We start from the raw sequence: 115,343 nt of genomic DNA on the forward strand, positions 1-115,343 counted from the left end.
AAGCATATTCCTTATATGTGCTAAAGGAGGATACAACTATGCCGAAAATTACTTTTTTAGGTGCAGGAAGTACAGTCTTTGCGAAAAATGTACTTGGTGATTGCATGACGGTAGATGCATTGCAGGATTTTGAGTTTGCTTTATTTGATATCGATCATGAAAGACTAAAAGATTCAGAGATGATGTTAAATAATATGAAGGAAAGTTTAAACTCTACTGTAAAAGTAGTTACATACCATGATCGTAAAGAGGCACTACGTGATGCTAAGTACGTGTTTAATGCCATTCAAGTAGGCGGTTACGATCCTTGTACGATTACTGACTTTGAAGTGCCGAAAAAATTTGGCTTACGACAAACGATTGCAGACACGTTAGGAATTGGAGGTATATTTCGCAACTTAAGAACGATTCCTGTTATGCAAGAATTTGCTCGAGATATCAAGGAAGTTTGTCCAGATGCATGGTTTTTGAATTATACTAACCCAATGGCAGTATTGACGAATGTTATGCTTCAAGAGGGAATTAAGACTGTCGGATTGTGTCACAGTGTTCAAATCTGTGCGGATCATTTACTAGATTCATTGGATATGTCAAAAGATAATATCCAGTGGAAAATTGCGGGTATTAACCATATGGCATGGTTATTAGAAATAACTCGTAACGGAGAGGACTTGTATCCTGAAATAAGGAAAAGAGCTAAAGAGAAACAACAGGAAAAGCATAATGACATGGTTCGTTTTGAATTGATGGATAAGTTTGGGTATTATGTAACGGAATCTTCTGAACATAATGCAGAATATCATCCATACTTCATCAAGAGTAACTATCCAGAGCTTATTGAAAAATATAACATTCCTTTAGATGAATATCCTCGTCGTTGTATTAATCAAATTGAAGGCTGGAAGCAAATGCGTGATGATCTTATTCATGATAAAAACATACAGCATGAACGTACACATGAATATGGATCTTACATTATCGAAGCGATGGAAACAAACAAGCCATTTAAAATTGGCGGAAATGTATTGAATGCTGGACGATTAATTAGTAATTTACCAGAAAATGCAGTTGTAGAGGTTCCATGTTTGGTAGACGCAAGTGGAATTACCCCTACCTATGTTGGTGATTTACCAGAACAGTGTGCTGCACTAAATCGTACAAATATTAATACACAATTATTAACGATTGAAGCGGCAGTTACAAAACAGAAAAGTAAAATATATCAAGCGGCATTGTTAGACCCCCATACAGCAGCAGAACTATCGATAGATGATATCATCTCTTTATGTGATGCTTTAATTGAAGAGCATGGAGATTGGTTACCAAAATATGATTGAGTGAAAAAGCTTGTCTAACCTTTTAGGTTTGATATGTATTTGGGTGTTAGTCACTGTAATAAGATATTTAGCAATGGTGCCTAACACCATTGCTAAATGTCAGTATTAATTTAAGAATAGTGAATTCAGGGTCAGATACCGTTTGCGAGATGGTATCTGACCCTTAGTATTTCTTTCTAAATAACTAAGGAAACTAAGATACTCACGTATAAAATTACAGGAAAACGTTGAATTACGGCGAATAACTACTAAGTATACCTTTTTTACAGTAAATAACATTTTCTGTTCAATATAAGGACAAAGTGATGACACTTTTCATGATTTTAACTTAGCATATTAGTATGGGAGGAAAACAAAATGCAATGGATTAAAGATAGAAGACTAGAATTACAAAGAATCATCGACAGTATTAATAGTTGCTATACAACTAATAACAAAACAGGCTTTACACTAAATTCAACAAATGGCGTTATCTGGGCAAAGACAAGAAGAAGTAAAAAATGGGGCCAAGCATTTGAAGATGATTTCAGATTCTATGTTGCTATAGATTTCCCGGAAGGTAGTTATGAATTGGATGAATTAATTGAACGAATTGGATTAAATGTAAAAGAAGAGGATGAACAAGTATCGGGTATTCGATTAAGAAAAGATAGTCCGTTTGATTCAGTTCGAATAGCAGTATATGAGGATATGTCTGCTACATATAGTTTTGACAATAAAGAGTTTATAGATTTCGTAAATGAAGTTGCTTCTAAGGTGATGAACAAATAATGAAATTTGTTTTCTTTTTTTCTGGAAGATTTGGTTGATAACGTTGTAGAAGAGGTGAATCTTTTAACACTGACTCATCATTAGGTAAAGAGACAATCGAAATATCTCTTACAAAGGGTACCAGTTACCTGTTTAAAAATCATAGATAGTACCTAGTATTATTTACTGTAATACATAACTTTGACAATAGGAGCATCGTTCATCAATACTTGGTAATTGTTCCTATCAATTGGAGGTGTTTTTTTGGATCAATTAAGAATTATTAGCTGGAATATATCTTTAAGAGGACCAATTAAAGATAAGATGGACTTGTTGCAGTCAGTTATAAATGAGACAGATGGACCAACACTAGTAGCGTTACAAGAGGTTATAGAAAAGGACAGAGCATATATAACAGAGGAAAAAATATTTTCAACTCATTCCTATTCTATCGACTTTAGGACTCCAGGCCCCTTTGATACAAGAAACCGCAAGTTAGGTTGCATGATTGGTGTAACAAGTAATTCCGAGGCTAGTAATCCTGGGGTCATTCAACGTACTCCTTTTCCTGATAGGACTCTATATACTGATATAACAATTGATAATTTTACATTTAAATTAATATGCTTTCACTCACTTACTGGTGTTGGTTATAAAAAGGCGAAAACTACTCAATATGTTGGAATAGCTGAATATTTACATCTGCATAGAGATATTCCAATGATCTGCTGTTTTGATGCAAATGAGCCTGCAGTGGATCACTATGACATAGAGAAAGTGAAATTTTTTAATCAGGCTGGTGATAAAGGGATGGGTGCAGCACTGATTATGAGTTCTAACCCTTTACATAACATGAGAGATTCATATAGAACATGGTTAGTAGAAAACATGGATGTGTTTAATGAAATTAAAGACAAGCAACAGGCTGCACAAGATGAAAAGACTCTAAAGTACATTCCTCTAACTACCTCACACATTATAAATAAGAAATACCACAAACGTTACGATTACATTTTTAATTCAAGTAATTTTAATGTGAAAAACGTTCAATATAGATTAGATGAATCTTTAAAGGCAGGTAGTGACCATGCAATGGTTGTTACGGATTATGAAATTAGGTGCTAAGATTGGATAACAAATTGTCTGGTCCTTAATCAACAGTTCTTAACTGTTTGGTTAAAGATCACCCACCCAATTGCTAGAGGAGTTGGAATGGGCAGCTCATCACATGCAATCGGAACCGCCCAAATGGTGGATGATAGTTAACAAGAAGCGGTAATTAGTACGGTGGCTATGACTATTAGTGCTATTACTGTATCGGTATTGGCTCCAATAGTAGTAGCTTTTCTGAGTTAGGCTCAGGACAAACAATTAGGAAAAACTATAAACCATAATTCACGTAATTGTAAATGTCAGGAGCTTAGTAGACAGTAGTCTATGTTAGAGCCCTGACACTTTTTTTGATGAAACTTGAATTAAGTGGAAAGTGAGTAAGTTCGCAAACTACCAAGGCATGACATGACAAAAGTCCCTATTAATCACCAATACCCTTCAAACTGTTGTTTGAGATTCTAATAAGAAGTACTATATAAATAGGAAATTTTATACAACTGGGGGTTAAACGATGAGTACATCTAATAAAGTTAAATATATTTCAACTACAGCACTATCAAAAGAACTAAAAATGAACGTCAAGGAAGTATTTCAGATATTCCTTGCTAATGGATTGATTAATAGAGTTGAGGAAAACTGGGTGCTGACTGATAATGGCAGGAAAATAGGCGGAACAATAAAAAAACATCCTAGAATTGGCGAATACATAGCTTGGGACGAAACCATTAAGAATAACAATATGTTTAACAAAACTAATGAGACACTTATAAATGCTACAGCATTAAGTAATCACTTTGGTGTATCCAAATTTAAAATGAATCCCATTTTGTCGGAGTTAGGTTTTGTTCAAAAAAATGTAAAAGGTTGGACAGTAACAAAGCTTGGACTAAGTATTGGTGGTAAGCAGCTTGAATATGACCGAACTGGGGTACCATATGTTAACTGGCCAGAGGGCATTTTGCAAAATAAACGTTTAGTAGAAACAATGAATGAACTGCAAGGAAATGGCCCAGAAGAGAACTTAGAGTCAGATCAAAGTAGTTCTTTAGGTTTTAGAGAAAAGTTTGTAGCTAAACATAGATCGGCTGATGGTCATTATGTACGCTCTAGAGCGGAAATGCTTATAGACAATTGGTTATATATGTCTGAAATTGTACATGCATATGAAAGAAAGTTACCAATAGAAGAAGATGTTTATACCGATTTTTATTTACCTGTTGGAAAAGTGTATATCGAGTACTGGGGTCTAGAAGATGAACCGAAATATGCAGCAAGAAAGCAAGAGAAATTAAGAATATATGAAAAATATGGGTTCAACCTAATAGAGTTACAAGATGCTGACATCCAGAATCTAGACGATATTTTGCCTAAGAAGTTGTTAAAGTTTGGAATACAGGCATACTAATTAATCCTTTCACTGTATTATCGAAGAGTGTTTTAAAAAACTACTATAGAACTATAACTCTTACAATAGCAAATACAAATGAGTAGTACAATTTAGGATTTTAATGAGGTGGCTTACCCCTTGAATATTGAAGAACATCTAATTCTGGTTAAAAAAGAGGATAAGACGGAACAAATACAGTCCTGTGAATACGAACAAAAGAAATGGACAATCAAATATCATAATAATAGTAAGGTGTATCAATACAATTATCAAAATGTGGATTGGTTTAAAAATCCTAAATTAATAGATCCAACAACTAGCGTGGTGTATGAAAAGAATATACCCATATCTGGGGTTATTAGAATACTAGACTTTGGTCAGCATACGAAGCTCATGTTTAAGACTGGATATAAAAGATTGTATCCTAACTTGAGCATTGTGATTGAAGAAACGTGTTTAACCAATCAGAATGCTCATAACTGCTTTGAATACTTAAAAAGACTTGCCGATCAGGTAAGTATTAAGCTCGAGGGTGATCGTAGCTTCTTGGGTAAGCAGTATAGTATGATCACTAATATTAGTCCAAGAAGCGTTTTATCAGCCTATTTAGAGAGAAAACCTTTACGAAGGGAAACGAAGCAATCACAGGTTATTTTTCCATTTGGATTCAATTTAAGTCAAAAAGCAGCAGCCGAGAAAGCAATGCTCGAACAAATGAGTGTCATCGAAGGACCACCAGGTACAGGGAAAACCCAGACGATCCTGAATATCATTTCAAATGCAGTCATACAGGGGAAAACAGTTGCCATTGTGTCTAATAATAACTCAGCAACAGCTAACGTTTTAGAAAAATTGCAGAAGTATGAAGTTGATTTTATGGCAGCTTATTTAGGTAATAATGAAAACAAAGCAAAGTTCTTTGCTGAACAAAATGAAAACTATCCAAACATGGATAGCTGGACACTATCTGAATCAGATGCCGAGTCTATAAAAAATAACCTAAGTTCATCACGACATGAATTAGATAAAATGCTTGAATATAAAAATGAATCGGCTTTACTAAAACATGAATTATCTGAGATTAAAACAGAGAATAAGTATTTTAATAACTACTATTCTGATTCTAAATTTGAAGATCTGCAAATGGGTACCTTTTTTTCATTTAAAGCTGATCGGATATTAAAAGTACTAATGGAGTATAAACGAGCTGTTGAAAGAGGAAAAGTTACTTTAAGAAATAAATTATATAACCTTTTTGTTTACGGAATATATAGTTTTAAGATTTATAAGTATCCACCTGAAATCATTGTTTCTTACTTACAGAAAACCTATTATGATGCAAAAATGAACGAACTCCAAAAACAAATTGGAGAGTTAGACAAGAAACTGGAGAACTTCAACTTTGATAAGGCAATGGAAAACTATAGCTTCGAATCTATGAGGTTGTTTAAGGCTAAATTAGTAAATCGGTATGATAGTGGTGGAAATAGGACTGCATTTAATAATGATGTTCTTTGGAAGGATTTCGACCGTTTTATAAAGGAATATCCTGTCATCCTAAGTACGACTCACTCGTTGCGGAATTGTGCTGCTATAAATTATCTGTTTGATTATGTATTAATTGATGAAGCTTCACAAGTCGATATAGTAACAGGTGCCTTGGCGTTGTCATGCGCTAAAAATGCAGTCATTGTTGGCGACTTAAAACAGCTTCCCAATGTAGTGCCAACAGAGGTTGCAACTATTGCCAATGGAATCTATGAGTCTTTCGAATTAGACCAAGCTTATCATTATTCAGATCATAGCTTACTATCTTCTATAATAAGCTTGTATGAGGATATTCCCAAAACACTTTTGCGAGAACACTACCGATGTCATCCTAAAATTATTGGTTTTTGCAATCAAAAATTCTACAACAACGAGCTTATTGTCCTAACAGATGAAAACGAAGAAGATAAACCACTGATTCTATATAAGACCACTAGAGGAAATCATGCCAGAGGGAAGTTTAATCAAAGACAAATAGATGCTGTCTTTGAAGAGATTATTCCTGAACAAAAAATTAATGCTGGTAAACAATCGGTAGGAATTATTTCGCCGTACCGCTTACAGGCAGACGAACTCCAGAAGACGATAGGAAATCAAGATTTAGAGGCAGATACTGTTCATAAGTACCAAGGCCGGGAAAAAGAAATTATTATTATCACTACTGTTGCGAATAGGGTTGAAGCAAATGACTTTGTTGATGATCCCAACCTTATTAATGTAGCTGTCTCGCGTGCAGTAGATAAGCTTGTTGTTGTAGTAGCTGAGGGCAGTGAAAATTGGCAAGGGACAAATATTGGTGATTTAGTAAGATATATTAACTATAACAATTTTGAAGTAATTGAGAGTAGCGTGTACTCGGTGTTTGACCTACTTTATAGTAGTTATTCGGAAAAATTACTAGAAGTAATGAAAAATAGTAAGCAAGTATCTACGTATCATTCGGAAAACCTGATGAATGCCGTGATAGAAAAAGTACTTGGCGAGTCAGTATTCCAAAGTCTTGACCATCTTCTACATCAGCCTCTAAGAATGCTGATTAAGGATCCAGTTAAACTTAGTGAGGAAGATCGAAAGTATGCGATGAACATTTTAACCCACACAGATTTCGTCATTTTTAGTAAATTGGATAAAATGCCTGTTTTAGTAGTTGAAGTGGACGGCCATGCATATCACGCAGATAATCCAGTCCAGCTTAAGCGGGATGAGATGAAAGATAGGATTTTAAACAAATACGGTATCCCAATTATTCGAATGAAAACCACTGAGAGTGGAGAAGAACAAAGGTTAAGAAATAAATTAGAGGAATTGCTAGGATTGTAAAAGTTAGATGAAGTAGGGGATGGTTTTGTGTGCTTCCATGCTTGGATGTATTAGTTTGGTAGTAATAGATGAGTTAGAAACGAAAGCACCGCCACATAATTATGGGTATGCAGGAGTAGAATTAGTAGTAATTATTTCAATTTAAGAGTTTTATCTGGACTATATAACATTGAACTAAGTTGTTAGTAGTGAGAAGTGCAAAAAAATGATATTAAATCTAATGAAGATATTTGAAGGTATGCGTCAAAAACTATCATACTTTTAATCTTACAGTAGAGGCTTATCAGTATTCAACTGGGTTAGTCGCATTGGGTAATATTTTTGACAAAGGATGAGGATGGCAGGTACAAACTTAGATGCCTTAAAAGTAATAAATGTCAGTAATAATTTAATAATAGTGATTTCAGGGTCAGATACCGTTTGCGATATGGTATCTGACCCTTAGTATTTCTTGCTAAATAACTAAGAAAATTAAAATACTCACGTATATAATTACAGGGAAGTGTTGAATTATGGCGAATAATGACTAAGTGTACCTTTGTTACAATAAATAACATTTTCTGTTTAGGTTATGATTACATTTAACTATTTAAACTTCGGTATTCAAAAAAATATTCAAAGTTTGTATAGCAGTAATTAATACTAGGTACTATCTATGATTATTAAACTATTAATACTGTCAATAATTCTTTGTAGTTCCATTCTTCTATCTTTGATCCATTGCATATTGTTTTCCTCCCATACAAATATAAGGATGGAGTGATTTTAGTTAAATGAAGATTTAAGTAATACTGAGATAATCAAGGGTAACATCGTTAATATATTTGAAAATTGAAAAGCAGTAACCATCAATCACATGCTGGATTTTTAAAGTTTTGTTTTCTGGAAATTTGTTAAATATTAAACAAAAGTAATAGCACAGGATAAAATAGTCTAGAATAAACCGAGAATATTAGAATCGGAAAAAGAAAGATAAAAGCGTCGTTCATCAATACTTGGTACTTATTCCTTTAATTGGAGGTGCCTATTTGGATCAATTAAGAGTTATTAGCTGGAATATATCTATGAAAGGACCAATTAAAGATAAGATGGATTTCTTCAATCGGTTATAAATGTAACAGACCGACCCACTTTAGTAGTGTTACAAGGGGTTATAGAAAAGGAAAGAGTATATATAACAGGAGAAAAAAATTTCAACTCATTCATATTCTATCGATTTTAGGACTCCGGGCCTCTTTGGGCTCCATTTTCACTTACGAAATACAATAATCGAAAAAGGAGAATAATCATGGATTTAAGAAAAGATGCAAAATAGTCAGAAGTCTTATTTTCAAGTTTAACTTCCAGTTGGTATGGTTGGTCCGTTATAGCTAGGTATTGCTCATTTTACATCCGAACAACAAGTCTATTAAATATTTACGGGTCAGAGGATGTACATAAATTAAAATCGATTAGGAGAATCTCTGATAGCAATAGCTTAGCAAGTAAATTCTTAAGGAATTTTCACTTAAATGAGAGGTTTATGGTGGAGGAGGTGCGGGCAAAGGAGGGGAAGGTGAAACAGACAATTTACGGGTGTGAAAAGCTTATTTTCATATAACTTATGGCTATTTGACGCTTTGAAGCTAAAAGTATATACTTCAAGCATGTTTTACGGGTATACTTGGCTATGGGATGAATTTAGACATATTATAAGGAGACTCGAATATGGAGTTTACGAAATTAATTAGTAGATCAGAAGCAAAGTATTATATTAGTAAAGATGATAATATGATTAAACCAGGTGGAGGGGGACAGTCGTCATACAATTTACCTTCCGATTTTCTTGAAGAAGCAATAAACAAGAATGTACTAAAGCAAGACCAGGACATCGACTATGTGAAAAAAAGTGAAAATGGTGCTGCATATGTACTAACAGAGGAGTATAGTTTTAGATTAGGTCTAGGTGTCATTTGGTTAATTGGAGAAGAATATAACAATGAAAAAAATAAATTTATTGGGTCTTTAGGTTCCTCTAATAACAAATTCCAGTTATATAAAGTAGTTTATAATAAGCTGGATAAGGAAGCGTATAGTTGGTTTGTTAAATTATATGATAAAAACTTAGCGGGGAATAAATTACTGTTACATATAGATGTTACCAATAAGGTATTAACACTGGATGTGATGTTTAACGGGGTATCAAGCAGTGTGGAGTATAAGCAATTAAAGGCAGAAGACGGTGTGAAAGAACCAACTGAAGATTACCTTAAAAAATTACCTCACAATAGAATTGTTTTTGGAGCACCAGGAACAGGTAAAAGTTTTACATTAGAAGAAGATAAAGCAGTTTTCGGTGATAATTTTGAAAGAGTTACGTTTCATCCTAATTACTCTTACGCACAGTTTGTAGGAACATATAAACCAGTACCAACCAAGGAAATGGTTAACCAAAATGGGGAAGTTACGGATGCGCAAACCATTACCTATAAATATGTTCCTGGTCCTTTTATGAGAACTTATGTTAAAGCGATAAGAAGTTTAAAAGAGAACGATTCAAAGTCCTATTTATTACTCATTGAAGAAATTAATAGAGCAAATGTAGCTGCTGTGTTTGGAGATGTATTCCAATTGTTAGATCGAAAAGATGGGGAAAGTGAATATGTGATTGAAACAAGTGAAGATATGAGAGTCTATTTAGCTGCAGAATTTAACGGGGAAGAATCACAGTTTACCCGAATTAGAATACCAAAAAATATGTATATTTGGGCAACGATGAATAGTGCCGACCAAGGTGTATTTCCGATGGATACCGCGTTCAAACGTAGATGGAACTTTGAATATGTTGGAATTAATGAAAATGCAGAAAAAATAAAAGATGTTACAGTCAAATTAGGTGTAGATAAACATGAAGTAAATTGGAATAATTTAAGAATGGCAATTAATGATAAGTTATCCAATGAATGTAGGGTAAATGAGGATAAATTATTAGGGCCTTACTTCTTGGCAAAAGATGTAATAAGAACAGCTAAAGGTAGCTATTTAGTAGATAATAACAAAGCGTTTATTAATGCATTTAAGAGCAAGGTATTAATGTATCTTTACGAAGAATTTGGAAAGCAGTATAAACATATATTATTTGAGGGATGTAAAGACTACTCTAAATATTCTTCGGTGTGTGAGGAATTTGAAAAAGTTGGAGAAGCAATCTTTGGTAGAGATGTAACGTCTAAGTCAGTCGTTGGATCTACGAACGTTGATGAAGAGTAGGTGTTTTTGTTATGCATATCGTATCGACGTACATTAGAGAGCAAAAACGATACTCGAAAGATGAACTAAAAGAAATATTTAAGCTAAATGACCAGGAAATTAGAAACTTTGTTTTTAAATTAAAGGCTTATGGCGTCTTAAAAATGGTTATTTCTGGTTCTAACCAAAAAGATTTAAGTGATTTGACAGATGAAGACATGGAAGTGGTAGATGTCGATGAAGAGGCAGGTCATTATTATTATGTATTTGTTTTCGTAGGGATACTGACAGTCGGTAATATAATTATTAAATGCTATCCAAAATATTTGAAGCTTAATCCATCACCATTAGACGAAATGAAGAAAGTACTAAAGGTTATAAACAGGTACAACGCCAAAGAACAAGTCATCAATCTTTTTAGTGGGGATGATGAACAAAAAGCCTTTAATTTAATATCGATCATATTATTCCTCATTCATGATTATCATGAAAATGGCGTTTACTCTAATCAACAAGATATGATAGAAATTAATGGGGAAGGCGAAATATTATGGGATCCTACCATTAATGAAACTTTTCCGATTATCATTAACAATCGTCCATTTTATACTGAGCTACATTCCAGAAATGTGGTGAGCAATGAAGTGGATTATTTCACTAGACTGCATAAATATATCATTACTGAATGCTCGAGGAAATTAAAGGCGGGAGATTTATTAGAAGTTTTTGAATTAGATGAGATTCATATTTCGGAAGAAGACATCGCTGACTTTGGAGATAAAGATTATATTTTATATCGCCTTCAACAAGAATTAAATACGCAATTTATTACAAAAAAACAGCGATTATTAAAGACATTATATACGTACATCGCGCATAAGGAGTCTTTTGAAGATAGCTATGGCCTAAGTGTATATGGAACGAATAGTTTTAACCTGGTATGGGAGAAAGTGTGTGCAGAGGTTTTTGATAATAAGTTAGCAACACCACTAGGACAGTTAAGGTTCCCTAAAGTGCTAGATCATGATTATCAACATAGACGAAATGAAACATTACTTGAAATTATTGAAAAACCAGCGTGGTATTATGTAGATTCTGATCAATCACGGTATCAACATAAAGCAAAAGATACACTAATTCCTGATTTGATCTCATTATACGAGACGAAAAATGGGATGTGCTTTGGCATTTTTGATGCAAAGTATTATGATATCAAATTGAATAAAAAAAGAGTAGAAAGTAATCCTGGTGTCGGTGATGTTACCAAACAATATTTATATCAACTTGCTTATAATCCATTTATAAAGAAGCATGGATTTACAAAAATTAAAAATGCTTTTTTAATCCCTTCTGAACATGATGTCGCTCAACTTAATGGAGAAGCGGAAATGGACATGTTAAAGGGGCTATCAGATCCGCCGTTAAGTAATATATTAGTTGTGAAATTGCCTGCGAGCATACTTTATGATTATTATCTAAGAGGCAAAAAAGTGAATATTACGGAAGAATATTCTTTCTTATAGGATTCGTAAAAGAGGCTATCCTAACCTTTACGCATTTGGGATAGCCTTTTTCTATGTATAAAAATTCAACGAACTTGATCGATTCCTCAGGCGAGAAATCACCTCTATCTTACCCCTAGATAAATTCGGGAATTCAATGACTTCGTGATAGCCAAATATAATTCGATTATGCTATAATAGGAACAAGTGTTCTGAGTTAATTTCATCTATCTTGCAAAGGACCATAAAATAATAGGTTTCCATTGATATCAGACTCTTCGATATGCGTTGTTTCGCAATCTGAATTCGTACATAGAAAATAAGTTAAGATAAAAGAGTGGATGGACACATTGTGATTTACATCCTCTGCATTGTCATTTATCATCATCAACAGTTGATCATTACAATAGTAACAGTGATAATTTTTCATCATAAGATTCCTCCTATTCCAACATTCGTATGTAGATATCTATGTACGAGGGTGATCAGATATTACAGGCGGAAACTTATAGAAATACCAGTGTGATAAGATGCGACAAAAAGGGCCAAAATATTGAATAAAAATAGATAAAAGATTATAATAAAATGCAGCACAATCTATTAAAAGTGGTATTAAGTTGTATTATATTGAGGTGTGCGATATGGAGAAGGTAGAACCAATACGCAATATATGCGATATAGATAAAATTAAATCACACCTTAGAGGATCTAACAAGAGAAACTACCTATTATTTGTGATTGGGATTAACACAGGTATGAAGTCAAATAAGATGCTCACCTTAAAGTTTAAAGATGTGATGGATCATAATTATACCATTAAAGAACACATAGATCTTGATGGTTCTATTTATTTTGTTAATGAATCTATAAATCTGGCAATCACAGATTTTGGGCTTAAAAGGAAAATCGATTTAGATTCTTATTTATTTGAAAGTCAAAAATCGAAAGTTCCAATCAATCGTTCGCATTTATATAAGATATTAAATAAAACAGTTCATGAATGTGGTATTGATGTGCATATTGGAAACGAGACATTAAGAAAAACCTTTGGATATCATTATTACCATAAAACAGGTGATGTTCAGTATTTAAAAGATATATATAATAAGACTTCGAAAAAAGCTATATTTGACTATTTATGCATAGAATCAGAATCGCTTCAAATCAAGGAATTTCAATTATAGAAATATACTATAGCAGTAGAAGGAGAACAATATGAATTACAATGTATTAGATTTATTTTGTGGAGCCGGGGGATTAAGTTTAGGATTTAAAATGGCAGGTTTTAACATAGTTGGAGGCGTTGATTTCGATCAAGCAGCTATAGATACACATGCTTTAAATTTCGAGGACGGATTCCACTTTTGTGGTGATATATCAACGTTAGAGAACGAGTATATACTAGGAAAATTCGAGGGAAAAGTAGATGTAGTAATTGGAGGTCCACCATGTCAAGGGTTCAGTACTGCGAACATGTGGCAAAAAGATCACAAAGAAGATGACCGAAACAAACTATTTTATGAGTTTATCCGTTTTGTAAAATTGTTAAAGCCAAAAGCTTTTGTGATGGAAAATGTAAGAGGAATTTTAACGAAAGACAATGGCCATGTAAGAGAAGCAATGCTAGAAATTATGAGCGAGTTAGGTTATAAGGTAGATGTGAAGGTACTTACGGCTTCTGATTATGGTGTGCCGCAAAAACGTATGAGAGCTTTCTTTGTAGGAATTAATGAGAAAATAGGAGATACATTTGATTTTGATACATTACAGAAAAAAGCAAAAGTAACAGTGGAAAATGCAATTAGTGATATCTATAAACTTGAAAAAATAACAAAGAACTCAACAGTAGAAGACAAGTTCAACTTAGATCAAGAGACAATTGGTATGTACCAATCGTTGATGAGAAAGAATTCTAGCGATATTTTACACAATCATAACATTAAGTATCCGAATGATATAGTTCAAGTCCGAATGGCATTCGTACCAGAAGGCGGCAACTGGAGAGACGTGCCGGAACATTTATGGGATAATGTGCGTACAAATAGACACTCATCAGCATATAGAAGATTGGATAGTCAAGACGTATCCATTACAATAGATACGGGACATATGAATTACTTCCATCCTAAATACGATCGAGTACCGACAGTGAGAGAATCAGCAAGAATACAAAGTTTTCCTGATGATTTCATATTTACAGGTGGACAAGGTGCTCAGTTTAGGCAAGTAGGAAATGCCGTACCACCATTATTAAGTAAAGCTATAGCTAGTGCGCTAAAGCCATATTTAGATGGAGCATTATAAGGAGGATATTATTATGGATTATAAAACAATAGACTTATTCTGTGGCGCGGGGGGATTTAGTTTAGGTTTTGAAATGGCAGGATTTAAAACTTCTCTTGCAATCGATAAATGGGATCATGCCATAAATACGTTTAACCATAATAGGGATAACCAAGTAGGCATTAGCATTGATATAAATGAATTTGATAATGATCGGCTAAAAGCGCTAATCGCACAAAATGATATAACTGGGATTATTGGAGGACCTCCCTGTCAAGGGTTTAGTATGGTAGGGACGAGAGATGAATCGGATGACCGGAATAGTTTATATTTACAATACGTTAGATTTGTTGAAGTCGTTCGACCAAAGTTTTTCATATTAGAAAATGTAAAAGGATTGCTTAATCTTAAAAAAGGCCATTTTAAAGATGACATTATTGAAAGATTCAGTGGACTAGGATACAACGTCACGTATAAACTATTAAAAGCTTCTGATTACGGTGTTCCTCAAAATAGAGAGAGAGTATTTTTTGTAGGACTTCGAAATGATGTGTTCAACGATACTTTCTTTGCGTTTCCTAAAGGACATGAATCAAATTCTGTATCTACAAGTCAAGCAATCTCTGATTTACCAAGTCTGGATAATGGCGACGATCAAGAGATTTATAAAACAGAACCCCAAAATGACTATCAACAACTCATGAGAAATAATAGTGACACAGTATCAAATAATGAAATAACAAATCATACGGAACAAACCAAAAATATCATATCTCTGGTTCCAGATGGAGGTTCTATAAAAGATATACCGGAAGAATATTACACGGTAAGAAATTACAACACGGCATTTAAGAGAATGGATAGTGAAAAACCAAGTACCACCATCGATTGTGGACATAGAAATTATTTTCACTATAAGGAAAATAGAGTTCCAACCGTTAGAGAATCAGCAAGAATACAAAGTTTTCCGGATGATTACTACTTCACAGGAAGTAAAACTAGTCAATATACGCAGGTGGGAAATGCTGTACCACCATTACTTGCAAAACAAATCGCACAAGAGATCAACAAATTATTAGAAGTTGTTCAAGATGAGCAACTTACTTTAAATGTTTAGACAATATAGACGAACCCCCTTTCAAGCGAAAGGGGGTTCATTTTATATATTTAGTGGAATTTCTTCTTGCACTACAAGATCTTCATACTTCCATTTTGATGGAACGGAAGGATAATCCACTTTTGCAAAGGTTTTTAAAATCGATTCAAATATGATCTCTGCTGCTTTAGGTGGGACAGCCATCCCTACTTGTTGCCGTACTTTTTCTTTTTTTCCTTCAAATACGAAATCATCAGGAAATGTTTGCAATCTAGCACGTTCTCTGTTGGTAAGTGCACGTGATTTTTCCCAGTGGTATACATGTGTACCACCTCCACCAGATCCTGTTACTGTGTAAGATGGTTTATTTCGGTCGAGCCTACGATAGATTTGACTCATTCGGGCACCTTTTACGTTCAAACGAAGTTCCTCTGGAATCCCTTCATACCAAGCATTTTTTCCTTCAGGAATTGAATCTAGCATTTGAACCGTTCTAGGGTTATGTTTCGTAAACTCATGATTCGGCGCATCATCTGGGATAGGAGGATGCATAATAACCTCTGAAGCAGTTACATATTTTTCTGCTGTTGTTGGTGCCGGTACTTTAAATTCTAAGTTTAAGTCTTTCCGAATGCCTACAATAATAATTCGATGTCTCGTTTGCGGAACACCATATTGTTCAAATTTGTATAAATGTGGGGTGATTTTATACCCTTTTCCCGCAGTTGCCAACTCGTCAAGAATTTTGATGAAAGTTTGTCCTTCATTTGCACTTTGTAATCCACCTACATTCTCCGCAACAAAGAATTTAGGTTGATGATGTTTTAGAACTTTTACACCATAGGAATATAAAGGGCCGTAATCGCCGTCGACCCCTTTATGTTCACCAACAAGGCTATAATCATTGCAAGGAAATCCAAACGCAAATGCATCAATTGGAGGAAGGTTCTCAATCTCCAACTCCTGAACAGGTTTATGGTACACCGTGTCAGGTTTGTTAGGACAAATATTCTGTGTATATGTTTGACAGGCAAATTCACATATGTCATTTGCCCAAGCATGTTCTATTTTATATTCATTATTATTATGGTCTATGACTCTAACGTTTTTAGCTCCTAAAGCAAGCCCTCCTGGACCGTTAAAAAGCTCACCTTTACGAAATAACATGTCTTAAACCTCCTAGTGTTGTCGTGAAAAATAGCTAGTAAGATTATATATCATTTTTTTGAAAAGCGCACGGATAGAGAATGTGTGTTCCTAGCGTATAACTATGATAGTAGAAAGAATAATGAACTAGTCAAACAACACTATGCTATTTAATGCTAAAATATAGATTGCGATATTCTAATAAAGGAGAGTAATGTATGACATTTTTATTGAAAAAATTGTTGCCAAATGAATTAGGTAATGGAGAATCAGCAAGAGGACCGCACTTGCTAATTCACAAAAAAACCAAGTCCTTCTTTCCATCTTTAGGTAGAACAAAAGAAAATGATTATATATATTTACAAGTCAATGGTGTTTCACTGAAGTACACTTACTACAACAGTAAATATAGCAAGCCGGACCAAGGCGGAAATGATGCTTACCGCCTTACAATAAATAATAGTATTAGAAGCACCTCAAGCCCGTTTAGTGCTGGTGACATCGTACTGTTACAGCACACTGCTCCGAATACTTATAAATTACATTATTTTTCAACCACAGATCCATATTACAACGTAGCCCAATCACTGTTAGATGCTCAACCGAAAACAACGTGTAAATTAATATCAAGTACTTTTTTAAAGAGCTTAGGTATTACATCAAGTGGTCCTTCAACGAGTGGTGGATCTCCAACACCTGTTAATGGTGGGACTAAACCGCCACCAAGGAAAAAAACTGTCCCTTCAAAAGATTTAGATGAATTATTAGGTAAGAATGTTGTAGAGGATGAAGTGAAAAGGAAATTAGGAAGTAGACGTAGCACTTCTATTGAACGCGACACAGATTTCCGAAAAGTAATTTTATATTTGTATAATTATAAATGTGCAATCAGTGAAGAGTCATCAACTTTCTATTATGAGGGATTCTGCAATCTAGAAGCTGCTCATATTATACCAAAAGAAAATGGAGGAGGAGATCATCCTTCTAATGGGATTGCGATGACACGTGATTTGCACTGGGCTTTTGACAAGGGTTTTTTTACTATAGATCCTGAAGATTATAGTATAGTTGTGCACCCAGAGATTCTTAGGACTTCATCACCGTTAAATGAATATCATGGTCAATACATTCTCTTTCCAGAAAGAAATGAGGTACTACCAGATCGAGAAGCTTTGCAATGGAGAATGGAGCATATATTTGGTGAAAATTTTAATTAAGTTGGAAAATCAAGTTTTTCACTATATTTACAAATAAATGATATAAATAAGCAACTTTCTTTTTAGAAAGTTGCTTATTTGCATATAGATGAATATATAAACTTTTCTAATAGGTATCTAGCTAAATCACTATAATTTTCAACTTATCCATGATCTATAAAAAAGTCAGTATGAATGTAAATACCTTACTTACAAGTTTGTAATTTAGCATGACAAACCTGTATATAAGGTATTTTTTATAGAATTCTAGCTGTGAAAAAACAACTCCCCATTCTTATATAGAATTTTGTATTGGGGATTTATGTAAAATGTCGTAATTTGAACAATTTTATCAATTAATATAGTAAAATGGAAGTGGAAATACTATAATTTAACATTTCAGACTAATATATATTCTAATATAATATTTTGATCGGAAGACACTAATCTATGTTATAAACATAGTTTTATATGATACTATTTAAAAAATTGACAAGAGTTGGTGAGAAATTGAATACAGAAGTAGTTCAACCAGTTGTATCAAACTTTATTAAATCTTTGAGAGATGTAGGGTACACATTTGAAGTAGCTGTTGCAGATGTACTTGATAATAGCATTACTGCAAAAGCTAGTAACATACAAATCTCTTGTATGCCAAACCCTAAAACTGTTTTTACGTTATTAGACGATGGGGTAGGTATGTCGAATAGTGAGCTCATTGATGCGATGCGTCTATCAACCAATGACCCAGACTCTCAAAGAGATGGTGCTGATTTAGGGAAATTTGGGCTTGGATTAAAAACTGCCTCTTTTTCTCAATGCAAGGATTTAACAGTTTTATCAAAAAAGAATGGAACAATTTCCATAAAACAATGGGATTTAGAATATATTTCAAGAGAAAATGAATGGTTATTAATAACCCCCGATATTAAAAAGTATGAAGGCATACCATTATTCGAAGAACTTATGAACCAAGAAAGCGGAACTTTAGTAGTTTGGCAGGGAATTGATACGTTTCAGGAATCAGATATCCCAAGTAAGGTAGATGTGTTAAGAGACCATTTATCTTTAGTTTTTCATTGTTTTTTGGAAGGGGTTGCTCCAGGGAAAAGTGCATTAAGTATTTCTGTGAATGGGCAACAATTAGAACCTTTTAATCCATTCAATCCAAAACATATCGCTACACAACAGTTAGTACCTGAAAAAATAAAATTCCAAGGCTCAGAAATAGTAGTCCAGCCGTTTATATTGCCACATCATTCTAAACTGTCTCAACAAGAGTATGATAAGTATGCGACGAAAGATGGCTATACCAAGTCTCAGGGATTCTATTTATATCGTGCCAATCGCTTACTAGTTCACGGAACTTGGTGGGGAATGCATCGAACGAACGATGCGCATAAGCTTGTTCGGATTAAGATCGATATTCCTAATAATCAAGATTATGCATGGGGTATAGATATTAAGAAATCAATCGCAAACCCGATAAGCGTAATAAAGAAAGATCTGAAACGAATTATACAACAAGTGACAGTAAAAGGGTCAAGACCATATACAGGTAGAGGTAAAAAGATTGAAGATAAGACAACTACTAGGTTTTGGGAACTTGTATCTGACAATGGTGACATTCACTTTTCGATCAATAGAAAGCACCCATTAATCAAAGACTTGGAAAGTGAACTATCAGATGAAAATCAAAGTCTATTAAACGTCATATTAATGGGACTAGAAAGTTATCTGCCACTTGATGCTATCGTAGCGCAGTTGAACAGTAATCCATTGAAAGTAAAACAAGAAACTTTAATCAATGAAAATGACATTAAAGCGCTTGTTGAAAATTGGCGTTCTAAGGGCATAAGTGAAATGTTTATAAAAGAATTATTAAAAACTGAAGTATATAAAAATAAGGAGGCTTATTTTGAGGATGGCAAATGAACAACAGACTGATCAGAATATGATGTATGAACATGTCAAAGAGAAGATTGCGGGAATTCTCGAAGATCAAAAGAGTCTTCAAGAGGATACAATTAAAGATCTAGTGGAGGAATGGAAGAAATTAATAGAATCTACCCCTCCTGCTTTTCTGAAGACAATATTAGGAATAACGGATGCGGATAATATACGACCGCTATCTGAAGAGGAATGGGCTTATATTCAAAATGAATTAGAACAATCCTTTGACGTTCGAATAACAACGGGAATACTTGTGACTGGAACGGACCAAAAAAAGCGAGATTTGTCTTGGTGGACGAGTAAGAAACAGTTAGAATCTGATAACTATTATCTTACCAATTATATGAATTACATGAAAAGTGATTTACCACCTCAAGTGCTAGAAACTATTCATGAAGATACAGATGCAATCATGAATAACCTTGCTGATCCAGATTCAGATGCGTTTTCCAGGTACGGTATGGTAGTTGGACACGTACAATCGGGGAAAACCTCTAACTATGCTGCTTTAATTTGTAAAGCTGCAGATGCAGGTTATCGTTTTATTGTTGTCATTGCAGGTGGACAAAATAACTTGCGCAATCAAACACAAACGAGATTGGACGAAGTATTTGTAGGTGCAAACTATCAAGGTGTTGGGCAGTTAGCCGGATTTAAAAGAGAAAAAATGCCTGATAGTTTAACGAATGCTGATAATGACTTTAAAATTGAAACAGCTAGAGCACGGGGAACAACGAACTTTGAAAATATGAAATTGCCTATTTTAGTTGTCATTAAGAAACACACAAAAACGTTATCTCATCTATTAAAATGGTTAGATGATCATTATAAAAACCAAGTAGATAAGGCTATGTTGGTTATAGATGATGAGTCTGACTATGCTTCCATTAATACTAAAAAAGAGGAAGATCCAACAGTTATAAATGAGAAAATCCGTTTACTCTTACAGAAATTTAAGAAGAGTGCATATGTTGCGTACACGGCCACACCTTATGCAAATATCTTTATTGATCATGCTGCACAAAATAATGAGGCGGGCAGAGACTTGTTCCCTAGTGATTTTATTTATGCTTTAGATGCACCATCTAACTATTTTGGTGCTGAAAAGATTTTTAATAAAGAGAATGAGAAGTACGTAGTTAAAATTCCTGATAACGAAGCCGTTTATGAGTTGGATGAAAACATTCTATATCCTAAAAATGAGTACCCTTTTGTTATCAAACATAAGAAAGACTATCAATATGAGTTGGAACACTTGCCTGAAAGTTTGTATGATGCCGTCAGGTTATTTGTCATAAATATCGCTATCCGTAATCTTCGAAATCAAAATAAACACAACAGCATGTTAATTCATATTTCAAGATTCACAAATGTTCATGTGAAAGTTAGAAAGCTTGTAGCTGAGTATTTTGACACACTAAAAAAAGAAATCAAAACATATGGAAGTGTTTCCGATCCTATTAAATATTCACAGGATTTGAAGGAAATGAAAGATACGTTTGATACACGATTACAAGATATTGAATTTGATTTCGAAACCATTTTGAACACGATCTGTAAGATGGTGGACACCATTCAAATTAGAGATGTACACCAAAGTGCGAAAATCAAATTAGAGTATAGAAAAGATACTCAGACAAATGTCATTGTTATCGGTGGCTTAAGCTTGTCACGTGGGTTTACATTAGAGGGACTAAGTGTTAGTTATTTCTTAAGAACCACGATTTATTATGATACGTTGATGCAAATGGGACGTTGGTTTGGTTATCGCGTTGGTTATGAAGACATCTGCAGGGTGTATTTGACCGATGATCTAAATAAGAAATTTGGATTTATTATTGAAGCCACAAATGATTTAGTTAGTCGTTTACATGATATGCGTGAGGAGAATTTAACACCAGAAGACTTTGGCTTGGCTGTGCAACTGCATCCAGATAGTTTACTCCAAGTAACTGCTCGCAATAAATCAAAAAACACAGAAGATATGTTTTTGCAGATGAATCTGGATGGCCAATTAAAAGAAACAGGGTGGCTTAGCAGCTTAACTGATGACATGGAGACGAATGAAACGCTCTTAGTAAAAACAATTCAAAAATTGTTGTCGAATGATTATGAGCACATAGAAAATAAGAGCCATGTGTGGAAAGATGTTGATCGCACCATCATTCAAGATTTTGTAAGTGATTATCGTACGTATAAAAATGATCCTTTAGGTTTGAAATCAAGAATGCCAATTGACTTCATAAAAGAATATATAAAAGATTGTGAACTAGATTGGGATGTAGTCCTATTTAATGGAACAGGTAATAAGGAATTTGAACTCGAGTCGGTGAAAGTTAACCGACAAGTTCGAAAAGTAACAAAAAAAGCGGGTTATTATGAAGTATCGAATAAACAACTCTCTAGGGCTAACCCTGAAAAAATAATTATGCCTGATGAATTTAAGAACTTAAGTTCACGTGATATGAGAAAAGAGATGGAGAAACCATTATTAATGTTACATGCTTTAACGCTCAAGGAAAATGAAAACGAGTGGAGTGCTGTTGGTTTCGGAATAAGTTTTCCAATTATGGAAACTTCGCATATTAATAGTTTAAAAGTACGAATTAATAGTGTGTACAGGAAACAAATAGAAGAAGCATACAATGATGAAGTTGGTGATTATGGTGATTACGAAGACTAATCCATGGATCGGTTTAAATCCGTTAAGCAGGATAAGAGTGAAAGAGTCAATTAACGCTAATTACAATGCTTACTGGGTAATAGATGCACAAAATCAATATGGATTAATGATCCAATTTGACAAAGATTTTATTGCACCTAATAGATCAATCAAGTTGAACGGGATACAGGTTCTGCTAGATGACTCTTCTGTACCTAACAAACTTATACTCATATTAAACGATATGAAAGATTGGGAGATTTTCTTAATCCTTTGTAATGATTTAATTGATGAAATGAAGGAACAAGATGAAGATGTAATAACAAATGTACTAATGAGGTTAGAAAGGTGGCAGAAGTTACTACAAAAGAAAACAAGTAAGATTTTTTCAAAAGAAGAACAGATGGGTTTATTCAGTGAATTAAAAGTCTTGCGTGATTACATCGTTCCGAAGCGTGGTTGGACAAATGGGATTCATGGTTGGGTTGGATCCCTTGGTGATAAACAAGACTTCCTATTAGAGAATGCTGCTATTGAGGTGAAGTCTTATAGAATATCCTCGGGCAATACAATTTGGATATCTTCTAAAGAACAATTAAATTCAGATAAAAAGCCTCTTTACCTACTTGCCTGTGCTTTGTATGAAGGAGAGAGCGGAGAAACGGTAGATGACTTGGTTCAGTCTATCGAGAGGCAGATTGGATCAAAGGATCTTTTAATTGAGTTTTTAGAAAAAGTAGATCGTTATGGGTATATCCCGGAAATACACAAAGACACATTATCAAAATTTGGTATGGAGCAAATAAGTGGCTTTGAAGTGAGGGAAGGGTTTCCTAAATTATCACTAAACCAGGTTTCACCATGGATTAATCAGATTAAATATAGCATTGATTTAACAGGTTGTTCAGATTATAAAGTAAATATAGATACAATATTCTAAGAGTGGGGTTGTAACAATGGTATCTTTAGAGGAGTTCCATCAAGATTTCATACAGTCGATCCTTTCTGATTCAGAAAGTCGAGGCTTAATGAAAGCCCAGTCTTTCTTTGAATTAGTTTGTGAAGATCTCATGCAAGTAGGAGACTTGACTAAAAATTACCAAATGGCTGAGTTTGTAAAAACTGGTGTCGAGGTCTACGGCTACGATTATGACGAAGATCGTAAGTTATTTACACTGATTAATTTTCAATTTTTTCAAGACGATGTGATTGAAACATTAACCCAACAACAGGTGGGTATGAAGTTTAAACGGCTAAAGAAATTTGCAGAATTAAGTATGGATGGAATGTATCAGAATTTAGAGGAGACTTCTGATGCGTATTCTCTAGCTTATAATATACACCGTCATAATCAGAACAACTTAATCGATAAATTTCGATTTCTTATCTTAACCGATGGAAAGATGACAAAAAATATTACTAGTATACAAAACGATCTAGTTCATGATATTGAGTGTGAACACCAAATTATTGATATTGATTATTTATACGGTATCTTTAAGTCAGAAAATAGTTCTGGATCTTACGAAATTGACTTAAACATTCCATACCTCGAAGCACAAAGCGCATCTAATGAATATCAATCCTATTTAGGAATTTTAGATGGGGAGCAATTATTCAATATTTACGATGAATATGGCCAAAAACTTTTAGAGCAAAATGTCCGTACTTTTCTGCAATTTAGAGGTGGCGTAAATAAGGGGATTCGAAATACAATCCAGTACAATCCCGACATGTTTTTTGCTTACAATAACGGAATTACAGCTACTGCAACACATGTGGAAACAAAAGATGGTTTTATAACAAAAATCAGGGATTTTCAAATCGTTAATGGTGGACAAACAACGTCATCTATTTATGCTGCAAAAAAGAATTCCAAATTAGATATTTCAAATGTTTCGGTACAAATGAAATTATCTGTTGTTAAAAATATCGAGAAGAAGAGTGAATTTGTTTCGAGTGTATCGCAATATGCCAATACGCAGAATAAAGTAAATAAATCGGACTTCTTTTCTAATAGTCCATTTCATAAAGAAATGAAAGATTATTCGAAGCGCGTTTGGGTGTCTACACGTGGAGGTTCTCAGAAACGGACGCATTGGTTCTATGAAAGAGTGCGGGGAGAATATTTAAATGAACAGGCTTACTTAACACCGGCAAAGAAAAAACAGTTCCAAATTGAAAACCCAAAGCATCAATTAATTGAAAAGACATTTCTGGCAAAAAGTGAAAACTCATGGAACAGAAAGCCACATATCGTATCGAAAGGTGCTCAGTATAGCTTTGCAGAATTTGCTGACTCTGTAACAGATATACTGGAGAAAAATGAGTTAGCGATCACAGAAAATTATTTTAAGGATGCAGTTTCTAGAGTGATCTTATTCCGTTCAACGGAAAAGATGGTTTCCAATGCGTCTTGGTATGAAAATGCTTTTAGGGCACAAATCGTTACCTATTCTATTGCGTTGCTCTCTGAAACTATTAGAAAGAAAAAGCTATTTTTAGATTTTAGCAAAGTTTGGGAAGAACAACGTTTGCCAACGGCGTTACAGGAGCTAATGAAGGTAATTACAAAGAAAGTCCATGAAAAAATCACAAATCCACCACCAGGCTCCGCTAACATTACGCAATGGTGTAAAAAAGAGCTCTGCTGGAACGATGTTCGTGGAATAGATATTGATTTGGTACCAATTAAGAAAATGCTTATCACTACGGAAGAAGCAAGGTATGAGCAAAAGTCAGAGAAAAAACAAAAAGAGTTAGACAACGGTATTGAAATTCAAGCATTTGTGGTTCAGACCAACTTTGAACACTGGATTCAACTTTACTCTTATTATATAAATAGTAATGGTATAAGATCACTAACCATTACACAAAGGGATATTTTAAAGAAATACACAGATGGCAGAATTGGACTACCATCAGAGAAACAGTCAAAAGTCCTTTACTTCTTGTATCAGAGAGCGGTTAAAGAGGGATGGGAAGCATTATAAACATTGGAAAAGGAGAGAATATCCTCCTTCTACACAGAATAATACTTTTTGTACTGCTATCTGGACAGGAGATAATTTACAAAGTTACAGGTTACTTTTTACTTTGATGGTATTAAGTAGATGATGACAGCGTTTTACATGCTTTTGGATGTTTAAATTAGGACTTCTTTAAAAGTAGAGTCAGAATAGTTAGGCGTGATGATGGTAAATTAACATAGACAGAAGCTTTACCAAACGCCCAATAAAACGAAACAATCTTCAGATCGAGGCAAAAAAATAAACGAAAGGATATAAACCTTCATCTTTTTATAAGGAGATGTAGAGAGATAGAAAAGAATTAAACAGAACCATTTATTTTTAAAAGTCGGGATGGTACGGTTGATCTTGAAGGTGAAAATCCGATTACTGTTAAACTGAAATTGGAAAATAAAGTTCCAACTAATTTGTATACTGAGTCTACAAAAAAGGTATAGTCTCTCATATTGAGTTGACTATACCTTTTCGGTGATCAATTGCTCTACTGCAGGAATATCAGTTGGAGCCCATATTAAAGAATCTAAACTTTCCCTCTTTAGCCGGATAAGCTTTGAATGTTTACTTACAATGGGTATGCCTTCTATTTCACATTTAATCGCTATTAGGTTAATAATAAAATTTCCGTATTCATGTGTGTTTTCATGAAACAGCCCTTTTGGCCTGATTTGGTAGTTCAATTCTTCCTCAATCTCTCTTACTAAGGCAGTTGTATAAGTCTACACCATGCTCTACTTTTCCACCAGGGAACTCCCACATATTTGGAATAGCCATTTGAGAAGATCTTAGAGCACAAAAAAATTCATTATTGTCATTTTCGAGAACTGCTGCAACTACTTTCACTGTTTTTTCATTTCCGTACTCCTTATAAATGAATAATTGTAATGATAGCATTTATTCGTTCTAGCTACTAGATTATGGGTTGGTATTTGGTAGGGATTTTTACAATTTTTGTTATACTGGAATTATGTAGAGTGATTTCAAGTAATATTCGTATTTTACTATATCATAATAGAGGTGAATCCATTGCCAACATACAACAAACTAGTTAGAGATAAAATACCGGAAATTATTAAAGAGGACGGGAAAAGCTTTACAAGTAAGATTCTATCTAATGAGGAGTATCGTGATAGTTTATACAGAAAATTAGTAGAAGAGGTAGAGGAATTAATTTCAACAGATTCTTCTTCTGAAGTAGTGGAAGAAGCTGCCGATGTAATTGAAGTGATTGAAGCGCTAATCAAATTAAATGGTTCAACTATACAAGAGGTAGAACAGGTTAAAGCTGATAAGAAAGATCGTCGGGGAGGATTTGATAAGCGGATTTTCCTTCAGGAGGTAAGTGGATGAGTCATAAGTTAAAAGTAGGTGAGCTCAAGGAACATTATCTAACTGATGAAGAAATTTGGCGTATTTTCACTGTAGTTTTGTCTAGTAAATCTGCTAAGTCATCTACCTACAAATATGCGCTGATTAAAGCACTGATAGAAAATTTGTACCAGGTCAATGATCGTTTTGAACTGACCTATGATCAACTTGCTTATTCTTTTACAAAGGTTTATTGGAATCTTATCATTCAACATGATTTGATCAAACAAAACGGAGGTAAGAATGCGAGAGTTGTAACGATTATAAAAGAAATTCAATCAAAGTATCAGATACCTGCTGAATTCAGTTTTGATAAAATAGATGCCCAAATACAACTTAAAATGGTTTCTGCAGTGAAGACTACGATGAAACAAAATGTGTTTGGTGCACTCTATGGGGATACAAGGGAAAAATTTTATGCGTTTGATCATAAGCATGAATACTTTAAGATAAACCCAGCTGTACATAGCTTTATGTTGAACTATCAGCGACTAATTGTGAATCTTACTAACTACCATATGGCAGCAATGATTGAGCAGTTGAACGAAGTACCAAGTATCAATTATCTGCTTGGAAAGGTCGAGACTATCGCTAGGCGTTCAACGTTACGTCCTTTTGAGAAACTCTTGTTGAACCATTTCGAACATTCTTGTTTCTATTGTGGTATGGCCTTGTCTGCAGGAAAAAGGCAAACTCATGTCGATCATTTTATCCCGTGGTCCTTTGTTCAGTCAGATCATATATGGAATCTTGTTCTATCCTGTAGTACATGTAATGGTTCTAAAAGTGATAAGCTTCCGAAAAGATACTTCTTGGATTCTATTATCGATAGGAATAGTGAATTGATAGATAAGGAAGAGGATGCTCATGTGATGAGTTTCATGACAAATTATAAGGACAAGAAAATTATTCTGCTTTATGACTATTCGATTAAGAATGGGTTTGATCAGATATGGAGTCCTTAGCGTATGTAATAAGAGGGGAAATAGGAGAGCACAAAATTGAAATTCAATTGGCTCAACTTCCCAAAGAGTATAAATACATAAATAACTTAATGATTAATAATTCGAAATCGAAATCGGGATATTAATCAAATTTTCATTAATTCAGAGAAGGATAGATTAGAATATTCTGTGGATGATGGTCAAGGGAACGAAATGAAATTCATCCCTTTATTCAGAGTTGAGGAAGTAAAATTTACGGTATATTTGGATCGGACAGGAAATTATCTGCAAGAAAGTAATTTTTCTTTCGCAAAGGATGGTAATCAGCGTACACATCAACATGATTGCCTATGATAAGAAGGGGCATTGACTGAATTTATCTTAAACCTAAATACGTATATTTATAAAGTTTCACCTTTAAATTAAGAAAGGAGATGCACCATGAAAAATAAAAACAAACGACTCTACTATAAACAACCAGCAAAAGAATGGAATGAAGCTTTACCGATAGGCAATGGTAGATTAGGTGGGATGGTTTTTGGTCGTGTTCTTAAGGAACGAGTACAACTAAATGAGGATTCAGTTTGGTACGGTGGACCAAGAGATCGAAATAATCCAGATGCATTAAAGCACTTACCTCAAATTAGAAAGTTATTATCAGATGGCAGATTGAAGGAAGCTGAAGATTTGGCGGCGCTTACCTTTACAGGCACACCAGAAACACAGCGCCATTATGAGCCGCTAGGTGACCTATTAATAAATATGGACCACAGAGAAACAGAGATATCTAATTATTCTAGACAGCTAGATTTGGATACTGCTATTACGAGGGTGCAATATACAGTAGACGATGTCACGTTTAACCGGGAGATATTCACTAGTTATCCAGATCAGGTGATGGTGATTCGTCTAACAGCCTCTGAAGCTAACTCTATATCCTTTCGAACCTTGCTAGACCGTGGAAACGCAAGAAACTATGATGAACTCGAGTCTATATCTAATAATTCATTGATCATGCGAGGGAAAACAGGTGGAAAAGATGGAATTGTATTTCGAAGTAAAATAAAGGCAATACCTGAAAATGGTTCAGTAAAAACCCTTGGAAATCATTTAATCGTTGAAAAAGCAGATGCCGTAACATTGATTCTCGCAGCAGCTACATCATATCGATACGATGATCCTGAGCATCAATGTTTGAAAACTATTGAGCGGATATCAGGAAAGGCATACCAAGAGTTACGTCAAAATCATGTGGAAGATTATCAGGAATTATTTAATAGAGTAAATTTTGAATTGGGTCATTCCAAAGAAGAATTTTCTGATCTACCGACAGATCAACGTTTAGATTTAGTGAAGGAAGGTAAACAGGATCTATCATTAATAAGCACATACTTTCAATTTGGAAGGTATTTACTAATTTCTTCTAGTCGACCTAATTCTTTACCAGCGACATTACAAGGGATTTGGAATGAGAAAATGCTGCCACCTTGGGGCAGCAAATTTACTATTAATATCAATGCTCAGATGAATTATTGGCCAGCAGAGATCTGTAATTTATCTGAATGCCATGAGCCACTGTTTGAACATATTGAAAAAATAAAGAAAAATGGCAAAATAACCGCGGAAAGCATGTACGGGTGTCGAGGTTTTACTGCACATCATAACACCGATATATGGGGAGACACAGCACCACAAGACATTTATATGCCAGCCACAATTTGGCCGATGGGTGCCGCATGGTTATGTTTACACTTGTGGGAGCATTTTGAGTTTACACGTAATGTGGAATTTTTGAAAAACTCATATGATACTTTAAAAGAAGCTTCTTTATTTTTTGTTGATTTTCTTATCGAGAATGAAGATGGACTGTTAATAACAACTCCTTCTGTATCACCCGAAAATACCTACATTTTACCAAATGGTGAAAAAGGAACGTTATGTGAAGGGCCTTCAATGGATAGTCAAATTATATTCGCACTCTTTACGAGTTGCATTAGTGCTAGTGAAATATTAGACGTGGATCAAATTTTTCGAAATCAATTGCTCGAATTAAGAGAAAAATTACCAAAACCGAAAATTGGGAAACATGGTCAAATTCAAGAATGGCTGGAAGATTATGATGAAGAAGAACAAGGGCATCGTCATATTTCACATTTGTTTGCGCTGTATCCTGGAAAGCAAATATCACCAAGCACTACACCGAACTTAGTTAAAGCAGCAAAAGTAACGCTAGAAAGAAGGCTACAATCTGGCGGAGGCCATACTGGATGGAGTCGTGCCTGGATTATTAATATGTGGGCCCGTTTAGAAGAGGGGGAACTAGCTTATCAACATATTCTTGAATTGCTTAAGTCTTCCACCTTACCGAACCTATTTGATAACCATCCACCATTTCAAATCGATGGAAACTTTGGGGGAACAGCAGGTATTGCTGAACTATTACTTCAAAGCCATAACAATGAGTTACACTTATTTCCGGCACTACCTAGAGCATGGACTAATGGAAGTGTCAGTGGCTTAAAAGCAAGAGGTGGATTTGAAGTTGACTTGTCGTGGGATAAGGGTGAATTGAAAGAAGCTATTATTCATTCATTAGAAGGAGAAAAATGCGTAGTCTTATTTAATAACGAAAGAACAGAGTTTGAAACGACAGCAGGCCATACCTATCCGTTACACCATTCATGGATCAAATAAGGTAGAGGTAGAACATTTGAACATTTGCTACAACCCGGGAAAGGATCCTCGGATATTCCGGAAATTGGTATGAGGTTTGGTTTATCAGATTCATTTGATAAGATGGAATGGTTTGGCAAAGGACCACATGAAACTTATTGGGATCGACAAAAAAGTGGAAAAGTCACTAAACATAAAGTAAAAGGATTAATTTAAAAAACTTATTAAAAGTGTATGCAATCCTAAGTAGCTAATCTACTCTTCTAAAGGGAAAGACTATCGAAAAATAGGGAGGAATTTTAATCCATGAATAAAAATTCAAGCTCAGATGGAAATGCACCGCTGGACAACCATAATCAATGTACCTTCGAAAATCCTATCCTATGGGCAGATGTCCCAGATCCTGATGTAATTCGAGTCGGGGAAGTATTTTATATGTCTAGTACCACGATGCATATGAACCCAGGGGTACCAATTATGAAGTCGTATGATCTCTTGAACTGGGATATTGTTAATTATGTCTATGATGTGCTTGCGGATAACGATGAACAAACCCTAAGTAACGGAAAAAACGAATATGGAAAAGGTTCTTGGGCAAGTTCTCTTCGTTACAATCAGGGCATCTTTTACCTGGTAGTCGGGTCGCTTGCTACCGGAAAGACGTATATCTTTCAAACAGAGAATATCGAACAGGGCCCCTTTAAACGCTCTATTTTAGATAGCTATTATCATGACATGTCTTTACTATTTGACGATGACGGACGTGTATATATGGTTTATGATGTTGGGGATATAAAGGTTATTGAACTAACTGAAGATGCGACAGCTATAAAAGAGGATGGCCTAAACAAAATCATTATTCCAGATGCCAGCATAACTGCGAGTACAAAAGAGGACGTAGGTCTTCCTGCTGAGGGCGCACACATCCAAAAAATTAATGGCTATTATTTCGTGTTCACGATTACATGGCCGAAAAATAGCCATCGTATTCAGCTCGTACATCGTGCGGAATCGATTGATGGTGATTATCAAGGTAGAATTGCAGTAAGTGACATCACTGGCACGGCACAGGGAGGCATTGTTGATACGGTTGATGGCAACTGGTATGGGATGTTGTTTCGCGATAACGGATCTGTAGGCCGCCTTCCTTGTCTCCTCCAGGTTACCTGGGAAAACGGATGGCCAGTATTTGGTGAGAAAGGTATTATTCCAAACAAGATGCCTTGTCCGGTTAATAACAAGACTTCTAAGCAATACATTGTTCAATCAGATGAATTTAATTATGAGACCAATAACGTAGGATTAGTATGGCAATGGAATCATAATCCTGACCAAGAAAATTGGTCTTTAACCAAGCGTCCAGGTTTTTTAAGGTTAAAAAATGGCAAAATTAGCGCGGACCTCGAAGAAGCTAGAAATACACTTACCCAAAGAACGTTCGGACCAGAATGTTCTGGTCAAATCGCAATTGAGACAATAAATATGAAGGATGGTGACGTTGCTGGCTTTGCTGCCTTTCAAAAGGATTATGGTTTTGTCGGTGTAAAAATGATGGAAGGCGCAAGATCAATTGTAATGGTAAATGCAAGTACTGGTTTGGCAGAAGAAATTGAACGTATTCCACTTGAAGAGGACCGAGTATATTTTAAGATTGATTTTGATTATAAAAATCAGACAGACAAGGCATATTTTTATTATAGTCTCAATGACGTAAACTGGATACAGATTGGAAACACTCTTCAAATGAGCTATAAACTAGATCATTTTATGGGATATCGGTTTGCTTTATTCAACTTCGCAAAAGAAACAACTGGTGGATTCGTAGACTTTGATTACTTTAGAGTGGAAGACAAAATAAGTTAGGGACAGAGGGACAGGCACCATGTCCCGTTTGGTTTGGCAAGAGACTATAGGGACTTGCTCCTACCATAACTAGAGATAGGGGTTCAGATGGAACAAGAGTTTAAAGATGTATTAGCTTTGCATCCAGAAGTAATAAAAGAAGGCTTAACTATATTTGATGGGAAGCACAGTTAGAATCTTGTTGAATTAATTTGATTATTTCTGATTAAGAAGAATAAAAGTTACTAACTTAGTAAAAAAAGATATCATCAGTTCTAATTTGAAGGATTTATGGAATTGGACCTATATACTGTGCATAAAGAAGGTGAAAAATGAGTGGGAAGATATCTGAGAGAATACTAGCACTATAGAGGTGCTGAGTAGTATTTTCTTTGATTTTTTTTAAGGAAGGTAATCAAGAATTATTGGGAAGATTATGGTTGATGGACCCGGAAGGAGTTTCAGAACAAACAATGTCTAAAAAAAGTACTCCTTGGTCGGGCCTATACTTAGTAAATGTAGGTGATGGCGAACATAGAAGTTGGGATGATTGTAAAAATACGGCTTTTTAAGTGCAGGTCAACGCGCCAAATACAGCGATGCCATGAAGAAGCTTAAGAATGGTGATAAAATATTTGCCTATTTGAAAGGCCAAGGATACGTAGGATATGGTGAAATAATATCGAATGCAGTGATTGCTAAGGAATTTATATTGGAAGATGCTACATATTTTTTTGACAATCATCTTAAGCAGCCCAACATAAAGGAAAATAAGGACAATCCTAATATGGCAGACTGGGGTTGTAGGAGTAAATTGGTTTAATGCATTGGAGAGAGTTGAACCTGTGACGAAACCAGGGATTTTTGCTAATCAGAACGTAGTATGTAAACTTAAAAATCAAGATGCAATAGAATTTCTACGAGATCATTTCCCTTTAGGTATGGATTGATAGTTTAGTTTTTTATGGCTCAAAATTTGATATTTATTGTAACAATAAAGTAATAAAAATTTGGGGCAGAGGGAGAGGCACCATGTCCCGTTCTGTTTAGATAAGAACGCTAACCGATCCTATATTGAATCGCTCCTATTTAAACTAGATTGGGGGATTTTTTCAATCCATGGACCATTTAGCGCAACTAATTGAAGAAATTTTAATTTAGGAGTCGGTGAAGAAATAAAAGAAGAGAAGGAAATTAATATGGTACCTATTGTTAAAAATATTTATCTTCCTTTGTTTCAATTTTATCGCCAGGAAAATACCAAATATTTGGTGTACCGCTTGAGGAGACTTAGAATATTTCATCATTATTTTACCCTAAGACTGAGTGTGGAGTATATTTAAATGAAACCGATTCTTTATGTGTTTTTTTCTTTTTTTATAAGGTATTAAGTTAAAAGAAAATTTAGATAATACTGACAATTCGATTGACTCAAATAAATTTGCATGGTAAGATACTTTCAAAGATATTGTAAAGTTTAATTATTTTTGGAACCGGTACCATAAAGTGTGATGTAAAGTAGTTTTAACTAATAAAATCTAAGAAAGGAAGAGACTTATTAATGAAAATACTCATAACAGGTGCTAATCGTGGTCTGGGCAATCATTTAACCAAAATGGCATTGGAAAAGGGACATAGTGTTGCAGCTGGTGTAAGATCCATAAAAGAAGCAGAACAGCAAATGAAACATTTAAAAGATCAATATCAAAATACTCTTCTGTTAGTCGAGCTTGATGTCACTTCAGAGCAAAACATAAATCAAGTCGTTAACCAAATAGAAAAACAGTGGGGCTATCTTGATTCCATCATTAACAATGCAGCTATTATGATTGAAAGAGAGAAAACAGTAGAAGACCTTGATATGGATAAGGTTCGTCTTACATTCGAAGTAAATACATTTGGGCCAATGAGGATTGTACAACATTTTTTGCCTTTGATCTATGCTGGTGAAAACCAAGCTATAATAAATATTTCATCTGAAGCGGGTACGATTATGAACGCGTTTCCAACGAATTACCCGTACAGCATGTCAAAAACAGCCCTAAACATGTTTTCTGAAAGATTAAAAGAATATCTTAAAGACAAAAGAATTCGAGTTTATGCTGTTCATCCAGGATGGATGAAAACCGATATGGGTGGTATGGAAGCACCATATGAACCGGAAAATACTGCTGCAAAAGTTATTAATATTATGGAAGGTAAAGTGAAGAGTTATAGTAAAATTGCTTTTATAGATTTTAATGGACGTCCCATGCCACTTTAATATAGGAGGTATTATATTTTTTATAGGACCGGTTCGAATACTATCAAAAAATAAACATTAATATTAAGCCACTAAAAAAGAATTATATTTTTTTGACACAAAATGAAACCGGTTCCAAATATTTAAAGAAAATATTGACAATGAGTTGTGTTAGTGATAAATTTGGGTTAAATAACAGAATATATTGAATTTTAAAAATAATTGGAACCGTTCCCAAATATAAGAATAGAAAAGGTTGATGTTTTGTGGTCAGTATTTTAGACATTGCTAAGCATGCTGGAGTATCTAAATCAACGGTATCTAGAGTGTTAAACAATAACGAAAATGTAAGTGAAAAAACTAAACGAGTTGTTCTTGATGTAATAGATGATTTAGGTTATAGACCAAATGCTTCAGCTAGAGCACTCTCTTCGAAAAAAACAAATAGTATTGGGATAATTTTAGAACGTTTGTATGATCCTTTATTTTCAGAGTTGATTCAAGGAATCGGTTTCTGGGATGACCACCGATATAATTTAATTTATTGTGATGCAAAAGGTGAGCCAGAGGTTAAGAGCAGATATATTGATTATTTGACTAATGGCCCTGTTGATGGTGTTGTTATTTTTGGATCTTATATTTCAGATGAATCAATAATTAAAAAGTTATCGGATCGAAAATTTCCATTTGTGCTAATTGAAAATGAATTTAAAGATTTCGAAACAAACAGTATTTTAATGGATCATGAGGGGGGAGCTTACAAAGCAACCGATCACCTTATAAGCCTTAATCATAAAAAAATTGCTCATATTACAGGAAATATGAATACAAAAATCGCACTGGGAAGATTAAATGGTTTTATACTTGCAATGCAAAAGTTTAACTTGATGATTGTACCAGAATACTTAGCATATAACTACAGCAATAATAACAAATTTGAAGAAGGATATAGCAGTATGCAAAGACTTTTATCGTTAAACGAAAGACCAACTGCTATCTTTGTATCAGATCAAGATCGTGCTTACGGAGCAATTCAAGCAATTGCAGATGTTGGTTTAAAAGTACCAGAAGACATCTCTATTGTCAGTTTCGATGACCAGAAGATATATAACAAACGCTACAACGGACCAGAACTAACAACAATCTCCATACCATTTTATGAGATGGGAAAAGAAAGTGTTAGAGTTCTCATTGATTTTATTGAGAAAGAGTCTAGTAATCCGGTTAGAAAATTATTTGAAACAAAACTAGTAATCAAAAACTCCTGTGCTAGGAACAGAGAAGAAGCAATGAAATGATTTTAGGTTAGATATGTAAGCGCTTAATTAAGAGCGTCAATCATCCTTAATTTTGGGAGGGTTTTAAAATGAGGTTAGGTGGGCCGGTTAAAGCACAAGATCCAGATGGATGGGTAAAAGAAATAATAGAACTAGGATATACTGCGGGAACTATTCCGAAAAATGTAGGTATCAAAGACACAGAGCTACAGGATGCTTTTGTGAAAGCTGCTCATGTAGAAGATATTATTATTGCTGAAGTAGGGGCATGGAGCAATCCAATAAGCCCAAATGAAGAAGAGCGGATAAAAGCACTAGAGTATTGCAAGGAACAGTTAACTATTGCTGATCGTATGAGAGCACAGTGTTGTGTTAATATTTCTGGATCGAAAGGACCCAAATGGACTAGCCCTCATCCAGATAATATGTCAGAAGATACATTTACTCTTATTGTTGATACTGTTAGGGAGATTATCGATTCGGTAAAACCAAAAGAAACCTTTTTTACGCTGGAACCGATGCCATGGATTTTCCCTTATGACATTAATACCTATTTACGTTTAATCAAAGCAATAGATAGAGAACGGTTCGGAGTACACCTTGACCCGGTTAATATGATAACTAGTTTAGAGAAATATTATAATAATTCGGAATTCCTAAAGGATTGCTTTAAAAAACTAGGATTATATATAAAAAGTGTGCATGCAAAGGATATAATTTTGCAAGATATGCTTACATTTCATTTGGACGAAGTACGACCGGGTAAGGGGACATTAAACTATGGTGTGTTTTTGGTTGAAATGAATAAGCTTCCTAAAGATACTTCATTTTTATTAGAACATCTTCCCAATGAAGAGGAATACAAGCTGGGAGCTGACTTCGTACGTTCAATAGCTAAGAAAAAAGGTATTACATTATAGCTCTATAATTTAATATAAATATTGTTGATAATTACTTATTAGGAGGCGATTTGTTTGGAATCTGTAGGAAGCAAACATGTGGTGAAGCTGGGTATCGTTGTTAAGAATGTTGAAGAAGCTGCGAATAGTTACGCAAAAATACTTGGTGTTGAAGTTCCTGATATTTCGATTCCTGGTCCTGAAACTGCACCAGATCCAACTGGGAAAAGTTATGTGCAATATAAAGGAAGTGATAGAAAACCAAGATGTAAATTCGCGAAGATTTATACAGAACCGGTCTATTTAGAGTTGATCGAACCTTTACCAGATGTTCCAAATCCATACACGGATTTTGTAGATAAACATGGGTATGGAGTTTACTTCATTTCCTTTTACATTGATGGTTTCGGAGAGCATATTCAATTTATGGAAGACTTGGGCTTTCCTCTAACTTTTAAACATGATAAAGGTCATGAAAGATATGCCTATTTTGATACCTTTGAAAAATTAGGATTAGTTTTGGAATACAAGGAAGTCGGAGAGATAGATTAAAAGTACGATTTATAGTGAAAGAAGGGATTTTAATGGTAAATGATTCAAGTACTTTAGGTACAGATGTAATGCTCCATTTGGCTTTAGTTGTTAATGATATTGAGAAGACAAGTCAAGCATATGCAAATTTTTTCAGGGTAGAAAAGCCGCAATGGAAATTGACGAAACCATCAAATGAGTCCAACACTAAATTTAGAGGAAAGGAGACAGAAGCCAGAGCCAAACTTGCTTTTATTAAAACAGGATCTATCGTAATAGAACTCATCGAACCGGATAATAACCCTAGTACATGGAGAGAAGTGCTGGATGAAAAAGGTGAAGGATTTCATCATATTGCCTTTAAAATTAATAATATGCAACAGATAAAAAGTCGGATGGAAGAGTGTAATATGCCTTTAATTCAAAGTGGTGGTTATGCAGGAGGACAATACGCTTATATGGATTGTTTAGAAGATTTGAAATTAATTATTGAACTGCTAGAAGACGATGTAAATCAGGATTAATTTAGTTAAGTATGAATATCTATAACTATTTTTCAGTTCCTTTTGGTACCGGTTTCATTTATCTTCTATTTCATGGCATTCTTGCGAGTCATCTTGAGCAAAGATATTAAATATAAGGGGGGTGAACTAAACTCATCTAGAATGAACCATCCTTTATAAAATGATTTAGTAAAAAAACTAAAAAAAGGTGGGGTTTAAATGTTTAAAATGAAAAAATTAATCTTTATTTTAATCACTATGTTATTTGTTTCTATTTCTGTTGGATGTTCTGCTGATAACACTGGTGGAAATGACTCCTCGTCCGACAATAACTCCGAATCCGATTCCAATTCTAGTTCAACTGATGAAGTCATAGAATTAACACTTTGGAATCCTTCTTGGAAAGAATCCATTGCACCGGGTCTTATTACTGAATTCGAGGCCCAAAATCCCAATATTAAAGTTAACATGGAGTTTTTTCCAATTGACGGTATGAATAATAAATATTTATTAGCACTAATGAATGACTCAGGTCCAGATGTTATGAGTATTGCCGGTGATTGGACTGCACCATTTGCTCAAACTGGCGGACTACAGCCACTTAACGAATTTATTGAAAAAGACAATCTTGATTTAGATGATTTTTACCCAGGTGCGTTACAAACTGCTAATGTAGATGGAAGCTATTATGCTTTGCCGTATAGATCTGAAACACATGCACTCTATTACAATAAAACGTTGTTTGAAAAGAATGGGTTGGACCCATCGAAAGCACCTGCAACATTCGATGAATTATTAGAATATTCGAAAAAAACCACATCAGATGGTACATTTGGATTTGGATTAGTAGGACATCAAGTGGGAAATGTATCTTACCAGATAATGAATTTTATTCTTAGCTTTGGTGGAGAAATTCTAAATGAAGATTATACAAAGTCAATGTTAAACGAGCCTGAAGCTATTGAGGCAGTGAAATATTATGTGGATATGCATACTGAACATGGTGTTGCACCTGAAAGTGTGATGGAAAATGATAATACAGCGAGTCGGAATCTATTTCAAACAGGAAATGTAGCGATGTTTTTAAGTGGTAATTATGATATCGCACCAATTCAGGAAGCAAATCCTGACCTGGACTTTGGAACGGCATTGTATCCCGAAAAGGGTGAAAGAAAGTTACTTCTTGGAGTTTGGAGTCTAGCTGTTACTGCATTTAGTGAGCATCCAGAAGCTGCATGGAAATTAGCTAATTTTCTAGCAGAACCAGATAATTCAGTAGAATATAGTACAACGTTCTCTGCAAGAAAGTCATCAGCTGATCATGAAAAATATCAAGATCCGCTAGTGAAGCCATTTGTTGAAATGATTGAATACGGTGTTCCCATGCCGGCAATTCCAGAAATGGCAGAAATCAGACAGATTATTCATGATAATGTTCAATTAGCTATGATGGGGCAAATTTCAGCGGAAGAGGCAATGCAAACTGCCTCGGATGAAGTGGATGCTATACTCGAGTAAAAATTCAATATAAAACTTTTTATATGATTTCCATACTCACATAGAAGGGAGCATGAGAAGGTGTGTTACAAAAAAAAATGAAAAATCCGGGGTATTCACTTGAATCCCCCGGAAAAAAAACTTTCAAAATAAATCCCGGTTATTTATTTGTAGCTCCTGCTGTTATAGCAGTGGCACTTGTATTATTGTATCCCTTATTGCATACGATTTTTCTTAGCTTTTTCAAAAGTTCTTTGATGTCAGATGCTACTGAATTTGTCGGATTTGCACAGTATATCGAGTTAATCAAGGATAAATTGTTTATAAATTCTTTAAGAGCAACTTTTATTTGGACAGTAGGAAGTGTGGTATTTCAATTTCTCATAGGGATTTTTGCGGCCCTAGTAATAAATCAGAGTTTTATAAAATTCAAGATGCTGTTTAGAATACTTATTATGGTACCTTGGGTGCTTCCTAGTATTATTGGGGTGAATATATGGAAATGGGCCTATCATCCTGATTTCGGTATTATAAATCACTTCTTGATATCTACAGGTATTATTTCAGAAAATATTTCGTGGTTATCAGGAGCAAATACAGCAATTATATCAATTACAATAGTGAATGTGTGGAAAATGTTCCCTTTTGTAATGTTAATGATTGAAGCTGCATTACAATCGGTTTCAAATGAACTAAAAGAGGCTGCCAGAATGGATGGTGCAAATACAGTGAGAATATTTTTCACCGTGACTTTACCTCATATCTCTGGTACTTGTTACACAGTAGTTTTATTATTGACAATTTGGACACTTAATGCCTTTACTTTTGTTTATGCGTTGACTGAAGGTGGACCAGCTCATGCGTCAGAAGTAATGTCTATGTTTATATACAAATTTGCATTTCAAAACTATGACTTTGGTATGGCTTCTGCGGCAAGTGTATTTTTATTCTTAATTACATCGACATTTGCAGTATTCTATATTTCCATATTGATGAGAAGGGGGGAGAGGTAATGAAGAGAAAGCTAAGAACGAATATTTTAGTTCAAAGCACTAGCTATTTGTTTCTTCTTTTGTTACTTTTCCTAGCTTTATTCCCAGCTGTTTGGATGTTTATTACATCTATTAAGCCACCGGAGGAGGTCTTTACTCTTCCGCCTAAATTAACAGTCGATAACCCAACACTCGTAAACTATGGAAGGGTAATATTTGATTCTAATATCCCTCGATCATTTTTTAATAGCTTAGTAGTTACAGTCTTAACAACTTTTTTTACCTTGTTATTTGCTATGTTAGCAGGTTATGGTTTTTCTAGATTTGTATTTAGAGGTTCCAATACTATCTCAACTGGCCTGTTATTTGGACAAATGATGCCAGGGGTAGTCCTGATTATGCCTCTATATATGATGTTTGGAAAATTGCATTTAATTGATACTTACGGGGCATTGATTCTTGCTAATATGGCTATTACTATACCACTCGGTGTAATCATGCTTCGCACATTTTTCGATACAGTACCGAGAGAATTGGAAGAAGCAGCCAAAATTGATGGATGTAGTAATTTAGGCGCGCTATTTCGAATAGTCCTACCGATATCAAAACCCGGAATTGTAGCAGTAAGTGTATATACGTTTTTACACACATGGGAAGAATTTTTATTCGCCTTGATATTAAGTAATTCATCGTCTGTTAAAACGTTACCTATTGCTGTAAATGAGTTTAGCAGTGAATTTGTAATTGATTGGGGAGGAATGATGAGTGCTTCAGTTGTCATTTCAGTACCTGTTTTATTAATTTTTATTTTATGTCACAAGTCCTTCGTAAAAGGACTGTCGGATGGTTCTATTAAAGGATAATTAGACATTAAGTATAATGAACAAAAATAAGGAGGAAATACTTATGATTAAAGGAATTGGACATACAGCGTACACAGTAAAAGATATGGACAAAGCACTTAATTTTTATTGTGATGTATTAGGTTTTAAAAAAGTGTTTGAATTAGATCGTGATGGAGAACCGTGGATTGTTTACCTTAAAATATGTGATTATCAATTTATTGAATTGTTTTATGGTGGAGAGAAGGAAATAGAGGTAGATGTTAAAACAATTGGTTACAGCCATTTATGCTTAGAGGTAGAGGACATATACCAAATTTCTGAACACATTAAGAGTAAAGGAGTTAAGTTAGATAAAGAACCAAAACAGGGGGTAGATATGAACTACCAAAGCTGGGTGAGTGATCCAGATGGGAACAAAATTGAATTAATGCAATACCATCCTGAATGTCCGCAATTAACCAAATAATATGCTGACAAATCGTACCATTTTTTTCTAAAGAATAGCGTTAAACGAGAAAAACTACTAAAACATGAAAACAATGATAATCATAATCGGATAACTTTATCTTTAGATTATAATCAGAAACGAAAAATGAAGCCCCTGACACCCAGTATAATGGTAGACCAAACTGGAGTTCAGGGGCTTTTTAATATCAAAGGGGTGCATAAATAATGATAAAAAATAATCAAGTTGTCCTTATTACGGGAGCCAGTAAAGGTATTGGTAGGAATACTGCTATATATTTAGCTGAAAAGGGATTTACCGTTATTGCGACAGGGAGAAATATAGAGAGATTGAAAAGTTTAGAAGCAGATTTAAAGCAGAAATCATTAGCAATTGAAACAATAGTTATGGACGTTAAACAACCTGAACAAATTGCTACCACAGTTCAATCAGTTCTTAATAATTATAGTAAGATTGATATTTTGGTTAATAATGCAGGAATTTTTACGGCTATTGGACCAACCTGGGAGGTTAATCTCGAAGATTGGATCAATGATGTGCAGACTAATTTATTTAGCGTCTTTAACACTATCCAAGCAGTAATTCCAATTATGCTAAAACAGAAGTATGGTCGAGTGATTAATATTGTAGGTGGTGGTACCTTTAATGCTTTTAGGTATGGTAATAGTTATGGAACTTCTAAAACAGCAATTGCAAGGTTTACAGAAAATCTTTCAAAAGAGCTTGAGAATTCACCAATAAAAGTATTCGCTTTAGATCCAGGTTTAAATGATACCGACATGACTCGAAATCAAAGAGAAACGGAAATCGGTAAGCAATACTTAAGTAGAATTGAACAATTGTTTAAGGAAAAGGTCGACGTATCTCCTTATCAAGCTCCTAAATATATATATGAGCTAGTTTCAGGTAATTATGATGAATTTGCAGGACGAATTGTTTCAGTACATGACCAGCTTAATGAAATCAAACAAAAGATTAACGAAGATGACGATTTTCTTAAACTTCGTTTAAATATATAGGTCCGTTTGTATTAGTTTAAGAGGATGGAATCTGTAGGGATTTGTTATATCGGTGGCATGCTTCTTCCTTCAAAGTCAGTGAAGAAAATAGAAGGGAAAAGCAATCATTGTTAGAGTTTAGTTCTATATTTATTTAATTAGAAAAAAAGGAGGTTTTAACATGTCGTTACGATTAGGCTTACAACTATTTTCGGTTCGTGATTCGTTAAAAAAAGACTTCGTGGGAACTTTGGAGCAGATAAGTAAAATAGGTTATCAAAACTTGGAGTTCTATTTTAATAATAAAGATAATTTTAAGGAACAGGCAGATAATTTGGAAGCGGATCAGTTGAAAAAAATATTGGATAACCTTGGTTTAAATGCTGTCTCAGCACATTTTAATCCCACATTTTGGGATTCTAAGAAAACACTATTTGAATTTATTAAATATGTCAAAACATTAGGTATATCACGTCTTGGGGTGGCTATTGCATTTTTTAAAAATAGGAATGATGTTTTACATTTAGCCAATCAATTAAATACAGTAGGTAAGACCTTACAGGAAAACGGAATAACATTGTACTATCATAATCATTTTCAAGAATTTCAACAATTTAAGGGAGAATCTGTCTTATCTACCTTATTAGAACAAACCGAACCTGATTTAGTTAAAGTTGAGTTTGATACGTATTGGGCAATAAGGGCAGGGGTAGATCCTATTCCTTATATCAAAAAACTTGGAGAACGATGTGGTATGTTACATCAAAAAGATCTACCTCCTCATATACAATCTGTTAATTTATTCGAGAAGATTGGGTATGACACAGAAATTACTATGAAAATATTGCAAGAAAACGTTAAGAAGGATGAATTCACAGAAACTGGAAGTGGAATCATGGATATTCCTTCAATCATTGAGGCATTTAACAAAACACAACAAATACAGTATATTTTTGTTGAACAGGATCAAACATTGAAGGATCCCATTCAGAGTATTACTATTAGTTTTGATTATATGTCCCGATTAATAGAAAACTTTGACTCTAACCAAACGAAGAACATGCTCTAAAATTTGATAGTGATTACTTATAGGTAAAGCAAAACGAGTGTACTTTGACACTCGCTTTTGTTTTGCTATTTATTCTTTATGGGTGAGTACAGCTAACTCATTATTAAAGTATTCAACAAATATAGAGGTTTTCTAATAGTTTGATTACTTTTCAAGTTATTACCTTCAAAATATATTTTGTCGCCTTCTTCTACATTTTAGATCACCGATATAAACCTCAACATCCAAATCAACTACCTCCTTAAAATAATATACAATTGAAGTTATTTGGCTCATCAACAAAATAACAGATAACCAGTTAAAGGGCAGACAAACCGATTGGGAATCATGGACAGCAATTCTTTATCCAAATCAAATTTCAGAACTTGTGCTAGAGCTTTATGCGGGCAAAGAAAGTGCTAATAATCTTGATGGGTTACTTAACTTTATTGCAACACTTGATAGTGATTGGCAGTATGGGTTAGTTACTTGCTAAATGAGCTAATCATTTGGTGTGTATAGTTTATTTCAGATGACCATCCGATGGAATTCCTTGTGAATTGTATCTCGGAACCATTGGTTATCGTGGCAACAGATCAGCATTTGATAATGATAAGTCACGGTTTATAGTGGTGAAAATAGGACAGGGTAAAAAAGAAATGACAACTCAATATGGGTTTCACAAGTATCTAGTTACTGATCATAATGCTCTTTTACCATTCTATGAATTAAAATTTAATGCAGTTGGATTACCAAAAGAGTATTGGAGTGAGGTGTGTAGCACCTTAGACAGTTACGGTTATTTTGTGAGAAATTCAGATGATAAGATACCGACTAAAGTACTTTGGATAGGTGACCTAAGTTTGAGTGACAGGAATATCGATAAGCAAATTGGCAACCTTATTGAAGCATTGTTCGCAGTAACCGTGTTAAAATCACTATATAAAGGCAACGAAAAAGGAACAGAATTCTCCTTTTTACATTCAATTTGAAAAGTAAAGGGAAGCGAAAGAACCGTCCCTGTAAACATAAAAAGGTTGGTGAATGTTTTGGCTAACAACTCGGATAAGGAGTTAGAGCAAGCGATGGATAAATTACTAGGGGGATTGACTGATTTTAATACGGACCATCTAAGGAAGCGTAACGAGAAGTTCTGGGGTGAAATAACTTTTCCTTTTTCGCTTGAAGAAGGATTGGGTGCGTATGCTAAACATGAATTAGACGATATTAGAAAAAAGTTAGACATAAAAGGTGTCAGTAGTCTGAAAAAGGCTGATTTAATTAATGTTCTACAAGAAATAATACCCAATAAATTAGAGGGAATTTATCGAATCTGGGATAGTGAACGGTTATCATTACTTTTTAAAATAGCAGATAACGGTGGGAAAATGACGGCACCTTCGTCAGTAGGAATGGACCAGGCGACGTATTTTCGTAATACTGGATTTATCTTCACCGGAAGCTATCAAGGTAAGGAAATAGTAGCCGTCCCTAATGATCTTATCGATCGAATCAAGGCGATGAAAAATGATTTGAATGTAAGGGCGACTGCGAAAAGAAACTCAGAATGGTTAACCCTTTCGCGAGGTCTGCTCTATTATTATGGTACGTTAAATAGCAGTCAGCTAATAGAAATGGTTCAAACATATTCAAAAGAAACAGTTGAAGTTAGAGACTTTTTCCAAGTGATTTTTGACGCAAATGAATACATGGAAGACTTTCAAGTCGGTGGGTATGGATTTTCTGACCAAGCTGTAGTAGAACCACAATCAGTTGTAGAGGAACAAGAAAAGAGAAAGGATGTACCTTTTTATCCTTTCAGTAAGCAGCAACTCTTGAAAGCAGGAGAGCATGAGTTTATTGAAAAAAATGATAGTTATCATCAAATGGTTCAGTACTTTACACGAAATTTTGACATCAGCAAGGAAGAAGCAGATGACATTGTGGAAGATAGTGTGTATGACATCCAAAATGGTTCAGGCCCCAATGAACTGTTAGAGAATTTTAATATGGAGTTTGAGTTAGTTGGTTTAGATGAGATTCAAGCATTAATGGATCGCGTGGTTGATTTGATGAATAATACGAGACAATGGGTACTCAAAGGTCATTCACCAAACGAGTTGGGTCAAAAGGAAAGAAAACATCTGCAACCTTTGCCATCGACTCCTTATAAGTCGGACGAGCCTGCTAAAAGTGTAAAAGTAGGTAGAAATGATCCATGCCCTTGTGGAAGTGGAAAAAAGTATAAAAAGTGCTGTGGAAAATAGGTTAACCTTCACCATGCAATTCATTTATTGGACAACTGCTTCATAGTACGGTTCTAATTATGAATCCAAAACTAATTAGTTAGATGTATTTGGTCGAATTCTGAGGCAACTATTTAGAGTCTTTATGAATTTCAATTAGATAATTACAGGATTGTTTCTAGTTAAAGTCGAATTGTATCACTATAAACTTAAGTAGGGTAGGTGGTAGTGGTGAAGGTCATTTTGACTAGAAAAACAGATAATGTTTTTGGGGCTGTCTGGTTGGCAACATTAGTGCTAACGTATAAGGAGTTAGTGTTTAGGAAAAATGAAAACATTTATTTCAAACAAGTTGATATACAAAAACTAGCCCAAGAACTCTGTTCGAAAAAAGTACAAAGTGCTAGAATTAGTCAATGGTGTAACGGTGATTATCATGAAAATAATTACAATTATTTACGAGCGTTAGGTTCAAAACGAAGGCTTACAACAGCTGGAGAATTTAATGGGAAGAAAGAGTATCCAGATAGATTGTTTGAACCAGGTACCGTTATCTTAGAAATCGGTGGCAACAAAATAACATATGGAGACTTAGTAGAGTGGTATCGTGGAACTTATTCTAAAATTGATAATTAAACAGTGGAGAGACATCAGAAATACATACGAACGTTTGTTCTTTTTGGTTTGTTTCTATGATATAATCTAGTAAGGTAATGGTACTTTTAGGGAGCGGTCGGCTAACCCCACTTGAGAGGGGGTGATGCCTATGGGTATGTATGAGAGTTTCATGGTGCTGATTGGTTTTGGGACCTTCTTGATTGCATTACTCGCATTGGTCATTTCTTTGATCAATAAAAAATAGACCTCCCTATTTACCCGCTAAGTGATTAGGTGAGGTCTACTCCTAACAAGGATAGCCGATCCCTCTGGGGGAACCGATTATCTAGGGCCACAGTTGGTAGCTGTGGTCTTTTTTAGTTTTATTCTAATCTTAATTGAATTATACCATATGATTATTGAAATATAAATTAAAGCTATTTAAATCGTATTTTAAAAGGATAACAGGTGAAATCTGATGGAAGAATCATCACTATCAGAATGCAGTGAAAAAGCTAAAGGTGCATGGTGAGGATATGTTAATCGGTATATTTTAATCACATATAACTATCTAAATTTTACGCCTTTTCATTCTCAATAATTGTTGCAACTATTTTATGGATTTTTCAACATAATCGTTAATCTTCAATTATATAATGTAATTGGAGATTAACTGTATTGATAAAAGTCAATACGAGCTTGTATTAACAAGTAATGCACTGCAGAAAAAGGTTCATTGCCATTTATGGATAGGCAGTTTGATTATGAATTTGTATTATCAATTTCTGAAAGTGCTAGTGATTATACAAACTTAAGGCTCTTACAATTTCTTGGAAAAGGATAATCACGGAACCAAACAGAAGAACTGGTATTCTTTTGTTCCCTCCTATGGGGGATTATTGGATATACACTGACTCTCATGGCTACGTTACTATTGATGTTGAATATCATCACATTAATGAATCTGACCTATTTTATCTTAAATTCACCTATTGTGTTATGCGAACTGCTTCTAGATATATCTGATAGTCAGAGGTTTTAATTCTATTGAAATAAATTCGTTTTAAGGGGAAATAAAATATGAGAATATTAGTTCTTGGGGCAAGCGGCGCTACCGGTAAACAAGTTGTCAGGCAATTAATTAAAAGACAAATTAATACTCGGGTTCTCATCAGAGAAAGTGCAGTCCTTCCCAACGACATAACAGACAATTCATTAGTGGAAATCGTGAAAGGGAATATCTACGGATTAAATGAGTCTGAGCTGAATAACCTTTTATGTGATTGTCATGTGATTATCTCCTGTCTTGGTCACAATGTTACGCTCAAAGGGATGTTTGGTAAACCTTATTATTTGGTATTTAATACAATAAGAAGAATCTGTGAGACAGTCAAAAAGAGGAAAGACAAAGAGGTAAAACTCATCCTTATGAGTACAACAGGATATACGAATAGTTTATCTGGAGAGATAAATTCTATTGGAGAAAAAATCATCCATTTTTTCCTAAAGCTTATGCTTCCTCCTCATCGTGATAATCTCAAGGCAGCAAATTACCTATTAACAAATATTGGTATAGAAGACGAACGTGTCGGTTGGGTTGCTGTGCGACCAGATACATTAGTCAACCATGATGAAGAAAGTTCCTATCAAGTATGTAAATCCCCGGTAAGAAGCCCAATATTCAACGCTGGTAAAACTAGCAGAATTAATGTAAGTAATTTTATGGCTGAACTAGCAACAGATGATAAATTATGGGAGAATTGGAAGTTTAAAACGCCAGTGGTTTATAATAATAACTAATGAAAAATTCATAGTAAAAAACTTTGGTATGATCCATGAAAAAAAGGAAGGTCTTTCCCGGTTGAAAACCGAGAAAAAGACCGTAGTCTATCATACTATTTTTACATTGTCTACTTGGTAGGATCACGTGATGTATAGCAACTCTTTTGATTATCCAAGAAATTTCTACTGTTCCTGACTTTTACTCAGTTTCCGCATATTAGCTATTGTGCCGCCATCAATGCGGATATCTGTGCCAGTGATATAGGAGCTTTCTTCACTGCATAAAAAGTGTACGACTGAGGCAATTTCACTAGGTTCTCCTTCTCTCCCTAATGGAGTGTTATCCAATAGCATTTTCATTTGCTGAGATTGGCTTGCTTCTTGACGCCCCATTGGGGTGTTGAATGTACCTGGAGACACGGATACGATTCGGGCTCCCTTTTGTCCCCATGCCCAGGCCTGGTCTTCTACGATTAGTTGTACCCCAAGTTTGGACAAGCTATAGGCTGCACCAGATGAGCCTTTGGTAAACTTTTCCATTTCTTCGACAACATCTGCCTGCAATGGATTTTTGAGTATTTCATCATATGGACCGCTCGGTGTCATATGTCCAGCCATGGAAGAGATACAAACGGCAACTGTTCCTGTTTTTGCATAGGCTAAGAATGAATCTAATATGTAGCCTGTTCCAACTAGATTTACGAGCATGATGCGCTTAGAATCTGCCATTGTGGGTGAAAGACCTGCTGTATGAACAATAGCACCTAAGTCTCCTAAACTAGCAGCTTTGTCGGCCAATTCTTGAACCTGAAGTTTGTTAGTGATATCCACTGTTTGGGCAATAACATCTGTTATGCCAGCTGCTGCCAATTCTTCCACTGCTGTCGCTAGTCTTTCCTCACTAACGTCTGCTAGAACGATAGTTCCTTTGTCTCCAAAGCGTTTGGCAATTTCTTTCCCCATTCCACCGGATCCACCGGTAATTACATATACCTTACTCATTTCCATTCCTCCCCAAATAATGTATGATGTTTAATTAAGAAACCCCTTACATATAGTTTATGGTTAAGAAAGTATTACTTCAAGAGACATTCTAGGTGAAAATGTCCATTTAAACGGAGGGATTATTTTGGGAAATGAACAAACGAGCATGTATTCTACAAGTACAAGAGGATTCATAATAACAGCATTCTTAAACCTACTTGCTTCTACCCAATTCAAAAAAATAACTGTCCGACAAATTGTAAACAAAGCTGGTATTAGTAGATCAACGTTTTACCTTCATTTTGAGAATAAATATGACCTTATTTCTGAGATAACCGAGGAATTAGTCGAAGGATTTTTGCTATTTTATTCCCATCCAGTGGTAGATACAGTTGAATCATTTAACTTATCTAGGGATGGTATATCTTCTAATACTTTGAAAATATGTGAGCACATTAAAGTAAATAAATCTTTTTATAAAGATCGATTTCAAGATAAGGAATTTATAGCCCTATTTACCGAACGCATTGGTACCGAATTAGAAAAGAACTTAGAGGATCCTGAATTCGCAGCATTTACTGCATTTGGTACCGTCGGCTATATTGCAAAATGGTTGGAAAATGACTTAGAAACAAATGTACATGATTTTGCTAAGAATCTATCAACTATTGGGAATACTATCATGTCGCGGTATGCAACACATTCATAGACGCAAAGGGAGTCTCTTCACTTCTCTGAGATTAGTGGTATTAGACAGTTGGTGCGGCTATATTTGTTGTAAACTTATTAGTAGATTTGATACAGAAGGAAGTTGAACAAGATGTATATGGAAGTTATTGTACAAAATAAAGAAGAGGCAATCGAAGCAGAAGCATTAGGGGTTGATCGGTTAGAATTAGTCTCTCGAATTGATAAAGATGGCTTAACTCCTAGCCTTGATACAGTACAGAGTGTGGTAGAAAGTGTATCAATTCCTGTTCAAGTTATGATTCGGCCTCATGATTATAGTTTCTGCTATTCCTATGCTGAGGAACGCCTTATATTAGAACAAATTAACCAAATGATTGAAGTGGGTGCATCTAATTTTGTTTTTGGAGCTTTAAATAAGAATGGTACGATCAATGAACGTTTATTGGAAGAGGTTATTTCTGTATCTGATGAAATTAGTTTTACTTTCCATAGGGCATTTGATTATGTTCCCTCACAAGAAAAAGCTTACAAGACATTAGTAAAATATAAGGCATTTATAAAAAGAATTTTAACCTCTGGTGGTGAGGTAGACTGTGTAAAAGGCAAGGAATCTTTGAAACAACTTGTAGAGCTTTCGCAAATCCATAATGGTCCCATTATTATGCCAGGATCTGGATTAAATGAAAATAATATAAAGGTAATTCATAATGTAGTCGGTGCAAGTGAATACCATTTTGGAAAGGGCGTAAGAGTTGCCCAATCATACTCCAATGGATTCGACAAAAGAGTTATACAGAATATTAAGTAGGGACAGAGGTAGGGACAGAGGGACAGGCTCCTTGTCCCAGTCTGTTTAGTGAGTAAGAGGGGGAATTAATGTTCCAGAACTAACAGTAAGCAAGTCGTAATTTACATTTAATTCTTCGAAAAATGAATGGAAGCAGAAGAACCGTCCCTATGAACATGCCAGTGAACTTTACCTTAATTTCCATTTTTTAAAAAAAGGACTTGTAATATTTACCAGTATATATTAGACTTAGTCTCAAGTTAGATTCAGAAAATTCGAAAATTTAATAGTATTTCTTATCAAGAGAGATGGAGGGATTCGGCCCTTTGAAGTCTCAGCAACCAGCCTTTAGAGGTATGGTGCTAATTCCAATAGGTTTTTAACCTAGGAGATAAGAAGATTGTGCTTGTATGTTAAAGGCCTTCTTCTTATAGAAGGTCTTTTTTTCGTCTCTAGTCTATTTTTACTAGGGATATGTCGGTGGAACATTCATTCTAGGAATAAAAACATTCGGAGCTCGGTTAAAGCAACCAACAGAGTCTGCACACAAAATTGCCAGTGTTTACTGTGATTCTCGGTGCAGTGGAATCCATTTTGTCTTATCCTGCTACGATGTCATACGCGGCAATGCCAAAAGAAGAAAGAGAAAAAAGGGGAATTACTGATGGCTTACTAAGACTATCTGTTGGATTAGAGCATGTCGATGACTTGTTTGCTGATTTACAGAAAGTTTTACCAGCCATTAGTTAAATAATAAAAACAGAAAGAGGAGATTACGATGACAGTAACATTAACAAAAGCACCATTTAGGGCCGATCATGTTGGGAGTTTACTTCGTCCAGCCAGTATTCACAATGCAAGAAAACAGTTCGCGGAAGGTACGATTACAAAAGAACATCTGCATGAAATCGAAACAACAGAAATTAAACGGATTGTAGATAAGCAAATTAGTGTGGGATTACAGGCAGTTACAGATGGTGAGTTTAGACGTAGATTTTGGCATACTGATTTTTTGGAGAATTTGAACGGAGTAGAAGGTTATGTGCCGGAACAAGGATTCCAGTTTAAAGGGGAAGAAACAGAACGGTATGATGTGCGTGTCATTGGGAAGGTTTCTTTTAATCCCGATCATCCACATATAAAGGATTTCTTGGAGTTTAATGATATCGTTGGTGGGAGAGCTGTTGCCAAACAAACGATTCCAAGTCCGAATCAACTGTTTAATAAAGGTATTAGGGATGAATCGATTTATCCGGACATTGAGGAATATGCGAACGATGTGATCAAAACATATCGTGATGCGATAGAGGCATTTTATCAAGCCGGTGTAAGATACTTACAGTTGGATGATGTTTATATTGCCGGTCTTTCTTCACCAGATATTCCGTTTAACGATGGTGAATACTCAAGAGATTACTTAATAGATTTAGCCCTTCGTGTGATTAACGGTGTGTTAGAAAACAAACCGGAGGATCTAATAGTAACCACACATCTATGCCGTGGAAACTATCGATCTAAATGGGCATTTGAAGGTAGCTATGATCTGATTGCATCAACATTACTTGCAAAGGAAAAAGTAGATGGATTTTTCTTAGAATATGATGATGACCGTTCTGGTGGATTTAAGCCACTAAACCACATCCCAGCTGGTGGTCCAAGAGTGGTTCTAGGTGTCTTCACCTCTAAAAATGGCGAGTTAGAAGATAAAGAAGCAATTAAAGCACGGGTTAAGGAAGCGTCCAACCATGTGCCACTAAACCAATTATGTATCAGCCCACAATGTGGCTTCGCATCTACACATCACGGTAATCTATTAACAGAAGAACAACAGTGGGAAAAGTTAAGGTTTATTGTCGATGTTTCCAAAGAAGTTTGGGAAGAGAATTAAGAGCAATCCCAAGCACCATTCATTATTACCGGATGGTTATTCCAACCGGTAATAATGAAACACTAACCTGTATTGATGGGAGGAAATTTTGTCTGGCAATTTACTTTTTTTAGGAGAATTTCTCGAGTGATTCTTTTGCTTTATGGGAACAATAGGATGAATTAAAGAGAGTAGTGAGATAGTAGAATGGACGTATTGATTCGTTTAGTGAATCGGAGATCAAAGTGCAAAGATTTATCGTATTTAAAAAAACAATAAGATTTAAAAGGGGGACAGATATAGTCTCTCTTTTTTTATGGACATATAGCGGGACAAGGAGCCTGTCCCCTTGTCCCATGTTTTTAGGGAAAATATCCCAGTGTCACAAATTGTCGTATTCACCATTCTTTTATATCGATAAAATGGTAAGATGTATGTAAATAACTGCAATATGAACCACTAGGCCTTGATCAAGGAGGAACAACCATGTTGGAACATGAGAGGTCCACAAATGCTGATACCCGAAAAATCCGTATTATATTAGTTTTTTTGATTATTTCGAGTACAATTCTGCCAATCATTGCGGAATATTTTCTATATCCCAAAACTCCACTTACCATTTATGGATTATTTCTAGTGCCAATTATTTATATCTCTTTTCATTATGATATGAGAGTGATTGCAATTGGACTTATTTCAATTAATTCTATTCACTTCATTTGGGGAATTATTGTCCTTCCAATGATATATGAGGTAAATGTTTATGTACGGACGTTAAATCATATTGGGTTAACGTTGATTTCCTTTGCATTAGCAATATTGATAGGATGTTTATTAAGAAAAATAAATGTACAACAAGCTCAATTAAATGAGAGTGAAAAGCTTTATCGAAGTGTGGTAGAGACCTCCCCAAATCCTATCTTAATTCATAAATACGGAGAAATCGTTTATGTAAATCCTGCTGCTGTTAGGATAGCTGGTTTTGATACGGACAAGAAGTTTTTGAATCAATTGATTTTAGACTTTATGCATCCGACTAGTGAAGAAATGTACCACACGAGGTTACAGGATTTTATAGAGGAAAGTCTTGATGAGAAGACTGTAGAATATCAGATGGTTCGACCAGACGGAACAAGGGTGTATGTTGAAACACTTGGTAAAAAGATAATCTATAAAGGTGAGAACGCAATTTTAGCTGTTGGAACAGATGTCACCGAAAGAAAAGAAAAAGAAGAAGAACTGAGAAAAAGAGAAGCTCTTTTAGAAAAATCTCAACGGATGGCTCATATAGGAAGTTGGGAATTAAACTTAATTGAAGATAAATTCTATTGGTCAAAAGAGACATATCGGATTTTCGGTATTTCCGAAGAATTTGTCCAAAACTACGAATCCTTTTTAAACTTTGTTCCAAGAGATGAAAGGGAATTCGTCAACCGGAAAAATGAAGAGGCTTTACGTGGAGAACCATACTCCATTAGGCATAGGATTATTCGTCTTGATGGGGAGGAACGGCATGTATACGCACAAGCAGAAGTTACGTTTAATGACCAAGGGCAACCGATCCTTATGGTTGGTACCGTTCAGGACATCACGGAGAATACAATAATAGAACAAAAGTTAAAAGAAAGTGAAGAGAAGTTTCGTTCATTGGTTCAGTATTCCTATGATATGATCGCTATTATTGATGGAAAAGGAATAATAAAATATCTTAGTCCATCCGTTGAACGTAATTTAGGGACTAACATAACAAACAACATAGGGCGGAGTGTAATAGAGTTTATTCATGCAAATGATATAGAATATTCAATGAAAAAGACAAACAAAGTATTGAATCATCCAAACGAAGCAATTAAAAGCGAGCTAAGGATAAAAGATGAAGACGGAAAATCTATTTATATTGAAATGGTCTCAACAAATCTAATCAATAATCCAAGTATAAACGGAATTGTCATCAATTTCAGAGATATAACTGCTCAAAAAAAATCCTACGATACCATCCAACATATGGCGTTTCATGATGATGTTACAAACCTTCTAAACAAAAGAGGATTAAACCAATTGTTGGTTGATGAAATTGATAAGAATGATAGTTTTTCATTGCTTTTTCTTGATTTAGATAACTTTAAGCATGTTAATGATAGCTTTGGGCATGATGCAGGGGACAAACTATTGGAAAAAATTGCAACTCGACTAAGTGAACTTGTTAATGGTCAAGGGGAGGTTGCGAGAATGGGTGGAGATGAGTTTGCTATTCTGCTGTGGAATACAACGAACAAAACGAACCCCAACGATGTGGCAGAAGGTATAATCGAATTGTTTAATCAACCATTAACCATCTTTAATTACCACTGCTATATAACTGCAAGTGTGGGAATCGTTACCTACCCCAATAATGGACTGGATAAAGATTCATTATTAAAGCATGCCGATATGGCTATGTATGAAGCGAAACAGGCCGGAAAAAATACATTCAGAACTTACCATAGTACAATGGAAAAGATGAATGAAAGAACTTTTCGACTGCAAAATGACTTAAGAACCGCCATAGATCATAATGAGTTCATGCTCTATTACCAACCTTGGATTCGTGCTGACGATTGTGCTACATTGGGTGCAGAGGCATTGATTAGATGGAATCATCCAAAGCTTGGTTTAATTTCCCCTGCTGAATTTATATCGATAGCAGAAAATTCGGGTGTCATTGTGCCATTGGGGGAATGGGTTCTAGAAACGGCTTGTAAACAGTTGCGGATTTGGAATCAACAAGGACATATAGATTTTAAACTATCGATTAATTTTTCAACAGTTCAATTTATGCGAAAGGATTTGCACGAGAAGGTTAAACAAATCATTGAAAAACATCGTGTTAACCCTAAAAATATAGAAATTGAAATTACAGAATCGGCTGTGATGGAACAAGATATAAGTCTACAAGAAAATATAAGAAATTTAAAAAAATTAGGAATAAGAATCGCTATTGATGACTTTGGAACAGGCTATTCATCCATGATATACATTAAAAAATTTCAGGCAGATACTATCAAAATTGATCGTTCATTTATTGCTAATCTACAGGAAGATTCGGATGATGCAGAAATTGTTTTGGCGATTATAAACCTGGCCAAGGCCTTGAAATTAAACGTAGTAGCAGAAGGTGTCGAGACCAAAGAGCAATATAATATGTTAAAAGAAATGGATTGCGTAGAAATGCAAGGATACTACTTCGCTAAACCACTACCAAGCGAGGAAATCGAAAAGCAACTATAGAACCGTCCCTTTCTTCTCACAAAGTTGATAATGAGTACTTGTAGGACAAGATTAAAGCGAGTGTCAAATTATATGACACTCGCTTTTGTTGTTCTATTTTATTTCTTTGTGTATTCTTCTTTGGTGAGTACAGTTCTATCTATATCCTCTGTCTCGTTATTAAAGTATTCAACAATTATTGAGTTTTCTAATAGTTTTATTACTTTTCCGTTATTACCTTCAAAATGTATCTTGTCGCCTGCTTCTACATTATGGGTAACTCCTTCTTTTTTCATGTCCATTTTAATCTTCCTTTCTCCTTCTATACATCCAAAAGACTATTAGATAGCGTTAAATTTACATTTTAACAATAGTTTTCCTCTTGTGTAAAGAGATTAAACATACAATTAGGCTATAGCGCTGTTAGAGTTATCATTCTTGTTCCTACTACGGGTCTAAATGTACGGATTACTAATCCCAGAAGCATAATTTGAAAAATCTTTCTATTGAACAAGATTGAAATTATTCTGTCTATATATTTATTCGACAAAGAATGTCTTTTTCCTTTTTTTCTAGGGACAGAGGGACAGGTTTCTTGTCCCACTTGTTTAATGCTTCCATATGACGGAGCTTAAAAAAATGCTGAAAAATTTTTTCAAATTATTGAGTGCTTTTTTTGTAAACGTTATCATAAGTTAAATTAAGTGTGAAGGAATAATTCATATAAAAAGTAATTATTATGAATTATTAATTCGTCACCCGAATTTTAGTGCTATGACTTAACAATGCATGAGGATAAGGAGGTTTGATTTAATGATTAATTTTAGTTGAATTTAATTAGTTATAATTAACCATGAATCACAAAAAGATTACATAAGGATGGTCATAAATCATGAATGATAACTCGCTAGTTATATCTATATTGAAAAATAATTTAAATAGTATTACACCAGCACATCAAAAAGTGGCTATGTATATCTTATCTTTTCCAGGTAGGGTTCTTGACCAGACTGCAAGCCAGATTGCGAAAGAAACTCATACAAGTGAAGCATCTGTGATTCGACTAACTAAAGAATTAGGTTTTAAGGGTTTTACAGAGTTTAAAATTAAACTAGCAAAAGACTTCGGTGCAGAAAGTGATTTACCCGTTTCCGGTAATATCAAACAAGAAGATACCCCTGAATTAATATTTCAAAAATCAATTACAACTGACTTAGAAAATTTGAAATTTGTAATGGATATGATTAATAAAGACACTTTAAACCAAGTGGTAAATGAGTTAGTTGTCGCTAACAAAGTAGGATTTTTTGCAATAGCAAGTTCATTTAGTGTCGCTTATGATGCTTATCTAAGGTTTTCAAAAATAGGTTTAAATTGTTTTGCTACTTTAGACTCTAGTGCACAAATTATGTTAGCCCAATCATTAAATGAAAATGATGTAGCTTTCGCTTACTCGAGATCAGGGCAATCAAGAATACCAGTAAAATCACTAAAAATAGCAAAGCAAAATGGGGCGAAGACTATTGCTATAACTCAAAGTCCAAAATCAGAAATTGTGGAATATAGTGATTTGGTTATTACTCTCCCTAAGAGTATTAACAACACCAGTGAGGCTGGAAATTTTTCAGAAGTTGTCCCTATGTCTATTATTAATGCTCTTTACAGTGCTGTTACCGTTAGAAAATGGGATGAGTCTTTAAAAAATATTAAAATAAGTAATGCTCTAATAAGGTCTGAACAGTTCTAAAAAAAAATTTTATTCTTTTTGAAGGAAAACTTCATAATATATAGTGAGACGTTGATTTATTTATTCAAAGAAATACTAATCTATAGTATTGGATACTACTTTTGGAAGAGAGAAATACAAATTTTAATATGAATCTAAAATAGACATTTGAGAGGAGGTGGGAAAGTGTACCTAGGGATTGATATAGGCACAACGAATTGTAAATTAGGATTGGTAGACAAAGATGGAAGAGAATTAGAACCTATGACGTTCAAAACTCCTGTCATACATCCTCGTAAGGGGTGGGCTGAATATGATTGCAATACATTATGGGATTTGATTTCGGATTCTGTAAAGAAGATTACTAGTTATTACAATTGTCAGGATACTCTAAATGGAATTGCAATTAGTAGTCAAGGAGAGTCAGGGTTGTTCGTTGACGAGAATGGTATTCCATTAATGAATGCTATTGCTTGGTATGACGATCGTACGAAATCTATGATTGATAATCTGGAAAGTAAAATCGATTCAGATGAAATTCGAGAAATAACAGGAATTGAAACTAATTATATTCATAGTCTTTTCAAGATGCAATGGATTAAAGTAAATTCACCTTCTATATATAAACAGGCTCATAAATGGCATTGTTTATCTGACTTTTTGGTTAGAAAAATGACAGGGAAAATAATTATGGATTATTCCTTAGCTTCAAGAACGATGTTGTTTGATATCCGTAATAAAGAATGGTCAAGTAAACTTCTAGATGTAGCAGAATTAGATATTAAACTTCTACCGAAGCCTGTTCCATCTGGAGAGATTATAGATTCTGTGAAAAGTAGTGTTAAGAAAGAATGGGGTATTAAAGGTAATGTTTCAGTTGTATCAGGTGGCTTTGATCACATGGTTGGGTGTTATGGTTTAGGAGCTAATTTTGAAAATCAAGCTGTTATTTCTATTGGTACAACAGAATCATTATGTTTATATTCAAATAGCTATAAAGATGCCTATTATCCTGGGTTTTCACAAGGACGACATGTATTTAATGATTCTTATTATATTTTGGGAGGGATGCCTTCAGGGGGAGAGACAATTGAATGGGCGATTAAAACTATACTAAATTATGAGAATGTTGGGACTGTAGGTTTTGATTCATTAAAAGAAGCGATAAGAGGAAGTGATATTGGTAGTAACGGAGTTATATTCCTTCCACATTTAAAGGGATGCGTGACACCAAATGTTGATTCAACATCGAGAGGTATGTTTGTTGGACTTTCTATTCAAACGACCTCTAACGACTTAATTCGATCTATAACTGAAGGGTTATGCTTTGAATTTAGACTAATTATAGATCAATTTGAGGGCGGGAATCTAGAATCATTTTTAGCTATCGGTGGTGGGGTTAAAAACCAGGAATGGATGCAAATTAAAGCAGATGTTTTAAACAAGAAAGTAATTACTTTGGAAATTAATGATGCAGTTATCTTTGGTGCAGCAAAACTAGTGGCAGATGCTTTGAATGAACCAATACAATTAGATGAAAATGTCAAAAGAAAAGTTTATTATCCTGAAAATGAAAGCGTTATCAAATATGAAGAGATCTACAGAAAAACATACACTAGGTTATATGAACTTAATAGAGAAATATTAAGGAGGAAATAATTGTTATGGCGCTAGTTAGAATGAGAGAAGTTTTAAGTGATTCATATAAAGGTAATTATGGGGTTCCAGCCTTTAATGTCTTTAATTTAGAGTTTGCTAAATCAGTTATTGAAACTGCAACTAAATATAATGCTCCTGTAATTGTTTCTGTCCATCCGATTGAAATAGAATATGCAGGAATTGAAGAAATTACAGGTATTATAAAAAGTCTAGCGAGCAGAACGCATATACCAGTTGTATTGCATTTAGATCATGGTGATAGCATAGAGACCGTTATGAAATGTATTTCCAATGGATTTACATCTGTTATGTACGATGGTTCTGAATTACCTTTCGAACAAAATATAGCTAACACCAAAGAAATTGTAAGAATTGCTCATATGTTCGGTGTTGATGTGGAAGGTGAAATTGGTCTAATAGGAGGTGCAGAAGGAGATGATTATGCCCATACAGAGGAATTTGATGCAGATCAGCTAACAGATCCTCTACTTGCAAAAGAGTTCGTTGACAAAACAGGTATTGATTCTTTGGCAGTAGCAATTGGATCTGCACATGGCCTTTATAGGGGAGAACCAAAGATTGATGTTGACCGATTAAAAGAGATATATAATGTCACAGATATTCCGTTAGTATTACATGGAGGATCAGGCACACCAGAACATATCGTAAAAGAAGTTATAAAGTATGGCATTACAAAAATAAATATAGCTTCTGATTTAAAGTTTGCATTCTATAAATCTCTTAAAGATAATCTGAGCGATGATTATGAGCCAAGGAACTTTTTAGGAATAGCTAATAAGGCTTCAAATCAACTTGTTAAGGAAAAGTTAGAGTTGTTTGAAACGATAAATAAAGCAATACAAATAAGAGAGGATGTTTCCAATGAAAAGAAATCTCATAGTACTGTTTAGTATTTTTGCTGCTTTGATGTTAGTTATAGGGTGTAGTCAAGAGGATACGAGTACTAGTAATACAACTGATGATAATACAAGTAATACAGATGAAACGGAAACAACAAACGATGAGCAGACAGAAGAAGTAGAAGAAATAGAATTAACTTTGTGGTTTGGTCGAGAGGATTTTATTCCCGATGATGCTTTTGAACAATTTGAAGCAGAAAACCCTAATATTAAAATAACAACGGATGTTATTCCACTTGAGAATGCAACTGAAGAATTTATTAGAGCTAGTAAAGCAGACAATCAACCAGATATTGTTCAAGTCCCTTCTGATCGCACAAAGATTTTAGCTGAACAGCAATTGCTCTTAGATATGACAGACCACTTAGCCCAATGGAAACAGGAAAACTCTGATTCTTACGATGCAATGGTACCTCTAGCATGGGATATGGCTAGTAACGAAGGAACTCCATATGGTGTTACTGTTCATGCAGGTCCTTTCTGGTACGTCTATAATAAAAATTTATTTGAAGAAGCTGGATATAGCGAAGCACCTAAAACGTGGGACGAAGTTTTGGAAATTGGTGAAGCAATTAGTGATGGAGAGAACATAGGTTTTTCTGTGATAGGAAGTAGAGCTCATGATCCGGTTTGGTTTTTGTCCACCTTCATGTCTATGGGAGGTCAATTTGAGGACGGTGTTCCACAGTTAAATTCAGATGCTGGGGAATATATATTAAATTTTTATCAACAATTAGCGGGTAAAGATATTACTGATAAAAATGCAATTGCGTGGGAAGCAGATAATATGCGTGCAGCATTTATAACTGGAGAAGCAGGGCAAGCAATGATTGGTGACAACATTTTTCCGACGATCCAGGAAGCTATGAGCTATAACGAAGACTGGGGTGCATCACCACCTCCTGTTAGACCTGGTGGGGAAAGTGACGCTGCATATATGGCTTTAGGATGGCCATATCTTGTAAGTAATAAAACAGAGCACCCCGAAGCAGTTTTAAAAGCATTACAATATTTATCTTCAACCGAAATTGTAAAAGACGTTGCCCTACGTTACCAACCAACAACAAATGTTGAAGTTTTAAGTCACCCAGAATATTTGGAAGCAAAGCCTTGGGCGGCAGATTTTGAAGAAGCATTTGCACAACTTGTAGAACTTCCATCTCATGAAAGACAAAGCAATATATATGAAGTATTACTAGATGCTATGCAAGAAGCTATCCAAAATCCAGACTCGGATGCTAAAGAAATGGCGGAAAAATACCAAGAACAAATTGATCAAATAGTACAGTAAATTAATAAAGTGCTAACTCTACAATAATGTAGAGTTAGCATTTTAGAAGACAAGGGGTGAGGATGTGGATTTTAGTTATAAACAACTTAAAAAGAAATCTGTTCCTTATGTGTTGTTAATACCTTCTATGTTATTCGTTATAGGAGTCTTAGGGTACGGTGTAATTTATGGAGTAGTGATTTCATTATTCGAAGTTAATGTTTATAGTTTAGAAACTCCTTTTGTTGGTTTAAAGAATTATATTTATATATTTCAGGATCCTACATTTTTAAATTCATTATATAAATCTTTAATTTTTGTATTCATGAGTGTTGTTGTGGGGATAATTTTATCTTTAGTTTTTGCAATAGCATTATATAAGTTAACAATAATGAAAAGTTTTTTTAAGGGTTTAACCTTAATCCCATATTTAATTTCTGGTATAGCTGCTGCTACAATGTTTAAATTTTTATTTGCAGGTGACGTAGGAATGGTGAATCAGTTTTTATCTGTTTTTGGGATGGAAGAGGTATTGTGGTTAGCTGATGAATGGTTAGCACTATTTGTTATTATATTAGCAAATATTTGGTTTGTAACACCGTTTGCGATTTTAATACTTTTAGCGGGTTTACAGGGTATTGATGAACAAATTTTTGAGGCAGCTAAAATTGATGGGGCATCAAAGTTGCGAATTGTATTTCAAATTATTATACCACTAATATCCTCAATGATTGGTGTTAGTCTAATTTGGTTGAGTTTTGCGAGCTTTAATATGTTCGATATTATCCTACCATTAACAGGTGGAGGTCCTGGAAGATCTACAGAAGTTCTAGCTGTTTACTTATATAAGTTAGCGTTTAATGATTTGAACTATTCTATGGCGAGTGCAGTTATGATTGTAATTATGACATTAAATTTAGCAGTAAGTTTCGTTTATTTAAAAGTATTCAAAGTTTAATTTCATTGAGAGGGGGCGGATTATGAATTTGAGGTCATTTCTTTATAAAAATTCAACTCAAATAATGGTATGGTTTATAATCGTAATACTCTTTGTATGGGTTCTCTTTCCATTAATTTGGACATTTTTATCAACATTTAAGCAACCATTAGAAGTTTATGATACTTCTTCCTTTCTTCCAAAAGAATGGAGTCTATCTAACTATCATGAAGTGGTTTCTGATGATAATTTTTTCAGGTTTTTTATTAATTCTTTGTTTATAACTACTGTTTCAACCATACTGGCAATAGTGTGTAGTGTATTAGGAGGATATGCCTTTGCACGTTATGCATTCAGGTTTCGTCACATCCTATTGTTAATATTATTAGTACCAAGGATTATTCCAAGAGCAAGTTTAACTGTTCCTTTATATATGGGATTTGCTGAGTTAGGGCTATTAAATAGTTATACTGCTTTAATTATTAGTTATACAGCTACTGCAGTTCCGATGGGTGTTTGGATTATGTCGGGATTTTTCAAGGGTGTACCTAAAGCTTTAGAAGAAGCTGCGATAGTCGATGGAGCAAGGCCATGGCAACTAATGTGGTATGTCTTAATTCCTATAACACTCCCAGGTATATTAACAGTAAGTATATTCTCTATCAGAGAGGGATGGAACGAATTCCCTTTTGTATTAACTTTAACAACTTCAACTGAAATGAGAACGCTCCCGTACCAGCTATATATGCTAAGTGATAGTATGGGTATTCAGAATTGGCCATTAGTAAATACTTTCTCATTAATGACAATTATTCCAATATTAATTGTGTACCTAATGTTTGAAAAAAAGGTTGTGAATGGAATTGTAAGTGGATCGGTGAAATAAATTGTATCATAGTGTTAATGGTCAGGACCAGTTCTTCACCCTGAGAAAAGCACCACCCTGGAGTCGTATGAAAACTCATACGACTCCAGGGTGGTGCTTTATTTATGTTAGGTCTCTCTATTTGTGCCTTTTTCAACCAAACTCTTTATCAACAGTTGCTAGAGCTGCTCCTATGACCTGGTGCATGTCATAATATTTATAGGTGGCTAATCTGCCGCCGAAGATTACATTTTTTTCATTAGTGGATAATGCTTTGTATTTTTTATACATTTCATTATTCTTGTCATCATTGATTGGGTAATAGGGCTCGTCTCCAGGCTTCCATTCCGTAGGATATTCTTTGGTGATTACCGTTTTATCCTGGGTGCCAAACTCAAAATGCTTATGTTCAATAATGCGTGTGTAGGGAATCTCTTCATCTGTATAGTTGATAACTGCATTACCTTGATAGTTATCCGTGTCATCCAAAATATTCGTTTCAAATTGTAAACTACGATATTCTAAGACACCATATTTATAATCGTAATAGTGATCGATCATACCTGTATAAACTACCTTGTCGGCTAAACCTTCTAATTCTTGGCGTTCCTCAAAAAAATCAACGTTTAATCGGACATCTATTCCTTTTAACATTTTTTCGATAATGCCAGTATAACCGCCAACTGGGATTCCTTGATATCGATCATTAAAGTAATTGTTGTCATAGGTAAACCGGACTGGTAATCGTTTGATGATGAAAGCTGGTAATTCTCTGGCTGATCGTCCCCATTGTTTTTCGGTATATCCTTTAATAAGCTTTTCGTAAATATCTGTGCCTACTAATGAGATGGCCTGCTCCTCTAAATTTTTAGGCTCGCTAATCCCGGAAGCAACCTTTTGTTGTTCAATTTTTTCCTTGGCCTCATCCGGACTGACAACTCCCCATAATTTATTAAACGTGTTCATGTTAAAAGGAAGGTTATACAATTCTCCTTTGTAGTGCGCCATTGGTGAATTCGTATATCGATTAAATTCAGCGAAACCATTGACGTACTCCCAGATTTTTTGGTTATTTGTGTGAAAAATGTGAGCCCCATATTTGTGAACATTGATACCTTCTATTTGCTCTGTATAGACATTACCACCAATATGGTCTCGTTTATCAACGACTAGACACTTTTTACCTCTTTTATTAGCCTCATGTGCAAATACTGATCCAAACAAACCAGCACCAACAACTAAATAATCATACATGTTAAATCTCCTTATTATGTTAAGTATATAGTTTAAATAGAATTTTTTTCTTCAAATGTCATTCAAGGTTAAGTATGCTCAAGAATTATATCAAAGTAAGTTCAATTAATAAAGAATTCGATAAAACGCTTCATTCATATGGGGGGAATTGGCATAATATAGTTGATTGCAGAAAGAACTAATAGAATGCTATACTAAGATTTACAGTTTTGACAGACTAACAAAAAGGTGAAAATATGAATATAGAAGCATTGCAACATTTCAATAAAGTTTATCAGATGAACAGTATAAATTCGGCTGCTAAGGAGCTATTTATTACACCACAAGGATTAAGTAAGACAATCAAACAACTCGAATTAGAATTTGAGACTGAGTTATTTGATAGAGGGCCACGTGGAATGGATCCGACCGAGGCTGGTGAATTGTTATATGCGAGATCTCAGCATATTGTTTATCTTATGGAAGATTTAAAAAAAGAGATTAGTATTATTAGTGGAAGTAAAGGAACCTTGAATGTGGTTGTTACTTACTCTTCAACAGCAGTGATACCTGTTGAATTTTTATATGATTTCTCAAAAAACTATCCAGATATCCAAATAAAAATTAGTGAGTTACCCGATGAATCTTATCTAAATCAGTTGTTCCAAGAAGAAGTTGATGTTGGGCTAGTTACTGATTATGAAGATATTGAAAACTGTGAACATGAGTTAATTTCTGTCGGAGAAGCTGTAGTTGTTGTTTCAAAGGATCACCGATTAGCAAGTATGGATGAAATTACGGTGGAGGACTTGGAGAAAGAGCCTCTAGTTATCAAGTCTGTTGGAAAAGGCAAAGAGCACAGTTTTGTCGATAAATGTCTGGAGAAAGGCTTCACACCAAATATTGTCCATGAATTTGGGAGTATTCTAACAGCACATCGATTGGTTGAATTGAATGGTTTTGTAGCCATCTCAGTCGACTATGTAGAAAACTCAATAGATCACCGAAACTTAAAAATGATAAGACTAAAAGAAAAAATCCCCCAAAACATTTACTTGGTTTCAAGAAAAAGAGGGATACAATCTAAGGCAATTATGTTGTTTAAGAGTTATATAAAAGATAGAAATGAAATAAGTTGAGTCGGTTTAATGTGCTAAAAAGCCCGTTAAATCGACTTTTTTCATGGTGACAAAACTTTATGTTACTACCCCCTAACTTTTGGTTTATAGTGCAGGAGATAAAATTAGGTTAATCTTAGGTTGCAATCATAAAACGTTTACAAAAGTGAATGTGAACTTGGTAGCGCTTTACATATTTCTAGGGAGGGAAACTTTAGAATTTTTGTTTTAGGAAGTAATTTCTAAATTGTAATCGTTTGATAACTTAGGAGGTCAAGACAGACATGGCAAAGAAAAAAATGAGTAAGAAAAAATTCCGTATTGTATGGAGCTCTATTCTTAGTGTTTTACTAATCATTGCTCTTGGTGTGAACATAGCATTAGCTCAATATTCAGGTGTTATTACATCGTATTTCTCAGAAATTGACACCACTAGTGCTGAAGCAATTGATGCACGTGAGGAATCTACAGAAGTAGCAGAACAAATTGCAGATGAAGGAATTGTTCTTTTGCAAAATGAAGAAAACGCTTTACCACTAGCTAAGGGAACAAAAGTAAACGTATTCGGTTGGAGCTTTACTGCCCCGATTTATGGTGGTGCTGGTTCAGGTGGTACAGATGCTTCAACTGCTATAACACCTAAAGCAGGATTGGAAGCAGCAGGAATTGAAATTAACGAGGAATTATATAATGCTTATGCTGCAACAGATTTGGAAAGACCTGTAATAGGAATAGAAGGCCAAGATTTTACAATTCCAGAGCCTCAGCCAGAAGATTTCTACACAGATGAGTTATTGACTCAGGCGGAAGAGTTTTCTAATACAGCTGTTATCTTTATTGCTCGTTCAGGTGGAGAAGGTGCAGATCTTCCAACTAGCTTGTTTGGGGCAGATACGTATGATCCTGAAGGTAGTCCACAGGGACCAACAGGTCAACGATTTGGATTCGCAGATGACCAAGACCCGGACAAACACTACCTTGAGCTTACAAACAGAGAACAAGGAATGCTTGACGCTGTAACAGCAGCCAACTTTGATAACATCATTGTCGTTTTAAACAGTGCAAATACATTTGAAATTGGTTGGGTTGAAGATTACGAGCAAATTAAGAGTGTTGTAAACATCGCTGGACCAGGACAAAGTGGATTTGGTTCGTTAGGTAGAGTAATTGCTGGTGATTTGAATCCATCAGGTAGAACAGTAGATATCTATGCTGCTGACGTACTTGATGCACCTGCAATTAGCAACTTTGGTGATTTTGATTACGTTGTTGAGAATGCAGATGGAACTTTTTCAACAGCAAGTGACGCTAAAGGTGTTCCACTAAAATATGTTGATTTAACAGAAGGTATCTATATCGGTTATCGGTATTATGAAACCGCTGCTGAAGAAGGCATTATCAATTATGATGAAGAAATCCTATACCCATTTGGTTATGGTTTAAGCTATACAAGCTTCGAACAACAAGTAGTAGCTGATAGTTTAGTATGGAATGATACCGATATTACCGTGGATGTAGAGGTTACAAATACAGGTTCAGTAGCGGGTAAAGAAGTGGTACAGCTTTATTTCACTCCACCGTACACTGGACAAATTGAAAAATCATCTATTAATCTTGCAGCATTTGGAAAAACTGGTGTTGTTGAACCAGGTGAGTCCGAAGTAGTTACATTATCTTTCACAGTGGAAGAAATGGCAGCATATGACCACAATAAATTATTTAGTGCTGATGGTTCTTATGTGCTTGAAGCAGGCGAATATGCACTTAGTTTGATGGAAAATTCTCATGAGAAAATCGCTGATGTAGGATCGAAAACACTATCAGAAGTTGTCTATGACTCTGGTCGTTCTACAGATGAGCAAATAGCAGTCAACCAGTTTGATGAGGAAGTTACTGGTGAAGGAAGTATTGACACATATCTTTCTAGAGCTGATGGCTTTGCAAATCTAGATGAGATTGATAAAAATGAAACATTTACAGTTACGAATGAAGAAGGAATTACTAGAGAAGTAGAAGGTACACTAGTAGACGCTGCTTTTGTTGATATGGTTAATAGCAAGCGTTATGACGTGCCAGCTGATACACATGAGACAGCACCTACTACTGGCGCAGACAATGGATTAGATTTAGCTGACTTTACAGACGTCCCTTTTGATGATGAAAGTTGGGAGCCTTTACTTGATCAGTTATCCGTTGCTGACTTAGTTAAAATTGTTTCAAATGGTGGTTATAAAACAGCTGAAGTTGCCTCTGTTGGTAAACCAGCAACAGTTGATTATGATGGACCAGCAGGTATTAGTAATTTCATTTCAGGATCACCATTATCTGGTATCCCGTTCCCTGCAGAAGTAATGTTAGCATCTACTTGGAACATTGAACTTGCAACAGCGATGGGTGAAGCAATTGGTGCTGAAGCGGCAGCTTATGGTGTTACAGGTTGGTACGCTCCGGCGATGAACATTCACCGTACAGCATTTGCAGGAAGAAACTTTGAGTACTATTCAGAGGATCCATTCCTTTCTGGTGAATTTGCGGCTGCTACTACAGCAGGTTACCAAAGTTTAGGTGGATTTGTTTATCTAAAACACTTTGCCTTAAATGACCAGGAAGACAATCGTACACTTGGTGTCTTGACTTGGGGTAATGAACAAACAATTCGCGAAATTTATTTAAGACCGTTTGAAGTTGCAGTTAAAGAAGGCGGAGCATCAGGTATGATGTCATCATTTAATAGTATTGGTGATGTATGGGCCGGTGCAGATGAAAGCCTACTTAAAGAAGTGTTACGTAATGAGTGGGGCTTTAACGGTGTAGTTAACACAGACTTTTATATCATAGATGTTTATCCGTACATGAATGTTGAGCTTGCTGTACGTGCTGGTAACGATATCCTTCTTACTGGTGTTGCACCATTTGGTGTACCAGAGATCAATACAGACAGTAATGATACATTATGGGCAATGAGAGATGCAGCTAAGAATGTGATGTACACAGTTGCTAATAGTAGTGCCATTGATGATGGTATGAGTACAGATACACCACAATGGGTTATTATCACAATTGTTGTTGATATTCTAGTTGCTTTAGGTATTATTCTTGGTTTCTATTTCACATTCCGTAACAGTAAGAAAAGAGATGAAGAACAAGAGCTAAATACAGCTAACAACTTGTAATTGATAGAGAGTTTGTCTAAAACAAAAAAATAGTTTAGCGGTACTCCTGTTTAGGGGTGCCGCTGAAATTGTAAAAGAGGCATCGAGATGAAATACCAAGACATAATTAAAAAAATGACAATCGAAGAAAAAGCATCCTTAATGTCAGGGAAAGACTTCTGGCAGACACAAGATATTGAACGACTAGGAATTAAAAATATTTTTCTTGCTGATGGCCCGCATGGAATAAGAAAACAAGCGGAGGCAGCTGACCATCTAGGACTAAATGAGAGTTTACCGGCAACTTGTTTTCCAACTGCTGCAACTGTAGCGAATAGTTGGAATGAGAAGCTAGGTGAGAAAATTGGTCAGTATCTAGGTGAAGAGGCTGTGGCACAGAAAGTAAACGTCTTACTTGGACCTGGTATTAATATGAAGAGAGATCCTTTATGTGGAAGAAATTTTGAATACTTTAGTGAAGATCCTTTTCACGCTGGGAAATTTGCTGCAAGTTATATAAAAGGAATTCAGTCCCACGGCATCTCTGCCTGTGTAAAGCACTTTGCTGTTAATAATCAGGAAGAAAGACGTATGTCGATTGATACCATCGTTGATGAACGAACATTAAGAGAAATTTACCTTACTGCTTTTGAAATTGCTGTTAACGAAGGCAAAACAAAAACAGTGATGTCTTCTTATAATAAGTTGAATGGCACCTATACAAATGAAAACACCCATTTAATGAAGGATATTCTTCGTGATGAATGGAATTTCGAAGGCGTTGTTGTCACCGACTGGGGTGGGAGTAATGATCGCGTAGCAGGTCTTATAGCAGGTAATGAGTTAGAAATGCCTACAACAGCTGGGGAAACAAATCAGGAAATCATTGCAGCCATCAAAAATGGTAAATTGAAAGAAGAAGTGTTAGATGAAAATGTAGAGCGTTTACTAGATTTAATTTTTACTACAGAAGAAGTATATAACAAGCCATATAAAAAAGAGTTTGACGTCCAAGAGCATCATAAGGTTGCTCAAGAGGTTGCTGAAGAATCTATTGTTCTACTTAAAAATGAAGAAAACATTTTACCGTTAGACAAAGCAGTAAAGGTTGCTACGATAGGAGATTTTGCTAAAGAACCAAGATACCAAGGTGCAGGGTCGTCGATTGTAAATCCGACTGTTTTAGACAATACTTTAGAGTGTTTAGATGAATCAGTAATTGTAAGTGTTGGATATGAACCAGGCTTTGAACGTTATGGTAAGAAAAGCCAGAAAAAAATAGATCAAGCATGTGCACTTGCAAAAAAAGCAGATGTTGTTCTTTTATATATTGGTCTAGATGAAGCTACTGAAGCTGAAGGGCTAGACAGGCAAAATATGAATATTCCGCAGAATCAGATTGATCTGTTACATGCGCTTTATGAAGTTAACCCGAATATTGTGGCAATTCTTTCTTGTGGATCTGCAGTGGAAATGCCATGGATTAATAAAGTAAAAGGATTACTCCACGGCTACTTAAGTGGACAGGCTGGAGCAAAGGCTATGCTTCGCGTTTTAACAGGTGAAGTAAATCCTTCTGGGAAATTAGCCGAAACATACCCGTTGCGTTATGAAGATACACCTGCTTATCACCAATTTCCGGGTAAAGAGGTTAGTGTTGAATACCGAGAAGCAATGTATATTGGCTATCGATATTATGATTCAGCAAGTGTCAATGTTCGGTTCCCATTTGGATATGGCCTAAGCTACACATCATTTGATTACACTGATATTAAAGTTAATAAAGGAGAAGTTACCTTTAAGTTAACAAACACGGGTAATGTTGCTGGAATGGAGATTGCACAGTTGTATGTTGGCTGCCAATCAAACGATATTTTTCGGCCTAAAAAGGAATTAAAAGGATTTACTAAAATATTTTTAGCTCCAGGTGAAACAAAAACAGTAACAATTCCTTTTGATGACAAAGCATTCCGTTATTTTAATGTGAAAACGAATCAATGGGAAATCGAAGAAGCAAACTATGACATTATGATTGGTGCATCAAGTTCAGATGTTCGGTTAGAGGATGAACTATTCGTAGAAGGTACGGGCGCGCCACTTCCATACGATAAAGAGAAACTTCCAACCTATTATTCTGGCAAAGTAAATAACGTGAGTGAAGAAGAATTCGAACGTGTACTTGGACGTAAAGTGCCAGTATCTACATGGGATAGATCAAAACCATTAGGCTACAATGATACAATTGCGCAGTGCCAATACGCTAAGGGTGGATTTGCTAGATTTGCCTTCCGTTTAATCACTTTCTCGCACTGGTTCCTAAGAAAAATTGGTAAGAGAGAAACAGCAAACTTAATTATGATGTCAGTCTATCATATGCCATTTAGAGGAGTTGCCAGAATGACTGGTGGCGTGATAAATATGCCTATGTTGGATGGTATATTAATGATTGTAAATGGTCATTTCTTTAAAGGACTTCGTCATGTGATAAAAGAAAGAAGTAAGAAGCTAAATGTTGCTAAAGGCTAAAGCCAATAATTAACTATAGCCTAAGTGACAAAGGAGAGGTAAAATGAGTAGTGGTAAAGTAAAAGCAAAGAGGTCAGGACCGTTTGAGGTTTGGGCTAGATATAAAAAAGATCATCCAGGTATTGCACAGTTCCTAGTATTTTTCTTGCTGAGTAATGGTGTAACTGTTTTACAATTGGTGTTAATGCCAGTTTTAAAAAGTGTCTTTGCGCAAACAGCATTAGTAAGTACTAGTTTCCAAGTTTTCCAGGTTGGCCAAACTTTTGACGGTAATCCGTACTATGTATTTGATTATGCTGCAGGGGCGCTTTCAGCTGGTGGTGGAGGTGGGTTAGCCTATTTCCTAGCCGTACAAATAGCAATCGCCGTCGCACAGATCATTAACTTTTTTGCACAAAGAAGCATTACATTTAAATCGAACAGTAATATTTGGACCGCCGCATTTTGGTATCTAATTGCATACGTGATAATAACAATTGGTGCAGCAGCAGCGCAAGGATTCTACAAAGCACCGATCTATGACTTGTTAATGAATACATGGGGAATGGGTGCTGCTGGAGAAACAACAGCAGACATTATTACCATGATTATAAATAGTGCTATTTCATTCTGGGTATTCTTCCCAATATTTAAAATAATTTTTAAACAAGAGCCTGAGAAATAGGACTAGAAAAGGTAGTGTGAGTGATTATGAAATTATTATCAGTAGTTATACCTAGCTATAATTCCCAAGACTATATGAAATATTGCATAGAGTCCCTGTTGCCTGGAGGGGAAAACGTAGAGATACTGATAGTTAATGATGGCTCTGTTGATCAAACAGCAGAAATTGCTGATGAATATGCAACAAGATATCCTACTATTGTAAAAGCCATTCACCAAAAAAATGGTGGACATGGAGAAGCTGTCAATACAGGAATAAAAAATGCATCCGGGCGATATTTTAAGGTAGTGGACAGTGATGACTGGGTAGATATCAGAGCTTATCTTAAAATATTAAAAGCATTAAAAGACTTAGAGTCAGAAGAAAAATCAGTGGATATGGTTATTAGCAATTTTGTCTATGAAAAAGAAGGCGCAAAGTATAAAAAGATTATGAAATATGACAATGTGCTTCCTGAAGATAAGGTTTTTACTTGGGATGACATCAGGCAGTTTCGTAAAGGTCAGTATATTTTGATGCATTCTGTAATATACAGAACCCAGTTGCTAAGAGACTGCGGACTAAAGCTTCCAAAGCATACGTTTTATGTTGACAATCTTTATGTTTATACACCGCTTGAACATGTTAAGACTATCTACTATGTCAATGTCGATTTTTATCGATACTATATTGGCAGAGAAGACCAATCCGTTCAAGAGGATATTATGATTAAGAGAATTGATCAGCAGATTAAAGTAAATAAGCTTATGATAGAAGAAGTAACTATTGAATCGATTGAAAATCCGAATCTTCGTCACTATATGTTAAAACATTTGGAAATCGTTACGGTAGTATCTGCAATTTTATTAATTCGTTCAGGCACAGCTGAAAACCTTCAAAAGAAGAGGGAGTTGTGGAAGTATATTAAAGAAAAAGATTTATACTTGTACCAGAATCTTAAGTACGGGATTATGGGTGGATTAATTAATTTACCTGGCAGTGCAGGTCGCAAGATTTCTGTAGGAGCATATAAAATATCTCAAAGATTAGTAGGCTTTAATTAATCGAGAGAATTACTTTTTAACAATTCTATATAAAAAATAATGAGAACATATTATGATGTTCTCATTATTTTTACCAATATATTTCGCTTAGATTATCTATATAAATAGGAAGAAACTCGGTAAAAAGAGAGCTGTGAATAACGAAGAAACTACTAATTTTAGCAATGGGTAATGTTCTAGGTAAGGATAAATGGATCCAAATCTTGTGTTTTATATCAATAGCTAATTATAAAAAGTAGAGTTCTAGATAAACAAGAAGTATTAGAAAATAGATGAATTCTATAGTAAACTATTTTTATAGCATGAGCATAAACCATAAAACTAAAAATGTTTCGGAAGTATCTCTTTGGGGAGTACCACTGAAAATTTAAATGAGGAATAGAAATGAAGTACAACGAGTTAATTAAACAAATGACGCTAGAAGAGAAAGCTTCTTTGATGTCTGGAAAAGACTTCTGGCAAACGCAGGATATAGAGCGTCTTGGCATTCCGAGTATGTTTCTTGCTGACGGGCCACATGGAATAAGAAGACAGGAGATAGCAGCAGACCAACTGGGACTAAACGCTGGTATACCGGCAACTTGTTACCCAACCGCTGCAACTGTAGCCAATAGCTGGAATGCTGACCTGGGCGAAAAAGTTGGAGATTATCTTGGCGAGGAAGCCATTACTCAAAAAGTAAATGTCTTACTTGGACCTGGTGTCAATATGAAGAGAAATCCATTATGTGGTCGTAATTTTGAGTATTTTAGTGAAGATCCATACCATGCAGGTAAAATGGCTGCAAGTTATATCAGAGGAATTCAGTCCCACGGAGTTTCTGCTTGTGTAAAACATTTTGCCGTCAATAATCAGGAAGAACGACGCATGTCGATTGATACAATAGTTGATGAAAGAACGTTAAGAGAGATCTACCTAACTGCTTTTGAAATAGCAGTTAAGGAAGGGAAAACAAGGACAATCATGTCTTCCTATAATAGAGTCAACGGTGACTATACAAACGAGAACCAACACTTAATGAAGGACATTCTTAGGGACGAATGGAATTATGATGGTGTTGTGGTCACGGACTGGGGTGGAAGCAATGATCGTATTGCAGGTCTATTGGCTGGAAATGAACTGGAAATGCCATCAGCAGCAGGAGAGACTGATAAAGAAATTGTTCAAGCAGTAAGAACTGGGAAAATTGAAGAAAAGTTATTAGATGAAAGTGTAGATCGGGTACTTGAACTTATTTTTTCTACTAATGAAGTTTTTGAAAGGTCTTATAAGCAGGAGTTCGATGTTGAGAAACACCATAGAGTTGCCCAGAAGGTTGCTGAGGAATCTATTGTCCTTCTTAAAAATGAAGATAATATGTTACCGCTTAAATTTGGAAAAAAGGTCGCTGTCATCGGTGACTTTGCTAAAGATGCACGTTATCAGGGTGCCGGGTCATCGATTGTAAATCCGACGATACTCGATCATACGATGGATTGTTTTGAGGAATCAGGTATCGTTAGTATTGGTTTTGAACATGGTTATGAACGGTATGGAAAGAAAAATATAGATAAAATAAATAAAGCTTGTGAACTGGCAAAAGGGGCAGATGTCGTCTTTTTGTACATCGGTCTAGATGAAGATACCGAAGCTGAAGGATTAGACAGACCGAACATGAAGATACCAGATAATCAGGTCGATCTATTGAATGCTTTACATGAAGTCAACCCGAATATTGTTGCGATTCTTTCATGCGGTTCTGCAGTTGAAATGCCTTGGATTAATAAAGTTAAAGGTTTATTGCATGGCTATTTAGGTGGACAAGCGGGAGCGAGGGCGATTCTTAGAGTCCTTTCTGGAGATGTGAATCCATCTGGTAAATTGGCTGAAACGTATCCACTTCGTTATGAAGACACACCATCCTTTCATAATTTTAGTGGAAATGAAGCGAGTGTTGAATACAGAGAAGCCATGTATATCGGTTATCGATATTATGATACAGCAGATGTGAAGGTTCTCTTTCCATTTGGTTATGGTCTTAGCTACACTACTTTTGAGTATTCTGATGTTCGTGTCGACAAGGATGGAGTTACATTTAAACTTACCAATACAGGGAACGTTGCTGGCATGGAAATTGCCCAACTCTATGTTGGTTGCAAATCGAAGCAGATTTTTAGAACAAAAAAAGAATTAAAAGGCTTTGATAAGATTTTTATAAATGCTGGCGAAACAAAGACAGTCGCCATTCCGTTTGACGACAAAACGTTTCGTTATTTTAACGTCAAAACAAATCAATGGGAAATAGAAGAAGCTGACTACCAGATTATAATTGGTGCATCAAGTGCAGATATCCGGTTACAGGCATCTATTTTTGTGGAGGGTACCGGAGCACCACTTCCGTACGAGAAGGAAAAGCTACCATCTTATTATTCAGGAAAGGCAGACAATGTTGCCGTGGACGAATTTGAAACATTGTTGGGACACAAAGTGCCTGTTTCTACCTGGGATCGTACAAAACCACTAGGATATACGGATACAATTGAACAGTGCCAGTATGCAAAAGGGATATTTGGCCGTTTAGTTTATCATTCTATTGTATTCACACATTGGTTCTTAAAGAAAATTGGTAAGAGAAGTACTGCTAATTTAATTATGATGTCTATCTACCATATGCCGTTTAGGGGAATTGCTCGACTGACAGGTGGCGTTGTCAATATGCCGATGTTGGATGGGATTTTAATGATGGTAAATGGTCATTTCTTTAAAGGACTTGGTCATCTTTTGAAGGAAAAAAGAAAGAAGTTGAAGGCTTCTAAAGCTGCCGTGATGGAGTCTAAGTAATTGGTGAGATGTACAAACTTCAATAGAAATAGGTACAAAAAGCCTCAGCTAGCAATAATGTTAGCTGGGGCTTTATTAACTGTTTTTGGGCTGCGCAGCAGTTTTGGTTTTATTTTGTTAATGGAGAAGGGTAGGCAAGTTATGAAAAAACAAGCTTTTAATCCATATTTACCAAGTTATGAATATATTCCGGATGGAGAGCCATATGTGTTTGGGGATCGCTTATATGTGTATGGTTCACATGATAGATTTAACGGAAAGCTTTTTTGCATGAATGATTATGTCTGCTGGTCTGCTCCAGTTGATGATTTAAGCGACTGGAGATATGAAGGAGTTATCTATCGAAAAAAGCAGGATCCTAAGAACAAATTAGGTTTTTATCAAATGTTTGCCCCTGATGTCGCAAAAGGTGAGGATGGAAGGTATTACTTGTATTATACACTAGCATTTCAATGCATTATATCTGTGGCTGTCTGTGATACACCAGCTGGCGAGTATGAGTTCTATGGATATGTGAGTCGTTATGATGGTGAAATTTTGTGGAATAAAAGCGGGGATCCGATAGTTTTTGACCCAGGTATATTTGTAGATGATGACGGATGTGTCTACTTATATTCTGGATTTGCACCAAAGACTGGAGTGCCAGCTTTTCTTACTGGATGGAAAAAACGTACATGTGACGGCGGCTACGTAATCCAGTTAGAGTCTGATATGAAGACAGTCATCGGGGAGCCAAAGTTTATTTTTCCTAAGGCTGGCGAAGCAGCTGGTACTGGGTTTGAAGGACATGAATTTTTTGAGGCTAGCTCGTTAAGGAAGATAGAAGATACCTATTATTTTATCTATTCTTCAATCAATGGCCATGAACTTTGTTATGCTACCAGCAAAAGCCCAACTGGCGGGTTTGAATATGGTGGAACAATTGTTAGTAATGGAGATCTATACATAAACGGTCATAGCGAAGATCAGGCTGCTCATAATTATATCGGCAACAACCATGGAAGCATCGTCTGTGTTGAAAATAAATGGTATGTTTTTCATCACCGGCAAACCAACCGGCATCATTATTCTAGACAGGCTCTTGCGGAACCGATTGAGATAAATAGTGATGGTCATATCACTCAAGTAGAATTGACTAGTTGCGGATTAAACAATGGACCATTACATGGGACCGGAGAGTATGAGTCACGTATTGCATGTCATCTGAGGTCAAAAAATGGTGCAGGCAGATATGGCACGTATTTTGGCAATATACCTTATAAAAATCATCCCTATTTCACACAAACTGGCAAGGACAGGGAAAACAATCCAACACAGTATATAGCAAATATGAGAAATGGAGCAGTTGCAGGCTATAAATATTTTATGATAAAGGATTTGCAGGACATAGCTGTGTGTGTTCGTGGTAATGCGTCAGGGTTTATGCTAATATCTAACGCTTTAAATTCAGAACCAATTGCAAAAATCGAAATTGAACCGAGTAAAAACTATACGTATTATAGTGCCGAATTGAACATGAAAAATGGGAAGCATGCACTCTATTTCACCTATGAGGGCTCCGGGAAATTAGATTTTAAGTCGTTTGTTTTGAAGTGATTGTGATTTTTGAGATGAATTTGTATGATAGAAAAATTCAAAAAAATTAGTTAGACAGCAAAAGCCACAGAGGACATATTCTCTGTGGCTTTTGTTGACTTGTGGAAGTCTTAGCTTCCAATCCAACATAGCAGAGAATTTAACGACGAACAAGCTTGTTTAAGTATTTCACTCCTACATCAAATTTTTTGTTTTGTAAATACTACATATGGAAAGATTGGATTCGTTAAGAGGAGTGAAGTAATGTGTCTGTCGTTGAATTAAAACAAACCTACATAAAAGTAGCCAATATCAACTTGTACTGTGAATACTTATTGAATGACAAACCACCAATTTTCCTTATCCATGGTTTTGCATCTTCAACCTATACGTTTCGACGTATCATACCTCTATTACAAGAACAGTTTTCTATTATTTCCGTTGATTTACCCGGCTTTGGCAGAAGTGAAAAATCTACTTCATTTGTTTATACCTTTGAAAATTATGCGAAGCTATTGATTGAGTGCATGGATCAATTTAATATATCGAACACGCATATTGTTGCGCATTCAATGGGTGGCCAAATTGCTCTTCATATGGCTCGAATTGCTCCTGAAAAAGTAAATAAACTAGTTTTATTATGTAGTTCCGGTTATGCGAAAAGTTCCAAAAAGCTTCTCATTTACAGTTCTTATTTACCATTATTTGAAAGAAGTATTTCCTATTTTATTCGTAGAAAAGGTGTTGAAAAGTACTTAAAAGGTGCCTTATTCAACCAAGCATTAATTAATGATGAGATAATTAATGAATTCGCTAAACCATTATCGGAAAAAGCATTTTATACATCTTTAATCCGATTACTGCGGCATCGAGAAGGTGATTTATTACCCAAACAACTCCAGGAAATAAGAGTTCCAACACTATTAATATGGGGTGAAGAAGATAGTGTAGTACCTATCCGTGTCGGTCATAAGTTAGTGAAGGATTTGCCTAATGCACAATTAATTACGTATGAAAAAACAGGTCATTTGATCACCGAGGAAAGACCAGAGCCTATTTTTAAAAATATCATGACGCACGTGATTTAAAACAGGGACGTGGGGACAGGCTCCTTGTCCCTACCAAATGAAGTGGGACAAGGAGCCTGTCCCTTTGTTCCATTAATAGTACGGTGGTCTTGGTGGATAGTATGGAGGGTACGGCGGGTAGTATGGTGGATAATATGGCGGATATGGTGTGTAATATGGCGGGAAAAACCACCAATAAGGAAATGGAAATCGTGGTCTTGGTCTGTGGTAAGGTGAAATGTCAGGCTCAGTTTGAAGTAGATCCTCGCCTGGAGCATTCATCTGTCTAAAATCATTTTGGTACATAAGTTTACCTCCCATGCTCTAACTTAATAAATAGTATGCGTAGGCATTTGTTTTGGGTATATAATACTCAAAAATAGGCATTTCACCAGCTCGCTTTATAAGAAAGGCTAGGGACAAGGAGCCTGTCCCCTTGTCCCTATGGAATGATCTCAAAAACAGTTCCTTGGTTGAAATCGGTTACTTTCATAGAACCATAAACGCCTAAGTACAGTCTAGTTTGATGCCGGTTAGTTCCCAAACTAACATAATAAGCTGATTGTGATTCAAACGGATAATCGATCTGGATCTCACTAAAATCACTTAATTTACCATCTGGTCTTACCCTGGTATAAGCCAAAACCCCTTTAACCGGGGAATCAGATTTATCACCCTGAGCTAAATCAGTAAATACAACGTTTCCGGTTAAAGTGGGAATTTCATAACCCATATAGGACTGGACTCCTGTAATTGCCGTACCCGCAAATTTATCGGGGCGAGGTTCTTGATGAAGGTAACTAGTTAAAGGATTGATCCGCTTAATTGATATTTTTACTGCTTCCTTGTAGTGAGCAATTGTTTTCTCGTCCTGCTCTGAATTCTCCGAGCATTCCCTTAAAATTGAAGTAGGAAAAGCACCTTCCCATGCTCGCCAACCAAAGTTTATTAATCCTTCTTGGTTAAGTTCAACCCCTCTTAAAAAAGCTTGAACAAGCTGAGTTACCGGTATGGCTTTATAGTGAACAAAAGAAAAAATTGACTCTACCAAATCCTGTCCAACATTCCCCGCATATTTTATGTATTGATTATAAAACCTTTGATAGGAAATGCCAGGTATGTTGCGAACACCTTTTGCCATTACGGTAAGAGTCTCTTGGATAGGTGTAGGAAGTTCATTAAAACGTGTGACTACAGGAGGCTGTTGGATAGTATTATGTTTATTAACGTCAATTTCAATTATTTTACCCGCTATTTCCATATCATCTTGACTTAAATTAAACGGATCATAGCCTGATCCACCATCTCCGGTTGTAAAGACAAGTTTTCCTGTTTCAGGTGAAAAGTTTAAAGTATTAAATCCATTATGATTTGAAAATGGTCTTCGGGTGTTTAGTAATGCACGTCGTTTTACAGGTTGACTATTCGGTTGTACTATCCATTCTTCGATGGTATTTACATGGTCATAGTTAGTTTCTCTATTTGTCCACTTTAGGTTTAAAGTGCTTGAATCACAAGGGTCAGGCTCGAATGAATCAGTAAGAGCACCTGGACCTTGTGTACCAGCTACTGAATAATGAAGATAAAACAATCCGTTATAATAAAATTGAGGATGAAAATCTAGTCCTAATAATCCTCGTTCGTCATATCCATCTAGCTCAATGATTTGGGGGCGAATATCTAAAAAGGTTCTAATTTCTCCGTTTTTTATGTAAAAGATCTCACCTACCTGGGTAACGACGAACATGGTTTCCATTGTGTCTCCTGGAAGTATAGTTGATTTCATTACTGTAGGTAAATTGATGTTATTCATAATGGGTCGTAAACTCACCTTAACTTTTTTCAACTAACCTCACTCCTTCTTATAGGCTTTTGTAATAAGAGTATGATTAGAGTGGTTCTATTAGTACCCAATAGTAGTAGTGTTGAATTTGCCAAGGTATTGCTTCATTTCCTTGAATAAGAAACACTAGAGATGGATAATGTCTTTATAGTGTTTGACACGTTTTTAGGTTGTTGTTGGAAAGGAGAGTTGATGAACAGAGTAGCGTCGAAAAGTGAAATTTCTTTAGAATTTTCTCAATAAGATATTTTAAAGATAGAGTTTTCTTTCGTTTAGAGGTATTTTGACTCTGGGATTGTTTAATCTTGCATTTCTCCTGCCTCACGAGAAGTCATTGCACCTTGGCCATTTCTAACATCTTTTTTAATTTGTTGTTTTACTTGTTGTGCATCTGTTCCAGCAAATTCCGGTTTCAGATAATCTGTATTCTGTTTCGTATTATTTTTATTCTTTTTCACAAAAAACTCCTCCAAGTATTGTTTTAATAATCATATGGTTTACGAAATATATTTGTTTATCCGGAAAACGTGCAAATGCTTTTAAAACAATGGAAGATAAACTAAATTGGTGTAGAGCATGTCACAAACTCATTTTTAAGACAATTTGAAAATATAATTATGATTAACTTGGAATGATACACGGTACATTATTTATCTACGTATGAATTGGATGTGCTAAAAAAATAGAGAAAAGAGTGTGTTATCAAAGAAATTTTTAAAAGATATGACTAAAAAAGAGCAGGTATTAACGTTGAAATAACTGGTGAGGAACATTAAATAGAGTAGTACGATAGAAGAATATCCTTTTAACGGGTACCGTTTCCTATACAAAGTACGGTTTTGCATAGAAAAACGTTGAGTTATCCAACTAGTTCACCTGTTTTTAAAATATACTGTTAACCCGAATATAATTCCATAAACCAGTGACATCAATAATGAGTATGACCCAATACTGAGATCGAATAGTATATTACCTCCAAATAAAGGTGAGATATAGATTAGGTAAAAGGGAAACTGAATGGATGCTATTACATCTAAAATACCATTACCGATCATCATATGCTCAAAAGTGGTAATGACAAATACAATTAAACCTGCTATGACCCCGAATATTGAAAAAAACTTTAATAACTTACTCCCTATTTTAGAGTACATTAGTAACATGACTATGAACAGGATTGTTACAAGTGAGTTAAAAATATTGATATTTGAATCAGGATGTTTGATAGATGGCATCAAATTTATTGATAATGCCAACAAGTATGAGCCTATTAACAATATTAATAATATATACTTCATATTAACTCCCCTTCGTATTAATCTTTTTTCTGTTAGACTGCGCTTGTTAACAATTTACTTAATAAATTCAACTTTTAGTAGGTAAGAAACGTCATATTCTTTCAAATCAATCATGCGCCCCTCAACATCTTCAAAAAAACTAGTGGAAACCGAACTTGTACTATTTTCATTACTAGAGTAACTAATATTTGCTAAAACTAATTGTTCTTCATCGAAGGTTTTCTTTCCTTGAAAGTTACCCCATACACTCGACATTTTGTCTAAGCCAATGGCGTTTTTATCAAAACCATGTGATGAAACGGCGCCACCGTTGCTACCAATTCCAATATTAAATGTATTTTGATTTTCGTTATTATTTATTGAGTTAGTAAAAATAATCGAACCATTTTTCTCTACCTGTGTCGATATACGATTTAATTTTTCATCAACCAATCTGCCAAATTCATATTTTTCAATCCATACAGATATTTCATCGAATTCACTGTCTACATTGAATTCAAATACAAATGATTTCTCTGAAGTAGTTGAGAGTATGGCGTTTTCTCTCTCCGTTAATTCAACAATAGAAATAGTGTTAGAGTTAAAAGCATTACAGGCAGCTAAAGAAAATACCAGTATAGTTACTATTAGTATCACGATTAGTTTTTTCATTTATTATTTCCGCCTTTTTATTATTTTTTAATTTAATCTGCTTCTTAAGTAAAATGTTAATCTATATAAATTTTAACATAAAATTCCAAAAAATCTTTTAAAAAATAGGATCGTCGACTGACGATCCTTTGTTAAATCTAGGCCCATTTAGTATAAGTTTAGCTATTCGCGCTCTGTCAAAACCCAGATATGATTGTTTTAGTTTCCTTGTGTTTGTTCCATAAGTTTTTCTATATATTCAAATGCGGTTTCTTTGTTTAGTTCACCGGAACTTAATTCAAATCGCGAGCCATATACAACTGTATCCAAAGGTAAGAAAATGGTTATCTGATGTGTTGGATTTTTCAACTCATAATAGTACACTGTTTGTTCATTTATTTGTTCTTCCTTAAATTCTTCATCCTCAAAGTTATACAAATTTTCTTCTTTGTCCATAACAACTGTCCGAATTAGAGGAATCCCTCCCTCGTACGGTCCGTATAAAAACTCACTATTAAATTCTTTCTCTCGCTGCATCGTTTCTTCTTCTGTAAGAGACAATTTTTTTTCATCTTCAAACTTTTCATAATCCCAACTAGCTTCTTTTATATTATCTTCTGTGTCATACATAATCATTGAGAAAGATAATTCTAGGTCATCAAATTCAATGATTGCTATATCTTTTTCCATTTTCTCGCTAATTGTTGCTTCTAAATCCTCAAACTCTCCTTCTGTGCTTGAAGAGCTACACCCAGAGAAAGCAATTATAAATAAGAGCAACATAAACAATAGATTTTTTTTCATGTTAATCCCTCTTTATTTCCATTTTTGTTCTTAGAATTCAGAATTGCTTATGCTAAACCCGTTGGCGCAGATGTATCAAAAAAAGTTTTTCATCTTTTTTCTTTCAATATATATCCAAGCATAATAAATTATCCAAAAAATGATAGGAGCCAATAACGCATGATGTCTCTGGCTTACGGGGAGGTAGTACAACAAAACAATTCCAATTATTAACGTAGGTGGCATGAGAATAAAGTACTTCTTTTTATGCATTTTGTATCAACTCTCTCTTATTTAAAAATGACCAAGCTTGTAAACTATGACTGTACACAAGAAGCAATCTCTCGTTAATCAATATCACCTAATAGTGGAAGCCGCTTTAATTACTCCTATTTTCAAGTTTTTTTCTATGATTTAAGTCTATAACAATATCACCAATTCCCATTGCCATAAATCCATTTAGTAAAGCAAAAAAAGATATAAGTAGATTGCCATTATTAGAGAACAAAATCATTATTAGTGCTATTAAGCTAAAGAATACAACCAGTAAACCTAATATGTATAAAGCACGACCTACGAACAAAATTCTCACCCCAGTTACAACTGATTATTTTTTTAATACGATAAATATATTTATGAACCTATACGTTCTTTTTAGTCGGCGTAATAACAAGATTCTGTCGTTTTACGTAGGAAGCTATTGAACTCTCTGAACCATAGCACAATAAGAGTGTTACTTTATGCTGTTGTAATAGCTAAGAGAATCGAAATAATTCCAATTAAGATTAATAGGCACATTACTAATTTCCTACCGATATCATTTTTAAAGAACAAATATACAACCCCGACATAAATAACAGTGACAATTAAAAAAAATGATATCCCTGAAATTAGTTTTTCTATTGTGTAATCACCAAAGATAAAATGTAGAACTGTTATAGGATATGATATAAGAATAATTAAGAGATGGAGTTTTTTGTTATCCATAAAACCCCTCCTTAACTCTACATACGATTTAAACAATTGAAAGATACAATAAATTATTAAAATTAAATTAACCTGTTGTGTTACTAAAGAAAGTTTTTATATCTTATGTATATTTTAACATAATTTACCAAAATACTTTTATTAAAAGTACACAAGCAAGGTACGCTCTGATTGTAAGTGGAAGATGTATAACAAAATCATAGGTTAATACAGTTATGAAGAAGCAATTTATAAAAAAGTTATGCGAGGCACTAAATTTATAACGTGGAATGCTTTTATAATTGTTTACTCTATAACAACATAAATATTATATATTTTAATAAAGTTATATTGTAATACGATAAATTATGTGTTAAATTCAAATTGACAATAAATAAGTGAGGTGCTTTTTATGAAACGAGGATCAACCCTCTTTTTAAAGACTGTGGTTATTCTTATAGGAATCCCAATTCTTGCGGTGTGTATATACGGATTATCTAGATTTGACCCGAATTCCCCATATTGGCAACTACCAGAGTTGGCTAATCTGCAATATCCGTTATTAATCGGAATGTATGCAGCAATGATACCCTTTTTCTTTGCGTTGTATCAGACTTTAAAACTTTTAAGTTATATTGACAAAGATGAAGCTTTCTCAGAATCATCTGTAAAGGCTTTAAAGAATATAAAAAACTGTGCAATTACAATCAGTATTTTGTTTGTTCTGGAGTTACCAGTCTTATATATGCTTACAAAGGTAGATGACACACCAGGCATATTGATTGGGATGGTCGTAATTTTTGCTTCAATGGTGATTGCAGTATTTGCTGCTGTCCTTCAAAAGTTACTTGAAAATGCTATCGATATAAAATCTGAAAATGATTTAACGGTCTGAGGTGACTCATATGGCGATTATAATAAATATTGATGTGATGCTGGCTAAAAGGAAAATGAGCGTGACTGAACTTACGGAAAAGGTTGGAATAACGATGGCGAATATTTCCATATTGAAAAATGGAAAAGCAAAAGCAATTCGAATATCAACTTTAGATTCGATTTGTAAGGCCTTAGAATGTCAGCCTGGAGATATTTTAGAATACCGAAGTGATGAAGGCACCGAAGATTAAGGTGTGTCTAGATGGGTCAAATTCATAAAAGGAAAATTACTCATGAATTTAACCATTTAAAATGGAGGTATAAATCATGAGAGTATTAAAGCAACTCGTTCGCTTTGGTTGGGAGCAGGCCTTATCATGTTTGTTTCCTGTCGTTATTTTTGCCTCTTTGGCTTTAACACAAACCATGCCGATTCCTTTCCTGCCAAGGTACGACTGGCTACTAATTATCTGTCTTCTGATGCAGTGGTGGATGGTGCGTTCTGGGCTTGAGACCCGAGATGAATTAAAGGTTATCACATTGTGCCACCTAATTGGACTTGCTCTTGAGCTTTTTAAGGTACACATGGGCTCCTGGTCCTATCCAGAAGAAGGATATTCTAAAATTTTCGGAGTACCTTTATATAGTGGATTCATGTACGCAAGTGTAGCAAGTTACCTTTGTCAGGCGTGGCGAAGGCTCAGGGTTGAACTGATTAAGTGGCCCCCATTTATAGTAGTTGTGCCTCTTGCAACAGCGATATATTTGAATTTTTTCACTCACCATTATTTGATGGACATTCCTTGGATCTTATCTGGACTTGTCATCATCGTTTTTTGGCAATCTTGGGTCACTTACGAGATTAATGGGTCGCGTTACCGTATGCCACTTGTGTTTTCTTTTGTGCTAATCGGATTTTTTATATGGATTGCTGAAAATATCGCAACCTTCTTTAATGCCTGGGAATATCCAAACCAAACCGATGCATGGAGCCTCGTTCATCTAGGAAAGGTGAGTTCATGGCTCCTACTGGTGATTGTAAGCTTTCTTATAGTAGCAACGTTAAAGCAAGTTAAGGGAAAAAGTTCGACTAGGATCAATATGAGTCAAAACTATAACTATTAAGACCTCTAAAAAGTGGATTATTAGTGCTCGACATATTGGTCTACTAAGGAACAAATGAAGTGAGAGGAAAAGAGTAAATGAAGGGACAGAGGGACAGGCACCTTGTCCCGGCTAAGTTAGGAGTAAGAGGGGAATTGTAGTGACTTACCTGGTCTTATTTAGGAATGATGAGGATACTGGTGGCAAAGAGGCTATCTAATTGGAGTTTGAAGCTAGGCTGAAAAAGTATTAAAATATGTTGTAGAAAGGTTTAAAAAGGAATTAAATTTTCAACTGATTTTAATTTTAAAATCGAATGGAATCGGAAGAACCGTCCCCGGTAAGAAGTTTTTCCCGTAAAAAAAAGCATTTTGTAGAGTTGTAAAGGGGTAGAGTTTGCTTTTTGCATATTAGACCTTTTTGTAAGTATATGCTATTTTATAGCTAATCTAATTAAAACAATAAACATGACATATAATTATCCCCAATTAAAATAAACTCCACTAGTTTTTAATTGATAACAAGCTATTTACATTATTGAAAAAGAAGGTGAATGAGATGGAGCAGAAAATTGATCTTATTCTTAGTAAATTGACAGGGTTTGACCAACGCTTGGGTAATGTGGAAAGTGGTCAAAAGGAATTGACAGGACGAATAGGCAACGTTGAAAGTGGTCAGGTAGGTCTTACAAGCCAAATTAGCAGAATGGACGAGGAATTGACAGGACGAATAGGCAACGTTGAAAGTGGTCAGGTAGGTCTTACAAGCCAAATTAGCAGAATGGAAGAGGAATTGACAGGACGAATAGGCAGCATTGAAAGTGGTCAGGTAGGTCTTACTAGCCAAATTAGCAGAATGGACGAGGAATTGACAGGACGAATAGGCAGCGTTGAAAGTGGTCAGGTAAATCTTACTGGATCAATAGACAAAATGGAGAAGAAGTTGACCGGTAAAATAGGAAATGTTGAAAAGGAATTAAAAGAGTTTCGAGCAGAAACAAAAACTTCACTAAAAGTTATACAATCAGGTCATCAAGGTACTCGCGAAGAGTTGACACAACGTTTTAATGAGGTTCAGACAATTCTAAGTGACATCGAGACAGATATAACTATCACCTATCACAAAACCAGCCACAATGAGTTAGAAATTAATCGGCTAAAAAAACAATAAAGATGAGATGAGGGACAGAATCGGTGTCTCTCCTTTTTTAATTAGTAGATTTAATTGGGGACACAAACCTGCTCCTGTGTCCCTGTAAGAGGTGAATGGAAACAAAAGAACCGTCCCCAGCAATGCAATTCAAAGCATGGAACTTATAGTCATTTGTTCTTAGTGAGTCTCTTTATATTTTTCTTAATGAAAGAAGTGAAAATAAGCATAACCGGTGAAGCATATTTACCTTTTGGAGTAATCATATGAAATTCTCTGTTGCAATCTTCTGCTAGAGGTATTTGAAACAAAAGATTATGCTTAAGTTCCACGTTAACAGTGGTTGAAGAGAGAAAACCAATCCCGTGCCCATGTATTATGGCTTGTTTAATCGCCTCGTTTGTTCCAAGTTCAAATAAATTATTGGGTAAAAATTCAGTTTTACTAAAGTGATCATCGACACATTCTCTAGAATGAGAGCCTCTACTTCTTACAAATAGATTTTCATCTTGTAATTCCATAAGGGAGTGTACATCTTTGTATTTCTCTTTTTGCTCAATTGAACAAAAAGCATGAATACTATCTTGAAATAAAGGCTGGTAGTTAAACTGAGAGTCATCTATATTTTTGGCTACAATGGCAAGATCAATCGTATTATTTTCTAGTTTATCGATAATATTTGTTGTATTCTCTATAATAAGGTGAATTTTAATATTAGGAAATTTCTTTTGGAAATCAATTGCTAAGTTTGTTATTACAAAGTTCCCTATGGTTGTTCCACATCCTACATAGAGTTCACCACTTTCCAAATCATTTAAAGAAAACATTGTTTTCTCGGCTTGATCAGCTAAAGAGGTGATTTGGATGGCATATTTAAGTAAGTGCCTACCTGCATCCGTGAGTTCAACTTTTTTCTTGGTCCGGTAAAATAAAGGCAATTCATAATATTTTTCTAATGCATCAATCTGTCTCGAAACTGCAGGCTGACTCAAAGATAACTCTTCTGCAGCTTTGGTGAAATTTAAATGAGTGGCAACAGCATAAAAGGTCTTTAGTTGATAAAACTCCAATACTATTCACCTCCTAAGGGAAAAATGATAAACTATTTAATAGTCGAAAGAGAAAGGAGGAAATTTCAGGTGAAACCTCAAATCTCGTTAACTTCATATTCAACTGGCTCTGGTTGAGCAAGTAAAGTCAGGTCATTGGACCTTACGCAAGTTTTGCGTAATATACCCGAACCAAATGATAAACAATTACTAGCAGGCATTGGAGAAGATGCGATAGGTTATAGATGGCAAAATGAAACTATGGTACAAACTGTGGATATGATTACGCCAGTTGTCGACGACCCTTATCAATTTGGAGCGATCGCTTGTGCAAATGCATTAAGTGATATATATGCTAAAGGAGCAGATCCATTATTTGCTCTTAATATTATCGGATTTCCTGCAACTACGCTCCCAATACATTACTTAGAAGAAATGATTAGAGGCGGTGTAGATAAGGTACTTGAAGCTGGTGCCTACATCGCAGGTGGACATACCATTGATGATACAAGTCCGAAATATGGTCTTTCTGTTACTGGGAAGATACCAGCTGGTAACAGTTTTATAAGAAAAGATGGTGCTAAGGTAGGAGATGCCATTATTTTGACCAAGCCTCTAGGTATTGGAATCTACACAACAGCAATTGATCAAAAACTTGCTACCAAAGAACAAGCGGAAGTAGTAATTAATCAAATGCTAAAATTAAACAAAAATGCTTCCTTAGCAATGAGACAAGTGGAAACTCACGCCTGCACGGATGTAACAGGTTTTGGTTTAATCGGTCATGTATGTGACGTTGCTGAAAATAGTAATGTAACAGTTGAACTCGACCTTCAACACACTCCATACTTACCTGATTCCTTCTTTCTACTAAAAGAGGGTGCAACTTCTGAAGGGATGGATAACAACCTTTTTTCCTATAGAAGCAGAGTACGAAACATGGTTGAAATTTCAACAGAAGAAGAACAACTCTTATATGACCCGCAAACCTCTGGGGGCTTACTGATTTTTATAGCAGCGCCCCAGGTGGATGAGCTTTTAAAAGAGTTGTCTAACCAGGGAGAGAACGGTTATGTGATTGGTAAGGTACTAGAGAAAAATGAAGTTCCTATTATAACAAAGAATTCCTTTTATTAAAGCAACTGCCTTTGCGGTTGTTTTTTTATTTTATCAAAATATGATGTGTAAAATGCATAAGTAAGATAATAATAATGCATTTCACTTATAAATGAAACGGATTTATACTTAGTTTAGAAAGAAAATTTGATTTAAGGTTGACCGGGATTCATTAACTTGCATGGGTCAATCAATTGTTACTCGCGAAAATTTTTATATTTATTTGCATCACTTTTTCATTGGTCTACTTCAATAGATAACGAATATTATTTGTGCAATAGGTCTCCTCTAATTGTAGCTATGATGAAACACCCAGAAAGTCTTAATTAGGATTGGAACGAGTAGTAAAATGCTCTATTTTAGAAGAAGGTGGATAAAAATGGCTAGTAAAGAAGAGGACTTAATTCAAGACTATGTAGAATCCCCTATGAAACAAACAATGCTTTTCAAACGCACGTTACTAATAGTGAGTATTTCTCAAATCTTTGGTGGGGCTGGGTTAGCAGCTGGTATTACTGTAGGTGCACTTCTTGCGCAAGAAATGATGGGTACCGACGCTTATGCAGGATTACCAGCTGCTTTATTTACTTTAGGCTCTGCAGGAGCAGCCTTAATCGTGGGTAGACTTTCACAACGATATGGACGGCGCACAGGTTTAACAATTGGTTTTTTTGTCGGTGGACTTGGTTCACTGGGTGTTGTAGTTGCAGCGGTGATGAATAATGTTTTCCTTTTGTTCCTATCTCTACTGATTTATGGTGCCGGGACAGCAACAAACTTACAAACACGTTATGCTGGTACTGACTTAGCAAAAAAGAATCAACGTGCCAGGGCCATCAGTGTTGCGATGGTTTCTACGACATTTGGTGCATTTGCAGGTCCCAATTTAGTGGATACAATGGGGAAATTCGCTCTTCAGATTGGGATTCCTAAGCTAGCAGGACCTTTTATATTATCTGGAACTGCATTCATCATAGCGGGTATTGTTATTTTTCTATTGCTCCGTCCAGATCCATTTTTATTAATAAAGGCAATGAAAGCAGGTAATCTCGAAAAGAACCGTGAATTTGATGAAACTTCAGCAGCGACTGATTTACACAAAAATAAGAGGGGCATTACGGTTGGTGCAACAATTATGGTACTCACTCAAATGGTAATGATAGCAATTATGACGATGACACCTATACACATGGGGCATCACGGTCATGGACTAAGTGCTATTGGTCTTGTTATTGGTGTCCATATTGGCTCTATGTATCTCCCATCACTTATTACTGGTATTCTAGTTGACAAGTTTGGTAGGAATTTTATGGCTATTGTTTCTGGGGTTACTCTTCTAGTTGCGGGTGTATTATCTGCAGTTGCACCAGGTGAATCTTTAATTTCTTTAGTTATCGCTCTTGCACTACTAGGGATTGGTTGGAACTTCGGTCTTATAAGTGGGACTACTCAAATAGTTGATTCAACAGAGCCATCCAAACGTGCAAAAACCCAAGGTACAGTCGATGTCTTTATAGCATTAGCAGGAGCCTCCGGTGGTGCAGTGTCCGGTATGGTAGTAGCTAGTTCGAGCTACGCAACATTATCATTAGTTGGTGGACTTTTATCTTTAATACTAATTCCAATAGTGTTTTGGTCACGACACGGAAGATAATCGTGGGGACGGTTCTTTTGCTTCAAAATGAAAAAAAGAACTGTCGACGTGCTTCTTTTTGAATTTAAATATACACTAGCTAGATTGCATAGTATGAAATATTTTAGAGAGAATAAATAGATTAGGAGGCGACACTTATGAAGAAAATAAAAAGCAAGAAAACAAAAAATCCCACCCAAATGGATTTCGTTATGATTCTTTCAATTTAAAAAGTGAGTAGTTGGACAAGGTCCTTGTCCCTTCCTTTTTGGCAGCAAGATCCGTGGGAAAAGTGCTCGTTATCCATAAACTCCTAAAATTAAAGGCATTCATAATACATGTGTTATATATTATGAATGTACGGGATTCGCCCTAAAAAAATAAAGTTAAAACATTACCTTAATTTTTGTAGGTTACTATTTTGATAGTTACAGGATGTGACTGTGTAGAGAAAGAATATATGCTCGTTCACAATCAATTAAGTAATTTAATTTACCTAATCTAGTGTTCCTTGAGATATTCGTTTGTTAATTAGTTCTTTTAATTGACCGGTAATTTCAACCGCACCAGGATTTTCGGGATTTGTAGGATGAAGGAAAAGTATTTCTGTTGTACCTTCAGCTCCAAGTAATACTGACCCCTTTGATTCAGATTTCATATGGCGAATTAAAATCTTTATTTTTGTCTCATTTTGGTCGAACTCCAAATCTTTGTTGAATAGGGGGTTGGCTTCTTTTAATTTGTTAAAAACATAATGAATTTCTTCTTTTTCACGAATTGATGTAGTTTCCCATTTATGATTTTCATTTCGAACCATATAATCGATTTGTAAAGGATTCTGATAAAATGACCAATCAAGATAGGTGACATTGTCTTTCTCAAAAGTAATAGGATTAAAGAAGTAATTTTGAGAGATATAATACCAGCCAGTTCCTAAAGTAACCAAAAGTAGTAAACCAACAATAATCCATTTATTCATAATTACTTCCCCTTTCATATATGTTTTTCTAACGGTGAAAAGATAAGTGAAAAATTGATTCTATTCCTCTCAGCTAATGACTCAAGTATTCCTCTATGAAAATGTACCCAATTTTGAACAATAAAAAACTTTGTTGTAACGGGACAGAGGGACAGGCACCTTGTCCCAATCTATTTGTGAGAAATGAGGGGAGTTGTAATGACTTACTACTTGTTCTTATAATGAATAGCGAGGATGTAAGTAAATTGGTAATCTAATTGGAGCTTAGAACTCCATAACAGTATTAAAGTCCTGGTCAAGGCAAATGGACTTCCAATGAATCATCCATATGATTATTAAAACGATAATTTACCTTACACATCTACAATAGTATAAAACATATTTGTATTTTTCTTAAAGAATTAGTTGTTGTACGAGTGGAATAAAGTAAGCTAATAAGAACTTGTGTGCCAACTAAAAAAGGCTAAGAGACAAAACTTCTCTAAGCCTTTTTTAACTCGAACACCTCTCCAGTGTTCGTTAATATGAAGGTTTAATTCTGATAAACAACGCGGGAGAACCGTCACTAATTGGCCAGTTTCATCGCTACTTTGTTATATTTTTCTTGTAGTAGGTTGAGGCGCTTTGTTTCGGTTGGATCACATGTCTTTAGTGCGCGATCATAAGCGTCTCGGGCAAGTATCCAATCAGATGCCCTTTCGAATCGAATCGCAGCCTCATAGTATTGGTGTAGTCTCTTGCAGTAAATACCACTGCCTGTCCATTTCTCAATCCGATCAAATTCCTTAACTTTATATTGGTAGCTCGTCTCATTCCAGTGGTCTATTTCTTCCGGGTCTTTTAATGACCTAATCACATTTTTCTTAATATATGTTTCTGCTTCCTTGAACTCCTCTAGAATATCTAAACAAGCTATTACTTCTTCATGTAAACCGGCTTCCTTAAAGTGATTAATTGCTTCGGTGTAGTTTTCTTCCTTTTTCGTAATGAATCCAAGACAAATGTTTTTCTTTTTATTTATTTTTTCCGAAGGTTCTAAGCGATTAAAACAATCTAGTGCTTGTTCGTAGAGCTTTTTATCTAATAGACGAATTCCTTCTTTGAACCAATCAACATCCGCACTTTTATCCTCAGTTGGATTTGAAGCTTTAAAAACAGACAAATTATCGTGTACCTGCAACTTGTCATTGATTGTTGGTAACTTCCAAAAAGATGTAGAATCCTCGCCATCAAACACGTAACAATAATGGCTGCCACGAGTTACAGCTACATAGAGTAAGTTGGTTTCGTTTGCTAATACCCTTTGAAATTTTGGGTCAGCTTTGAATTCTTCTTCTTTACCTAGGCTGATTTTTCGAGTGGTCGTGTTCCAAAATTCCATTTCATCTGAATCTGTCGGAAAAAAGTCCCACATTAAAATTCTTTCAAACTCGAGTCCTTTTATTTCAAAAATTGTAAAGATAAGAGGCCGGTGTCCATATTGTTTTTGGAAAATAGATCTAAGCTCATCCTTCTGCTCTTCAGAACGAACTATTATCGCTTGATGAGGACCAAAGTTATGGACTGAATTGATCATCTCATTTGGGGAGAAACCTGAAAAATAAAAGGGCTTTTCACCATAGTGCAGACTTTGAGAAGGCTTTGCTTTAATTTTTTTAGATGTGTACTTTTTTTCTAAGTTATTAATAGACATTGCTAAATCTGTAATTGCACCAACACTACGATAGTTCATTTTTAAATGCTCTAGGGTAGGTGGCTTGTGATTAAAGTGATGAGTAAAAAGATCTTTAATATTTGCCCATCTAAAACCGCTATGGTGAAGAATTTGCTGGTCATCCCCAGTTAGAAATAAATTAGTAGCGTTTTCCCCGGTTAACTCGTATAGCAGACGAATGTGTAGCATTGATAGATCTTGGACTTCATCACAAAAAACATAATCATAAGTAACGTTATTGTACTTAATGGATTCGTACAATAAATCCTGTTCATCTACTTTGAACGATTCTTCTAACATCTTTTGGTAGCGTTCAAACTGAGCGTAAGCTTCCTTTCGATTGCCAACAAAGTTAGGGGCTTGATCATTGGTTAGATCAAGGTATTCCTTTTCAGTTAATGGATAGTCTTTCCCGTGTAAGCCGCCCTTCCATACCCCACGTACTTCCTCCCACATCATAAGGGCTGGAAAATCCTTTTCTAGGTTGTTTTTTCGTGCTAACTTTTTATATTCTAGTAAAAATCGTTCTCTAGTAATAACGTCCTGCACCTTATCCTGCTGTCTTTCACGCATTAGTTCATCAAAAGTCTTGAAGTGAACGTTTTTTATATACATTTCCTCTTCGTCCATCCCCTTGACAAGACGATGGAACATTTGCTTAGCTTCTTTACATAAATCTTTGGTATAGGTAACATATAATTTTGATGTATTTGGGTCCATTTCAAGCAGTTTATGAATTACAATTGTTGTTTTACCACTTCCTGCCGTACCGCTTAGAAGGAATGGAAGGGAAACTTGTGCAAAGCTTCGCTGCTCAGGACTTAAGCTAATTTTCATCTCGTAGAATTCATCTTCATTTAATTCTTTTCGGCGCATGAGCCGAAACAGTGCTTCATCATTTAACTCATAGGATTTTAGTTGGTCTAAATATGTATGAAAGATTTCATTATTGTGTAGCCAAATGGGTTTTGTTTCAGCAACCAGTTCGCTCAAAGAACAAACTTGTTCTTCATCCTGTTCGTATTTGTTCATATCATACTGGTCTTGCATCAGTGATTTGGCTGTTCGGATCACTTTGTCGTGTTCGACTTCAAAGTGAAAAATGAGGAGAGCGGCAAATTCAGTTTCCTTACGATTCTTTACTATTGTAAATAGCATTCTTCTAGCACCGTCTGCTCTAGCTTCATAGATTGTTCGTTTATGGTTAAGTGATTTTAGTTTTTTTACCCTCGTACCATTTTGCCATTCTCCAGTTCGGAGCATATCCATCCGTTCAGAAAGTTGTTCAAGTCTTTTTTCAGACATTAAATAAAGCTCTTCTTTTGCGGTGTCTGAATAGTATATATCATAATTCACACAGTACCATCCCCTCAATATAGGTTTATAGTGCAATCATATCATGAAATAGGTAATTTTTGGATGGAAATCCCCTCAGTAAAAAACGATAATATAATAAGCAAATTTATACAAAAAAGCCATTTTATTTGCTTTTTCCATACCAAATCCAGGTAAGAAGTACTATAATAAGGGACAGAGGGACAGGATCCTTGTCCCAACAATTTTGAGAGCAAGAGGGTATGGTAGTGACCATATCTTAAATGACGAGGAAATTGGCAGTCTTCTAAATAGAGCTAAGGGCGCTGCTGTAACAGTATTAAAGTCGTACTATAAAGGTTCAAAAAGATTGGGATTTTCAGTTCTATTTAATAAAAAGGGTAACGGAAGCAAAAGAACCGTCCCCGTAAACAAAGGGTGTTTTGCATGAGTCTAAACGAGGCAATTGAGCTTGCTAGGGGTAATCGTTATCAGGAGGCTTTTCCGTATTTTGAGAAAGCTTATCAAGGTGAACTAGATTCCTTTAATGAGTGGTCTTGGTATTTTTATAGTAAAACCTTAGGGAAAATAGGGAAGTTGGAGGCTGCACTTAAAGTAAACCACTTTCTTCTTAAGAAAAAACCAGATTTTGCTCCAAATTTAAATCTCTATGGCTGGCATTTACATAAAAGTTCAATCAAGAATGCTGATAACGAAGAAAAACTATTATCTGCCGCAAATTTTATCGTTAAACATACGAAGCAAGAACAGTATTCCCCGTATGAACGTACCGTGATAGAAGTATTAAAGTTCATGAAGGATAAACCGAATACAAACTACAATCAAGTGTTGTATTGGACTGAACAGCTAGATCCTAAGCTATTAAATCAGGAAGTATTTTCGTTTACAACCGATGAAGGGAAGAGGATGGAAATAGCTTCTCCTTTAGAATTTTGGTACCAGCACCGGATTAGGGCACTGTTTGAGACCAAACAATACGAAGGTTGTTCAAGTTTAGTTGATGAAGCAATGTCTGCGATAAAATCCTTTCATTACAGTAACGATATTTGGTTTCGAATTAGACAAGCAGTGTCGATTGGGCAACTTGGGGATGTAGAGGATGCGATTGTAAGGTTGCATGCAATTGGCCGGGAAAAACAATACTGGACAGTTTATCAGGAGCTATTTCATTTATACATACAACAAGAAAAGTTCGAGAAAGCGTTGGAAATGGGCTCGTTTGCTTTATTAGAAAAAAGCGGTGAATTTAAACATAAAATTAAACTTTTAGTACATATGGGTTTTGCGCTTGAAAAGATAGATAAGCCAAAGGAAGCTTTGCTACACTATTGTTTTGTTGTAAAGTTACGGGCAGACAATAACTGGCCAATAATTCCGAAAATTGAGGATCGTATTGCATTACTTCAACAAGAAGAAAGTGCTCCGAATAACATTAAGCGCGAGCTAATTGAATTCTGGAAAGAGATTAAGCTTCAATCCTTACCAAAAGGTACTGGAAAAGTGAAGAGTTTATTACCAAAAGGGAATGCAGGATTTATTGAATCCAACACGGGTGAAGACCTCTTTTTCCAAGTGCGAAATGTAAGGACGCGTAAGATTGATGTCAATAGCAAAGTGAATTTTCATATTATGAACTCCTTTGATCAGAAGAAACAACGGGAATCAAAAGAAGCGATAGAAATCGTGGTTATTTAGCAAACTTATAGATTCGGAGGGAATCCTGAAAGTGTATGAAGCAATCATATTTGACCTAGACCAGACACTGATAGATACATCAGCGCTTAAAAAATGGCGGGATGAACGATCATGGGATGAATGCTATAATCATTTGCAATTGACGAGTATATATCCACATGTTCAATCACTTCTACAATCCTTGATCGTTAAAAAAATAGCAGTTGTGACAAACTCACCACATGTATATGCAAGCAAATTACTTGAATATCATCAGATTCCTTATGATCATCTAGTTGCCTACCAAAAGCATGGTAGGAATAAACCCTATCCTGATCAACTGATGAGTTGCATAGAAGAACTGAAGGTTGAGCCAGCTCAGTGTATGTATATTGGAGATGACCCAAATGATATCGTCGCAGCAAAAATAGCAGGGTTCCATGCTGTTGGTTTTTGTTTTGGCAATCTAGGATTAGCGGAAATGATTTTTCACATGCCTGATGGGATTGTCTCAAATTACCATCAACTTTTCCATTATGTGCAAAAGCAAGATGATGTGTTTTTTCAAGACAAGTTGAAAGGTTTGTATGATCATGCAATGTCAGCCCAACAGGCACGTGATGGAAAAAGATATGTAAAGCTTTTAAAGGACGCTAGCAATCTAGGGCATGGACAAGCTCAATATAAACTTTCGAAATTACTAGAAAAAAATCCTGCCTTAGTAGATCGAGAGAAGGATAGTGATTATTATTTGTGGGAAGCCGCAAAACTAATGGTTGCAGAAGCTATCTATGAAATTGGTTACCGGTATGAAATCGACAACCAAACCGAACTAGCTGAACCTTTCCTTCGAACCTCAGCCAATTTAGGCTTGCCACACGCCCAGTTTTTCTTTGGAAAAACGAAGCTAAAAGCAAACGATTCCTCAGCCAAGGCTAATGTTTCGCATCGATGGATGAAGAAGTCGGTGACATCTGGCTTGGAAAAGGGACAGTCAATGCTAGAGCAAGTAAGCCGTATTGTTGCTTTCGAAGCCGATTTAGATAATCGTCTTTTTTTTGAACGAGGGACATCTATTTATTATTTGGACTCGTATTTACCTGAGCAACGATTTGAAGATTTTTTCTCACAGGAAATTATTAAAATAAAAGACAAGGAAGAGTCAGGAATCTTGTATTTCTTGGAGCAGCTAGAAAGTCTATTATTGAAGGACATTGCTATTTGTTACGTCCCTTCTTCTGATAAGGAAAATCTGGATTCAGGAATTAGAAAAATTGCTCAACGCTTAAGCACCAAACAAGCAATCGATGCGACCAATTGTTTAGTTCGCTACCAATCTAAAGAAAAGAGCTCTCTAGGTGGAGATAGAAGTATTGAAGCCCATATGAATACAATGCTCGTGGAAAACAAGGGGAAAATTGTGGGCAAGCACGTCCTCCTTCTGGATGACATCACGACTTCGGGGAGTGCTCTAATTGCAAGTGAGCAGCTTTTAATGCAAGCTGGCGCCTTACATGTAACCAAGCTTGCATTAGGTAGAACAAAATCATAATGAAAGGAGAGCTTATATGAAGTCGATATGGATTGCACTTACATATATAAAAGGACTTGGACCGAAACGAATTAAAAAGGTGTACATAGAGTTTCCTCATTTAACCTTTGCTGATTTTAAAGGTCCTAATCTAGAAAAAATAAAGAAAATCATCGGTAATAAAAAGGTAAGTGAGACCCTATCTGATATTGAATTAATCGCTCAGTACACCAAAAAAGCAGAAGAGACAATTCGCTTGCATGAAAAAAATGATATTAGTGTTGTAACAATAGCCGATAACAATTATCCTGAACTATTAAAAAAAATCGATGACTCACCAATTGTACTCTACTGTAAGGGGGATGTAGACCTCCTGCAACAATCTAAAAGCATCGCTGTCGTTGGAACTAGACACCCGACCGCGAAGGGTGAGGGAATGGCGAGAAGGATTGCTAAGATTTTTTCCGAAAAAGGGTACGTGATTGTTAGTGGACTAGCGTTAGGAATTGATACAGAAGCACACAAAGGAACACTGGAAGTGAATGGAAAAACAGTTGCAGTTTTGGCTAACGGACTTGATACCATCACACCAAAGGAAAATAAGAAACTAGCAGAAGAGATCGTACAAAAGGGTGGATTGCTAATCTCTGAATATCCAATCAGAACAAAAACTTTTCGAGCAGCCTTTGTACAGAGAGACCGGATTCAAAGTGGACTGTCTATTGCGGTTTGCCCTGTTCAAACGGATATTAAGGGAGGCACACAGCACACGATAAAGTTTGCTAGAAGTCAAAATCGCTTGTTGTTTTGTCCGACACCACTTGAACAGGTGCCAGCAACGAGAGGTATCGAAGCACTTTTAAAGGAAGATGCACTTCCTATACGTAACAGTCATGACATTGTTATTGTCGAAAATTCGATTTCAAAAAGGCTGCAGGAGTTAACAAATTCAGAGGAGATTCCTGTAAAACTAGAACAAACCTCAGTTGTCCAATTAGATTTATTCGATTAAGTGGTAAAGGGTTGGAGCATATGACGAAGCTAGCAGAACAATTTTATGAAAGCTCGGAGGATCTTTATCTCGCAATGGAAAAATGTCTAAAAGAGTACGACATCGACATTATTACTAGAGTTGATCACAATTATCACTTTATATTAGAGGTTGGTTCCGCTAATAACAAAATCGGTCGTTTAAAAATCTATTATAATAAATCTAACAATTGTACGTCTGCACAAATGATTGATCCAGTAAAACCTAATTACTATGATATACTCTCATCATTACTTCCGATAAAAAAGAAAAATGTTATGGAGGAAGATCCCTTTATGGAATATCTTCAACATAACTATCATGCAGTAGTTTCAAAGATTCATGAAACGGATCATTATTGTTGTTATGAGATACGTCGTAACCACAAAGAAGTATGGATCAAAATATTAAAAAGAGAATTGGCATGTCACTATTTAAAAGGCGATTTTGATTTGTTCGATCACATTCAATATATTGTTGAAGATGAATTGAGTCCACATTTGTCGTCGATTACGTGATTAAGGTTAGGCCGGTGATTCTTCTGTTTGGGATTGCCTACCGTATAAGAAACAATATAAATTTGCAGGAGGGACAGAATTGATGTCTTTCCTTTTTTTATTGGTGGACTTGTTCGGGCAACAAACCTGACCTAGTGTTCCTCAATGGAAACGGAAGAACCGTCCCCGGTATTACCATTAACTTTCCTGCATATAAATCATTACATACATATCGGGAAGGGGAGTGGATGTTATTGGGGTAATTTCAGTGATGAACTATAAGGGTGGTGTAGGAAAAACAACGTTATCGGCAAATATTGCAGCTGATATTGCGGATAGGGGGAACAAGGTCTTACTGATTGATTTGGATCCACAAGCTAATCTAACGTTGTCTTTTGTAAGTATTGAGGACTGGAAAAACTTGGATAGGCAAGAAAGGACTATCAAACACTGGTATGATCAATATTTAGATTATGAGCATAACACCTCGTTAAGAGAGTTAGCCATTACGCCTTCAAGGGTAAATGCGAAGATCAAACAAAATGGCAATGGTGGTCGATTGGATATGATCTGTTCTCATTTGGAATTGGTCGAAGTTGACATGGAGCTTTCTAGTAAATTAGGTGGGCATACCGATCGTGCGATTAGAAAAAACTACTTTAATGTATTATCTCGCCTTCGTTTTAAATTAGATGAAATAAAAGGAGAGTATGATGTCGTCCTGATTGATTGTCCTCCAAACTTTAATCTCATAACACAGAACGCCATTGTCGCAAGTGATTGCTATATTGTACCTGCTAAAACGGACTATCTGTCTACCCTGGGAATTAATACATTATTGAAACACGTTGATACCCTTACCAAAAAATATAACCAACACCTTAACGTGAAACAACATCGAGACATTCCACCAATTTCACCTCAAATACTCGGAATAGTCTTTACCATGGTTTCTTACCATGGCGGAGTTCCAATTTCTGCACAAAGAGAATATATTTCACAGATTGAGAGAAGTGGTCTGCCATATTTTAATAACTCCCTGCGAGAGAATAAAACCCTTTTTGCTAGCGCACCTGAAGCAGGAATTCCGGTTGTGATGAATCATGGAAATACTCAACAAGAGCAAATAAGAAGAGAAACCCAAGCTTTGGTGGATGAGGTGTTAGCAGCTATAAAGGAGTGATTAAGGGATATGTCAAAAAGAGAGTCACAGCTTATGTTTCAAATTTTTTCTGAGTTTATTAACGGTTTGAATCATGAACAATATGAGAGCTTAGTTAATGGAAACGCTGTAATTGAGTATAAGAGAACTAATACTATCCCCATTGATGATCGGTTGAAAGACTCCATTCTAAAAAGCGAAAAAATAACTGACGTTGAAAGATATTTCAAGGGTTCTTTAAAGAAAGATATTATTCTATTTTGTGAATCCAATCGAATTAATGTGAAAGGAAGGGATACAAAGAAGGAGATGTTCAAGAAAATAGCCAATCACTTTAATATAGATTATCAAGAATCAAAGGATGTTGAACTAAATGAGGTTATGGAAAAATTTTTACAATTAACGGATGGAGTAGAAGCGAAGCAGTTTCTTACAGCCCATGAGACGCTTAAAACCAAAAAAGAGATCATTCAATTTGCACAATTACTAGATGTTTATGTAAATCCAAGACATAGTAAAGTAGCCATAGTTGATCGAATCATTGAATCAGTTATAGGTTCTCAACTAAGAGCTAAGGTGATAAGGAGTTGAAAAAAACAATCAACTTTGAAGGAGGGCCAGAAACGATGTCTTTCCTTTTTTTTAATTGGTGGAGTTGTTTGGGACAACAAACCTGACCCTTTGTCCATTATATGGAAGCAAAAGAACCGTCCCCGATAATACCCGATAATATTTTCTTGAAATTTTTTGTATGTTTTTGTTGAAAGCGGTTACTTTTTGTAGTATTATATTAAAAGAACTAAATTAAATAAAGGAGTAACTCATCATGAAACAATACATCTTCGTTGTGAATAAACCAAAACAACTTGATTCTAAAGAAATAATAATAGATGCTACAGGTATGTTAGATGCCTTTAATCAAGCAAAAGAACTTAAATTAAAGGAAATGAAGGAATCAAAATCAAAGATTGATCTTAAGTTAAAGGGAACTATATACTCCCATTAGGTTATTTAGGTGTCAAGTACTAGTCTACTAGTGCTTGACACTTTTTTATTCACTGGGACAAGAAACCTGTCCCTCTGTCCCAATGAATATTTTATAGGTTAATTGTCAAAACTTAAGTTGGAGAAAATTTTAGTGACTATTGTTATGATTATGTTATACTAAATGAAAACGCTATCATTATTTGTGAGGAGGGATTTTTTTGGAAGATATAAGCTACCATCTCAATCAAACATTGGAATCAAGAGGTATTTCTTTAGAAGAGTTGGCTCAGCGAAGTGGAATCTCCGCTGAAGTTTTACAAGAAATTAATACAAACCCAGCTAATTTAACTGTGTCAGACCTTCAACGAATATCTAGTGCATTAAATATTTCCTTCCAAATTGGCGATACTACAATCTAATAATACTTCATAAAAATAATAATAAGATGTGTAAATCGACCATACCTAACTTGGTATGGTTTTTTGTCGGCCTCAAATAAAAGTAAAGCGTTTTCATAAAAGTGATTGATTTTTCAGATTAGTTAAGTCATAATAAAAATAAACAAACGTTCAAAACGGAATAAACATAATTTCATTCTGAATTACATATTTTAGGAAAGGCTTGTTACGAGATGGAAAGAGATGAATTTAAATTATCAAGGGTTGTAAACGTTGCTAAAATGTATTATCAACTCGAATATAGCCAACAAGCCATAGCAAAAGAATTGGATATTTCTAGACCCACTGTATCCCGTCTATTACAAGAAGCAAAGAACCGTGGAATTGTTCAAATTAAAATCAACGATCCTGCAGAGGATGGACAGAAGCTCGAGGAAGTTATTAAAAATAAATACAAACTCAAAGATTGTATTATTGTTCATGTTCCGGTTTATCAGGATGAGGTTGTTAAGGAATATCTAGGCAAAAAGGCAGCGGATTATATTTGGGAAACCGTAAAGTCGGGAGATATTGTAGGAGCAACCTGGGGAACTACATTATTTGAAATAGCTAGAAGAGTAAAACGTAAGGATGTACTTGATGTAAAAGTTGTTCAACTAAATGGAGGTGTCAGCCATTCTGAATCAGATACGTATGCATCTCAGGTTCTCAATTATTTAGGGAAAGCATTTGATACATCTCCACACTTCTTACCTTTACCAGCGGTGGTCGACAGTCAATACGTCGCTCAGACCATTGTGGCAGATCGCCATATACATAGAGTATTAGAACTAGGAAAAAAAGCCACTATTGCACTGTTTACTGTAGGTGATCCGAATGAAGGTTCCACGCTTGTTAAAGCAGATTATTTCACAAAACAAGACTTGAAGGTGTTGCAAGAAAAGCAAGCGGTTGGTGATATATGTTCCCGCTTTATCGATATTGAAGGTCAACTTTGTAGTAACGATATTAATGCGAGAGCCATTGGTATTGAATTGGAGGATTTAAGAAGAATAGATTCTACCATTCTTGTCGCAGGTGGGATTAAGAAGGTGAATGGCATCATCGGCGCACTAACTGGTAACTATGCCAATGTGTTAATTACCGATCAATTTACTGCGAAATCCTTAGTTGAAAGGTAACCTTTTAAAAATCCAGAAACAACCTCTATAAGGAGAATGCAAATGGATCAAAGAGAATTGACGCAAATTATTGAATCAACAGTAAAAGAAGTGTTGTCTAATCATTCAACAAATGGAAATGAAGTGCCTATTGCAGTTTCAAATCGACATGCACATCTTTCACGAACTGCGTTGCAAAGACTATTTGGACAAGGGTACGAATTGAAAAAGCTAAAAGATTTATCTCAGCCTGGCCAATTTGCTGCGAGAGAAACAGTGACTGTCATTGGTCCAAAGGGCAAACTGAAAAATGTTCGTGTGTTGGGACCAACTCGGGGAGAAACGCAAATTGAAGTGTCTTTGACTGATGCTCATACTATCGGTCTACAGCCACCAATAAGAAATTCAGGGGATATCGAAGGCTCTCCGCCCATAATTTTACAAGGACCGAAAGGACAATTGAAGTTAGATAAAGGTTTAATTTGTGCAGCTAGACATATTCACATGCACACCAGGGATGCAGTCACTTTTGGGGTATCAGATGGTGACGTGGTTGGTGTAGTTGTAGAGGGTCCAAGGGCAATTACATTTGAAAATACGTTAATCCGTGTTTCTCCCAATTATCAGTTAGAAATGCATGTTGATTTTGACGAAGCCAATGCCGCCAATTTAAAAAGTGGAGCAATCGGTACTTTAAAAAGGTCAGTGACGAAACAATGAAAGAGGCAATCAGAGAACTAGTTCAGCAAGCCTTAAACGACTTGTTACCAACTAAATCCACATACAAAGACAGAAAAGATATTTTGATCCTATTAGTCTATGAGGCTAGTAACGCACAGTTGGTAATCGAAACTATTAAAGCGCTTTCAATTAAACACAATGTAACTTTATGTGTGGACAATGCTTGGAAGCTTTCTCAAGAACGACCATTAGATAACACGACAGTCATTAGTATGGAGGATTGTTGTAAGGAAGAGTTAGATCAATTACTCAATCAATCTGACCTTCTTTACGTTCCAACTATAAGTTATGGCTTATTAGCAAAAATTTGCTTACTTATCGATGATGATATCCCTTCTTGGTTAATAATTCAGACTCAGTTGAAGGGCAAGGAAGTAGTAATAGCAAATGATCAAATACCATCTAGCGGATCTACTATTTTTATGATAAAGCCATCGATTGAAAAGCGGATCCAAAACTACTGGAAACAAATTAGAGAGGATGGAGTCCATGTAAGTCCTACCATCAAGGTGCAACAAAAAATAGCGAATTTAAGTAAGAAGAAGCCAGTTATTCTCGCAAAGCATATTGAAAAAATATCGGTTCAGGGTGAAAAAGAACTTACACTTCCAAAGGGGAGCATTCTAACCCCAATGGGTAAGGATATTGCTAGAGAACTAGGTATAACTGTTAAAAGAGAGAATGATGAAACGAGGGATCAAAAGTGATTATTGCTAGAGTTGTAGGAAGTGTTGTTTCGACATCTAAAGCAGAGAAACTTCAAGGGAAAAAGTTATTGGTAATTCAACCGCTTGATATGAACACAATTGAAAATGATGGCAAACCGCTCGTAAGTATTGATACCGTGGGTTCTGGTGTCGGGGAAGTCGTCATGGTTGTTAGCGGAAGCTCAGCAAGACAAACATTAAGTACAGAGGGAACACCTGTAGATTCAGCGATTGTAGGTATAATCGATCACATTGAGATTGAAGGTAAGCTTACTTTTGAAAACAAAGGAGGTTGATAAACGATGAACATCTCAGAAAAAAATATACAGGAATTGGTAGAGAAGGTCCTTCAGCAAGTTGGCCAGACCAATTCGCCAGCTACCACTTCTAGTCAACAAGATGAAAGCGTTTCACTCGGTCATGGTGTTTTTGCGACCGTTAATGAAGCAGTAGCAGCATCACAGATTGCCAATGAAAAAATGAAGAATGTTTCTCTTTCTATCAGAAAAAATATGATTCAATCGATGCGAGAAACATCAATTAAGCATGCTGAAGAATTAGCTGAAATTGCGGTCGAGGAAACAGGGTTAGGACGCGTGGAGGATAAGCTAATCAAGAATACATTGGCTGCTGAAAAAACGCCAGGAGTGGAAGATTTAACAAGCTCAACTTTTACAGGAGACAATGGGTTAACTCTAGTAGAATACGCACCTATTGGAATCATCGGGGCGATAACACCTTCAACAAACCCAGGGGCAACGATTATTAACAATAGTATCTCCATTGTAGCAGCGGGAAATGTGGTTGTTTTCAATCCGCATCCGAGTGCAAAGCGAGTATCATTACGGGCAATGCAGCTATTAAATAAAGCAATAGTTTCAGCAGGTGGACCCGACAATGTGTTAACGGCGGTTGCTACTCCTAGTCTTGAAACAAGTAATGAAGTGATGAATCATCCACAAATCAATGCGTTAGTAGTAACTGGTGGTGGTGCTGTTGTGAAGGCAGCAATGAGAGTTGGGAAAAAGGTCATTGCCGCAGGGCCGGGTAATCCACCAGTTGTGGTGGACGAAACTGCAATCATTGAAAAAGCGGCAAAGGACATAGTACTTGGGGCAAGTTTTGACAACAACGTATTATGCACTGCTGAAAAAGAAGTCTTTGTCGTAGAAAAGGTTCTACATTCGTTGAAATCAGAGATGTCAAAAAACAATGCGATTGAACTGAAAGGTTTCCAACTTGATAAACTACTAAAGGTAATTCTCGTTGAAAAGAATGGCAAGCACTATCCTAATCGCGATTATATCGGGAAGGATGCTTCCGTATTACTTAAGGCGGCAGGAATAAATGCGCCTGCGGCTACACGACTTATTTTTGCCGAGACAGACGTTGACCATCCACTTGTCCAAACCGAAATGCTAATGCCAATTATTCCAATTGTTAAAGTGGGTTGTGTGGATAAGGCAATTAAATATGCTGTTAAAGCAGAAAAGGGCAATCGTCATACAGCAGTAATGCACTCACAAAATATAACGAATTTAACAAAAATGGCAAAGGAAATTGAAGCAACTATTTTTGTGAAGAATGGCCCATCCGTTTCAGGTCTTGGCTACAATAGTGAGGGTTTTACTACCTTAACGATCGCAGGTCCTACCGGTGAAGGTCTAACTTCTGCAAGAACATTTACTCGCCAACGACGTTGTGTCTTAGTCGATGGGCTGAGAATTATCTAGTGAGGTGATAGGATGAGCGACAATCAGGAAGAAGCCAACAAAGGAAAACAGGCTAAGGAATCTGCGAAGGCAATTGAAAACGAAAAAGAACAGACACCAAAAACACGAAAAAGTCCAGCAACAAAAGCAAACGCAACTAAAAAAGGAGGAAATAATATGACTAGAGAAGCACTAGGAATGATTGAGACTAAAGGATTGGTTGGTGCGATTGAGGCAGCAGATGCAATGGTCAAAGCAGCGAATGTACAGTTAGTAGGGAAAGAGCAAGTTGGTGGCGGATTAGTTACCGTAATGGTTCGTGGTGATGTAGGAGCAGTAAAGGCTGCAACAGAAGCTGGTTCAGAAGCAGCAAATCGTGTAGGAGAATTGGTTGGAGTTCACGTGATTGCTAGACCAAGTAGCGAAGTTGAATCAATTTTACCAAAATAAGAGTAGGTGTGAAATTATATGAATCACACGATTAAAGCCTATATCTCAACTATTGTAAGGGAAGTTGTTGAAAACGAATTAGTAACTGCAGATTTAGTACCGAGCCGTCGCAGATTGGTAGTAGCCAATTGGAAGATGAATATGAATCTAGCTTCTACCAGAAAATTTGTTAAGGATTTGGTTGTTACAAAGGAACAGTGTACGGTTGTGATTTGTCCGCCTTATCCACTGATCTATCCATTAAATGAACTTGTTAACGAGAATAAATCATCTATTACTATAGGGGCCCAAAACCTTCACCGGCAGGATAAAGGAGCATTTACTGGCGAGGTTTCTGCTGATCTATTGAAGGAACTAGACTGTGAGTTTGCCATTATTGGTCATTCAGAGGTTAGAGCATCTGGGGAAACAGATGAAGTGATTAATCAGAAGGTTAAGAAGGCATTGGCAACCGGGATAGATCCTATTATCTGTGTGGGTGAAACAATGGAACAACGCGAACAAGCGCAAACGAATGAAGTTGTAACAGGGCAGCTCCTTCAGGCCTTAACGGATGTGTCGGATTTATCTCGAGTTGTACTAGCATATGAGCCAATCTGGGCAATAGGGACAGGGCTTTCTGCAACCCCTGACCAAGCACAGGAAGTACATCAACAAATACGAGCAACACTTCTCAAAACATTTGGGCAAGTGGCAGAGCAAATTCCGATTCTATATGGTGGATCTGTCAATCAGGATAATGCTGCTAGCTTGGCTGAAATGGGAGAAATTGATGGGGCATTAGTTGGAGGAGCAAGCTTAGATGGAACTGGATTTTCAACGATTGTCCATGCATTTGATTAAGGGGGTGGTTAACTTTGCGAAAAATTGCTATTGGAAGTGATCATGGTGGTTTTGAATTAAAAGAGATTATCAAAAAGGAACTTACTAAATTGGGATATGAATATGTCGACTTTGGTTGCAAAGATAAAGAATCAGTAGATTATCCTGATGTAGCTTTTCTTGTAGGAGAGTGTGTCGCCACAAATGACAACTATCTAGGCATCATTATCGATGGTGTTGGAATAGGAAGTGGAATGACTGCGAATAAAATTCCTGGAGTCAGGTGCGCAGTGTGCTGGGATCTATCCTCAACAATAAATAGTAAGGATCATAACAATGCCAACGTCATCTCGATTGGCGGACAGTTTATTGGACCAGGATTAGCCGTGCAAATGATCACAAAATGGTTGGAAACTGAATTTTCAGGTGGACGACATAGTCGTAGAGTTACCAAGATAATGGAAATAGAAAGCCGTTTTATTAAAAGATGAAAGTAGGGCTTCACATTGTTTATAGCGAAAGTGACTGGTACTGTTGTTTGTACTCATAAGGATGCGAGCTTGAAGGGAATAAAGCTTTTAGCTGTTCAACCGCTGAATGATGATTTGTCTCCAAGAGGAAAAACACTTATCGCTATTGACACGATTGGTCAGTCTGGCCAAGGAGACATCGTTTATTTAGCAAAAAGCAAAGAATCTAGTCTCCCCCTAGAACGGGATGTCGTAGCGTCTGATCTTGGAATTATGGGGATTATTGATCACTATTATATAGGAGGAAATTATAATGAATAATGCATTGGGAATGATTGAGACAAAAGGATTGGTTGGCGCAATTGAAGCTGCTGATGCTATGGTTAAAGCGGCGAATGTACAGTTAGTAGGGAAAGAGCAAGTAGGCGGCGGTCTAGTTACTGTAATGGTCCGTGGTGATGTTGGGGCGGTAAAGGCTGCCACAGAAGCTGGTTCAGAAGCAGCAAGTCGCGTAGGAGAATTGTTGTCCGTTCATGTAATCCCAAGACCACATCAAGAAGTTGAGAGAATCCTACCTACGGAAAAATGAAACTAGCAAAAGTAATAGGAAATGTTGTTTCATCAATTAAAACCGACAGTCATCGCAATATGAAATTGATGGTAGTTAGTCCTGTCGATCAAAACTATCAGCCGATTGGAAATTCATTTGTTGCAGTAGATGGTTCACAGGCCGGGATAGGTGACATTGTTCTGGTTATTGAGGAAGGTGGATCGGCCCGACAAGTTCTCGGGAAATCAGATGCAGCTGTCGATGCCGTCATTGTAGGGATTATTGATGAGCTAGTAGAGTGATGAAATAGTAACGTTACAATAGATTGGAAAATCAATGTCGGAGGTGAACCAGGTGAACACTGATCAATTAGTTGAGCAAATTACAAATATAGTAATGGAAAAGATTTCAAATCAAAATGAAACAGTTGTAGAAAAAAAGCGTGGGGTTCAAAAAGAAAATACCCATAACTATAATAAGACTTTACTCACGGGCCCGCAAATTGCTAGAATGATTGACCATACATTGTTAAAGCCAGATAGCACAAAAGAACAGATTGTCAACCTATGTAAGGAAGCTATTGAATATCAATTTGCAACAGTTTGCGTTAATCCTTACTGGGTTTCGACGGCTGTAAGTGAACTAGCAGGTTCAAACGTTGGAGTTACCACTGTTATCGGGTTTCCGTTAGGATCAAATAGTACATTTACTAAAGTTGCAGAAGCACGCGATGCTATCGCAGCAGGTGCTACTGAGATTGATATGGTAATTAACATTGGTGCATTAAAAACAGGCGATTTCGAAGCTGTCAAAAAAGATATCGAAGGAGTCGTACTTGCTGTTAACAAACAGGCAATTGTAAAAACCATTATTGAAACAGGCTATCTAACAGATGAAGAAAAGAAAAAAGCCTGTTTACTAGCCAAAATGGCAAATGCTGATTTTGTAAAAACCTCGACTGGATTTGGACCCGGATGCGCAACCCCTGAAGACGTTGCATTAATGAGGGAAGCGGTTGGTCCTGATATGGGAGTAAAAGCATCTGCATGTGTTCGAGATCTTGATACTGCAAGAAAGGTGGTCCAAGCAGGGGCTACTAGAATTGGAGCGAGCTCAGGTAAAGAAATTGCACGAGGTGAACAAGGTAAAGGATATTAAATACTTGGCTATAATTAAGGCCAAGTGTTGCTAATAATTAAGGATAATGAGAGGTCAGGCACCACAAATGGACAAATGTCTATTGTGTGCCTGACCTTTTTTATAATGTGAATTGGGTACAATAACTAGTGAAAGTGGGTTTGACCTGCGGATCGCCTGCACATTGTAATACATATGATTCCTTCATTTTAAAATTATCTAATTATGCTAAGATAAATACAGATAGTGTGGAACTTAGTACAGCTTTTTCCTTAATGGCAATAATAATATAGTATCAGATGGAGGGGGAAGGATGCAGCAGTTAAAAAGAATAGGAAATTCATTTTGGTATATGACACCTGTATCAGAGACTGACAGACCGACTTTAGGAATGGTTGTTGGCAAAGAAATGAACTTGATGATAGATGCAGGTAATTCAGAGGCACATGCACGTTTGTTTTTAGAAAAGTTAAGTGAACAAAATATTTCAAAGCCGGATTTTGTTGCAATAACTCATTGGCATTGGGACCATATTTTTGGAATGTCGGCACTAAAAGATTCTTTGTCTATCTCAACGTCAGAGACGAAAAAAGCAATAAATAAACTGACCGATTATGAATGGACAGATAAAGCTTTAGACGAACGAGTTAAAGAAGGAACAGAAATTGAATTTTGTGCTAATTGTATAAAAGAAGAGTATGGTGATGAAAGAAATATACATATTCTTTTGCCTGCATTAACATTTGATAATCAGCTTGAAATAGATCTTGGAGGTGTGACTTGTGTGTTAAAACATGTGGGAGGTGACCATTCACAAGACTCTGTTGTTGTTCATGTTAAGGAAGAAAAAATATTATTTCTAAGTGATAGTATTTATCCGGATATTTTTTCTGCCAAAAATAACTATACAACGAAACGCACGTTAAAATTAATACAAGAACTAGAAACAATTGATGCAGAAACTTACATCCTTTCACATTCGAAAAATTTAAACAGAAGTGAATTTTTGCAAGAAATAAAATTGTTAAAAGCTATCGGATTACTTACTGAGAAGTATAAAGGTGATGCTGAGAAAATAAAGTCAAAGTATAAACAAAAGCTAAATAGAGAGTTAAATGAAGAAGAATTAGAAACAATAGAATACTTTGTAAATGGTTATGAAATGGATAAAATCTAAAACAAATAGAGCTTTAGTTTGTTGAACAATGGGTGCGAATCTTCAACAAGAGGATTCGCTTATTTCTTATCAAAGCAAAGATATCAACAAAGGTTCGGCGTAGTCGCGACGTTTTTTTTGCAGAAGATATTGCATGGACTTCCAAACCTAGAAAATGAGATGGGTTATATTATCACCTTAGTGTTACATTAGGATAAATAATAGAACCCGTTATTTTTTCTGCATTTTTCTATTTGGAAAGAGATCCAATTTTTATGTTATCTCGGTCTTAGGACGGAGTTTTTTTCATTCTATTGGACGGTTTCATTGATGACATATCGTTATATGATTAAAACTGTTAAAACAATCGGATGGGTGACATGTAGAAAAGTTGAATAGACCGAATTATTACGTTTATACCAATTGCTAAAACCCGAGAAAAAAGATAAGAGGGGATATTTATGCGTTTTAGAGATTTTCATCCAAATATTAAATTAAGAATTATATTTGGATTTTTTACTGAGATTATCGGGAGTATGATCTTTCCGTTTATGGCAATTTACTTTGCCGTCCATTTCGGAGCAAAATTAACTGGAATTCTATTAATTATTAATATTATTATTGGTTCTTTAGTTGGTTTCTACGGTGGTTATCTTTCTGATATTATGGGACGTAAGAAGTTGATGGTCATCGCTGAAGTATTAAGGGTTGTTTCATTTATCGTGATGACACTTGCTAATTCTCCTTGGTTTGAATCACCTATACTTACATTTGTGATGTTTGTAGTCGGCAGTATTTGTTGGGGAATTGAAGGACCAGCAACAGACGCGATGCTGATTGATGTTAGTAAACCTGCAGAGCGAAAGTTGATGTACTCGATCATGTATTGGTCAGCCAATCTTTCTATTGCAGTAGGAGGAGCAGTTGGAGCGTTCTTATTTGAAGACTACTTGTTCGAATTATTTATAGGCATGACAATCATGTCGATTATAGTTACTTTTGTTTTAATTTTCTTTATCCAGGAAAGTTTTTTTCCAGATCAAGCAACAAAAGAAAAGAAGAGAACAGGGAAATTCCAAGTGTTTACGGACGTCATTCAAAGTTACAAAACGGTAGCTGGAGATAAAGTTTTTATCCTGTTTGTTATCGCCGGGTTATTTATCCAATCGCTTGAATTTCAATTAACCAACTATATTGCTGTTCGACTACATGAACAGATGCCAGACCAAAACCTATTTCAATGGTCGATTGATGGATTAAAAATGACAGGAATTTTAAGAACTGAAAATACAATTCTCGTTGTTATATTTGCTGCACTTGTTATGAAATTGATTCAACGGTATAAAGATAAGCATGTCTTTTTGACTTCAATCGTTTTATTTGCGATTGGTTATACCGCAATCAGTTATTTTGATAACATTTGGGTTTTATTTATTGCGATGGTGATTGCAACAATAGGAGAACTAATGCGAGTACCTGTTCAGCAAAGCTATATGGCAGCCATTCCACCTGATGACAAAAGAAGTAGCTACATGGCAGTCGGTGCTTTCACTTATCAAGGTTCGATGATTCTTGCTTCATTATCTGTTACATTAGGCGCCTATCTCTCAAAAGAGACGATGAGTATCTTTATATTATGTACGGGAGTGATTGGCTTTTTAATCATCCAAAGAATTATCCCTAGCCTAGAGCAACGAGTAAAAGATCAAGAGGAATCAGTCAAAGCTATTAAGGATCAAGACTATGCATTAAAAGAACAAGTGCAGTAGGGACAGGGAGCCTGTCCCCTTGTCCCTACCCTTGTCCCTATTAATTTCCAGGAGAGTGAGGAAACTAAAGTGAAAAAAATATTGGTTTTAGGGGGCACAAGATTTTTCGGGACGTTTCTGGTTCAAGCGTTATTGGAAAAGGGGTTTGAGGTAACTGTAGCAACAAGAGGATTAACGAAGGATTCATTTGGTGATTCGGTCAAACGTGTAACATGTGATCGTTTCGACGGTGATAGTTTAAAAGATACGTTTAAAGATACAAAATGGGATATTATTTACGATCAGATTTGTTTTTCCGCGAAGGATGCAAAGATTGCCATCCATGCTTTTAAGGACAAAACGGATCGATACATTATTACTTCCTCGCTCTCGGTCTATGACATACAACAGTACGGGGAGCAGTTAGTAGAAGAAGATTATGATCCTTATCATGAAAATATTGTCTTTGAAAACGAAGATTTTTCCTATCAGGAGGGTAAGCAGCAGGCTGAAGCAGTCTTTTTTCAAAAAGCCCCATTTCCCGTCGTGGCTGTGCGGATTCCGATTGTGCTAGGGGAAAAGGATTATACAGAAAGATTACTGTATTATATAAAAAGAGTGAAGTATAACGAAGGCGTTTATTTGACAAATCCTCAAGCAGAAATGAATTTCATTTCAGAACAAGAGGCTGGGCAATTTTTAGCTTGGGCAGGGACGATGGACTTTGTTGGTCCAATCAATGCTTGTTCAACCGGAGCGATACGTTTAGAAAATCTGATGAAATTAATAGAGAGTGCAACCAATAAAAAGGTTATTTATGCTTACGAGCCGTCCGATTCTCCCTACAACATCTCAGATACTTGGACGATGAGTACAAGTAAGGCACATAAACTAGGCTTTTCGTTTTCCACCCTGACCGATTGGCTGCCAGATCTTATTAATAAACTAGAGACTGGCACCGTGTCCCGATGATTATGTCAGTGATAGCGGACCTACTGCGGTGGGACAGTAAACCTGACCCCATGTCCCAAAAAAACTACCTATTAAAATTAATAGGTAGTTTTTGGGTTAATTATAGAATCTTACTTAAGAATGATTGTGTACGCGGATTTTGTGGGTTTGAGAAAATTTGATTCGGGTCACCTTCTTCTTGGATGGCTCCTTCATCCATAAAAATTACTCGGTCACCCATCTCGCGAGCAAAGCCCATCTCATGTGTAACAACAATCATGGTCATTCCTTCTTCAGCAAGGTCTTTCATAACTTGTAAAACTTCTCCAACAAGCTCTGGATCCAGTGCGGATGTTGGTTCATCAAATAACATCACCTTTGGATTCATTGCCAAAGCACGTGCGATGGCAACACGTTGCTTTTGTCCACCAGATAGACTTTCCGGGTAGTCATTGGCTTTCTCAGAAAGTCCTACTTTTGCAAGTAGCGCAAGACCAATGTCATCTGCTTCACTTTTTGAAAGGCCTTTGACCTTCATTGGAGCAAGTGTAATATTTTCTAATACAGTTTTGTGTGGAAAAAGATTAAAGTGCTGAAAAACCATTCCAACTTCTGCTCTTAGCTTATTAATGTTTGTATTTGGATCAGATAAATCTTCACCATTAATGTAGACGTGGCCAGAAGTAATATCTTCAAGAAGGTTTAAGCACCTGAGAAAAGTACTTTTTCCAGAACCAGATGGCCCAATTACGCATACTACTTCTTTTTCTTTTACATCTGCATTAATTCCTTTGAGAACTTCTAAGTCACCGAACGATTTGTGTAAATCTTTTACTGTAATCATTTATACATCCAGCTTCCTTTCTAATCTTCTTAAGTATACTGATGTAGGGATGGTTATTAATAGGTATAGTATTGAAACCATTAAAAGAGTTTCGAAAATTTCATAGGTAACATTATAATATTGTTTACCCATGTAAAGCAGTTCTCCAACGGCTATAACGGAGAATAGTGAGGTGTCTTTTAGGCTGATGACAAACTGATTTCCAAGTGGAGGAATCATTCGTTTGAAAGCTTGAGGCCATATAATATATCGCATCGTATCATTTTCGGTAAGACCTAAAGAGCGACCTGCTTCACCCTGTCCTTTTTCAATAGAATAGACAGCACCGCGGACAATCTCTGCAATATAGGCTGCTGCATTAATTGTGATTGCAATTATCGCGGCAGTAAGTGAGTTAATACTAAGTCCAATTAAATCTTCAGTTAATCCATAGTATATAAATAATACTTGGACAAGGATAGGGGTTCCTCGAACAACTTCAATATAAACAATCGAGATACTGCGGACAAGTTTCTTTTTTGATAAGCGGCCTATTCCTACGATTGCTCCCAATATAAAACCAAGAAAGAGACCTGAAAATGTAATTAATACTGTTAGTTTTAACCCTTCGAAAAGAACGGGTAATGAGTTGATATAAGGTGATTCTAATATTGCGTCAATCATGAATATATCTCTCCTTAAATTAGAAAAACGTG

At 35.6% G+C, this 115,343-nt stretch carries 103 protein-coding genes, 2 pseudogenes and 1 riboswitch; of the genes and pseudogenes, 87 read left to right on the forward strand and 18 right to left on the reverse strand.

The features are described 5' to 3' along the window. Window positions 1–38: 38 nt before the first annotated feature. From melA to GH741_RS02680, 8 genes are all read left to right on the forward strand, one after another. A complete protein-coding gene (gene melA, locus GH741_RS02645; protein WP_153735214.1) occupies window positions 39–1,337 on the forward strand; it encodes an alpha-glucosidase/alpha-galactosidase in 1,299 nt (432 codons plus the stop codon). 357 nt (window positions 1,338–1,694) lie between these two features. Next, complete coding sequence (locus GH741_RS02650; protein ID WP_153735215.1) at window positions 1,695–2,108, forward strand: hypothetical protein; 414 nt, start codon at window positions 1,695–1,697, stop codon at window positions 2,106–2,108. A gap of 243 nt (window positions 2,109–2,351) precedes the next feature. Then, complete coding sequence (locus GH741_RS02655) at window positions 2,352–3,212, forward strand: exonuclease/endonuclease/phosphatase family protein (protein WP_153735216.1); 861 nt, start codon at window positions 2,352–2,354, stop codon at window positions 3,210–3,212. Between the two features lie 18 nt (window positions 3,213–3,230). After that, complete coding sequence (locus GH741_RS21840) at window positions 3,231–3,353, forward strand: LrgB family protein (protein ID WP_153735555.1); 123 nt, start codon at window positions 3,231–3,233, stop codon at window positions 3,351–3,353. A 358-nt stretch (window positions 3,354–3,711) separates the two neighbouring features. Then, a complete protein-coding gene (locus GH741_RS02665; RefSeq protein WP_153735217.1) occupies window positions 3,712–4,605 on the forward strand; it encodes a glycerol kinase in 894 nt (297 codons plus the stop codon). Window positions 4,606–4,725: 120 nt separating this feature from the next. Beyond that, window positions 4,726–7,455: an AAA domain-containing protein gene (locus tag GH741_RS02670; protein WP_153735218.1), complete on the forward strand. Its 2,730-nt coding sequence runs from the start codon at window positions 4,726–4,728 to the stop codon at window positions 7,453–7,455. A gap of 1,707 nt (window positions 7,456–9,162) precedes the next feature. Next, window positions 9,163–10,704, forward strand: coding sequence for an AAA family ATPase (locus tag GH741_RS02675; protein ID WP_153735219.1), 1,542 nt, complete (start codon window positions 9,163–9,165; stop codon window positions 10,702–10,704). Between the two features lie 11 nt (window positions 10,705–10,715). Next, window positions 10,716–12,206 (forward strand): LlaJI family restriction endonuclease, encoded by a 1,491-nt coding sequence (locus tag GH741_RS02680; protein WP_153735220.1) that lies wholly within the window; start codon window positions 10,716–10,718, stop codon window positions 12,204–12,206. A 202-nt stretch (window positions 12,207–12,408) separates the two neighbouring features. Here GH741_RS02680 and GH741_RS02685 read toward each other — a convergent pair whose 3' ends face one another. Next, a complete protein-coding gene (locus GH741_RS02685; RefSeq protein ID WP_153735221.1) occupies window positions 12,409–12,618 on the reverse strand; it encodes a hypothetical protein in 210 nt (69 codons plus the stop codon). A gap of 208 nt (window positions 12,619–12,826) precedes the next feature. Between GH741_RS02685 and GH741_RS02690 the strand changes: the two genes are divergently transcribed. The 3 genes from GH741_RS02690 to GH741_RS02700 are packed head-to-tail and all read left to right on the forward strand — an operon-like array spanning window position 12,827 to window position 15,585. Further along, window positions 12,827–13,369, forward strand: a complete 543-nt coding sequence (locus GH741_RS02690; protein ID WP_153735222.1) for a tyrosine-type recombinase/integrase — start codon at window positions 12,827–12,829, stop codon at window positions 13,367–13,369. 31 nt (window positions 13,370–13,400) lie between these two features. Further along, the gene (locus GH741_RS02695; RefSeq protein WP_153735223.1) at window positions 13,401–14,489 is read left to right on the forward strand and encodes a DNA cytosine methyltransferase; all 1,089 of its coding nucleotides are present in this window, start codon (window positions 13,401–13,403) and stop codon (window positions 14,487–14,489) included. Between the two features lie 13 nt (window positions 14,490–14,502). Next, entirely contained in the window at window positions 14,503–15,585 is a 1,083-nt protein-coding gene (locus GH741_RS02700) for a DNA cytosine methyltransferase (protein WP_170287536.1), read from the forward strand. Window positions 15,586–15,627: 42 nt separating this feature from the next. Here GH741_RS02700 and GH741_RS02705 read toward each other — a convergent pair whose 3' ends face one another. Next, window positions 15,628–16,731: a DNA cytosine methyltransferase gene (locus GH741_RS02705; RefSeq protein WP_153735225.1), complete on the reverse strand. Its 1,104-nt coding sequence runs from the start codon at window positions 16,729–16,731 to the stop codon at window positions 15,628–15,630. A gap of 197 nt (window positions 16,732–16,928) precedes the next feature. On the opposite strand from GH741_RS02705, the gene GH741_RS02710 reads away from it, so the two are divergent. The 5 genes from GH741_RS02710 to GH741_RS02730 all read left to right on the forward strand — a co-directional run bounded on the left by GH741_RS02710 (window position 16,929) and on the right by GH741_RS02730 (window position 25,514). Then, complete coding sequence (locus GH741_RS02710) at window positions 16,929–17,927, forward strand: HNH endonuclease (protein ID WP_153735226.1); 999 nt, start codon at window positions 16,929–16,931, stop codon at window positions 17,925–17,927. Between the two features lie 450 nt (window positions 17,928–18,377). Further along, window positions 18,378–19,841: an ATP-binding protein gene (locus tag GH741_RS02715; RefSeq protein ID WP_240795384.1), complete on the forward strand. Its 1,464-nt coding sequence runs from the start codon at window positions 18,378–18,380 to the stop codon at window positions 19,839–19,841. After that, a complete protein-coding gene (locus tag GH741_RS02720; protein ID WP_153735557.1) occupies window positions 19,831–22,542 on the forward strand; it encodes a Z1 domain-containing protein in 2,712 nt (903 codons plus the stop codon). The genes GH741_RS02715 and GH741_RS02720 overlap by 11 nt, the downstream gene beginning before the upstream one ends. Beyond that, the gene (locus GH741_RS02725) at window positions 22,523–23,461 is read left to right on the forward strand and encodes a PD-(D/E)XK motif protein (protein WP_240795385.1); all 939 of its coding nucleotides are present in this window, start codon (window positions 22,523–22,525) and stop codon (window positions 23,459–23,461) included. Before GH741_RS02720 ends, GH741_RS02725 begins: the two co-directional genes overlap by 20 nt. A 16-nt stretch (window positions 23,462–23,477) precedes the next feature. Then, window positions 23,478–25,514, forward strand: a complete 2,037-nt coding sequence (locus GH741_RS02730; RefSeq protein ID WP_153735227.1) for an AIPR family protein — start codon at window positions 23,478–23,480, stop codon at window positions 25,512–25,514. Window positions 25,515–26,234: 720 nt separating this feature from the next. On the opposite strand, the gene GH741_RS22250 is transcribed toward GH741_RS02730, so the two are convergent. Continuing rightward, window positions 26,235–26,441 (reverse strand): NUDIX hydrolase, encoded by a 207-nt coding sequence (locus GH741_RS22250; protein WP_338079210.1) that lies wholly within the window; start codon window positions 26,439–26,441, stop codon window positions 26,235–26,237. 132 nt (window positions 26,442–26,573) lie between these two features. Here GH741_RS22250 and GH741_RS02740 point away from each other — a divergent pair, with 132 nt between their 5' ends. The 23 genes from GH741_RS02740 (at window position 26,574) to GH741_RS02850 (ending at window position 48,315) form a co-directional block, all read left to right on the forward strand. After that, on the forward strand, window positions 26,574–26,897 hold the full coding sequence (locus GH741_RS02740) for a nucleoside triphosphate pyrophosphohydrolase (protein WP_153735228.1): 324 nt from the start codon (window positions 26,574–26,576) through the stop codon (window positions 26,895–26,897). Continuing rightward, window positions 26,894–27,880 (forward strand): HNH endonuclease domain-containing protein, encoded by a 987-nt coding sequence (locus GH741_RS02745; RefSeq protein ID WP_153735229.1) that lies wholly within the window; start codon window positions 26,894–26,896, stop codon window positions 27,878–27,880. Before GH741_RS02740 ends, GH741_RS02745 begins: the two co-directional genes overlap by 4 nt. A 420-nt stretch (window positions 27,881–28,300) precedes the next feature. Beyond that, on the forward strand, window positions 28,301–30,553 hold the full coding sequence (locus tag GH741_RS02750; RefSeq protein WP_153735230.1) for a glycoside hydrolase family 95 protein: 2,253 nt from the start codon (window positions 28,301–28,303) through the stop codon (window positions 30,551–30,553). Between the two features lie 24 nt (window positions 30,554–30,577). After that, the gene (locus GH741_RS02755; RefSeq protein WP_276608206.1) at window positions 30,578–30,748 is read left to right on the forward strand and encodes a beta-galactosidase small subunit-related protein; all 171 of its coding nucleotides are present in this window, start codon (window positions 30,578–30,580) and stop codon (window positions 30,746–30,748) included. Between the two features lie 90 nt (window positions 30,749–30,838). Beyond that, complete coding sequence (locus GH741_RS02760) at window positions 30,839–32,395, forward strand: glycoside hydrolase family 43 protein (RefSeq protein ID WP_153735232.1); 1,557 nt, start codon at window positions 30,839–30,841, stop codon at window positions 32,393–32,395. 371 nt (window positions 32,396–32,766) lie between these two features. Further along, window positions 32,767–32,946 carry a hypothetical protein gene (locus tag GH741_RS02765; protein WP_153735233.1) on the forward strand — a complete coding sequence of 60 codons (180 nt, stop codon included), beginning with the start codon at window positions 32,767–32,769 and terminating at the stop codon, window positions 32,944–32,946. A 32-nt stretch (window positions 32,947–32,978) separates the two neighbouring features. Beyond that, window positions 32,979–33,197 (forward strand): hypothetical protein, encoded by a 219-nt coding sequence (locus tag GH741_RS02770; protein WP_153735234.1) that lies wholly within the window; start codon window positions 32,979–32,981, stop codon window positions 33,195–33,197. A gap of 738 nt (window positions 33,198–33,935) precedes the next feature. Beyond that, window positions 33,936–34,637: an SDR family oxidoreductase gene (locus GH741_RS02775; protein ID WP_153735235.1), complete on the forward strand. Its 702-nt coding sequence runs from the start codon at window positions 33,936–33,938 to the stop codon at window positions 34,635–34,637. Between the two features lie 245 nt (window positions 34,638–34,882). Beyond that, window positions 34,883–35,914, forward strand: a complete 1,032-nt coding sequence (locus tag GH741_RS02780) for a substrate-binding domain-containing protein (protein ID WP_153735236.1) — start codon at window positions 34,883–34,885, stop codon at window positions 35,912–35,914. 68 nt (window positions 35,915–35,982) lie between these two features. Then, window positions 35,983–36,813, forward strand: coding sequence for a sugar phosphate isomerase/epimerase family protein (locus GH741_RS02785; RefSeq protein ID WP_153735237.1), 831 nt, complete (start codon window positions 35,983–35,985; stop codon window positions 36,811–36,813). 54 nt (window positions 36,814–36,867) lie between these two features. Beyond that, window positions 36,868–37,344, forward strand: a complete 477-nt coding sequence (locus tag GH741_RS02790) for a VOC family protein (protein WP_153735238.1) — start codon at window positions 36,868–36,870, stop codon at window positions 37,342–37,344. 32 nt (window positions 37,345–37,376) lie between these two features. Next, the gene (locus GH741_RS02795) at window positions 37,377–37,847 is read left to right on the forward strand and encodes a VOC family protein (RefSeq protein ID WP_153735559.1); all 471 of its coding nucleotides are present in this window, start codon (window positions 37,377–37,379) and stop codon (window positions 37,845–37,847) included. Window positions 37,848–38,045: 198 nt separating this feature from the next. Continuing rightward, a complete protein-coding gene (locus tag GH741_RS02800; protein ID WP_153735239.1) occupies window positions 38,046–39,344 on the forward strand; it encodes an ABC transporter substrate-binding protein in 1,299 nt (432 codons plus the stop codon). A gap of 62 nt (window positions 39,345–39,406) precedes the next feature. Next, complete coding sequence (locus GH741_RS21850) at window positions 39,407–40,336, forward strand: ABC transporter permease subunit (RefSeq protein ID WP_205677306.1); 930 nt, start codon at window positions 39,407–39,409, stop codon at window positions 40,334–40,336. Continuing rightward, a complete protein-coding gene (locus GH741_RS02810; protein ID WP_153735240.1) occupies window positions 40,336–41,178 on the forward strand; it encodes a carbohydrate ABC transporter permease in 843 nt (280 codons plus the stop codon). The genes GH741_RS21850 and GH741_RS02810 overlap by 1 nt, the downstream gene beginning before the upstream one ends. A 43-nt stretch (window positions 41,179–41,221) precedes the next feature. Next, window positions 41,222–41,626, forward strand: coding sequence for a VOC family protein (locus GH741_RS02815; protein WP_153735241.1), 405 nt, complete (start codon window positions 41,222–41,224; stop codon window positions 41,624–41,626). Between the two features lie 206 nt (window positions 41,627–41,832). Next, the gene (locus GH741_RS02820) at window positions 41,833–42,645 is read left to right on the forward strand and encodes an SDR family oxidoreductase (protein WP_153735242.1); all 813 of its coding nucleotides are present in this window, start codon (window positions 41,833–41,835) and stop codon (window positions 42,643–42,645) included. 160 nt (window positions 42,646–42,805) lie between these two features. Then, window positions 42,806–43,693: a sugar phosphate isomerase/epimerase family protein gene (locus tag GH741_RS02825; protein ID WP_153735243.1), complete on the forward strand. Its 888-nt coding sequence runs from the start codon at window positions 42,806–42,808 to the stop codon at window positions 43,691–43,693. Between the two features lie 539 nt (window positions 43,694–44,232). Beyond that, entirely contained in the window at window positions 44,233–44,664 is a 432-nt protein-coding gene (locus GH741_RS02830) for a hypothetical protein (RefSeq protein ID WP_205677307.1), read from the forward strand. Window positions 44,665–44,721: 57 nt separating this feature from the next. Further along, entirely contained in the window at window positions 44,722–45,939 is a 1,218-nt protein-coding gene (locus tag GH741_RS02835; protein ID WP_240795386.1) for an SEC-C metal-binding domain-containing protein, read from the forward strand. A 210-nt stretch (window positions 45,940–46,149) separates the two neighbouring features. Then, on the forward strand, window positions 46,150–46,554 hold the full coding sequence (locus tag GH741_RS02840; protein ID WP_153735245.1) for a hypothetical protein: 405 nt from the start codon (window positions 46,150–46,152) through the stop codon (window positions 46,552–46,554). Between the two features lie 136 nt (window positions 46,555–46,690). Beyond that, window positions 46,691–46,780: a putative holin-like toxin gene (locus GH741_RS02845; RefSeq protein WP_276608209.1), complete on the forward strand. Its 90-nt coding sequence runs from the start codon at window positions 46,691–46,693 to the stop codon at window positions 46,778–46,780. Window positions 46,781–47,595: 815 nt separating this feature from the next. Continuing rightward, complete coding sequence (locus GH741_RS02850; protein WP_153735247.1) at window positions 47,596–48,315, forward strand: SDR family oxidoreductase; 720 nt, start codon at window positions 47,596–47,598, stop codon at window positions 48,313–48,315. 165 nt (window positions 48,316–48,480) lie between these two features. Here GH741_RS02850 and GH741_RS02855 read toward each other — a convergent pair whose 3' ends face one another. Beyond that, window positions 48,481–49,299, reverse strand: coding sequence for an SDR family oxidoreductase (locus GH741_RS02855; RefSeq protein WP_170287537.1), 819 nt, complete (start codon window positions 49,297–49,299; stop codon window positions 48,481–48,483). Between the two features lie 127 nt (window positions 49,300–49,426). Here GH741_RS02855 and GH741_RS02860 point away from each other — a divergent pair, with 127 nt between their 5' ends. The 5 genes and pseudogenes from GH741_RS02860 to GH741_RS02880 all read left to right on the forward strand — a co-directional run bounded on the left by GH741_RS02860 (window position 49,427) and on the right by GH741_RS02880 (window position 55,892). Further along, window positions 49,427–49,990, forward strand: a complete 564-nt coding sequence (locus GH741_RS02860) for a TetR/AcrR family transcriptional regulator (protein WP_153735249.1) — start codon at window positions 49,427–49,429, stop codon at window positions 49,988–49,990. 111 nt (window positions 49,991–50,101) lie between these two features. Continuing rightward, on the forward strand, window positions 50,102–50,779 hold the full coding sequence (locus GH741_RS02865; RefSeq protein WP_153735250.1) for a copper homeostasis protein CutC: 678 nt from the start codon (window positions 50,102–50,104) through the stop codon (window positions 50,777–50,779). A gap of 272 nt (window positions 50,780–51,051) precedes the next feature. Beyond that, window positions 51,052–51,156: riboswitch (SAM riboswitch) on the forward strand. 145 nt (window positions 51,157–51,301) lie between these two features. Then, window positions 51,302–51,508, forward strand: a pseudogene (locus GH741_RS02870) (PLP-dependent transferase); the annotation flags it as partial. Window positions 51,509–51,536: 28 nt separating this feature from the next. Continuing rightward, on the forward strand, window positions 51,537–52,646 hold the full coding sequence (locus GH741_RS02875) for a 5-methyltetrahydropteroyltriglutamate--homocysteine S-methyltransferase (RefSeq protein WP_153735251.1): 1,110 nt from the start codon (window positions 51,537–51,539) through the stop codon (window positions 52,644–52,646). Between the two features lie 465 nt (window positions 52,647–53,111). Continuing rightward, a complete protein-coding gene (locus GH741_RS02880; RefSeq protein WP_153735252.1) occupies window positions 53,112–55,892 on the forward strand; it encodes a sensor domain-containing protein in 2,781 nt (926 codons plus the stop codon). 98 nt (window positions 55,893–55,990) lie between these two features. Here GH741_RS02880 and GH741_RS02885 read toward each other — a convergent pair whose 3' ends face one another. Next, a complete protein-coding gene (locus tag GH741_RS02885) occupies window positions 55,991–56,173 on the reverse strand; it encodes a hypothetical protein (protein ID WP_153735253.1) in 183 nt (60 codons plus the stop codon). A gap of 590 nt (window positions 56,174–56,763) precedes the next feature. Between GH741_RS02885 and GH741_RS02890 the strand changes: the two genes are divergently transcribed. From GH741_RS02890 to GH741_RS02915, 6 genes are all read left to right on the forward strand, one after another. Next, complete coding sequence (locus GH741_RS02890; protein WP_153735254.1) at window positions 56,764–57,618, forward strand: MurR/RpiR family transcriptional regulator; 855 nt, start codon at window positions 56,764–56,766, stop codon at window positions 57,616–57,618. Between the two features lie 165 nt (window positions 57,619–57,783). Continuing rightward, window positions 57,784–59,256: an FGGY family carbohydrate kinase gene (locus tag GH741_RS02895; protein ID WP_170287538.1), complete on the forward strand. Its 1,473-nt coding sequence runs from the start codon at window positions 57,784–57,786 to the stop codon at window positions 59,254–59,256. 5 nt (window positions 59,257–59,261) lie between these two features. Continuing rightward, window positions 59,262–60,167 (forward strand): class II fructose-bisphosphate aldolase, encoded by a 906-nt coding sequence (locus tag GH741_RS02900; protein WP_153735256.1) that lies wholly within the window; start codon window positions 59,262–59,264, stop codon window positions 60,165–60,167. After that, on the forward strand, window positions 60,139–61,467 hold the full coding sequence (locus GH741_RS02905) for an ABC transporter substrate-binding protein (protein ID WP_170287539.1): 1,329 nt from the start codon (window positions 60,139–60,141) through the stop codon (window positions 61,465–61,467). Before GH741_RS02900 ends, GH741_RS02905 begins: the two co-directional genes overlap by 29 nt. A gap of 64 nt (window positions 61,468–61,531) precedes the next feature. Further along, on the forward strand, window positions 61,532–62,404 hold the full coding sequence (locus GH741_RS21855) for an ABC transporter permease subunit (RefSeq protein ID WP_153735258.1): 873 nt from the start codon (window positions 61,532–61,534) through the stop codon (window positions 62,402–62,404). 22 nt (window positions 62,405–62,426) lie between these two features. Then, window positions 62,427–63,269 (forward strand): carbohydrate ABC transporter permease, encoded by an 843-nt coding sequence (locus GH741_RS02915; protein ID WP_153735259.1) that lies wholly within the window; start codon window positions 62,427–62,429, stop codon window positions 63,267–63,269. 132 nt (window positions 63,270–63,401) lie between these two features. Here GH741_RS02915 and glf read toward each other — a convergent pair whose 3' ends face one another. After that, window positions 63,402–64,502 carry a UDP-galactopyranose mutase gene (glf, locus tag GH741_RS02920; protein ID WP_153735260.1) on the reverse strand — a complete coding sequence of 367 codons (1,101 nt, stop codon included), beginning with the start codon at window positions 64,500–64,502 and terminating at the stop codon, window positions 63,402–63,404. 236 nt (window positions 64,503–64,738) lie between these two features. On the opposite strand from glf, the gene GH741_RS02925 reads away from it, so the two are divergent. The 8 genes from GH741_RS02925 (at window position 64,739) to GH741_RS02960 (ending at window position 78,467) form a co-directional block, all read left to right on the forward strand. After that, window positions 64,739–65,620 (forward strand): LysR family transcriptional regulator, encoded by an 882-nt coding sequence (locus GH741_RS02925; RefSeq protein WP_153735261.1) that lies wholly within the window; start codon window positions 64,739–64,741, stop codon window positions 65,618–65,620. 263 nt (window positions 65,621–65,883) lie between these two features. Continuing rightward, the gene (locus GH741_RS02930; protein ID WP_153735262.1) at window positions 65,884–68,772 is read left to right on the forward strand and encodes a glycoside hydrolase family 3 protein; all 2,889 of its coding nucleotides are present in this window, start codon (window positions 65,884–65,886) and stop codon (window positions 68,770–68,772) included. A gap of 87 nt (window positions 68,773–68,859) precedes the next feature. Beyond that, window positions 68,860–71,277 (forward strand): beta-glucosidase family protein, encoded by a 2,418-nt coding sequence (locus GH741_RS02935; RefSeq protein ID WP_153735263.1) that lies wholly within the window; start codon window positions 68,860–68,862, stop codon window positions 71,275–71,277. A gap of 43 nt (window positions 71,278–71,320) precedes the next feature. After that, entirely contained in the window at window positions 71,321–71,941 is a 621-nt protein-coding gene (locus tag GH741_RS02940; RefSeq protein WP_153735264.1) for a hypothetical protein, read from the forward strand. A gap of 26 nt (window positions 71,942–71,967) precedes the next feature. Then, window positions 71,968–72,984, forward strand: a complete 1,017-nt coding sequence (locus GH741_RS02945; protein ID WP_153735265.1) for a glycosyltransferase family 2 protein — start codon at window positions 71,968–71,970, stop codon at window positions 72,982–72,984. Window positions 72,985–73,368: 384 nt separating this feature from the next. After that, window positions 73,369–75,804 carry a beta-glucosidase family protein gene (locus GH741_RS02950; RefSeq protein ID WP_153735266.1) on the forward strand — a complete coding sequence of 812 codons (2,436 nt, stop codon included), beginning with the start codon at window positions 73,369–73,371 and terminating at the stop codon, window positions 75,802–75,804. 141 nt (window positions 75,805–75,945) lie between these two features. Then, entirely contained in the window at window positions 75,946–77,400 is a 1,455-nt protein-coding gene (locus GH741_RS02955) for a family 43 glycosylhydrolase (RefSeq protein ID WP_153735267.1), read from the forward strand. A 245-nt stretch (window positions 77,401–77,645) separates the two neighbouring features. Continuing rightward, window positions 77,646–78,467, forward strand: coding sequence for an alpha/beta fold hydrolase (locus GH741_RS02960; RefSeq protein WP_338079211.1), 822 nt, complete (start codon window positions 77,646–77,648; stop codon window positions 78,465–78,467). 72 nt (window positions 78,468–78,539) lie between these two features. Here the strand turns inward: GH741_RS02960 and GH741_RS02965 are convergent, their stop codons facing one another. The 7 genes from GH741_RS02965 to GH741_RS02995 all read right to left on the reverse strand — a co-directional run bounded on the left by GH741_RS02965 (window position 78,540) and on the right by GH741_RS02995 (window position 83,987). Further along, a complete protein-coding gene (locus GH741_RS02965) occupies window positions 78,540–78,752 on the reverse strand; it encodes a hypothetical protein (protein ID WP_205677308.1) in 213 nt (70 codons plus the stop codon). A 136-nt stretch (window positions 78,753–78,888) separates the two neighbouring features. Further along, a complete protein-coding gene (locus GH741_RS02970; protein WP_153735268.1) occupies window positions 78,889–80,292 on the reverse strand; it encodes a PQQ-dependent sugar dehydrogenase in 1,404 nt (467 codons plus the stop codon). A gap of 296 nt (window positions 80,293–80,588) precedes the next feature. Beyond that, on the reverse strand, window positions 80,589–80,747 hold the full coding sequence (locus tag GH741_RS02975; protein WP_153735269.1) for a hypothetical protein: 159 nt from the start codon (window positions 80,745–80,747) through the stop codon (window positions 80,589–80,591). Window positions 80,748–81,641: 894 nt separating this feature from the next. Further along, the gene (locus GH741_RS02980) at window positions 81,642–82,238 is read right to left on the reverse strand and encodes a hypothetical protein (protein ID WP_153735270.1); all 597 of its coding nucleotides are present in this window, start codon (window positions 82,236–82,238) and stop codon (window positions 81,642–81,644) included. A gap of 198 nt (window positions 82,239–82,436) precedes the next feature. After that, window positions 82,437–83,021 carry a hypothetical protein gene (locus GH741_RS02985; RefSeq protein WP_153735271.1) on the reverse strand — a complete coding sequence of 195 codons (585 nt, stop codon included), beginning with the start codon at window positions 83,019–83,021 and terminating at the stop codon, window positions 82,437–82,439. 358 nt (window positions 83,022–83,379) lie between these two features. Next, window positions 83,380–83,583: a hypothetical protein gene (locus tag GH741_RS02990; protein ID WP_153735272.1), complete on the reverse strand. Its 204-nt coding sequence runs from the start codon at window positions 83,581–83,583 to the stop codon at window positions 83,380–83,382. A 155-nt stretch (window positions 83,584–83,738) separates the two neighbouring features. Continuing rightward, window positions 83,739–83,987 carry a hypothetical protein gene (locus GH741_RS02995; RefSeq protein ID WP_153735273.1) on the reverse strand — a complete coding sequence of 83 codons (249 nt, stop codon included), beginning with the start codon at window positions 83,985–83,987 and terminating at the stop codon, window positions 83,739–83,741. Window positions 83,988–84,378: 391 nt separating this feature from the next. Here GH741_RS02995 and GH741_RS03000 point away from each other — a divergent pair, with 391 nt between their 5' ends. The 4 genes from GH741_RS03000 (at window position 84,379) to GH741_RS03015 (ending at window position 87,116) form a co-directional block, all read left to right on the forward strand. Next, a complete protein-coding gene (locus GH741_RS03000) occupies window positions 84,379–84,861 on the forward strand; it encodes a DUF2975 domain-containing protein (protein WP_153735274.1) in 483 nt (160 codons plus the stop codon). 10 nt (window positions 84,862–84,871) lie between these two features. Continuing rightward, entirely contained in the window at window positions 84,872–85,093 is a 222-nt protein-coding gene (locus GH741_RS03005) for a helix-turn-helix domain-containing protein (RefSeq protein WP_153735275.1), read from the forward strand. Window positions 85,094–85,169: 76 nt separating this feature from the next. Continuing rightward, window positions 85,170–85,967: a DUF817 domain-containing protein gene (locus GH741_RS03010; protein ID WP_153735276.1), complete on the forward strand. Its 798-nt coding sequence runs from the start codon at window positions 85,170–85,172 to the stop codon at window positions 85,965–85,967. Between the two features lie 537 nt (window positions 85,968–86,504). After that, window positions 86,505–87,116: a hypothetical protein gene (locus tag GH741_RS03015; protein ID WP_153735277.1), complete on the forward strand. Its 612-nt coding sequence runs from the start codon at window positions 86,505–86,507 to the stop codon at window positions 87,114–87,116. 149 nt (window positions 87,117–87,265) lie between these two features. Here the strand turns inward: GH741_RS03015 and GH741_RS03020 are convergent, their stop codons facing one another. Next, the gene (locus GH741_RS03020) at window positions 87,266–88,165 is read right to left on the reverse strand and encodes a LysR family transcriptional regulator (protein WP_153735278.1); all 900 of its coding nucleotides are present in this window, start codon (window positions 88,163–88,165) and stop codon (window positions 87,266–87,268) included. Window positions 88,166–88,297: 132 nt separating this feature from the next. Here GH741_RS03020 and selD point away from each other — a divergent pair. Both selD and GH741_RS03030 read left to right on the forward strand, forming a co-directional pair. Further along, window positions 88,298–89,281: pseudogene (gene selD / locus GH741_RS03025) on the forward strand (selenide, water dikinase SelD); the annotation flags it as partial. A gap of 358 nt (window positions 89,282–89,639) precedes the next feature. Further along, the gene (locus tag GH741_RS03030; protein ID WP_153735280.1) at window positions 89,640–90,914 is read left to right on the forward strand and encodes an MFS transporter; all 1,275 of its coding nucleotides are present in this window, start codon (window positions 89,640–89,642) and stop codon (window positions 90,912–90,914) included. Window positions 90,915–91,389: 475 nt separating this feature from the next. Here the strand turns inward: GH741_RS03030 and GH741_RS03035 are convergent, their stop codons facing one another. Next, window positions 91,390–91,872, reverse strand: coding sequence for a hypothetical protein (locus GH741_RS03035; RefSeq protein WP_153735281.1), 483 nt, complete (start codon window positions 91,870–91,872; stop codon window positions 91,390–91,392). Window positions 91,873–92,437: 565 nt separating this feature from the next. Then, on the reverse strand, window positions 92,438–94,942 hold the full coding sequence (locus GH741_RS03040) for a UvrD-helicase domain-containing protein (protein ID WP_153735282.1): 2,505 nt from the start codon (window positions 94,940–94,942) through the stop codon (window positions 92,438–92,440). 405 nt (window positions 94,943–95,347) lie between these two features. On the opposite strand from GH741_RS03040, the gene GH741_RS03045 reads away from it, so the two are divergent. The 23 genes from GH741_RS03045 to GH741_RS03155 all read left to right on the forward strand — a co-directional run bounded on the left by GH741_RS03045 (window position 95,348) and on the right by GH741_RS03155 (window position 113,825). Then, entirely contained in the window at window positions 95,348–96,616 is a 1,269-nt protein-coding gene (locus GH741_RS03045) for a tetratricopeptide repeat protein (RefSeq protein WP_153735283.1), read from the forward strand. Between the two features lie 31 nt (window positions 96,617–96,647). Continuing rightward, complete coding sequence (locus tag GH741_RS03050; protein WP_170287540.1) at window positions 96,648–98,147, forward strand: HAD-IA family hydrolase; 1,500 nt, start codon at window positions 96,648–96,650, stop codon at window positions 98,145–98,147. A gap of 16 nt (window positions 98,148–98,163) precedes the next feature. Continuing rightward, window positions 98,164–99,138, forward strand: a complete 975-nt coding sequence (gene dprA, locus GH741_RS03055; protein WP_153735285.1) for a DNA-processing protein DprA — start codon at window positions 98,164–98,166, stop codon at window positions 99,136–99,138. 20 nt (window positions 99,139–99,158) lie between these two features. Next, window positions 99,159–99,674, forward strand: a complete 516-nt coding sequence (locus tag GH741_RS03060; RefSeq protein WP_153735286.1) for a hypothetical protein — start codon at window positions 99,159–99,161, stop codon at window positions 99,672–99,674. A gap of 247 nt (window positions 99,675–99,921) precedes the next feature. Next, complete coding sequence (locus GH741_RS03065) at window positions 99,922–100,836, forward strand: AAA family ATPase (RefSeq protein WP_153735287.1); 915 nt, start codon at window positions 99,922–99,924, stop codon at window positions 100,834–100,836. 9 nt (window positions 100,837–100,845) lie between these two features. Next, window positions 100,846–101,406, forward strand: coding sequence for a hypothetical protein (locus GH741_RS03070; protein WP_153735288.1), 561 nt, complete (start codon window positions 100,846–100,848; stop codon window positions 101,404–101,406). A gap of 235 nt (window positions 101,407–101,641) precedes the next feature. Then, window positions 101,642–101,821 (forward strand): hypothetical protein, encoded by a 180-nt coding sequence (locus GH741_RS03075; protein WP_153735289.1) that lies wholly within the window; start codon window positions 101,642–101,644, stop codon window positions 101,819–101,821. 199 nt (window positions 101,822–102,020) lie between these two features. After that, a complete protein-coding gene (locus GH741_RS03080; protein ID WP_153735290.1) occupies window positions 102,021–102,221 on the forward strand; it encodes a helix-turn-helix domain-containing protein in 201 nt (66 codons plus the stop codon). A 212-nt stretch (window positions 102,222–102,433) separates the two neighbouring features. Further along, window positions 102,434–103,381 carry a sugar-binding transcriptional regulator gene (locus GH741_RS03085; RefSeq protein WP_153735291.1) on the forward strand — a complete coding sequence of 316 codons (948 nt, stop codon included), beginning with the start codon at window positions 102,434–102,436 and terminating at the stop codon, window positions 103,379–103,381. Window positions 103,382–103,423: 42 nt separating this feature from the next. Beyond that, entirely contained in the window at window positions 103,424–104,080 is a 657-nt protein-coding gene (locus tag GH741_RS03090) for a phosphate propanoyltransferase (protein ID WP_153735292.1), read from the forward strand. Then, a complete protein-coding gene (locus tag GH741_RS03095; RefSeq protein ID WP_153735293.1) occupies window positions 104,077–104,808 on the forward strand; it encodes a hypothetical protein in 732 nt (243 codons plus the stop codon). Before GH741_RS03090 ends, GH741_RS03095 begins: the two co-directional genes overlap by 4 nt. Then, complete coding sequence (locus GH741_RS03100) at window positions 104,805–105,104, forward strand: EutN/CcmL family microcompartment protein (RefSeq protein ID WP_338079212.1); 300 nt, start codon at window positions 104,805–104,807, stop codon at window positions 105,102–105,104. The genes GH741_RS03095 and GH741_RS03100 overlap by 4 nt, the downstream gene beginning before the upstream one ends. A gap of 6 nt (window positions 105,105–105,110) precedes the next feature. Further along, window positions 105,111–106,541: an aldehyde dehydrogenase family protein gene (locus GH741_RS03105; protein ID WP_153735294.1), complete on the forward strand. Its 1,431-nt coding sequence runs from the start codon at window positions 105,111–105,113 to the stop codon at window positions 106,539–106,541. Window positions 106,542–106,697: 156 nt separating this feature from the next. Beyond that, the gene (locus GH741_RS03110; RefSeq protein WP_153735564.1) at window positions 106,698–106,970 is read left to right on the forward strand and encodes a BMC domain-containing protein; all 273 of its coding nucleotides are present in this window, start codon (window positions 106,698–106,700) and stop codon (window positions 106,968–106,970) included. An 18-nt stretch (window positions 106,971–106,988) separates the two neighbouring features. After that, window positions 106,989–107,813 carry a triose-phosphate isomerase gene (gene tpiA / locus GH741_RS03115; RefSeq protein ID WP_153735295.1) on the forward strand — a complete coding sequence of 275 codons (825 nt, stop codon included), beginning with the start codon at window positions 106,989–106,991 and terminating at the stop codon, window positions 107,811–107,813. 14 nt (window positions 107,814–107,827) lie between these two features. Then, window positions 107,828–108,283, forward strand: coding sequence for an RpiB/LacA/LacB family sugar-phosphate isomerase (locus tag GH741_RS03120; protein WP_153735296.1), 456 nt, complete (start codon window positions 107,828–107,830; stop codon window positions 108,281–108,283). Between the two features lie 15 nt (window positions 108,284–108,298). Beyond that, complete coding sequence (locus GH741_RS03125) at window positions 108,299–108,583, forward strand: EutN/CcmL family microcompartment protein (protein WP_153735297.1); 285 nt, start codon at window positions 108,299–108,301, stop codon at window positions 108,581–108,583. Next, window positions 108,576–108,851 carry a BMC domain-containing protein gene (locus tag GH741_RS03130; RefSeq protein ID WP_153735298.1) on the forward strand — a complete coding sequence of 92 codons (276 nt, stop codon included), beginning with the start codon at window positions 108,576–108,578 and terminating at the stop codon, window positions 108,849–108,851. The genes GH741_RS03125 and GH741_RS03130 overlap by 8 nt, the downstream gene beginning before the upstream one ends. Further along, window positions 108,848–109,114 carry a EutN/CcmL family microcompartment protein gene (locus GH741_RS03135; RefSeq protein WP_153735299.1) on the forward strand — a complete coding sequence of 89 codons (267 nt, stop codon included), beginning with the start codon at window positions 108,848–108,850 and terminating at the stop codon, window positions 109,112–109,114. The genes GH741_RS03130 and GH741_RS03135 overlap by 4 nt, the downstream gene beginning before the upstream one ends. A gap of 208 nt (window positions 109,115–109,322) precedes the next feature. Then, a complete protein-coding gene (deoC, locus tag GH741_RS03140) occupies window positions 109,323–109,970 on the forward strand; it encodes a deoxyribose-phosphate aldolase (RefSeq protein ID WP_240795405.1) in 648 nt (215 codons plus the stop codon). Between the two features lie 292 nt (window positions 109,971–110,262). Beyond that, on the forward strand, window positions 110,263–111,126 hold the full coding sequence (locus GH741_RS03145) for an MBL fold metallo-hydrolase (RefSeq protein ID WP_153735300.1): 864 nt from the start codon (window positions 110,263–110,265) through the stop codon (window positions 111,124–111,126). A gap of 440 nt (window positions 111,127–111,566) precedes the next feature. Then, the gene (locus tag GH741_RS03150) at window positions 111,567–112,874 is read left to right on the forward strand and encodes an MDR family MFS transporter (protein WP_153735301.1); all 1,308 of its coding nucleotides are present in this window, start codon (window positions 111,567–111,569) and stop codon (window positions 112,872–112,874) included. Between the two features lie 69 nt (window positions 112,875–112,943). Further along, window positions 112,944–113,825, forward strand: a complete 882-nt coding sequence (locus tag GH741_RS03155; protein ID WP_338079213.1) for an NAD-dependent epimerase/dehydratase family protein — start codon at window positions 112,944–112,946, stop codon at window positions 113,823–113,825. Window positions 113,826–113,925: 100 nt separating this feature from the next. On the opposite strand, the gene GH741_RS03160 is transcribed toward GH741_RS03155, so the two are convergent. Continuing rightward, entirely contained in the window at window positions 113,926–114,648 is a 723-nt protein-coding gene (locus GH741_RS03160) for an amino acid ABC transporter ATP-binding protein (RefSeq protein WP_153735302.1), read from the reverse strand. Beyond that, window positions 114,649–115,311, reverse strand: a complete 663-nt coding sequence (locus GH741_RS03165) for an amino acid ABC transporter permease (RefSeq protein ID WP_153735303.1) — start codon at window positions 115,309–115,311, stop codon at window positions 114,649–114,651. Between the last annotated feature and the right edge of the window lie 32 nt (window positions 115,312–115,343).

It is taken from the genome of Aquibacillus halophilus (genome assembly GCF_009649745.1).
Taxonomy (GTDB): domain Bacteria; phylum Bacillota; class Bacilli; order Bacillales; family Amphibacillaceae; genus Aquibacillus; species Aquibacillus halophilus.

Excerpts from the sequence above, each read along its gene's own strand:
- GH741_RS02845 (WP_276608209.1), top strand. The coding sequence starts at position 46,691 with ATGTATGAGAGTTTCATGGTGCTGATTGGTTTTGGGACCTTCTTGATT.
- GH741_RS03135 (WP_153735299.1), top strand. The coding sequence starts at position 108,848 with ATGAAACTAGCAAAAGTAATAGGAAATGTTGTTTCATCAATTAAAACC.
- deoC (WP_240795405.1), top strand. The coding sequence starts at position 109,323 with ATGATTGACCATACATTGTTAAAGCCAGATAGCACAAAAGAACAGATT.
- GH741_RS03010 (WP_153735276.1), top strand. The coding sequence starts at position 85,170 with ATGAGAGTATTAAAGCAACTCGTTCGCTTTGGTTGGGAGCAGGCCTTA.
- GH741_RS02680 (WP_153735220.1), top strand. The coding sequence starts at position 10,716 with ATGCATATCGTATCGACGTACATTAGAGAGCAAAAACGATACTCGAAA.
- GH741_RS02900 (WP_153735256.1), top strand. The coding sequence starts at position 59,262 with ATGGCGCTAGTTAGAATGAGAGAAGTTTTAAGTGATTCATATAAAGGT.
- GH741_RS02685 (WP_153735221.1), bottom strand. The coding sequence starts at position 12,618 with ATGATGAAAAATTATCACTGTTACTATTGTAATGATCAACTGTTGATG.
- GH741_RS02650 (WP_153735215.1), top strand. The coding sequence starts at position 1,695 with ATGCAATGGATTAAAGATAGAAGACTAGAATTACAAAGAATCATCGAC.
- GH741_RS02710 (WP_153735226.1), top strand. The coding sequence starts at position 16,929 with ATGACATTTTTATTGAAAAAATTGTTGCCAAATGAATTAGGTAATGGA.
- tpiA (WP_153735295.1), top strand. The coding sequence starts at position 106,989 with ATGAATCACACGATTAAAGCCTATATCTCAACTATTGTAAGGGAAGTT.
- GH741_RS02820 (WP_153735242.1), top strand. The coding sequence starts at position 41,833 with ATGATAAAAAATAATCAAGTTGTCCTTATTACGGGAGCCAGTAAAGGT.
- GH741_RS02950 (WP_153735266.1), top strand. The coding sequence starts at position 73,369 with ATGAAGTACAACGAGTTAATTAAACAAATGACGCTAGAAGAGAAAGCT.
- GH741_RS02700 (WP_170287536.1), top strand. The coding sequence starts at position 14,503 with ATGGATTATAAAACAATAGACTTATTCTGTGGCGCGGGGGGATTTAGT.
- GH741_RS03075 (WP_153735289.1), top strand. The coding sequence starts at position 101,642 with ATGAAACAATACATCTTCGTTGTGAATAAACCAAAACAACTTGATTCT.
- GH741_RS03145 (WP_153735300.1), top strand. The coding sequence starts at position 110,263 with ATGCAGCAGTTAAAAAGAATAGGAAATTCATTTTGGTATATGACACCT.
- GH741_RS02665 (WP_153735217.1), top strand. The coding sequence starts at position 3,712 with ATGAGTACATCTAATAAAGTTAAATATATTTCAACTACAGCACTATCA.
- GH741_RS03070 (WP_153735288.1), top strand. The coding sequence starts at position 100,846 with ATGTCAAAAAGAGAGTCACAGCTTATGTTTCAAATTTTTTCTGAGTTT.
- GH741_RS03060 (WP_153735286.1), top strand. The coding sequence starts at position 99,159 with ATGACGAAGCTAGCAGAACAATTTTATGAAAGCTCGGAGGATCTTTAT.
- GH741_RS02985 (WP_153735271.1), bottom strand. The coding sequence starts at position 83,021 with ATGAAAAAAAATCTATTGTTTATGTTGCTCTTATTTATAATTGCTTTC.
- GH741_RS02695 (WP_153735223.1), top strand. The coding sequence starts at position 13,401 with ATGAATTACAATGTATTAGATTTATTTTGTGGAGCCGGGGGATTAAGT.
- GH741_RS02690 (WP_153735222.1), top strand. The coding sequence starts at position 12,827 with ATGGAGAAGGTAGAACCAATACGCAATATATGCGATATAGATAAAATT.
- GH741_RS02825 (WP_153735243.1), top strand. The coding sequence starts at position 42,806 with ATGTCGTTACGATTAGGCTTACAACTATTTTCGGTTCGTGATTCGTTA.
- GH741_RS02875 (WP_153735251.1), top strand. The coding sequence starts at position 51,537 with ATGACAGTAACATTAACAAAAGCACCATTTAGGGCCGATCATGTTGGG.
- GH741_RS02705 (WP_153735225.1), bottom strand. The coding sequence starts at position 16,731 with ATGTTATTTCGTAAAGGTGAGCTTTTTAACGGTCCAGGAGGGCTTGCT.
- GH741_RS02750 (WP_153735230.1), top strand. The coding sequence starts at position 28,301 with ATGAAAAATAAAAACAAACGACTCTACTATAAACAACCAGCAAAAGAA.
- GH741_RS02955 (WP_153735267.1), top strand. The coding sequence starts at position 75,946 with ATGAAAAAACAAGCTTTTAATCCATATTTACCAAGTTATGAATATATT.
- GH741_RS02915 (WP_153735259.1), top strand. The coding sequence starts at position 62,427 with ATGAATTTGAGGTCATTTCTTTATAAAAATTCAACTCAAATAATGGTA.
- GH741_RS02810 (WP_153735240.1), top strand. The coding sequence starts at position 40,336 with ATGAAGAGAAAGCTAAGAACGAATATTTTAGTTCAAAGCACTAGCTAT.
- GH741_RS22250 (WP_338079210.1), bottom strand. The coding sequence starts at position 26,441 with ATGCTATCATTACAATTATTCATTTATAAGGAGTACGGAAATGAAAAA.
- GH741_RS03160 (WP_153735302.1), bottom strand. The coding sequence starts at position 114,648 with ATGATTACAGTAAAAGATTTACACAAATCGTTCGGTGACTTAGAAGTT.
- GH741_RS02785 (WP_153735237.1), top strand. The coding sequence starts at position 35,983 with ATGAGGTTAGGTGGGCCGGTTAAAGCACAAGATCCAGATGGATGGGTA.
- GH741_RS02850 (WP_153735247.1), top strand. The coding sequence starts at position 47,596 with ATGAGAATATTAGTTCTTGGGGCAAGCGGCGCTACCGGTAAACAAGTT.
- GH741_RS02980 (WP_153735270.1), bottom strand. The coding sequence starts at position 82,238 with ATGAAAAAACTAATCGTGATACTAATAGTAACTATACTGGTATTTTCT.
- GH741_RS02775 (WP_153735235.1), top strand. The coding sequence starts at position 33,936 with ATGAAAATACTCATAACAGGTGCTAATCGTGGTCTGGGCAATCATTTA.
- GH741_RS02880 (WP_153735252.1), top strand. The coding sequence starts at position 53,112 with ATGTTGGAACATGAGAGGTCCACAAATGCTGATACCCGAAAAATCCGT.
- GH741_RS02885 (WP_153735253.1), bottom strand. The coding sequence starts at position 56,173 with ATGGACATGAAAAAAGAAGGAGTTACCCATAATGTAGAAGCAGGCGAC.
- GH741_RS02745 (WP_153735229.1), top strand. The coding sequence starts at position 26,894 with ATGAGTCATAAGTTAAAAGTAGGTGAGCTCAAGGAACATTATCTAACT.
- GH741_RS03000 (WP_153735274.1), top strand. The coding sequence starts at position 84,379 with ATGAAACGAGGATCAACCCTCTTTTTAAAGACTGTGGTTATTCTTATA.
- GH741_RS02890 (WP_153735254.1), top strand. The coding sequence starts at position 56,764 with ATGAATGATAACTCGCTAGTTATATCTATATTGAAAAATAATTTAAAT.
- melA (WP_153735214.1), top strand. The coding sequence starts at position 39 with ATGCCGAAAATTACTTTTTTAGGTGCAGGAAGTACAGTCTTTGCGAAA.
- GH741_RS03130 (WP_153735298.1), top strand. The coding sequence starts at position 108,576 with ATGAATAATGCATTGGGAATGATTGAGACAAAAGGATTGGTTGGCGCA.
- GH741_RS03095 (WP_153735293.1), top strand. The coding sequence starts at position 104,077 with ATGAAAGAGGCAATCAGAGAACTAGTTCAGCAAGCCTTAAACGACTTG.
- GH741_RS02795 (WP_153735559.1), top strand. The coding sequence starts at position 37,377 with ATGGTAAATGATTCAAGTACTTTAGGTACAGATGTAATGCTCCATTTG.
- GH741_RS03090 (WP_153735292.1), top strand. The coding sequence starts at position 103,424 with ATGGATCAAAGAGAATTGACGCAAATTATTGAATCAACAGTAAAAGAA.
- GH741_RS03165 (WP_153735303.1), bottom strand. The coding sequence starts at position 115,311 with ATGATTGACGCAATATTAGAATCACCTTATATCAACTCATTACCCGTT.
- GH741_RS02800 (WP_153735239.1), top strand. The coding sequence starts at position 38,046 with ATGTTTAAAATGAAAAAATTAATCTTTATTTTAATCACTATGTTATTT.
- GH741_RS03085 (WP_153735291.1), top strand. The coding sequence starts at position 102,434 with ATGGAAAGAGATGAATTTAAATTATCAAGGGTTGTAAACGTTGCTAAA.
- GH741_RS02760 (WP_153735232.1), top strand. The coding sequence starts at position 30,839 with ATGAATAAAAATTCAAGCTCAGATGGAAATGCACCGCTGGACAACCAT.
- GH741_RS03030 (WP_153735280.1), top strand. The coding sequence starts at position 89,640 with ATGGCTAGTAAAGAAGAGGACTTAATTCAAGACTATGTAGAATCCCCT.
- GH741_RS03150 (WP_153735301.1), top strand. The coding sequence starts at position 111,567 with ATGCGTTTTAGAGATTTTCATCCAAATATTAAATTAAGAATTATATTT.
- GH741_RS02815 (WP_153735241.1), top strand. The coding sequence starts at position 41,222 with ATGATTAAAGGAATTGGACATACAGCGTACACAGTAAAAGATATGGAC.
- GH741_RS02940 (WP_153735264.1), top strand. The coding sequence starts at position 71,321 with ATGAGTAGTGGTAAAGTAAAAGCAAAGAGGTCAGGACCGTTTGAGGTT.
- GH741_RS02945 (WP_153735265.1), top strand. The coding sequence starts at position 71,968 with ATGAAATTATTATCAGTAGTTATACCTAGCTATAATTCCCAAGACTAT.
- GH741_RS02855 (WP_170287537.1), bottom strand. The coding sequence starts at position 49,299 with ATGAGTAAGGTATATGTAATTACCGGTGGATCCGGTGGAATGGGGAAA.
- GH741_RS03110 (WP_153735564.1), top strand. The coding sequence starts at position 106,698 with ATGACTAGAGAAGCACTAGGAATGATTGAGACTAAAGGATTGGTTGGT.
- GH741_RS02995 (WP_153735273.1), bottom strand. The coding sequence starts at position 83,987 with ATGGATAACAAAAAACTCCATCTCTTAATTATTCTTATATCATATCCT.
- GH741_RS02675 (WP_153735219.1), top strand. The coding sequence starts at position 9,163 with ATGGAGTTTACGAAATTAATTAGTAGATCAGAAGCAAAGTATTATATT.
- GH741_RS02965 (WP_205677308.1), bottom strand. The coding sequence starts at position 78,752 with ATGTACCAAAATGATTTTAGACAGATGAATGCTCCAGGCGAGGATCTA.
- GH741_RS02925 (WP_153735261.1), top strand. The coding sequence starts at position 64,739 with ATGAATATAGAAGCATTGCAACATTTCAATAAAGTTTATCAGATGAAC.
- GH741_RS03005 (WP_153735275.1), top strand. The coding sequence starts at position 84,872 with ATGGCGATTATAATAAATATTGATGTGATGCTGGCTAAAAGGAAAATG.
- dprA (WP_153735285.1), top strand. The coding sequence starts at position 98,164 with ATGAAGTCGATATGGATTGCACTTACATATATAAAAGGACTTGGACCG.
- GH741_RS02770 (WP_153735234.1), top strand. The coding sequence starts at position 32,979 with ATGAAGAAGCTTAAGAATGGTGATAAAATATTTGCCTATTTGAAAGGC.
- GH741_RS02730 (WP_153735227.1), top strand. The coding sequence starts at position 23,478 with ATGGTATCTTTAGAGGAGTTCCATCAAGATTTCATACAGTCGATCCTT.
- GH741_RS02725 (WP_240795385.1), top strand. The coding sequence starts at position 22,523 with ATGGTGATTACGAAGACTAATCCATGGATCGGTTTAAATCCGTTAAGC.
- GH741_RS03035 (WP_153735281.1), bottom strand. The coding sequence starts at position 91,872 with ATGAATAAATGGATTATTGTTGGTTTACTACTTTTGGTTACTTTAGGA.
- glf (WP_153735260.1), bottom strand. The coding sequence starts at position 64,502 with ATGTATGATTATTTAGTTGTTGGTGCTGGTTTGTTTGGATCAGTATTT.
- GH741_RS02715 (WP_240795384.1), top strand. The coding sequence starts at position 18,378 with ATGATACTATTTAAAAAATTGACAAGAGTTGGTGAGAAATTGAATACA.
- GH741_RS03045 (WP_153735283.1), top strand. The coding sequence starts at position 95,348 with ATGAGTCTAAACGAGGCAATTGAGCTTGCTAGGGGTAATCGTTATCAG.
- GH741_RS02720 (WP_153735557.1), top strand. The coding sequence starts at position 19,831 with ATGGCAAATGAACAACAGACTGATCAGAATATGATGTATGAACATGTC.
- GH741_RS02930 (WP_153735262.1), top strand. The coding sequence starts at position 65,884 with ATGGCAAAGAAAAAAATGAGTAAGAAAAAATTCCGTATTGTATGGAGC.
- GH741_RS03015 (WP_153735277.1), top strand. The coding sequence starts at position 86,505 with ATGGAGCAGAAAATTGATCTTATTCTTAGTAAATTGACAGGGTTTGAC.
- GH741_RS03105 (WP_153735294.1), top strand. The coding sequence starts at position 105,111 with ATGAACATCTCAGAAAAAAATATACAGGAATTGGTAGAGAAGGTCCTT.
- GH741_RS02905 (WP_170287539.1), top strand. The coding sequence starts at position 60,139 with ATGAAAAGAAATCTCATAGTACTGTTTAGTATTTTTGCTGCTTTGATG.
- GH741_RS02865 (WP_153735250.1), top strand. The coding sequence starts at position 50,102 with ATGTATATGGAAGTTATTGTACAAAATAAAGAAGAGGCAATCGAAGCA.
- GH741_RS02935 (WP_153735263.1), top strand. The coding sequence starts at position 68,860 with ATGAAATACCAAGACATAATTAAAAAAATGACAATCGAAGAAAAAGCA.